Origin of the sequence: Chelativorans sp. YIM 93263 (assembly GCF_028767125.1) — a bacterium.
Classification (GTDB): Bacteria; Pseudomonadota; Alphaproteobacteria; order Rhizobiales; family Rhizobiaceae; genus Chelativorans.
In genome coordinates this window covers 172,528-287,870 of record NZ_JAKCWP010000002.1, presented here as the reverse complement: position 1 = coordinate 287,870, position 115,343 = coordinate 172,528, and the positions used below count along the sequence as shown (strand labels likewise).

99 protein-coding genes, 1 tRNA gene and 1 pseudogene (1 of these 101 running past the window's edge) are annotated in these 115,343 nt (G+C 60.1%); 65 read left to right on the top strand and 36 right to left on the bottom strand.

The window, feature by feature from the left end; all coding sequences use genetic code 11:
• From LY631_RS05565 to LY631_RS05510, 12 genes are all read left to right on the top strand, one after another.
• Positions 1-1,973: the 3' portion of an SPOR domain-containing protein gene (locus tag LY631_RS05565; RefSeq protein WP_274424133.1), read on the top strand. Its footprint begins 952 nt before the window's first position; only the last 1,973 of its 2,925 coding nucleotides appear in the window; the start codon falls outside the window, past its left edge; its stop codon occupies positions 1,971-1,973.
• A gap of 69 nt (positions 1,974-2,042) precedes the next feature.
• Positions 2,043-3,062, top strand: a complete 1,020-nt coding sequence (nagZ, locus tag LY631_RS05560) for a beta-N-acetylhexosaminidase (RefSeq protein WP_274424132.1) — start codon at positions 2,043-2,045, stop codon at positions 3,060-3,062.
• Positions 3,063-3,142: 80 nt separating this feature from the next.
• Positions 3,143-3,937 (top strand): segregation and condensation protein A, encoded by a 795-nt coding sequence (locus LY631_RS05555; RefSeq protein ID WP_274424460.1) that lies wholly within the window; start codon positions 3,143-3,145, stop codon positions 3,935-3,937.
• Positions 3,934-4,671, top strand: coding sequence for an SMC-Scp complex subunit ScpB (scpB, locus tag LY631_RS05550; RefSeq protein ID WP_274424131.1), 738 nt, complete (start codon positions 3,934-3,936; stop codon positions 4,669-4,671). Before LY631_RS05555 ends, scpB begins: the two co-directional genes overlap by 4 nt.
• 95 nt (positions 4,672-4,766) lie before the next feature.
• Positions 4,767-5,870, top strand: coding sequence for an ABC transporter ATP-binding protein (locus LY631_RS05545; protein ID WP_274424459.1), 1,104 nt, complete (start codon positions 4,767-4,769; stop codon positions 5,868-5,870).
• A 38-nt stretch (positions 5,871-5,908) separates the two neighbouring features.
• A complete protein-coding gene (locus LY631_RS05540; protein WP_274424130.1) occupies positions 5,909-6,130 on the top strand; it encodes a twin-arginine translocase TatA/TatE family subunit in 222 nt (73 codons plus the stop codon).
• Positions 6,131-6,159: 29 nt separating this feature from the next.
• Positions 6,160-6,813, top strand: coding sequence for a Sec-independent protein translocase protein TatB (tatB, locus tag LY631_RS05535; RefSeq protein WP_274424129.1), 654 nt, complete (start codon positions 6,160-6,162; stop codon positions 6,811-6,813).
• Positions 6,810-7,649 carry a twin-arginine translocase subunit TatC gene (tatC, locus tag LY631_RS05530; protein WP_274424128.1) on the top strand — a complete coding sequence of 280 codons (840 nt, stop codon included), beginning with the start codon at positions 6,810-6,812 and terminating at the stop codon, positions 7,647-7,649. Before tatB ends, tatC begins: the two co-directional genes overlap by 4 nt.
• A 62-nt stretch (positions 7,650-7,711) precedes the next feature.
• The gene (gene serS, locus LY631_RS05525) at positions 7,712-9,076 is read left to right on the top strand and encodes a serine--tRNA ligase (protein ID WP_274424127.1); all 1,365 of its coding nucleotides are present in this window, start codon (positions 7,712-7,714) and stop codon (positions 9,074-9,076) included.
• 46 nt (positions 9,077-9,122) lie between these two features.
• Entirely contained in the window at positions 9,123-9,881 is a 759-nt protein-coding gene (gene surE / locus LY631_RS05520) for a 5'/3'-nucleotidase SurE (protein ID WP_274424126.1), read from the top strand.
• Complete coding sequence (locus tag LY631_RS05515; protein ID WP_274424125.1) at positions 9,878-10,525, top strand: protein-L-isoaspartate(D-aspartate) O-methyltransferase; 648 nt, start codon at positions 9,878-9,880, stop codon at positions 10,523-10,525. Before surE ends, LY631_RS05515 begins: the two co-directional genes overlap by 4 nt.
• Positions 10,526-10,669: 144 nt before the next feature.
• The gene (locus LY631_RS05510; RefSeq protein ID WP_274424124.1) at positions 10,670-11,839 is read left to right on the top strand and encodes a peptidoglycan DD-metalloendopeptidase family protein; all 1,170 of its coding nucleotides are present in this window, start codon (positions 10,670-10,672) and stop codon (positions 11,837-11,839) included.
• A 33-nt stretch (positions 11,840-11,872) separates the two neighbouring features.
• Here the strand turns inward: LY631_RS05510 and LY631_RS05505 are convergent, their stop codons facing one another.
• Positions 11,873-12,751 carry an ATP-binding protein gene (locus LY631_RS05505; RefSeq protein WP_274424123.1) on the bottom strand — a complete coding sequence of 293 codons (879 nt, stop codon included), beginning with the start codon at positions 12,749-12,751 and terminating at the stop codon, positions 11,873-11,875.
• 214 nt (positions 12,752-12,965) lie between these two features.
• Between LY631_RS05505 and yajC the strand changes: the two genes are divergently transcribed.
• The 5 genes from yajC (at position 12,966) to LY631_RS05480 (ending at position 19,030) form a co-directional block, all read left to right on the top strand.
• On the top strand, positions 12,966-13,298 hold the full coding sequence (gene yajC / locus LY631_RS05500) for a preprotein translocase subunit YajC (protein ID WP_274424122.1): 333 nt from the start codon (positions 12,966-12,968) through the stop codon (positions 13,296-13,298).
• A gap of 81 nt (positions 13,299-13,379) precedes the next feature.
• Complete coding sequence (secDF, locus tag LY631_RS05495; RefSeq protein WP_274424121.1) at positions 13,380-15,938, top strand: protein translocase subunit SecDF; 2,559 nt, start codon at positions 13,380-13,382, stop codon at positions 15,936-15,938.
• Positions 15,935-16,324 (top strand): Mth938-like domain-containing protein, encoded by a 390-nt coding sequence (locus LY631_RS05490; protein WP_274424120.1) that lies wholly within the window; start codon positions 15,935-15,937, stop codon positions 16,322-16,324. The genes secDF and LY631_RS05490 overlap by 4 nt, the downstream gene beginning before the upstream one ends.
• Entirely contained in the window at positions 16,324-17,169 is an 846-nt protein-coding gene (locus LY631_RS05485; protein WP_274424119.1) for a phytoene/squalene synthase family protein, read from the top strand. Before LY631_RS05490 ends, LY631_RS05485 begins: the two co-directional genes overlap by 1 nt.
• A 94-nt stretch (positions 17,170-17,263) precedes the next feature.
• Positions 17,264-19,030, top strand: coding sequence for a DUF4153 domain-containing protein (locus tag LY631_RS05480; RefSeq protein WP_274424118.1), 1,767 nt, complete (start codon positions 17,264-17,266; stop codon positions 19,028-19,030).
• A 15-nt stretch (positions 19,031-19,045) separates the two neighbouring features.
• On the opposite strand, the gene trmFO is transcribed toward LY631_RS05480, so the two are convergent.
• Complete coding sequence (gene trmFO, locus LY631_RS05475) at positions 19,046-20,455, bottom strand: methylenetetrahydrofolate--tRNA-(uracil(54)-C(5))-methyltransferase (FADH(2)-oxidizing) TrmFO (protein ID WP_274424117.1); 1,410 nt, start codon at positions 20,453-20,455, stop codon at positions 19,046-19,048.
• Positions 20,456-20,944: 489 nt separating this feature from the next.
• Here trmFO and LY631_RS05470 point away from each other — a divergent pair, with 489 nt between their 5' ends.
• Genes LY631_RS05470 through tgt form a run of 7 tightly spaced genes read left to right on the top strand, consistent with a single transcriptional unit; the run spans position 20,945 to position 25,822 of the window.
• On the top strand, positions 20,945-21,556 hold the full coding sequence (locus tag LY631_RS05470) for a LysE family translocator (RefSeq protein WP_274424116.1): 612 nt from the start codon (positions 20,945-20,947) through the stop codon (positions 21,554-21,556).
• 48 nt (positions 21,557-21,604) lie between these two features.
• Positions 21,605-22,105, top strand: a complete 501-nt coding sequence (gene coaD / locus LY631_RS05465; protein WP_274424115.1) for a pantetheine-phosphate adenylyltransferase — start codon at positions 21,605-21,607, stop codon at positions 22,103-22,105.
• A gap of 25 nt (positions 22,106-22,130) precedes the next feature.
• Complete coding sequence (locus LY631_RS05460; RefSeq protein WP_274424114.1) at positions 22,131-22,712, top strand: peptidylprolyl isomerase; 582 nt, start codon at positions 22,131-22,133, stop codon at positions 22,710-22,712.
• Between the two features lie 21 nt (positions 22,713-22,733).
• Complete coding sequence (locus tag LY631_RS05455; protein WP_274424113.1) at positions 22,734-23,207, top strand: peptidylprolyl isomerase; 474 nt, start codon at positions 22,734-22,736, stop codon at positions 23,205-23,207.
• A 1-nt stretch (position 23,208) separates the two neighbouring features.
• Complete coding sequence (locus tag LY631_RS05450; RefSeq protein ID WP_274424112.1) at positions 23,209-23,598, top strand: hypothetical protein; 390 nt, start codon at positions 23,209-23,211, stop codon at positions 23,596-23,598.
• Positions 23,599-23,612: 14 nt separating this feature from the next.
• Positions 23,613-24,689, top strand: coding sequence for a tRNA preQ1(34) S-adenosylmethionine ribosyltransferase-isomerase QueA (gene queA, locus LY631_RS05445; RefSeq protein ID WP_274424111.1), 1,077 nt, complete (start codon positions 23,613-23,615; stop codon positions 24,687-24,689).
• Positions 24,686-25,822, top strand: a complete 1,137-nt coding sequence (gene tgt, locus LY631_RS05440; RefSeq protein WP_274424110.1) for a tRNA guanosine(34) transglycosylase Tgt — start codon at positions 24,686-24,688, stop codon at positions 25,820-25,822. The genes queA and tgt overlap by 4 nt, the downstream gene beginning before the upstream one ends.
• Positions 25,823-25,870: 48 nt before the next feature.
• Here the strand turns inward: tgt and LY631_RS05435 are convergent.
• From LY631_RS05435 to uvrA, 3 genes and pseudogenes are all read right to left on the bottom strand, one after another.
• A pseudogene (locus LY631_RS05435) lies at positions 25,871-26,079 on the bottom strand (hypothetical protein); the annotation flags it as partial.
• Between the two features lie 33 nt (positions 26,080-26,112).
• On the bottom strand, positions 26,113-26,916 hold the full coding sequence (locus tag LY631_RS05430) for a DUF72 domain-containing protein (RefSeq protein WP_274424109.1): 804 nt from the start codon (positions 26,914-26,916) through the stop codon (positions 26,113-26,115).
• Between the two features lie 4 nt (positions 26,917-26,920).
• Positions 26,921-29,845 (bottom strand): excinuclease ABC subunit UvrA, encoded by a 2,925-nt coding sequence (gene uvrA, locus LY631_RS05425; RefSeq protein ID WP_274424108.1) that lies wholly within the window; start codon positions 29,843-29,845, stop codon positions 26,921-26,923.
• A gap of 814 nt (positions 29,846-30,659) precedes the next feature.
• Between uvrA and ssb the strand changes: the two genes are divergently transcribed.
• On the top strand, positions 30,660-31,145 hold the full coding sequence (ssb, locus tag LY631_RS05420) for a single-stranded DNA-binding protein (RefSeq protein ID WP_274424107.1): 486 nt from the start codon (positions 30,660-30,662) through the stop codon (positions 31,143-31,145).
• A gap of 345 nt (positions 31,146-31,490) precedes the next feature.
• Positions 31,491-31,880, top strand: coding sequence for a DUF4168 domain-containing protein (locus tag LY631_RS05415; RefSeq protein WP_274424106.1), 390 nt, complete (start codon positions 31,491-31,493; stop codon positions 31,878-31,880).
• Between the two features lie 47 nt (positions 31,881-31,927).
• Here LY631_RS05415 and LY631_RS05410 read toward each other — a convergent pair whose 3' ends face one another.
• Positions 31,928-32,560, bottom strand: a complete 633-nt coding sequence (locus LY631_RS05410) for a MarC family protein (protein ID WP_274424105.1) — start codon at positions 32,558-32,560, stop codon at positions 31,928-31,930.
• 196 nt (positions 32,561-32,756) lie between these two features.
• Here LY631_RS05410 and gyrA point away from each other — a divergent pair, with 196 nt between their 5' ends.
• A complete protein-coding gene (gene gyrA / locus LY631_RS05405; protein WP_274424104.1) occupies positions 32,757-35,552 on the top strand; it encodes a DNA gyrase subunit A in 2,796 nt (931 codons plus the stop codon).
• A 209-nt stretch (positions 35,553-35,761) separates the two neighbouring features.
• Here gyrA and LY631_RS05400 read toward each other — a convergent pair whose 3' ends face one another.
• Entirely contained in the window at positions 35,762-35,902 is a 141-nt protein-coding gene (locus LY631_RS05400; protein ID WP_274424103.1) for a DUF1127 domain-containing protein, read from the bottom strand.
• A 163-nt stretch (positions 35,903-36,065) separates the two neighbouring features.
• Between LY631_RS05400 and LY631_RS05395 the strand changes: the two genes are divergently transcribed.
• Both LY631_RS05395 and LY631_RS05390 read left to right on the top strand, forming a co-directional pair.
• On the top strand, positions 36,066-36,887 hold the full coding sequence (locus LY631_RS05395) for a sulfite exporter TauE/SafE family protein (protein ID WP_274424102.1): 822 nt from the start codon (positions 36,066-36,068) through the stop codon (positions 36,885-36,887).
• 226 nt (positions 36,888-37,113) lie between these two features.
• The gene (locus LY631_RS05390) at positions 37,114-37,707 is read left to right on the top strand and encodes a hypothetical protein (protein WP_274424101.1); all 594 of its coding nucleotides are present in this window, start codon (positions 37,114-37,116) and stop codon (positions 37,705-37,707) included.
• Between the two features lie 2 nt (positions 37,708-37,709).
• Here LY631_RS05390 and LY631_RS05385 read toward each other — a convergent pair whose 3' ends face one another.
• Together LY631_RS05385 and LY631_RS05380 are read right to left on the bottom strand one after the other, a co-directional pair.
• The gene (locus tag LY631_RS05385) at positions 37,710-38,408 is read right to left on the bottom strand and encodes a retropepsin-like aspartic protease family protein (RefSeq protein WP_274424100.1); all 699 of its coding nucleotides are present in this window, start codon (positions 38,406-38,408) and stop codon (positions 37,710-37,712) included.
• Positions 38,405-38,641: a DUF1289 domain-containing protein gene (locus LY631_RS05380; RefSeq protein WP_274424099.1), complete on the bottom strand. Its 237-nt coding sequence runs from the start codon at positions 38,639-38,641 to the stop codon at positions 38,405-38,407. The genes LY631_RS05385 and LY631_RS05380 overlap by 4 nt, the downstream gene beginning before the upstream one ends.
• A 129-nt stretch (positions 38,642-38,770) precedes the next feature.
• On the opposite strand from LY631_RS05380, the gene LY631_RS05375 reads away from it, so the two are divergent.
• Positions 38,771-39,751 (top strand): nicotinate-nucleotide--dimethylbenzimidazole phosphoribosyltransferase, encoded by a 981-nt coding sequence (locus tag LY631_RS05375; protein WP_274424098.1) that lies wholly within the window; start codon positions 38,771-38,773, stop codon positions 39,749-39,751.
• Between the two features lie 9 nt (positions 39,752-39,760).
• Here the strand turns inward: LY631_RS05375 and LY631_RS05370 are convergent, their stop codons facing one another.
• Positions 39,761-41,287 carry a sensor histidine kinase gene (locus LY631_RS05370; RefSeq protein ID WP_274424097.1) on the bottom strand — a complete coding sequence of 509 codons (1,527 nt, stop codon included), beginning with the start codon at positions 41,285-41,287 and terminating at the stop codon, positions 39,761-39,763.
• A 127-nt stretch (positions 41,288-41,414) separates the two neighbouring features.
• On the opposite strand from LY631_RS05370, the gene LY631_RS05365 reads away from it, so the two are divergent.
• The 3 genes from LY631_RS05365 (at position 41,415) to LY631_RS05355 (ending at position 43,246) form a co-directional block, all read left to right on the top strand.
• Positions 41,415-42,026 carry a glutathione S-transferase family protein gene (locus LY631_RS05365; RefSeq protein ID WP_274424096.1) on the top strand — a complete coding sequence of 204 codons (612 nt, stop codon included), beginning with the start codon at positions 41,415-41,417 and terminating at the stop codon, positions 42,024-42,026.
• A gap of 4 nt (positions 42,027-42,030) precedes the next feature.
• Entirely contained in the window at positions 42,031-42,645 is a 615-nt protein-coding gene (locus LY631_RS05360; protein ID WP_274424095.1) for a uracil-DNA glycosylase family protein, read from the top strand.
• Positions 42,646-42,754: 109 nt separating this feature from the next.
• Positions 42,755-43,246, top strand: a complete 492-nt coding sequence (locus LY631_RS05355; protein WP_274424094.1) for an Lrp/AsnC family transcriptional regulator — start codon at positions 42,755-42,757, stop codon at positions 43,244-43,246.
• Positions 43,247-43,442: 196 nt separating this feature from the next.
• Here LY631_RS05355 and LY631_RS05350 read toward each other — a convergent pair whose 3' ends face one another.
• The 7 genes from LY631_RS05350 to moaA all read right to left on the bottom strand — a co-directional run bounded on the left by LY631_RS05350 (position 43,443) and on the right by moaA (position 49,875).
• Positions 43,443-44,327: an NAD(P)-dependent oxidoreductase gene (locus tag LY631_RS05350; protein ID WP_274424458.1), complete on the bottom strand. Its 885-nt coding sequence runs from the start codon at positions 44,325-44,327 to the stop codon at positions 43,443-43,445.
• 21 nt (positions 44,328-44,348) lie between these two features.
• Positions 44,349-45,182, bottom strand: coding sequence for an ABC transporter permease (locus LY631_RS05345; protein ID WP_274424093.1), 834 nt, complete (start codon positions 45,180-45,182; stop codon positions 44,349-44,351).
• On the bottom strand, positions 45,179-45,892 hold the full coding sequence (locus tag LY631_RS05340) for an ABC transporter permease (protein ID WP_274424092.1): 714 nt from the start codon (positions 45,890-45,892) through the stop codon (positions 45,179-45,181). Before LY631_RS05340 ends, LY631_RS05345 begins: the two co-directional genes overlap by 4 nt.
• 119 nt (positions 45,893-46,011) lie before the next feature.
• A complete protein-coding gene (locus LY631_RS05335; protein ID WP_274424091.1) occupies positions 46,012-46,797 on the bottom strand; it encodes an ABC transporter substrate-binding protein in 786 nt (261 codons plus the stop codon).
• A 112-nt stretch (positions 46,798-46,909) separates the two neighbouring features.
• Positions 46,910-47,422: a molybdopterin-guanine dinucleotide biosynthesis protein B gene (mobB, locus tag LY631_RS05330; protein ID WP_274424090.1), complete on the bottom strand. Its 513-nt coding sequence runs from the start codon at positions 47,420-47,422 to the stop codon at positions 46,910-46,912.
• A gap of 91 nt (positions 47,423-47,513) precedes the next feature.
• The gene (locus LY631_RS05325) at positions 47,514-48,719 is read right to left on the bottom strand and encodes a multidrug effflux MFS transporter (RefSeq protein ID WP_274424089.1); all 1,206 of its coding nucleotides are present in this window, start codon (positions 48,717-48,719) and stop codon (positions 47,514-47,516) included.
• A gap of 148 nt (positions 48,720-48,867) precedes the next feature.
• Positions 48,868-49,875: a GTP 3',8-cyclase MoaA gene (gene moaA, locus LY631_RS05320; RefSeq protein ID WP_274424088.1), complete on the bottom strand. Its 1,008-nt coding sequence runs from the start codon at positions 49,873-49,875 to the stop codon at positions 48,868-48,870.
• Between the two features lie 152 nt (positions 49,876-50,027).
• On the opposite strand from moaA, the gene LY631_RS05315 reads away from it, so the two are divergent.
• The 3 genes from LY631_RS05315 to LY631_RS05305 all read left to right on the top strand — a co-directional run bounded on the left by LY631_RS05315 (position 50,028) and on the right by LY631_RS05305 (position 53,138).
• Positions 50,028-50,381 (top strand): DUF971 domain-containing protein, encoded by a 354-nt coding sequence (locus LY631_RS05315; protein WP_274424087.1) that lies wholly within the window; start codon positions 50,028-50,030, stop codon positions 50,379-50,381.
• Positions 50,371-51,006 carry a pyridoxamine 5'-phosphate oxidase family protein gene (locus LY631_RS05310; RefSeq protein ID WP_274424086.1) on the top strand — a complete coding sequence of 212 codons (636 nt, stop codon included), beginning with the start codon at positions 50,371-50,373 and terminating at the stop codon, positions 51,004-51,006. Before LY631_RS05315 ends, LY631_RS05310 begins: the two co-directional genes overlap by 11 nt.
• Before the next feature lie 227 nt (positions 51,007-51,233).
• Entirely contained in the window at positions 51,234-53,138 is a 1,905-nt protein-coding gene (locus LY631_RS05305) for a L,D-transpeptidase family protein (RefSeq protein ID WP_338000417.1), read from the top strand.
• A 48-nt stretch (positions 53,139-53,186) separates the two neighbouring features.
• Here the strand turns inward: LY631_RS05305 and LY631_RS05300 are convergent.
• A tRNA-Val gene (locus tag LY631_RS05300) sits at positions 53,187-53,261 on the bottom strand.
• Between the two features lie 54 nt (positions 53,262-53,315).
• Complete coding sequence (locus LY631_RS05295) at positions 53,316-54,011, bottom strand: HAD family hydrolase (protein WP_274424085.1); 696 nt, start codon at positions 54,009-54,011, stop codon at positions 53,316-53,318.
• Positions 54,012-54,151: 140 nt separating this feature from the next.
• On the opposite strand from LY631_RS05295, the gene rpiA reads away from it, so the two are divergent.
• The 9 genes from rpiA (at position 54,152) to gltX (ending at position 64,174) form a co-directional block, all read left to right on the top strand.
• Entirely contained in the window at positions 54,152-54,877 is a 726-nt protein-coding gene (gene rpiA / locus LY631_RS05290; RefSeq protein WP_274424084.1) for a ribose-5-phosphate isomerase RpiA, read from the top strand.
• 2 nt (positions 54,878-54,879) lie between these two features.
• On the top strand, positions 54,880-55,410 hold the full coding sequence (locus LY631_RS05285; protein WP_274424456.1) for a DUF2059 domain-containing protein: 531 nt from the start codon (positions 54,880-54,882) through the stop codon (positions 55,408-55,410).
• A 126-nt stretch (positions 55,411-55,536) separates the two neighbouring features.
• Complete coding sequence (gene gor, locus LY631_RS05280) at positions 55,537-56,925, top strand: glutathione-disulfide reductase (RefSeq protein WP_274424455.1); 1,389 nt, start codon at positions 55,537-55,539, stop codon at positions 56,923-56,925.
• A gap of 133 nt (positions 56,926-57,058) precedes the next feature.
• Positions 57,059-58,435 carry a class II 3-deoxy-7-phosphoheptulonate synthase gene (locus LY631_RS05275; protein ID WP_274424454.1) on the top strand — a complete coding sequence of 459 codons (1,377 nt, stop codon included), beginning with the start codon at positions 57,059-57,061 and terminating at the stop codon, positions 58,433-58,435.
• Between the two features lie 127 nt (positions 58,436-58,562).
• The gene (locus LY631_RS05270) at positions 58,563-58,997 is read left to right on the top strand and encodes a GFA family protein (protein ID WP_274424083.1); all 435 of its coding nucleotides are present in this window, start codon (positions 58,563-58,565) and stop codon (positions 58,995-58,997) included.
• 2 nt (positions 58,998-58,999) lie between these two features.
• Complete coding sequence (locus LY631_RS05265) at positions 59,000-59,599, top strand: hemerythrin domain-containing protein (protein ID WP_274424082.1); 600 nt, start codon at positions 59,000-59,002, stop codon at positions 59,597-59,599.
• Between the two features lie 65 nt (positions 59,600-59,664).
• Positions 59,665-61,344 carry an NAD+ synthase gene (locus tag LY631_RS05260; RefSeq protein WP_274424081.1) on the top strand — a complete coding sequence of 560 codons (1,680 nt, stop codon included), beginning with the start codon at positions 59,665-59,667 and terminating at the stop codon, positions 61,342-61,344.
• Between the two features lie 218 nt (positions 61,345-61,562).
• Complete coding sequence (locus LY631_RS05255) at positions 61,563-62,807, top strand: MFS transporter (protein WP_274424080.1); 1,245 nt, start codon at positions 61,563-61,565, stop codon at positions 62,805-62,807.
• Entirely contained in the window at positions 62,804-64,174 is a 1,371-nt protein-coding gene (gene gltX, locus LY631_RS05250) for a glutamate--tRNA ligase (protein WP_274424079.1), read from the top strand. Before LY631_RS05255 ends, gltX begins: the two co-directional genes overlap by 4 nt.
• Here gltX and LY631_RS05245 read toward each other — a convergent pair.
• The 4 genes from LY631_RS05245 to LY631_RS05230 form a co-directional block, all read right to left on the bottom strand.
• Complete coding sequence (locus tag LY631_RS05245) at positions 64,092-65,159, bottom strand: DUF2865 domain-containing protein (RefSeq protein ID WP_274424078.1); 1,068 nt, start codon at positions 65,157-65,159, stop codon at positions 64,092-64,094. The two genes, gltX and LY631_RS05245, sit on opposite strands and share 83 nt — an antisense overlap.
• A 156-nt stretch (positions 65,160-65,315) precedes the next feature.
• Positions 65,316-67,607 (bottom strand): NADP-dependent malic enzyme, encoded by a 2,292-nt coding sequence (locus LY631_RS05240; protein ID WP_445082852.1) that lies wholly within the window; start codon positions 67,605-67,607, stop codon positions 65,316-65,318.
• A gap of 38 nt (positions 67,608-67,645) precedes the next feature.
• Positions 67,646-68,488, bottom strand: a complete 843-nt coding sequence (locus LY631_RS05235; RefSeq protein ID WP_274424076.1) for a fumarylacetoacetate hydrolase family protein — start codon at positions 68,486-68,488, stop codon at positions 67,646-67,648.
• 47 nt (positions 68,489-68,535) lie between these two features.
• The gene (locus LY631_RS05230; protein WP_274424075.1) at positions 68,536-69,315 is read right to left on the bottom strand and encodes an SDR family oxidoreductase; all 780 of its coding nucleotides are present in this window, start codon (positions 69,313-69,315) and stop codon (positions 68,536-68,538) included.
• A 124-nt stretch (positions 69,316-69,439) separates the two neighbouring features.
• Here LY631_RS05230 and LY631_RS05225 point away from each other — a divergent pair, with 124 nt between their 5' ends.
• Positions 69,440-70,255, top strand: coding sequence for a UDP-2,3-diacylglucosamine diphosphatase (locus LY631_RS05225; protein ID WP_274424074.1), 816 nt, complete (start codon positions 69,440-69,442; stop codon positions 70,253-70,255).
• A gap of 15 nt (positions 70,256-70,270) precedes the next feature.
• Here LY631_RS05225 and LY631_RS05220 read toward each other — a convergent pair whose 3' ends face one another.
• Positions 70,271-71,122 carry an SDR family oxidoreductase gene (locus LY631_RS05220; RefSeq protein ID WP_274424073.1) on the bottom strand — a complete coding sequence of 284 codons (852 nt, stop codon included), beginning with the start codon at positions 71,120-71,122 and terminating at the stop codon, positions 70,271-70,273.
• Between the two features lie 124 nt (positions 71,123-71,246).
• Between LY631_RS05220 and LY631_RS05215 the strand changes: the two genes are divergently transcribed.
• Entirely contained in the window at positions 71,247-71,429 is a 183-nt protein-coding gene (locus LY631_RS05215) for a DUF3008 family protein (RefSeq protein ID WP_274424453.1), read from the top strand.
• A gap of 7 nt (positions 71,430-71,436) precedes the next feature.
• Here the strand turns inward: LY631_RS05215 and LY631_RS05210 are convergent, their stop codons facing one another.
• From LY631_RS05210 to LY631_RS05190, 5 genes are all read right to left on the bottom strand, one after another.
• The gene (locus LY631_RS05210) at positions 71,437-72,825 is read right to left on the bottom strand and encodes an alpha,alpha-trehalose-phosphate synthase (UDP-forming) (protein ID WP_274424072.1); all 1,389 of its coding nucleotides are present in this window, start codon (positions 72,823-72,825) and stop codon (positions 71,437-71,439) included.
• The gene (locus LY631_RS05205) at positions 72,822-74,603 is read right to left on the bottom strand and encodes a glycoside hydrolase family 15 protein (RefSeq protein ID WP_274424071.1); all 1,782 of its coding nucleotides are present in this window, start codon (positions 74,601-74,603) and stop codon (positions 72,822-72,824) included. The genes LY631_RS05210 and LY631_RS05205 overlap by 4 nt, the downstream gene beginning before the upstream one ends.
• A 2-nt stretch (positions 74,604-74,605) precedes the next feature.
• The gene (gene otsB / locus LY631_RS05200) at positions 74,606-75,469 is read right to left on the bottom strand and encodes a trehalose-phosphatase (RefSeq protein ID WP_274424070.1); all 864 of its coding nucleotides are present in this window, start codon (positions 75,467-75,469) and stop codon (positions 74,606-74,608) included.
• Between the two features lie 439 nt (positions 75,470-75,908).
• Positions 75,909-77,099, bottom strand: a complete 1,191-nt coding sequence (locus LY631_RS05195; protein ID WP_274424069.1) for a pyridoxal phosphate-dependent aminotransferase — start codon at positions 77,097-77,099, stop codon at positions 75,909-75,911.
• 86 nt (positions 77,100-77,185) lie between these two features.
• Positions 77,186-77,785 carry a helix-turn-helix domain-containing protein gene (locus tag LY631_RS05190; RefSeq protein ID WP_274424068.1) on the bottom strand — a complete coding sequence of 200 codons (600 nt, stop codon included), beginning with the start codon at positions 77,783-77,785 and terminating at the stop codon, positions 77,186-77,188.
• A 118-nt stretch (positions 77,786-77,903) separates the two neighbouring features.
• Between LY631_RS05190 and LY631_RS05185 the strand changes: the two genes are divergently transcribed.
• The 3 genes from LY631_RS05185 to LY631_RS05175 all read left to right on the top strand — a co-directional run bounded on the left by LY631_RS05185 (position 77,904) and on the right by LY631_RS05175 (position 81,362).
• Positions 77,904-78,614, top strand: a complete 711-nt coding sequence (locus LY631_RS05185) for a nitroreductase (protein WP_274424067.1) — start codon at positions 77,904-77,906, stop codon at positions 78,612-78,614.
• Between the two features lie 245 nt (positions 78,615-78,859).
• Positions 78,860-80,584 (top strand): dihydroxy-acid dehydratase, encoded by a 1,725-nt coding sequence (gene ilvD, locus LY631_RS05180; protein WP_274424066.1) that lies wholly within the window; start codon positions 78,860-78,862, stop codon positions 80,582-80,584.
• On the top strand, positions 80,571-81,362 hold the full coding sequence (locus LY631_RS05175; RefSeq protein WP_274424065.1) for a tetratricopeptide repeat protein: 792 nt from the start codon (positions 80,571-80,573) through the stop codon (positions 81,360-81,362). The genes ilvD and LY631_RS05175 overlap by 14 nt, the downstream gene beginning before the upstream one ends.
• A 3-nt stretch (positions 81,363-81,365) precedes the next feature.
• Here the strand turns inward: LY631_RS05175 and xth are convergent, their stop codons facing one another.
• Together xth and LY631_RS05165 are read right to left on the bottom strand one after the other, a co-directional pair.
• Complete coding sequence (gene xth, locus LY631_RS05170; protein ID WP_274424064.1) at positions 81,366-82,148, bottom strand: exodeoxyribonuclease III; 783 nt, start codon at positions 82,146-82,148, stop codon at positions 81,366-81,368.
• A gap of 30 nt (positions 82,149-82,178) precedes the next feature.
• Complete coding sequence (locus LY631_RS05165; protein WP_274424452.1) at positions 82,179-83,348, bottom strand: cystathionine beta-lyase; 1,170 nt, start codon at positions 83,346-83,348, stop codon at positions 82,179-82,181.
• A 249-nt stretch (positions 83,349-83,597) separates the two neighbouring features.
• Between LY631_RS05165 and LY631_RS05160 the strand changes: the two genes are divergently transcribed.
• From LY631_RS05160 to LY631_RS05145, 4 genes are all read left to right on the top strand, one after another.
• On the top strand, positions 83,598-84,617 hold the full coding sequence (locus LY631_RS05160) for an amino acid ABC transporter substrate-binding protein (protein ID WP_274424063.1): 1,020 nt from the start codon (positions 83,598-83,600) through the stop codon (positions 84,615-84,617).
• 113 nt (positions 84,618-84,730) lie between these two features.
• Positions 84,731-85,921, top strand: coding sequence for an amino acid ABC transporter permease (locus tag LY631_RS05155; protein WP_274424062.1), 1,191 nt, complete (start codon positions 84,731-84,733; stop codon positions 85,919-85,921).
• A 5-nt stretch (positions 85,922-85,926) separates the two neighbouring features.
• Positions 85,927-87,423 carry an amino acid ABC transporter permease gene (locus LY631_RS05150; protein ID WP_274424061.1) on the top strand — a complete coding sequence of 499 codons (1,497 nt, stop codon included), beginning with the start codon at positions 85,927-85,929 and terminating at the stop codon, positions 87,421-87,423.
• Positions 87,424-87,437: 14 nt separating this feature from the next.
• A complete protein-coding gene (locus tag LY631_RS05145) occupies positions 87,438-88,241 on the top strand; it encodes an amino acid ABC transporter ATP-binding protein (RefSeq protein ID WP_274424060.1) in 804 nt (267 codons plus the stop codon).
• A gap of 33 nt (positions 88,242-88,274) precedes the next feature.
• Here LY631_RS05145 and LY631_RS05140 read toward each other — a convergent pair whose 3' ends face one another.
• Positions 88,275-89,507, bottom strand: coding sequence for an FAD-dependent monooxygenase (locus tag LY631_RS05140; RefSeq protein ID WP_274424059.1), 1,233 nt, complete (start codon positions 89,505-89,507; stop codon positions 88,275-88,277).
• A gap of 19 nt (positions 89,508-89,526) precedes the next feature.
• Positions 89,527-89,772: a zinc-finger domain-containing protein gene (locus tag LY631_RS05135; protein WP_274424451.1), complete on the bottom strand. Its 246-nt coding sequence runs from the start codon at positions 89,770-89,772 to the stop codon at positions 89,527-89,529.
• 262 nt (positions 89,773-90,034) lie between these two features.
• Between LY631_RS05135 and LY631_RS05130 the strand changes: the two genes are divergently transcribed.
• From LY631_RS05130 to treY, 7 genes are read left to right on the top strand one after another with little or no spacing between them, the layout of a single operon-like run.
• Positions 90,035-92,029 carry an alpha-1,4-glucan--maltose-1-phosphate maltosyltransferase gene (locus LY631_RS05130; protein ID WP_274424058.1) on the top strand — a complete coding sequence of 665 codons (1,995 nt, stop codon included), beginning with the start codon at positions 90,035-90,037 and terminating at the stop codon, positions 92,027-92,029.
• A complete protein-coding gene (treS, locus tag LY631_RS05125) occupies positions 92,026-95,391 on the top strand; it encodes a maltose alpha-D-glucosyltransferase (protein ID WP_274424057.1) in 3,366 nt (1,121 codons plus the stop codon). The genes LY631_RS05130 and treS overlap by 4 nt, the downstream gene beginning before the upstream one ends.
• Positions 95,388-97,604, top strand: coding sequence for a 1,4-alpha-glucan branching protein GlgB (glgB, locus tag LY631_RS05120; RefSeq protein WP_274424056.1), 2,217 nt, complete (start codon positions 95,388-95,390; stop codon positions 97,602-97,604). The genes treS and glgB overlap by 4 nt, the downstream gene beginning before the upstream one ends.
• Positions 97,605-97,619: 15 nt before the next feature.
• The gene (glgX, locus tag LY631_RS05115) at positions 97,620-99,695 is read left to right on the top strand and encodes a glycogen debranching protein GlgX (protein ID WP_274424055.1); all 2,076 of its coding nucleotides are present in this window, start codon (positions 97,620-97,622) and stop codon (positions 99,693-99,695) included.
• A complete protein-coding gene (treZ, locus tag LY631_RS05110; protein WP_274424054.1) occupies positions 99,692-101,509 on the top strand; it encodes a malto-oligosyltrehalose trehalohydrolase in 1,818 nt (605 codons plus the stop codon). Before glgX ends, treZ begins: the two co-directional genes overlap by 4 nt.
• A complete protein-coding gene (gene malQ / locus LY631_RS05105; RefSeq protein WP_274424053.1) occupies positions 101,506-103,320 on the top strand; it encodes a 4-alpha-glucanotransferase in 1,815 nt (604 codons plus the stop codon). The genes treZ and malQ overlap by 4 nt, the downstream gene beginning before the upstream one ends.
• Entirely contained in the window at positions 103,317-105,869 is a 2,553-nt protein-coding gene (treY, locus tag LY631_RS05100) for a malto-oligosyltrehalose synthase (RefSeq protein WP_274424052.1), read from the top strand. Before malQ ends, treY begins: the two co-directional genes overlap by 4 nt.
• Positions 105,870-105,922: 53 nt before the next feature.
• Here treY and LY631_RS05095 read toward each other — a convergent pair whose 3' ends face one another.
• Positions 105,923-106,249 carry a DUF2934 domain-containing protein gene (locus LY631_RS05095; RefSeq protein WP_274424051.1) on the bottom strand — a complete coding sequence of 109 codons (327 nt, stop codon included), beginning with the start codon at positions 106,247-106,249 and terminating at the stop codon, positions 105,923-105,925.
• A 253-nt stretch (positions 106,250-106,502) separates the two neighbouring features.
• Between LY631_RS05095 and LY631_RS05090 the strand changes: the two genes are divergently transcribed.
• Together LY631_RS05090 and ppx are read left to right on the top strand one after the other, a co-directional pair.
• A complete protein-coding gene (locus tag LY631_RS05090) occupies positions 106,503-108,710 on the top strand; it encodes an RNA degradosome polyphosphate kinase (RefSeq protein WP_274424050.1) in 2,208 nt (735 codons plus the stop codon).
• A 6-nt stretch (positions 108,711-108,716) separates the two neighbouring features.
• Complete coding sequence (gene ppx / locus LY631_RS05085; protein ID WP_274424049.1) at positions 108,717-110,234, top strand: exopolyphosphatase; 1,518 nt, start codon at positions 108,717-108,719, stop codon at positions 110,232-110,234.
• Here ppx and rnd read toward each other — a convergent pair whose 3' ends face one another.
• The gene (gene rnd / locus LY631_RS05080) at positions 110,235-111,413 is read right to left on the bottom strand and encodes a ribonuclease D (protein ID WP_274424048.1); all 1,179 of its coding nucleotides are present in this window, start codon (positions 111,411-111,413) and stop codon (positions 110,235-110,237) included.
• Between the two features lie 162 nt (positions 111,414-111,575).
• Between rnd and aspS the strand changes: the two genes are divergently transcribed.
• Together aspS and LY631_RS05070 are read left to right on the top strand one after the other, a co-directional pair.
• Positions 111,576-113,360, top strand: coding sequence for an aspartate--tRNA ligase (gene aspS / locus LY631_RS05075; protein WP_274424047.1), 1,785 nt, complete (start codon positions 111,576-111,578; stop codon positions 113,358-113,360).
• 4 nt (positions 113,361-113,364) lie between these two features.
• The gene (locus LY631_RS05070) at positions 113,365-114,021 is read left to right on the top strand and encodes a pyroglutamyl-peptidase I (RefSeq protein WP_274424046.1); all 657 of its coding nucleotides are present in this window, start codon (positions 113,365-113,367) and stop codon (positions 114,019-114,021) included.
• Positions 114,022-114,032: 11 nt separating this feature from the next.
• On the opposite strand, the gene LY631_RS05065 is transcribed toward LY631_RS05070, so the two are convergent.
• Positions 114,033-115,226, bottom strand: a complete 1,194-nt coding sequence (locus LY631_RS05065; protein ID WP_274424045.1) for a hypothetical protein — start codon at positions 115,224-115,226, stop codon at positions 114,033-114,035.
• Positions 115,227-115,343 lie beyond the last annotated feature (117 nt).

Genomic DNA, 115,343 nt, shown 5'->3' with positions numbered 1-115,343 from the left:
CTCCAGTCGAACTGCAAAACGATCCGCAGCAACTGCCATCGGATGCGATCGAGGATAGCGCGGCAGAACCGGCGTTCGCCAGCTTCGCGGAACCGCAACAGGGGTACGATCCAGCACCTGGTGCGGATGGTGCACAAACACCTGTCACCGAAGTAAGCCAGGATACCGATTTTGATCAGCCGCTTCTGTCTGCCGAGGAGCTTGCAGCGGGGCTGGAGGATCTGCATGGGCTAGCGCCGGAGCTTTCCGACGCGCCCGCGCCGGCGCAGGATGCTCGTTCTCATGCGGGCCTACCGCAGGAGGACAATGTGGTCGGCGATGCATCGCAGGCTGAATGGCCGGCAACGGATTTTGGCGCCCAATCAGATGCACCAGCGGGTGATGTCGCGCCGCCGCCGCAGGTCGAGACGGTCGACGTGCCGGAAAGGGCCGTGGCTCTGGCGGACAATCTCGACATTCCTGACGTGCCTTACCGCGAGGAAAAGCAGCAAACCGGCCATTTCGATGAGATCGAGGAGATTCTCGCCGGCGCGTTTGGGGGTCCGGCTGCACCTGACGTCCCGCAGGACGAGGAATCGGCAGGTTATTCGCAGTCCGGGGATGTGGCGTCGGAAAATGCGGAAGAAGAAGACTACGGCCTCGGCGGCATGGCCGCTGCCGGTGTCATTGGCGGTGGTGTTGCTGCTGGCCTATCAGGCGGACGCGATGACTTCCACTCCGAAGCGGCCCATCATGGCTACTGGGAAGACAGGCAGGGCTGGAATGACAGCCATCAGGGTTCGCTTGCGCCCGAGCCGGGGATAGCGCCTCCTCCTCCTCTTCGATCAACCAAAGCCCTTTGGGGCTCGCGCGCTCTTCTGGCGAGCTGTGTTTTCGGCGCTATTGCCGTTCTCGGGGGCGTAACGGTTTATGCGCTCAACTTTGGAGATGGCGATTCCGGTCCGATCCGGGTTTCGGCGGAGAACTCTCCTGTAAAGGTCAAACCGGAGGACCCGGGCGGCGTCGAAATCCCTAATCAGGACAATCAAGTCTACAAGCGTGTTTCGGGTGAAGACATGGATACCCAGCCCGCACAGGCGAGTCTCGTGTCGACGACCGAAGATCCAGTCGAACTGCCGCCACCCGGGATTGACATGAACGCGCCGACTGAACAGCCGGCAGCAAATTCCGGGCAGTCGGTTGCCCTCGCGCCACCGGCAGACGTGACGAATGATCTGTCTGCGTCCGCTGCAGATGAAACGAACGGTTCACCAGCTCTGGCGGCAACCCAGGACGATGCGGCCTCTCCTGCCGATGAGAGTAATGGAACCGGCACTTTCGCTGATGAAAGTGTTACAAGCGGCGATGCCGTGGCAGATAAAATCGAGGACCGACTGGCCGCCGTCGACTCGGAAGCGACCGACACAAGTGGCACTAACGAAGTGGCATCTCTCTCACCGCGCCGGGTACGCTCTCTCGTCGTACGTCCCGATGGTACCATGGTACCAAACGAACCGCCGCAGGCGGAACCTTCTGCAAATAATGGCGAAGTCCAGGAAAGCGGGGAGACCGGGCTTGCAATTCCCGATTCCGGACCGATTCCCCCGTCGCGGCCGACGAACGTAGCGTCTGTTCAGACCCCCTCTGTGTCCGCGGCGGACAGTGCGCCGCAGCAACAGCAATCGGCCGCGCCACAGCAGCAGCAAGAGGCTTCGCAGACCGCGGCTGCGTCCCCCCAGCAGTCCGGCGGTTCTCCGTGGTCTGTGCAAATTGCGTCCCAGCCGACAGCGGAAGGTGCCCAGGCGTCCTATCAGTCCTTGGCGCAGCGCTTCGGCAACGTGCTGGAGGGGAGGGGCGTCAACATCGTGAAGGCCGATATCGAAGGGAGAGGCACTTTTTACCGCGTGCGCATTCCCTCGTCCTCCAAGAATGACGCGATCCAACTGTGTGAGCAGCTCAAAGCCTCCGGCGGTAGCTGCTTCGTTTCGCAGTAAACGACCGCGCGGCCGCCTGAATTGGCGGTGGCGCGTGCTTTAAGACTCGCTTGCCGCTATCCTCACGCCATGAGCGAATCAAAAGCGATGATCCTGGGCGCAGCGGGAACGCGGCTCAGTGCCGATGAAACAGCCTTTTTTCGCGACGAGCGGCCTTGGGGTTTTATCCTTTTCGCGCGCAACATCGCGGAGGCGGAGCAGGTGCGCGACCTCGTAGCCGCGATGCGGGAGGCTATCGGACGGCCAGATGCGCCGGTATTCGTCGATCAGGAGGGCGGGCGCGTGCAGCGACTGCGGCCGCCCTTGGCGCCGGACTATCCGAACGCTGCTTCCATTGGCGCTCTTTATGAGCACGACCGCAAAGCGGGATCGCGGGCTGCATGGCTGTTTGGCCGGCTCCACGCTTTCGATCTGGCGCGATACGGCTTCTCCGTCGATTGTTTGCCCGTCCTCGATGTTCCCGTCGCCGGCGCGCACGACGTGATCGGCAATCGCGCTTTCGGCAATGATCCCGACACGGTTATCGCGCTTGGCCGGGCCGCGGCGGACGGACTGATAGCGGGCGGTATCCTGCCCGTCATGAAGCATGTGCCGGGACATGGCAGGGCCGGTGCGGACAGCCATAAAGCCCTTCCGCATGTTGACGCTTCGCTGGAGGACCTGCGTGCGCAGGACTTCATCCCGTTCAAGGCGCTTTCCGGACTGCCGATGGCGATGACGGCGCACGTGGTTTACGCCGCGATCGATCCCGACAATCCTTCCACGACATCGCGGCGGGTCATCGAGGACATCATTCGCGGTGAGATCGGCTTCGACGGTCTGCTGATGAGCGACGATGTTTCGATGAATGCGCTTTCTGGGGATTTCGGCTCGCGTACGCGGGCGATCCTTGCAGCGGGATGCGATCTTGTCCTTCACTGCAACGGCTCGATGGAGGAAATGAGGGCCGTGGCCCGAAACGCGCCTGAATTGTCGGGCAAAAGCGCGGCACGGGCATTGGCAGCTCTCGCAGCGCGCAAAGCTGCCGACGACACGAATGAGGCGGAGGCCCGGGCCGAATTCGGCGGGTTCCTTGAGAGCGTCGCTTGAAACGATATGACAACGGAGCCATCTAAGTGGCGGAAGCAAAAAAGGAAACGACCAACAGGCCGACCGGCAAACCTATCCCCATGGATAAGCTGTGGGCTGAAGACGAGACTGAGCGTGGCGTCTCCGAGCCGGCGCTGACAGTCGATGTTGAGGGGTTTGAAGGACCGCTCGACCTGCTTCTGCACTTGGCACGCACCCAGAAGGTCGACCTCGCGAAAATTTCCGTTCTTGCACTGGCGGAGCAGTATCTCCAGTTCATTGAGCGTGTTCGCCGCGTGCGGCTCGAACTGGCGGCGGATTATCTCGTCATGGCGGCGTGGCTGGCCTTTCTCAAGTCGCGCCTTCTGATCCCGCAGCAAGAGGATGACGAAGAACCCACGGGCGAGGAGATGGCGGCGGCTCTGCAATTCCGCCTGAAACGGCTGGAAGCCATGCGCGATGCCGGAGCGCGGCTGGTCAATCGCAACCGCCTGGAGCGCGATGTCTTTGCGCGCGGCATGCCGGAGCCGGTAATCGTTCAGAAGAAAAGCACCTACACCGCCACACTCTACGATTTGCTTACCGCCTATGCGAGCCAGCGCCAGCGCAAGGCTGTGACGAACGTACAGATCGCCAAGCGTGGTGTGTGGTCTCTCAAGCAGGCGCGTGACGTGCTGGGCCGCATGATCGGTGATCTGGCGGATTGGACCGAACTCGACCGCTTCCTGGTTGCCTATCTCACGCGGCCCGAGGAACGCCCCTCGGCGGTAGCGAGCACGTTTGCCGCCTCTCTGGAGCTCGTGCGCGAGGGCGCGCTTGAAATGCGCCAGCAAGAGCCGTTCGCGCCGCTTTATCTGCGCCAGGGGCCGAGACACGCCGATTGGAGGGATCTATGAACGAGAGCGGAAACGTCGTCCCTTTTCGGCCCGATGACGAAAACGCGGAAACCGGCGAAGAGCGGCCGGCCGCCGAGGGCATTGTCCTTGCGGAGGCAAAGCGTATGGCCGAGGCGCTGGTTTTCGCCAGTAGCGAGCCCGTCTCCACCAAGGCGATGGCCGAACGCCTGCCCGAAGGCACCGATATTTCCGCCGTCATGGAGGATCTCCAGCGCGACTACGAAAAGCGTGGCGTGAACCTGGTTCGCGTCGATGACTGCTGGGCATTCCGCACCGCCGGCGATCTCGCTTTCTTGCTGAGCCGCAATGCAGTTCAGCAGAAGAAACTGTCACGGGCGGCGCTGGAGATGCTGGCGATCATCGCCTACCACCAGCCGGTGACGCGGGCGGAGATAGAGGAAATCCGCGGCGTGGAAACCTCCAAAGGCACACTCGACACGCTGATGGAAACAGGCTGGGTGAAAATGCGCGGACGCCGGCGTACGCCGGGACGGCCGGTGACCTATGGCACGACGCTGGAATTCCTCGACCATTTCGGCCTTGAGGAACTGCGCGATTTGCCCGGACTGGACGAGCTGAAAGGTGCTGGGCTGCTTTCCGCGCGCATGCCGGCGAATTTCTCCGTGCCGCAGCCGCCGAGCGACCCGGACACACTTACCGAAGACGAGGATCCGCTGACGGATATCGACCTGGAGGACCTAGGTCTGTTGACACCGCGCGTGGAGGATGATTGACCCTTTTGGGCAAGTCTTCTTGAGGGGCATGATCAACAAATAGGCGCGTGGAACGGATCATGCTGGATCGAGCGCCGGGCAAGAGTGTCGCGGGCATGAATGAGTCGGAGGCAAAGCGGTCAGGTGTCACCGCGGGGGTGACGTTTGCCGCGCGCCTCGGGTTCGAGCGGATCAGTCACCGCTTCTCCGGCGATCAGCAGATATTGAAGGACGTGACGCTGACGGCCGAGCCGGGCGAGGTTTTGTGCCTGCTCGGGCCGTCCGGCTCCGGGAAGACGACGCTTTTGCGGATCGCAGCGGGTATCGAGACGCAGAGCGGCGGGCGCGTGCTCCTCAACGAGCGTGAGATTGCCGGCCCGAACGCCTTCGTGCCGCCGGAGGAGCGCTCCATCGGACTTGTCTTCCAGGATTTCGCGCTGTTCCCTCATCTTACAATCCTCGACAATGTACGTTTCGGCCTGACGGCGCTCTCGCGCGAGGAATCCAAGCGTGAGGCGATGATCGCGCTTTCTCGGGTCGGGCTGGAGCCCTATGCCAAGGCATATCCACACGTGCTGTCGGGCGGCGAGCAGCAGCGGGTGGCGCTCGCCCGCGCGCTGGCGCCTCGTCCGGCGGTGCTTCTTCTGGACGAGCCGTTTTCCGGGCTAGACTCGCGGCTGAAAGACTCCGTACGTGCGGAGACGCTCGCGATTCTGCGGCAAAGCCGGGCGACGGCTATGGTGGTCACGCACGACGCGGAGGAGGCGATGCGCCTCGGCGACCGCATCGCGCTCATGAAGGAGGGGCGGCTGATTCAGGCCGGCACAGCGGAGGAGCTTTATCTCCAGCCCGCCGATCTTTTCGTGGCCGGCTTCTTCTCCGAGCTCAATCTTTTCGACGGGCGCGTGGTGGCCGGCATGGCGGAGACGCCGGTAGGCCGCTTTGCCGCGCTTGGCAGAGCGGATGGAGATTCCGTCACCGTGGCGGTCCGCCTCTCGGGTTTTGATATTACCGAGGCAGCAGGCGATGTCGAGGCGCGCGTGGTTTCGCGCCGGTTTCTGGGGGTAGTGGAACTACTTGAACTTGCCGTGCCTGGGGCGGAAGAACTCGTACGTGCTCGCGTCCGTTGCGGTCAACTTCCGCCGGGGATACGTGACATTTGGTTAAATGTGCGCCATAGCGACGTACTAGTGTTTGAAAGACGGCGCGAAAGCGCATAAATCAGGTAATCCGGCAACAGGGCAAAGAGTATTCAATCATGGGTTCCTTCTCAATCTGGCACTGGCTCATCGTGCTTGTGGTGGTCCTGCTCCTCTTCGGGCGGGGCAAGATTCCCGAGCTGATGGGTGATATGGCCAAAGGTATCAAGAACTTCCGCAAAGGCATGGCGGACGACGACGACTCCGAAGATGCGAAGACTGTGGAGCATCAGCCGGAAGAGCCGGTGAAGGAAACCAAGCAGAAGGCAAGCAAAACCTGATCGCCTCCTGCAGTTTCGGACGCTAAACCATGCTTGATTTCGGGTGGCCTGAGCTTCTGCTGATCGCGATCGTTCTGATCGTTGTCGTAGGGCCGAAGGATTTGCCGCGCGTTCTGCGCAGTTTCGGCCGCACTACGACGAAGCTGCGGGGAATGGCGGGCGACTTCCGAAAGCAGTTCGACGAAGCCATGCGCGAGGCTGAGCTGGACGACGTCAAGAATTTCGCTCGCGACGTGAAGGAGCTCGACCCGCGCAATGAGCTGAAAAAGCATATGAGCCCGCTCCGGGATGCGGAACGCGACATTCGCAGCGGACTGAACGACGCGGCGAAGCCGAAGTCCTCGACCGATAAAAGCGAAAGTGCGGCCGCCCCGGCAAAGACGGAGCAGGCCAAAGAGGCCGGGACGAAGGTCTCGGCCACGCCGGCCAAGAGCGGGCCATCGAAGGCCTCTCCCGCGAAAAGCACTTCGGCCAAGGCCACGCCAGCGAAAACCGGCGACAAGAAACCCGCGGCGACAACGGCGGGGAAGTCGCCTTCCAAATCCACCGCCAAGCCGGCGGCGAAAAAGGCATCTGCGCCGAAGAAGACGGCGGCCAAGCCGGTCGGCAATAGCGGGACTAAAACGGATAACAAAACGAACGCTGCTGCAAGCAGTCAGAAAAAAGCGGGAACCACGTCGTGAACGCTAGGAACGACGACGAAGAAGTTGAAAAGTCCTCGGCTCCGCTGATCGAACATCTGATCGAGTTGCGGTCGCGGCTAATGTGGGCCATCGCCGGCTTTTTCGTGGCGTTCCTTATCTGCTTCTACTTTGCCAAAGAAATTTTCAATCTCCTGGTGATCCCGTTTCAGTGGGCGTCGCAGTGGGCCGGGCTCGATGAAGATAAGGTCGACCTCATCTACACCGCGCCGCAGGAGTTCTTCTTCACGCAGATCAAGCTGGCCATGTTCGGCGGGCTGATTCTGGCGTTTCCGGTCATCGCCACGCAGGTCTACAAGTTCGTCGCGCCGGGGCTTTACCGGAACGAGCGGCGGGCTTTTCTTCCGTTTCTTGTGGCGTCGCCCGTGCTGTTCATCATCGGCGGCGCGCTGGTCTATTTCTTCTTCACGCCTATGGTCATGTGGTTCTTCCTGTCCATGCAGCAGGTGGGCCCGGGTGAAGAGATACAGATTTCACTCCTGCCGCGCGTTTCCGAGTATCTCGGCCTCATCATGACGCTGATTCTCTCCTTTGGGCTGGTTTTCCAGTTGCCGGTCGTGACGACGCTCATGGCGCGCGCCGGTCTGCTGACGTCCGAGGGTCTGGTCGAAAAGCGCAAATACGCCATTGTCGGGGCGTTCGTGGTGGCCGCTGTGCTGACGCCCCCCGATCCGGTGAGCCAGATCGGCCTTGCGCTTCCAACTATCCTTCTCTACGAGGTGTCCATCTGGAGCGCCCGGATCATGGAGCGCAAGCGCGAGGAACAGGCCGCTGAGGCCGAGGCGGCGGCGGAGCAGAACACCGGCACCGCATCCTAAAACTCCCTTGCGGGCCTTTGCTCGGGCGATCTTCACGGTCAAATCGATGCCCGGATGTTCACATGCTCGACGTAAGATGGATTCGCGAAAACCCGAAAACCCTTGTGGAAGCGCTGGTGAAGCGCGGGCAGAGGGAGGATGAGGCGCGATCTATCGTCGACGCGGTGATCGCGGCCGACGAGGAACGCCGCACGCACCTGGTGAAGCTTCAGGAGGCACAGGAACGCCGCAACGCTGCCTCCAAGGAGATCGGCAGGGCCATGGCCGCCGGCGATACGGAAACGGCGGAGAAGCTGAAGGCCGAGGTGGCCGAGCGGAAGAGTTTTGTCCAGAACGGCGAGGCGAAGGAGCGCGAGCTTGATGCTGCGCTACGCGACCAGCTTGCCGGCATTCCGAATGTGCCTCTTGAAGACGCGCCGGTCGGCGCCGATGAGGACGACAATGTCGAGATTCGCAAGGTCGGCGAGGCGAAGCTCCCCAATTGGGCGAAGGAGCACTACGAGCTCGGCGAAGCGCTCGGAATGATGGATTTCGAGCGGGCCGCGAAGCTGTCGGGCTCGCGCTTTACCGTGCTTTCCGGCCAGCTTGCCCGGCTGGAGCGCGCGCTTGGGCAGTTCATGCTCGACCTGCACACGACCGAACACGGTTATACGGAAGTGCAGCCGCCGCTTTTGGTGCGAGACGATGCATTGTTTGGCACGGGGCAGTTGCCGAAGTTCGGTGATGACTTGTTCTTTACGCACCCGGAGGTTCGCGCTGTACTCCCGGACGGAGGCATGGTGCATGCGCCACTGCCGGAGGAAGCCAAGACATACGGTCGGCGATTAGGGCTCATCCCCACCGCCGAGGTACCGCTCACCAATCTCGTGCGCGAAGAAATTCTCGACGCCGAAAAGCTCCCCCTGCGCTTCACCGCGCTCACCCCGTGCTTCCGCTCGGAAGCCGGATCGGCGGGGCGGGATACGCGCGGCATGCTGCGCCAGCACCAGTTCTACAAGGTCGAGTTGGTCTCGGTCACGGACGCCGAGAGCTCCATTCAGGAGCACGAGCGCATGACCCAATGCGCCGAGACGGTGCTGAAAAAGCTGGGCCTGCCATACCGAACCGTGGTGCTGTGCACCGGCGACATGGGTTTCGGCGCGCAAAAGACCTATGACATCGAGGTGTGGCTGCCGGGGCAGAAGACGTATCGCGAAATCTCCTCGTGCTCCGTCTGCGGTGATTTCCAGGCCCGCCGCATGGATGCGCGCTATCGTATGCCCGGCCAGAAGCAGACACATTTCGTCCATACGTTGAACGGCTCCGGCGTGGCGGTCGGCCGCGCGCTCATCGCGGTCATGGAAAACTATCAGAACGAGGACGGCAGCATCACCGTCCCCGAAGTGCTCCTTCCCTATATGGGCGGGCTGACGAAGATCGGCGGCTGATAGCCCAGAGCCAACGGCGTCGGAAAATTGAGGAACCGGTAAATCCATGCGCATATTGCTGACCAATGACGACGGCATCCATGCCGAGGGGCTTGCAGCGCTGGAGCGCGTCGCCCGGACCTTGTCCGACGATGTATGGGTCGTCGCGCCGGAGACGGACCAGTCCGGCTTCGCGCATTCGCTCTCGCTGTCAGAGCCGCTACGGATGCGCCAGATCGACGATCGGCATTTCGCCCTACGGGGAACGCCGACCGATTGTGTCATCATGGGTGTTCGAAAGGTGATGGACACACCGCCTGACCTGATCCTCTCCGGCGTCAACAACGGCACGAACATCGCCGACGATGTCACCTATTCGGGCACCGTTGCCGGCGCGATGGAAGGAACGTTGCTCGGCATCCGTTCGGTCGCGCTCAGCCAAGCCTATAGCTTCGATGAGGACATTCGCTACATTCCGTGGGAGACGACGGAGGCGGTGGCACCGGCGCTGCTCAAAAAGCTGATTGCCACCGATTTGCCTCCAGGTGTGTTTTTGAACGTGAACTTTCCGAACTGCGCACCGGAAAAGGTCAGGGGAACGCAGGTAACTTATCAGGGCAAGCTGGTGCACGGACTGGGGATTGAAGAGCGCAAGGACGGGCGTGGCTTTCCCTACTATTGGTTGCGGTTCGGCAGGAAGAAGTCCGAGATTCGGGAGGGCAGCGATCAAGCGGCCGTGCGGGACGGCTATATCTCCGTCTCGCCGCTGCACCTGGATTTGACGGCCCATGAGGTGCGGGAGAAATTGGTTGGAGTGCTTGGATGATTGCAGACGAGGAGCGCGAGGGTTTCGCTGCTTTTCTTTTGCGCATGCGTGCGCGAAACGTGACGTCCACCGAACTTTTTTCGGCTATGGAGGAAACGCCTCGGGGCAGCTTCGTGCCTTCGGAATGGCGTGACTGGGTCTGGTCAAATCGGGCTATTCCCATTGAATGCGGAGAGACGCTCGAATCCTGCGATCTCCAGGCCACGATAATTCATGCACTCGAACTCGCGCCAGGCAAACGCGTTCTCGAGATCGGGACCGGCTCTGGCTACACGGCAGCTGTCATCGCCAGAATAGCGGAACGTGTGCTCAGCGTGGACAGGTACAAGACGTTGGTCGAGCAGGCGATACAGCGCCATCAATCGCTGGGCATCGACAATATCATAGTTCGCCAGGGTGACGGGCTGGAAGGAGCGAACGATGGTCCGTTCGACCGGATCGTGTCATGGGCTGCCTTCGATGAGATGCCGCGCCGATTCGCGGATTTTCTTACCAGTGATGGAATAATGGTTGCGCCGATCGGGCCAGGCGACGACGTTCAGACGTTGTCCAAACTGGCCAAGGTCGGGAGCCGGTTCGAGCGCACGGATCTGGAAAGCTTGCGAATGCAACCACTGATTAAGGGCGTGGCTCAGGCCCTGTGACATTTGCGGGCAATTCTCAGGACCTTTAACCGCGCATTAAGATTAAATCCGCTTTAATGGAGTTATTCAGATTCAGAAGGGTGCGCGGGTAGCTTCATGCATTTCGGCATCACATCACAATTTAGACGCAGCTTAACGCAAAGCGTGGCAGTTCTCCTGCTCGGCGGCATCGTCACGGCGTGCGGTTCGACCGCGAATCTCACGGACGGGCTGGTCACCAATTCGACCGACGCGTCAGCGCGCGTTCGACCCAAGGTCGCGGTGGGCAATGGCGGCGGAATGCAGACGGCTGCCCAGACCAACCCGCAGCCGTCTTATTCCAGTTCCAATATTCAGAGCGCACCAGCAACGATCCGTTCATCCGCGGTGACCTCGTCGCAGCTTCCGCCGCCCAGCAGTAGCCAGCAACAGCAGGCGGCCCTGCCGGCACCGTCCAATACCGCCGGTGCAGTCAACTCGGGCGCGGCGCAGCAGGATGCGGCGCGTTCCCAGCCGGCCGAGACGCAGGATCCGGAACCTGCCGCAAGGACGCCCGCTCAGACCCAAAGCGCGTCCGGACAATCCACGGCGGCCGGTGGCACCTACACGGTGGCGTCCGGCGACACGCTGTACGCGATTTCTCGAAAGACTGGTGTTAGTGTCGATCGGCTTGCCGAAGCAAACAATGTTTCCGGCGGTGCGATTCGTGTCGGTCAGAAGCTGACGATCCCGGGCGGCAACGCTACGAACATTGCCAGTTCCCAGGAGAGTAACAGTTCGTCTGCCGGCAACAGTCAGCCGGTACAGATGGCAGCTGCGCAACTGCCGCAAACGCAGGAGACCTCGGCGCAAGACACGCAAGCCGAGCCGCGCCAGCGAGACGAAGAGCCCGTTGTGGTCGAGGCGGATGCCGCGACCGAGGGCGGGGACGAGGAGCAGGTTGCCGCCCTGACGCCCGATTCCACAGGTGCCGGCAATTTGCGCTGGCCCGTGCGTGGCCGTGTCGTATCGGCTTTCGATAGCGGCAGCAGCGATGGAATCGATATTGCCGTCCCGGAAGGCACTGCCGTTCACGCCGCAGAAAATGGCGTCGTCATCTACGCGGGAGACGGCCTGAAAGGCTTCGGCAATACCGTGCTGGTGCGTCACGATGACGGGCTGGTGACCGTCTACGGCCATGCTTCGGAACTGAAGGTGAAGCGCGGTGACCAGGTCACGCGCGGCCAACAAATCGCGCTTTCCGGTATGTCCGGCAACACGGACCGGCCGAAGCTGCATTTCGAGGTGCGCGAGGGGACGAGTCCCGTCGACCCCATGGCCTACCTGCAGCAGTAGGCCGGGTCGACGGCGGGCGCGCCGTAGTCCTTCTTATTCCTTAAGACCTTGGCCCAGCCGGCCGGCGAGATCTTGGACGAACTGCCAGGCGACGCGGCCGGAGCGGCTGCCACGCGTAGTGGCCCATTCCAGTGCTTCAGCGCGCAGGGTTTCATCATCCACAATCAGATCGTGATAATTCACATATCCCTCGATCATGGCGAGGTACTCGTCCTGCGAGCACTTGTGAAATCCGAGCCACAGACCGAAGCGATCTGAAAGCGATACCTTTTCCTCGACGGCTTCCGACGGATTGATAGCGGTGGAGCGCTCGTTCTCCATCATGTCGCGCGGCAGGAGATGACGACGATTCGAGGTCGCATAAAAGATGACGTTGTCGGGTCGTCCCTGAACACCCCCCTCGAGAGCCGCCTTCAGCGACTTATACGACGTATCGTCATGATCGAAGGACAGATCGTCGCAGAAGAGGATAAACCGGTGGCCGGTGTCCCTTACCAGAGCCATCAGACCGGGAAGGCTTTCGATGTCTTCGCGATGAATCTCGATCAGTTTCAGAATGGTAGTGCCAGGCTCGCGGCTCTCGTTGACGTCTGCGTGAACCGCCTTGACCAGCGAGGATTTTCCCATGCCGCGCGCGCCCCAAAGCAGCGCATTGTTGGCCGGCAGCCCGGCTGCAAAGCGATGCGTGTTGTCGAGCAGTATGTCGCGCGGGCGGTCGACGCCCTTGATGAGGCTGAGATCGACGCGGTTTACCTTCGCCACTGGCGATAACGCGCCGGTTTCCGGCTCCCAGACAAAGCAATCGGCCGCCTCGAGGTCCGGCGTGACAGGCGGGGAAGGGGCCAAGCGGGAAACGGCGGCGATCAGCCGGTCGAGCTTTTCATTCAACGCCTCGATGGCTTTGTCACTCATCGTAAGCCCCTTGGTGCGACTGGCGATAGTACCGTACGGTACGGTTCTTTCACAGCGCCTTTGAGATTGCAAGCAGACGGTTCTTTTCATGGGCCGGGAAGCCTGATATTCGGCCCTTTGCTAAGCGGTTGCAAACAGGGGCTGAACATCTATATTCCGCCCAGCTTAAGGAGAGGCAATAGGGGCCTTTCCGCATTTTCTCGGGAGTTTATTAATGCTTGTGACACCGGCATATGCCCAGGCGGGCGGCGCACCAGATATCTTTATCAGTATCCTGCCGTTCGTTCTGATCTTTGTGATCATGTATTTTCTGATCATCCGCCCGCAGCGCCAGCAGATGAAAAAACGCAATGAGATGCTTGCTGCCGTGCGCCGTGGAGACACGGTGGTGACAGGTGGTGGCCTTGTCGGCAAAGTCACGAAGGTGCTCAATGACACCGAACTGGAGGTCGATTTGGGGGCAGGCAACAAGGTGACCGCCGTTCGCTCCATGCTGGCGGACGTTCGGGTCAAGGCCGAGCCCGCCAAGGAAAAGGTCGAGAAATAACGGCCTGAAAGCAGTCGCGTTGGGGCGCAAGACCAGGCCTCGGTCTGAGTATCAGGTCGAGCCTGAATAATAAGAGGCAGCATGTTACATTTTTCGCGCTTGCAGACGTTCTTCATCTGGCTTGTCGTGGCGCTTGGCGTCCTTTACGCGGCTCCCAACGTTCTTCCGCAATCCTATTTCGTACCACTGCCGAGCTGGGCTCCGTCCCAGCCCATGACGCTCGGCCTCGATCTGCAGGGCGGCTCGCATATCCTTCTACAGCTTGATCGTCAGGAACTGATCGATGAACGCCTGACGACCGTGCGCGACGAGACCCGGCGCCTGCTGCGCGCCGAGCGGATCGGCTACACCGGTCTGGCCGCCTCCGATCAGTCCGTGCGCGTGCGCATCCGTGACACAGAGCAGGTGGACGCCGCCAGGGAGGCGCTGGACGAGCTTATCCAGCCAGTGACTTCGGGCGCATTCGGTGCAGGCAGTCTGCGAGAAATACAGCTGGAGGAACCCGAACCAGGCGTCTTGCGCCTGAACCTCACGCAGGAGGGGATCGAATACCGGCTCTCTTCTGCCCTCACGCAATCCATCGAAGTGATCAGCCGGCGCGTCAACGAGTTGGGCACGACGGAGCCTGTCATCCAGCGTCAGGGCGATGACCGCATTCTGGTGCAGGTGCCGGGACTTGATGATCCTGAACGCCTGAAGGATCTGCTCGGGCAGACCGCTCGGCTGACCTTCCAGATGGTGGATCAGTCGGTTCCGGTCGAAGAAGCGGTCGATGGCAGGCCGCCGGCGGGTACATCGGTCATGTATTCGATGGACGAGCCGGCGGTTCCCTACGTTATTGAAGACCGGGTGATCGTTTCGGGCGAGAACCTGGTCGACGCCCAGGCAACTTTCGATCAACGAACAAACGAGCCGGTCGTCTCCTTCCGCTTCGACACCCAGGGCGCTACGCGTTTCGGCCGGACGACGCAGGAGAATGTTGGCCGTCTGTTCGCGATTGTTCTTGACGGGCAGGTGATTTCCGCACCGCAAATTCGCGAGCCGATTCTCGGCGGCTCGGGGCAGATTTCCGGCAGCTTCACGGTGCAGACGGCCAATGACCTAGCGGTCCTGCTGCGCGCCGGTGCTCTACCGGCAAGCCTGACGGTCATCGAGGAACGCACGGTGGGGCCAGGGCTCGGCCAGGACTCCATTGATGCGGGCACGACAGCCTCTATTATCGGCGCACTGCTGGTTGTCGGTTTCATGATCGCCGCCTACGGACTGTTCGGAGTATTCGCGGTCATCGCGCTCACGGCTAACATCTGCATAATCATCGCCGTTCTATCCGGGCTTGGCGCAACGCTGACGCTGCCCGGTATAGCCGGCATCGTGCTCACCATGGGCATGGCGGTCGACTCGAACGTGCTCGTCTTCGAGCGAATACGCGAGGAGCGGGCGGCAGGGCGCTCGATCATCCACTCGGCGGATGGCGGCTTCTCGAAAGCTCTATCGACGATCGTCGACGCCAATCTGACGACACTGATCGCCGCAATAATCCTGTTCTATCTCGGTTCCGGCCCGATCCGCGGCTTCGCGATCACGCTCGCTATCGGTATCGTTACCACGGTTTTCTCAGCTTACACTCTGACTCGGTGGATGGTTGCCGAATGGGTACGCCGTAGCCGCCCGAAGGAACTTCCGCGCATGCCGTTGCAGTTCATTCCGGTGGACACCGCAGTAAAGTTCATGTGGCTGCGCCGAATGACATTCTCGCTTTCGGCCCTGGCACTGGTCGCCTGCATCGGCGCGTTTGCGACCATCAACATGAATTACGGTATCGACTTCCGGGGCGGCTCCGCTATTGAGGTGCAATCTCTGGAAGGCAACGCCGGTATTGCCGATATTCGCAGCCGCCTTTCCGGTCTTGATCTTGGCGACGTGCAGGTGCAGGAATTCGGCGATCCGCGTGAAGTGCTCATCCGCGTTCAGGCACAGGGCGGCGGCGATACCGCGGAACAGCAGGTGGTCAACAGCGTGCGCTCCGTCCTGGAGAGTGATTACGAGTTCCGCCGCGTCGAAGTTGTCGGCCCGACGATTTCGGCCGAACTCGCAAGGGCCGGAACGATCGCCGTTCTCGTCGCGCTTTTCGCCATTCTGGTCTACATCTGGCTGCGGTTCGAGTGGCAGTTCGCAATCGGCGCGATATTGGCAACGCTGCACGATGTCATCATGACTATCGGCTTCTTTGTGATCACTGGGATCGAGTTCAACCTGTCCAGTATAGCGGCGATTCTGACGATCGTCGGCTACTCGTTGAACGACACCGTGGTGGTCTATGACCGCGTCCGCGAGAACCTGCGGCGGTTCAAGAAGATGCCGTTGCCGCAATTGCTCGACCTCTCGGTGAACCAGATGCTTCCGCGAACCGTTATGACGTCGATCACGACGCTTCTGGCGCTTGTGGCGCTCTATGCATTCGGTGGTGAGGTCATCCGTTCCTTCACGGCCGCGATGATTTTCGGTGTCGTGATCGGCACCTACTCGTCGATCTTCGTCGCCGGCCCGCTGCTGATCCTCTTCCGCATGCGGCCGGGGGCGCTGACGGGAGGTGAGACGCAGGAGAAGGACACAACGGACCAGGTTCCGGCCAAGGGATGACGGGCGGCATGCAAATACGCGACGCGCATTTTCCGGGGCGCGCGCCCATAGATGCCTACGGCAATGGTGGTTTCCGTTTTGCCGAGATGTCCCATCGAGGCTCGCTGCTCTGCCTGCCTTCAGGCATTTATGGGTGGAGAGCCGACGATCCGGCGGTGTTGAGTGAGGCGGATTTCGAAAGACCGATCGCGGAAGCCGAAGAGATAGAGATCCTGCTCATCGGAACCGGTAAAGGGCTTCGGCCGCTGTCCGCGGAGTTGCGCAAGGTCTTGAAGGATGCCGGCATGGCCGTGGAAACCATGGCGACCGGGGCGGCGGTACGCACCTTCAATGTGCTCCTGGCCGAGGAGCGGGCGGTGGCAGCTGCCATCATTGCCGTGGACTGATGACCGCCGGCGAAGCCGAGATCGCCGAAACTGTCCGCAGGGGCGATCCCGACCGCTATCTGGCGGCGCTATACGCACCCGCGCCGAAGCGCGAGGCGCTCTTGGCGCTTTATGCCTTCAATGTGGAAACCGCCGCTGTTCGCGACCGAATCAGCGAGGCGTTGCCCGGTGAGATTCGGCTGCAATGGTGGCGCGACTTGCTCGCCGAGGCGGCTGACCCCGCCTCGGCCGCGGGACATCCCATAGCGGCGGCACTTCTTGAGGTGGTTCGCGATTACAATCTGCCGGTCGATGCCTTTCAGAACATGCTGGAAGCGCGCATCTTCGATCTCTACGACGATCCGATGCCGAGTCGCACCGATCTCGAAGGTTATTGCGGCGAAACGGCGTCCGCCCTGATCCAGCTTTCCTCCCTCATTCTTGACGCAGAGGCGGCGGGCAGGACTGCGGCATTGGCCGGCCATGCCGGCTGCGCTCAGGCGATTGCCGGGCTTTTGCGCCTTCTGCCGATCCATAGGCGGCGGGGGCAGTGCTACATCCCGCTCGACATGCTGCAAGCCGTTGGAATGACACAGGACGAGCTTGTCTCTGGCGAAGATACCGAGGGGGCGAATCGGGCTGTGGTGGCGATGATCGCGCTGGGGCGTGACCACCTCGTCGAATTCAGGAAAGGGGCAGGGGACATTCCGCCGCCCCTCAGGCCAGCCTTTCTGCCGGTGTCCCTCGCGGAAGCTTACTTCAAACGCATCGAGCAAAGCGGTCTCGATCCGCTGGACGAGATCGCGACACTGTCACCGCTGCGGCGGCACTGGCTTCTCTTGCGCCACGCCACCAAAGGCTGGTGACACTCGCGGCTATTTCGAGCCAAAATCGACACAGGCGTTTTGTTCCCGCCAAAATTGCATCTAAGTATGATCTCCGTTGGTTGGGAGATTCGTCATGTCGGCATGGGCAGGAAGCACGCACGCGGGCTGGGGCGCGGTTTTCGTTGAAATGCTTCTGGGCGTGCGCGCCGCCGTCTACCGCTTTCCGGCGGTCGCGCTGTTCCTGCTTGCCGCCATGCTCCAGTCCAACCTGCTGATTTCCGGTATCGATCTTTTTCATACGGGTAGAGACCTCCTCGATCCGGAGCTTGTGATCGGGCTTTCTGCCGGCGCCATAGCCGCGCTCTCCGTTGCGCTGTTCGGGGAATCGTGTGGGATATCCGCTCTTTTAAAAGCGATCGGCGGACTTGCGGCGGGGGCGATCGTCACGGCGCTGATCGTTTTCTCGTATACATTTGACACACTTGAATGGACATTGCTTTTGGGGCTGACCGGCGCGATTTTGCTCGCGCCAGTCGTCCGACGCGGCAGTGCCAGCGCGTTCTGGATGTTCTCAGCGCGCATTGCGTTTGCCGCGCTGCTGGCGCTCTTGGCTCTGTTGCTTTTTGCCGGCGGCATCTCGGCCATTCTCACGAGCCTTACTCTGCTGTTCGGACTGGATGTTCCGAGCGAGCTCTATCAGCATGTCTGGGCTTTCACCGGCCTCTTTGCCGCCCCGCTTTTCGGGCTAGGGCAGGTGCCAGAGCGCTTCGATGAGAAACCGGGACACGAAGCGGCCGGTTTCATGGACCGCGGCATGCGCGCGCTCGGTGATTTTGTGGCCGCCCCGCTGTTAATTACCTATGCCGTGATTCTTCACGTTTATGCTCTCAAGATCGTTGTTTCCGGTGACGTTCCGGAGGGGCAAATCGGATGGCTCGTCTTTATCTACGGCGTCTGCGTGTACGGCGCGCTCCTGCTCATAAATCCTTTCTTTGACCGGGCCCGCGCTCCCACCAGATTTCTTCTGCGGTTCTGGCCGTTCTTTCAGATCGTACCACTCGGGCTCCTGGCGTACGCGGTCACGGTTCGGATTGGCAGCTATGGCGTGACCCCAGATCGCTTCTTTCTCGCGCTCTTTGGCCTAGTGGCAGCGCTGATCGTCCTCATCCAGCTCGTGCCGCGCCTGCGCGGGGATACGCGATGGATGGCATTGCTGCCGGTTCTGGCGTTGATCTTCGGCAGTTTCGGTCCTCAGGGAGCCGTAGGCGCGTCAATAAGAAGTCAGGCCGAGCGCTTCCTGCAGATCGTCGACAGCGAACCTTTAAGCGATGAGCAAAATGATCAGGCACTCTCTGCCTTATCCGCGCTGAACAGGTATGACGCGCTGTCGCGCGTTGCGCCGCCAAACGGTACCCTTGATGCTGCCGATGCAGAAAACTTCATGAAGGTTGCCAAGGCGTGGGGACTGGATCCGACGCGCGATGCAGCCGTGGCAAGCGGACGCGCCTTCAATCGGCGCGACGAATTAGCGGCCTTCGGCATCGGCGATTACGACACGATCGTGGAAGGCGTCAGCTTGTCTTCAGAGGGAGGGTCGACACCAACATCGGTGAATTTGCCCTCGGGGGAGCAAATCGCATTCGCGGTGACGCAGGACAATCTCGTGGTCACGCAGGGGAGGGAAACTGCGCGTTTTCCAATCTCCCCCGATACTTTCCAAGACCTACTCGGCCAGCAGAGCAACGACTCGCCCGAAGTAGAACTGCAGGCCGGCGGCCGCAAACTGAAAATCCTGTTAGACCATATCTATTTCAGCGAAAGCGAAGACGGCGAACCGGTACAGGTTCAGGCGCTTGCGGGTGCTATACTGCTGCACTCGGCCGATTGGTCGCAGCAGTAAGAGCGAGATGCGTTGTTATTCGGCGGCCGCGCGGCTCTCAATGCCGAGCCAGGCTCGACAATCGGCCAAGGCTCGCGCCGTCATTGCCCGTTTCCTGGCAACCGACTTGTCCTTGCCGCGCAGGCGTTTGCCGCCCTCGAGCTTCGGAAGCTCCACCGGTGGGAAGAGGCCAAAATTGATGTTCATCGGCTGGAACGAGCGCTTGCCCGGCTCATCATCGGAGAGGATGTGCCCGCCGGTGATGTGGTTGAGGAGCGCGCCGAAGGCCGTAGTCGCCGGCGGCGGCGCGATCCGCTCCCCGCGCCTTTCGGCAGCGGCGAGGCGGCCGGTCAGAAGGCCGATGGCGGCGCTTTCAACATAACCCTCGCAGCCGGTGATTTGTCCCGCAAAGCGCAGGCCAGGGCGGGATCTCAATTGAAGCTTTCCGTCAAGCAAGGCCGGTGAATTGATGTAGGTGTTGCGGTGCAACCCGCCGAGTCGTGCGAATTCCGCGTTCTCCAGTCCGGGGATCATGCGGAAGATTTGGACCTGCTCGCCGTATTTCAGCTTCGTCTGGAAGCCGACCATATTGTAGAGCGTGCCCAGCGCATTGTCCTGGCGAAGCTGGACGACCGCATAGGCTTTTTCGTCCGGCTTGTGTGCGTTTGTCAGCCCCATGGGCTTCATGGGTCCGTGGCGCAGCGTTTCCGGCCCGCGCTCGGCCATAACCTCGATGGGTAGGCAGCCATCGAAATAGGGTGTGCCTTCCCATTCCTTGAAGGTGGTTTTCTCGCCATCGAGCAGCGCCTGGATAAAGGCCTCGTACTGCTCCTTGTTCATCGGGCAGTTGATGTAGTCCTTGCCCGTGCCGCCCGGACCGATCTTGTCGTAGCGCGACTGGAACCACGCGACATCCATGTTAACCGTGTCGAAATGCACGATTGGTGCGATGGCATCGAAGAAGGCGAGCGCGTCGGCACCCGTCTTTTCACGGATCGCTTCGGCCAGTCCCGGCGCTGTGAGCGGGCCGGTGGCAATGATTACTTGGTCCCATTCCTCCGGCGGAAGGCCCGTAATCTCTCCGCGCTGGACCGTTATGAGAGGATGGTCTTCGATGGCCCGCGTCACTGCATCGGAAAAACCGTCGCGGTCAACCGCCAGCGCGCCGCCGGCCGGGACCTGATTGGCGTCACCCGAACGCATGATAAGCGAACCGGCCAATCGCATCTCCGCGTGCAGGAGACCGACCGCATTGGTCTCGGCATCGTCGGAACGGAATGAATTCGAGCAGACGAGTTCCGCGAGCCCGTCGGTCTGGTGAGCTTCAGTGCCGCGAACAGGCCGCATTTCGTGCAGGATGACGGGAACGCCGGCTTCCGCCGCCTGCCACGCTGCCTCGGATCCGGCAAGCCCGCCGCCGATCACGTGAATGGGTTGATAGGTCATAGGGCGGGAGATAAGTCGAAGCACCGCCGAATGCAACGAAAACCAACGATGATCACGACGAAGGCGGGATGCGCCGGGACCTAAACAGTTGGTCCGAACCCGCCGGCGGTCCGCCGGACATCATGCGCCTGGGCGAGTGGAGTTAGCGGGCCTGCCGGTAAGTAATAACCGCTCCTGCTTTACCGCCTGATACGGTGCCGATTGGGTCTGATTCGGTTTTCCAGCTTCACACGCTGCGATTCTTGGTGAAGGGCGAAGGCGGTTGCGATCAACATGGAAAGCATCATCGCCGCAGCAAACATAGATATTAGCATGGCTCTAGCCTCCTTGCCATTCCTTAACGAGTGAATCCCAAGTTTGGTTTCACCTCATGATGCGTTGAATGACACGAGCGGGCGGAACGGGTACTGAACGGCTGGTTCATGTCCTGTTCATCTTGCCATTTCCGGTTGTCTCTGCCTTTCTGAAGCGGAACACGGAGGATCACGCATGCCGGACACCGGCGTCCTACTCTCTTATATCGTCGCCTGCATCGCGCTTATCGTCGTGCCAGGACCGTCGGTCACGGTTATCATTGCGAATTCATTGCGGCATGGCGCTCGTGCAGGCATGCTCAATGTGCTCGGAACGCAACTCGGTCTGGCGGCGATGATCGGTGTTCTGGCCGTTGGGTTGGCGGCAGTCGTCAATGCGATGGGCGGCGTTTTCGAGATATTGCGGCTCCTTGGGGCAGCCTATCTCATCTGGCTCGGCATTAGGATGTGGCGCTCAGATGGTTCGTTGGGAGGGGGCACCGCCCCGCGAGCGCAGCGATCGTTCGTTCTCCAGGGCTTTATCGTCATCTGGTCCAATCCCAAGGCGCTAATCTTCTTCGGGGCCTTCATCCCGCAGTTCATCGATCCCGCCGGCAGCACCGCGTGGCAAACAGTCTTCCTCGGGGGGATATTCATGGCCGTCGCGACGATCGGCGATTCGCTTTACGCCTTCGCGGCAAGCGGACTGGGTTCGCGCCTGACCAGGGCGCGTGTGCAACTCGTGGAGCGCATATCGGGCACCTGCCTGATCGGCGGCGGCCTTTGGCTCGCCTTGGCGCGCCGCTGACGCGATCACGAATTGCCTTCATCCGCCAAGGGCGATAGAAGCTCAGGCATGAGCGAGCGCATAGCCTTTTACGCGGGATCCTTCGACCCGCTGACGAATGGTCATCTCGACGTGCTGAAGGGCGCGTTGTTCGTGGCCGATACGCTGATCGTGGGGATTGGCATACACGCAGGAAAGAAGCCGCTTTTCTCGTATGAAGAGCGGGTCGAGCTCATCGAGCGCTCGGCGGCCGATGAGCTCGGACCGGATGCGACGCGCATCAAGGTTGTTGCTTTCGAGAATCTCGTCATTGACGCTGCCCGTGAGCATGCCGCCTCGATCATGATTCGAGGCCTGCGCGATGGCACCGATCTGGACTACGAGATGCAGATGGCGGGAATGAACGAGACCATGGCTCCGGAACTGCAGACCGTTTTTCTGCCGGCCAGTCCCTCGGTCCGCACCATTACGGCCACACTCGTGCGCCAAATTGCGTCCATGAGCGGGGACATCACTCCATTCGTGCCGGCAGCCGTCGCCGGTGCGCTTGTCAGCAAGTTTGCCGACTGAACATACGTAATCGGAGAAGTTCATCATGCGCCTAGCTTCCATCGCCGCTTCCATCAGCCTTGCCGCGAGCCTATTTCTCGCGGTCACCGCGCAAGCCGCCGAGCCGGGAGATACACTGGTCCTTGAGCTTGAGAGCGGGAACGTCGAAATCGCCCTTCGGCCCGATCTGGCGCCGCAGCACGTGGAGCGGATCAAACAGCTTGCGCGCGAAGGGGCCTATGACAATGTCGCCTTTCACCGGGTGATTGACGGCTTCATGGCGCAAACAGGCGATGTTGAGTTCGGTGACATGGAGGAGGGCTACGATCCGCAGCGCGCGGGCACCGGCGGCTCCGAACATCCCGACCTGCCGGCGGAATTTTCCGACGCATCCTTCGAGCGCGGTACGGTAGGTATGGCGCGCTCTCAGAACCCGGATTCCGCTAACTCGCAATTCTTCATCATGTTTGCGCCGGCGTCTCACCTGGACGGCAGCTATACGGTCGTCGGAAAGGTGGAAAACGGAATGGAGCACGTTGACGAGATCAAGAAGGGCGATCCCGCCAATAATGGTTCCGTCGACGATCCCGACCGCATCATCCGCGCCTATATCGCGGCGGACGAATAACACGACAGGAAAGGGCCTCCCGTGGCTGAAATCAAAGATCCCGAGAACACCATTGTCATGGAAACCACCAAGGGAAAGGTGGTGATCGAACTGATGCCGGACGTCGCGCCGGCGCATGTCGCGCGCATCAAGGAGCTTTCGCGCGAGGGCTTTTACGACAATGTCGTGTTTCACCGCGTCATCGACGGGTTCATGGCGCAGACTGGCGACCCCACAGGCACCGGCACGGGCGGCTCCGACAAACCAGATCTCGAGGCGGAGTTTTCCAATGTGAGCCATGCGCGCGGCACATGCTCCATGGCGCGCACGCAAAACCCGAACTCGGCAAACTCCCAGTTCTTCATCTGCTTTGAAGATGCCCCGTGGCTCAACAAGCAGTACTCGATCTGGGGACAGGTGATCGAGGGCATGGATAACGTCGATAAGATCAAGCGCGGCGAGCCCGTGCGCGATCCCGATTCCATCGTTTCCATGCGTGTGGCCGCGGACCTGTGACATGAGAAGGCTTGCCGCGGCGCTGATGGTATTGCCGCTCCTGTCCGGGCCGGCAGGTGCCTCCGGCAGCATCGCCTGCGTCGCGCCTGACAACGAGGCTTCGATCGAATTGACCATCGGCAGCCTGCCCGTGCTTGCCGTCGTCGGTGTAGCGATTGAGGCTCAGGGCGAAAGCTGGACACTGAGCGGCGAAGGCGAGCAGGCAATCGCTGTCGGGCAGGCTTTCGGCAATGCGAACGAAATGCGGATCGATTTCACGGATCCGAATATCGAGTCGATCGTCGCCGAGGTGCGGCTCTTTTCGGCGGCCGAAGAGCGGGAACTGGCCACCGCCGGGACGCTGCGGATCGCCGGGGTAGGTGCCTGGGTGCTGACCTGCACGGGACCATAATTTCGGGGAAAGTCGTGCGAGTCGATCTCTTCGATTTCGAATTGCCAGAGGAGAGCATCGCGCTTCGGCCGGTAAGTCCGCGCGATACGGCGCGCCTACTTGTCGTGCGCCCGGGCGAGGGGCTGGAGGACCGCACCGTGCGCGACCTGCCTTCGCTTCTGCGGTCCGGCGATGCGGTGGTCTTTAACGACACGAAGGTGATCCCGGCCCGCCTTTCAGGCGTTCGCCGGCGCGGTGAGGCGGTGGCGCATATCGAGGCGACGCTGCACATGCGCGCGGGACCGGACCGTTGGAAGGCGTTTTTGAAGCCGGCGAAGCGTGTGGCCGAAGGCGAGCGCATCCAGTTCGGCCACGATGCGGAAAGTTGCCTTCTTGGCTCGCTCGAGGCGACTGTGGCCGAGAAAGGCGAAGGCGGTGAGGCGCTGCTTGTCTTCGACTTTTCCGGCCCCGTGCTCGATGAAGCGATTGCGGCTGCTGGCCATATTCCGCTGCCGCCCTATATCGCCTCGAGACGATCGGACGACGAGCGCGACCAGCAGGACTACCAGACCGTCTACGCCCGCGAGGAGGGCGCGGTAGCTGCCCCCACGGCCGGGCTTCACTTTACGCCGGATCTGTTCGCCGCGCTGGACGCGGCCGGGATCGAGCGCCACTTCGTGACGCTGCATGTCGGCGCCGGCACGTTTCTGCCGGTGAAGGCTGATGACACGGGCGAACACAGGATGCACGCCGAATGGGGCGAAGTGGACACCGGGACGGCCGAGGCGCTCAAAGCCGTGCGGGCGCGCGGCGGGCGGATCATCTCGGTTGGCACCACGTCGTTGCGCCTGTTGGAAAGCGCGGCATCCGAGACCGGTGAGATCAACGCCTGGACCGGCGAGACAGACATCTTCATCACGCCTGGCTATCGCTTCCGGGCCGTTGACATTCTGATGACCAACTTCCATCTGCCGCGGTCGACCCTGTTCATGCTGGTCTGCGCCTTCAGCGGCCTGGACGCGATGAAGGCGGCCTACCGGCATGCCGTCGAGCGGGGCTACCGTTTTTATTCCTATGGCGATGCCGGCCTGCTTTTCAGGGACGACACGTGAGCGAGACCTTCAAATTCCAGGTGCTGGCGACCGACGGTGCGGCCCGGCGAGGTGAGATATCGATGCCGCGCGGCATGGTTCGCACGCCGGCCTTCATGCCCGTGGGCACGGCCGGTACGGTCAAGGCCATGTATATGGATCAGGTGCGGGCACTCGGAAGCGATATCATCCTCGGCAACACCTACCACTTGATGCTGCGGCCCGGTCCCGAGCGCGTGGCCCGGCTGGGTGGGCTACATGAGCTTGCACGCTGGCCATATCCCATCCTGACGGATTCGGGCGGATTTCAGGTCATGTCGCTGGCCGCTCTCCGGAAGGTGACCGAGAAGGGCGTGACGTTCCGCTCCCATGTGGATGGTGTGGTGCACGAAATGTCGCCGGAGCGTTCCATCGAAATCCAGGGACTGCTCGATTCCGACATTCAGATGCAGCTCGATGAATGCATTGCGCTGCCCGCCTCGGAAGAGGAGATGGAGCGGGCGATGGAACTATCGCTACGCTGGGCAGAGCGCTGCAAGGTTGCCTTTGGCGACCAGCCGGGCAAGGCCATGTTCGGCATCGTGCAGGGCGGCGACAACGATCGGCTGCGCCTGCGTTCGGCCGAAGCGCTTTCGGCCATGGACCTGAAGGGCTATGCCGTGGGCGGACTGGCAGTTGGCGAACCTCAGGAGATCATGCTGGAGGTTCTCGAAGCCACGTGCCCAGCACTGCCTGCCGACAGGCCGCGCTACCTCATGGGCGTGGGCACCCCGGATGATATCCTCAAAGCGGTGGCGCGCGGCATCGACATGTTCGATTGCGTGATGCCGACCAGGGCAGGGCGCCACGGCCTTGCCTACACCCGGCGCGGCAAGATCAACTTGAAAAACGCTCGCCACGCCGAAGACCCGCGCCCGCTGGATGAGGAAAGCGACTGTCCGGCCGCGCGAGATTACTCGCGCGCCTATCTACACCATTTGGTAAAATCCGGAGAGGCACTGGCAGGGATGCTGCTCACATGGAACAATCTGGCCTATTATCAGAGCCTGATGGCCGATATCCGCGCGGCCATCGACGCCGGCCGGCTTGCCGCGCGGGCGGGTGAAATCCGTGACGAATGGGCGAGGGGCGATATTTCTCCCGCTTTAGGGTGAGGAACGGGCGTACGTCACCGCCCGTTCTGATGGGTCTGTGCGTTGGGTTCAGCAAATTGGGACGGCTATTCGGCTGGTTATGCGGGCGGCTTTGAGCATGAGCTTTTTGTGCTCCTTGAGGTCGTCCATGTTGATGTAGCGACCGGCATCCAGCCAGTTCCCATGGGTTACGGCCAGTGCGTGGACCAGGCGTAGGCAGCTTTTGGGGGAATGCGCACGATATAGGTCTTCCGCGGAGTCTCCTCATGGAAGCGCTCATCGCCGGCGCTGTGGTAGCAACCAGGCCGGCTCTATTTGACCCGTTCCATGAGCGCCTGAGCGGCTTGGGGCGCGCGGATTTTGCCCTCGTGGATGAAGTAGACGAAGACGTCGCGCGGCTGGTTCTCGACGGTCACGCTCTCATCCGCCAAGGGCAGGTCGCCCGGCATTCCTCCTTCCGCCCAGGTCTTCACCCGGTCGGCCCACGCGTCGAGATGGGCCGGCGCGTAGGCGGTCGGGATCGAATCGTCGCCGCGCTGGAGACGGGCATAGACGAAATCGGACGTCACATCGGCCATTTCGGGATAGGTGAAGTGGTGTGCGTAACAGATCGCTACGCCGTATTTGCGGGCGAGGGCGGCAAACTCCGGCACGACGAAAGAGGCGTGCCGCACCTCCAGCACGTGGCGCAGCCGTATTCCGTCCTGTTTTTCCGGCAGGAGCTTCAGGAACGCTTCGAAATCGTCCGGAGCGAATTTCTTGCTCGGCGCGAACTGCCAGAGAATGGGGCCGAGTTTTTCGCCCAGCTCCGTAATGCCGGAGCCGAGAAAGCGCTTTAGCGACTCTTCCGCCTCCGCAAGCACCTTGCGGTTGGTGACGAAGCGATTGCCCTTGAGCGAGAAGACGAAGCCTTCTGGCGCTTCGCTGGCCCATTTGGCGAAGACGGCCGGCTTTTGTGAGCCGTAGTAAGTGCCATTGACCTCAATGGTCGGCAGATGCCGGCTGGCATATTCGAGTTGCCGCTTCTTCGGCAGATCGTCCGGATAAAACGTGCCCTCCCAAGGGGCGAAGGTCCAGCCGCCGATGCCGGCGCGAACGTTACCGGATGTGGTCATTCGATTACTCCGCTGCCTGTATTCGCCGCGTCGGCCGCCTCTCCAGAAGCTCCTTCAGGAACTGGCCCGTGTAGCTCCGCTCCTCGGCCATGACGTCATCGATGCTGCCGGCCACGACCAACTCGCCGCCGCCGTCGCCACCCTCAGGTCCGAGATCGAGGATCCAGTCGGCGGTCTTGATGACCTCCAGGTTGTGCTCGATGACGACCACCGTGTTGCCCTGGTTGACCAACTCATGGAGAACTTCGAGCAGCTTGGCCACGTCGTGGAAGTGCAGGCCGGTCGTCGGTTCGTCGAGAATATAAAGCGTGCGGCCGGTGGCGCGCTTGGAAAGCTCCTTGGCGAGCTTGACGCGCTGGGCCTCGCCGCCCGAAAGCGTGGTGGCCTGCTGACCGATCTTCACATAGCCGAGCCCGACGCGGGCAAGCGTCTTCAGCTTGTCGCGCACAGCCGGCACAGCGGAGAAGAACTCCACGCCTTCATCCACCGTCATTTCCAGGACATCAGCGATCGATTTGCTCTTGAAGGTGACTTCCAGCGTCTCCCGGTTGTAGCGCTGGCCGTGGCAGACGTCACAGGTGACGTAGACATCCGGCAGGAAGTGCATCTCGATCTTGATGACGCCGTCGCCCTGGCAAGCCTCGCAGCGCCCGCCCTTCACGTTGAAGGAGAAGCGTCCCGGCTGATAGCCGCGCGCTTTGGCTTCGGGAAGGCCGGCGAACCAGTCGCGGATGGGCGTGAAGGCGCCCGTATAAGTTGCGGGATTCGAGCGCGGCGTGCGGCCGATTGGGGACTGGTCGATGTCGATGACCTTGTCCAGGAACTCCAGTCCCTCAATGCGCTCGTGCTCCGCCGGATGTTCACGCGAGCCCATGATGCGGCGTGAAGCTGCCTTGTAAAGCGTCTCGATCAGGAAAGTCGACTTGCCGCCGCCCGATACGCCGGTAACGCAGGAGAAAGTGCCGAGCGGTATGTCGGCGGTGACGTCCTTCAGATTGTTGCCGCGCGCGCCCACGACGCGCACGCGCCGCTTCTTCGGGATTTCCCGGCGGGTCTCCGGCAGAGGAACGGCAAGCTCCCCCGTGAGATATTTGCCCGTGATGGAGGCCGGATGGGCCATGATATCGCGCGGGGTTCCCTCGGCAATGATACGGCCGCCATGGACACCCGCTGCCGGACCGATATCCACCACATAGTCGGCCGAGAGGATGGCGTCCTCGTCGTGCTCGACCACGATGACCGTGTTGCCGAGATCCCGCAGGTGGCGGAGTGTGGCGAGCAGCCGGTCGTTGTCGCGCTGGTGCAGCCCGATCGAGGGTTCGTCGAGCACGTAAAGCACGCCCGTTAGGCCGGAGCCGATCTGCGAGGCGAGACGGATCCGCTGGCTTTCGCCGCCGGAGAGCGAACCGGAACCGCGCGAGAGCGTCAGATATTCCAGGCCAACCTCATTGAGGAAGTTCAGGCGCTCTCGGATTTCCTTGAGAATGCGCGCGGCGATAGCGTTCTGCTGCTCGCTCAAACCGCCAGGCAAGGACTCGACCCATTGACCGGCCCTGCCTATGGACATCGCTGTAATCTCCCCGATATGCTGGCCGTCGATCTTGACGGCCAGCGCTTCCGGCTTCAGCCGGTGGCCGCCACACGCCGGGCAGGGATAGGCCGACATGTAGCGCTCGATCTCTTCGCGTGCCCATGCCGATTCCGTCTCGCGCCAGCGGCGCTCGAGATTGTTGACGACGCCCTCGAAGGGCTTCGTCGTGCGATAACTGCGCAGCCCGTCATCATATTCGAACGTGACCTTGCGCTCGCCCGTTCCGCGCAGGATGGCCGATCGGGCCTCCTCCGACAGCTCCTTCCAGCGATTGCCGACCTTGAAACCGTATTCCTTTCCCAGCGCTTCAAGGGTCTGCAGGTAATAGGGCGAGGTGGATTTGGCCCAGGGCTGGATGGCGCCCTCGCGCAGGATAGCGTCCTGGTTCGGAACGACGAGTTCCGGATCAACGGCGCGCTGGCTGCCCAGTCCATCGCAGGTGGGGCAGGCACCGGCCGGGTTGTTGAAGGAAAAGAGGCGCGGCTCGATCTCCGGAATGGTAAAGCCGGAAACGGGGCAGGCAAATTTTTCCGAAAAGAGCAGGCGCTCGTGGGTTTCATTCTTGGATTTGTTGGCGCTGCCGCCCTCGGCGGTCTGCTCCTCGGGGAGGGGGCGATCCGCAAACTCCGCAACTGCCAAGCCATCGGACAAGTTTAGACATGTTTCCAGCGAGTCGGCGAGCCGGGTGGACAGATCCGGCCGCACGACGACGCGGTCGACCACCACATCGATGTCGTGCTTGTATTTCTTGTCAAGCGCGGGAACATCGGCGATCTCGTAGAAGGCGCCGTCGACCTTGACGCGCTGAAAGCCCTTTTTCTGGAGTTCGGCAAGCTCCTTGCGGTATTCACCCTTACGCCCGCGCACGAGGGGCGCGAGGACATAAAGCCGCGTGCCTTCCTCCAGCGCCAGGACGCGGTCGACCATCTGGCTGACGGTCTGGCTCTCGATCGGCAGGCCCGTGGCCGGCGAATAGGGCACTCCCACGCGCGCGAACAAAAGGCGCAGATAGTCGTAAATTTCCGTGACCGTGCCGACGGTGGAGCGCGGGTTCTTGGACGTCGTCTTCTGCTCGATGGAAATCGCCGGCGAAAGCCCGTCGATCTCGTCGACATCGGGCTTCTGCATCATCTCCAGAAACTGGCGTGCATAGGCCGACAGGCTCTCGACGTAACGCCGCTGGCCCTCGGCATAGATCGTGTCGAAGGCAAGCGACGACTTACCAGAGCCTGAAAGCCCGGTCATGACGATCAACTTCTCGCGCGGAAGATCGACGTCGACGTTCTTCAAATTGTGTTCGCGCGCGCCGCGAATGGAAATCAGCTTGTTGTCAGGCATGCCCGTTTTGCTGCCCTCTTGTGCTACGGGATTGCCGGCCGAGGCGCCGACTCGCCTCATGTAGGGGAACACGGGGCGCATTTCGATGGTGGCGCGGCAATGCGCCACCCGTTTCTGATGATAACGATGTTGGTTTTTCAGTTTTTTCTGCCGAGTTCAAGCGCAAAGAACAAAAAACGAACAAGATCCTGACATTTCCTGTCGGCACGGAGAGGCGGGGCCCTTCTGGTGGCGTGTTTTGGGGCCCGGAAACTCTTGACGGATGGACAAACGGGGCGCAGAATCCACAAGTCCATCAGCGGTGGCCCAACCTAGGCTGCCGGAACGATGGGACGGCAATGAAGTCGAGGAGGGAGGCATGACTCCACCTGACTGTTTGAGCGGCTCCACGACATATGTGGAGCCACAGCCGGTGAAGGGCTGAACGGGGCCCGAGCGGTGACAACCGGAAACCCGGCTGCCGAACCCACAATTGAACATATTATGGTGGGCGGTGCATTTGCCCGTCCTCGAACGCCGGTAAAATGCTCCGGCACGATAATCGGCCCTCGCGCGCCCGACAGAAGACGGCGGCAGGGCCTTTTCTTGGGCTGGTCGTTCAGCTATCCCAAAGGCGCCTTGCGCGGCGGCGCTCTCGATGCTATGAACAAATAGGGAACACAATTGAACTGTGGACGGCTTGGGGTGATGGCAAACCGGGCGAGCATGCGGCCGGGATTTCCTATATGGTCGCAATCATTCGGCGCGTCGCCGGAGCCTGTGCGTTCGCGGGCTCGCGGCGGGTTCGTGCAATTCGGTTGAGTGGAGTGATGTCATGGCGGGCAGTGTAAACAAGGTCATTCTCGTGGGGAATCTGGGTGCAGACCCGGAGATTCGGCGCCTGAATTCCGGGGATCCAGTGGTTAACCTGCGGATTGCCACCTCCGAGACTTGGCGCGACCGCAGCACGGGTGAGCGGCGCGACCGCACCGAGTGGCACCGGGTGGTGATTTTCAACGATAATCTCGCCAAGGTGGCCGAGCAGTACCTGAAGAAGGGTATGAAGGTTTATCTTGAGGGGCAGCTCCAGACCCGGAAATGGACAGACCAGTCCGGTCAGGAGCGTTATACGACCGAGGTCGTCCTGCAGAAGTTCCGTGGGGAGTTGCAGATGCTGGATTCTCGCGGCCAGGGTGAGGACCGCCAGGTCGGCTATGGCGGCGGTGGCGGCGAGTCGGATTTCGGCCAGTCGGGCCCGGCGGATAATACGGGTGGTGGCGGCGGTTACTCGCGCGACCTGGACGACGAGATTCCGTTTTGATCGGTACAGTCCGTCTGTACACAGAGTGTTGAAGTTTTAGCGACTTAATATCGAGCAGGCGGCAGTCGCAAAAGCGCCGTTAGCCCGCTTGATCTGCAGAACCGCTCTCTTGCTGGCAGAGCGTAGTACGAGCTCCGTTCAAACGTGGTCGAAACGGGGCGTGGGAAGCCCTCTGCCGGTCAGGAATCATGGGACGCACATATAAATCGTGATCGCGCCAACGGTCCAACGAGGGTTTGAAGTCACATTTATCTGTCATGGAGGCGCCTACCCGCGGTGCCAAGACGGTCGGCGGGAGAGGTGAGGGTGTCCCTTACCGGATGAGAACGCCAGAAAGGACATGACATGACGTTTGCATTGCGCACCAGAGAGTTGTTCACCGCAGGATTTCTGTCGGTCGGCATCGCATTTGCACCCCAGGCACTTGCGCAGGAAACCGAACAGGCACCCGCAGCGGCCGAAACAACGGACATCAGCGAGGAGAAGCTGGAGTCGTTCGTCGTCGCTTTCCAACAGGTTGAAGCGGTAAAGGAAGACTTTACCCAGCAAATCGAGAGCGCCGCATCCGACGAAGAGCAGCAGGGCCTGCGCAACGAGGCCGGCCAGGCCATGCTACAGGCGGTTGAAGATACCGACGGGATTTCCGTGGACGAGTACAATCAGGTCCTGCGCTCGGCGCAGAATGACCCGGAACTGGCCGAAAGGCTGACCCAGGCCATCGGTCAGGCCCAATAAGCGCTGCTTCGGCGGATCGTCCGGAATCCGGGCGGTCTGCCGAATCCTTACGGAGCGGCAAGGAGCGCCTTTGCGCCGTCCGCGACGAACTGCACCGCGAGAGCGGCGAGAAGTACACCCAGGAGTCGGGTCAGGATTGACCGGCCGGTCTCTCCCAGGAAACCGTCAACCCGCTCGGCGAGCACGAAGACTGCGTAAGTAATCGCAATCACAACGACGAGAATCCCGACCAGAACGGCAAGACCTAGGGGGCCGGCAAAACTGCCGGAGAGGAGAATTGCGGCCGAAATTGCGCCGGGCCCGGCGATCAACGGGATCGCCAACGGGAAGACGGCGATATTGCGAATCATATCGCGCGTAATGGCGCGTTCGGCGCTCCTCTCATGCCGCTCTTGACGTTGCTCAAAGATCATCTCGAAGGCAATGTAGAACAGGAGAAGGCCGCCAGCGACGCGGAAGGCCGGCAGCGTGATGCCGAAGATCTTCAAAACTGCGCTACCGGCGAGGGCGAAGAGGGTTAGGGCACCGAATCCGATAAGACTGGCGCGGACAGCGACCTGATTGCGCTCTGAGCGCGTCATGCCGGCAGTAACGGCCAGGAAGAGCGGCGCAAGGCCCACTGGATCGACCGTCACAAGCAGGGTGACGAAGGCGTTTATGATATCATCGAAGGCGGGCATCGCGGATCGTTTCCGTTATTTTTAGCTCGACGGCGAGAGCACGTTAGACCGGTGTTATGCTGTGCTCGCGAATGAAAGCATTATCCTGTTGAAATTCCGTGTCATTTCCCCGCTTATATAGCTCTGCGGCATTGGAGATTCCGCAGCGCTTCTTATATAAGGGGACAGTGATTCTGTTAGCTGAATGTGATCCGATTTGACTGACCAGACGACGCCGAGCGGGCCCGGCGAGCCCGACGATATCGAATTTATTTCCATTATTGAGGAAATGCAGCGTTCATATCTCGATTACGCGATGAGCGTGATCGTGAGCCGCGCGCTGCCGGACGTGCGCGACGGGCTGAAGCCGGTGCATCGGCGCATTCTCTATGCCTCTCACGAGAGCGGCTATCACTGGAACCGTAAATATGTGAAGTCCGCGCGCCCTGTCGCCGATGTGATGGGTAAATACCACCCTCATGGCGACGCGGCGATCTATGATGCCCTTGTGCGCATGGCGCAGCCCTGGTCGATGCGGCTGCAACTCATCGACGGCCAGGGCAATTTCGGTTCGATCGACGGTGATCCGCCGGCGGCGATGCGTTACACCGAGGCGCGCCTGACCAAGGCTGCGCACGAGCTCTTGGAAGATATCGACAAGGACACAGTCGACTGGCGGGATACCTATGACGGTGCTGCGCAGGAACCGGAGGTGCTTCCGGCGCGCTTTCCCAATCTTCTGGTGAACGGCTCCGGCGGTATTGCCGTCGGCATGGCCACCAACATTCCGCCGCACAATCTCGCCGAAGTGGTCGATGGGTGCGTGGCACTGATCGATGATCCTGCGATTGAGCTTTCGCGGCTCATGGAAATCATCCCCGGCCCGGATTTTCCGACCGGCGGCATCATTCTCGGCCGTTCGGGCATCCACAGCGCTTACTCGACGGGGCGCGGCTCCGTGATCATGCGCGGCAAGGCCGAATTCGAGCAGATCCGCGGCGAGCGCGAGGCGATCATCGTCACCGAGGTGCCTTACCAGGTTAACAAGGCGCAGATGATCGAGAAGATGGCCGAGCTTGTGCGCGACAAGCGCATCGAAGGCATTTCCGACATCCGCGATGAGAGCGATCGGCAGGGCTATCGCGTGGTCGTGGAACTGAAGCGCGATGCCAATGCCGAGGTGGTGCTCAACCAGCTCTATCGCTTCACGCCGCTGCAGACCTCCTTCGGCACTAACATGGTGGCGCTCAACGGTGGCAAGCCGGAGCAGATGACACTGCTCGACGTCTTGCGGGCCTTCGTCGCCTTCCGGGAAGACGTGGTTAGCCGCCGCACGAAGTATCTCCTGCGCAAGGTCCGCGAACGGGCGCACGTGCTGGTAGGTCTTGCCATTGCAGTGGCCAATATTGACGAGGTCATCAATCTGATCCGCCGCGCGCCCGATCCGCAGACGGCGCGCGAGCAACTGATGGAGCGGCGCTGGCCGGCGCATGACGTGGAAGCGCTGATCACGCTCATCGCCGATCCGCGCCACAAGGTGAACGAGGACGGGACCTACAACCTGTCCGAGGAGCAGGCCCGCGCCATTCTGGAGCTGCGTCTGCAGCGCCTCACCGCACTCGGCCGCGACGAGATCGCCGACGAGCTGAACAAGATCGGTTCCCAAATTCAGGATTATCTCGAAATCCTATCCTCGCGCGCGCGCATCCAGCAGATCGTCAAGGATGAGTTGGTTGCCGTGCGTGACGAGTTTGGCACCCCGCGCCGCACCGAGATCACCGAAGGCGGCGCCGACATGGAGGACGAAGACCTAATCCAGCGAGAGGATATGGTCGTCACCGTCACTCACAAGGGCTATATCAAGCGGGTGCCGCTCTCGCTCTATCGGGCGCAGGCGCGCGGCGGCAAGGGCCGCTCAGGTATGTCGACCAAGGACGAGGACTTCGTCACGCGGCTCTTCGTGGCCAACACGCACACGCCGATCCTCTTCTTCTCCTCGCGTGGCATCGTCTACAAGGAAAAGGTCTGGCGCCTGCCCGTGGGTTCGCCGCAGTCGATCGGAAAGTTCCTGCGCAATATGTTGCCGCTCAAGGAAGGCGAGCGCATCACGTCGATCATGCCCTTACCCGAGGACGAGGAAAGCTGGGCCGAGCTGGATGTCGTGTTCGCCACCACGCGCGGCACCGTGAGGCGCAACAAACTTTCGGATTTCGTGCAGGTGAACCGTGGCGGCAAAATCGCCATGAAGCTGGAGGAGCAAAGCGACGAAATCCTCGGCGTCTATACCTGCACCGAGAATGATGACGTACTTCTGACCGCTGCCTCCGGCCAGTGTATCCGTTTCCCGGTAACGGGTGTGCGTGTGTTTGCCGGGCGCAATTCGATCGGCGTTCGCGGCATCAATCTCGCCGATGGCGACAAGATTATCTCCATGGCCATTCTGGAACACGTCGAAGCCACGCCTGCGGAACGTGCGGCCTATCTGAAGCAGGCGGCGGCAGACCGCCGGTCGTCCAATGGCGACGAGGAAGAGGAGATCGCGCTAACCAACGAAGATGTCGGCGAAGAGGCCAGCCTTTCTCCTGAGCGGTACGAGGAATTGAAGGCGCACGAGCAGATGGTGCTGACCGTCAGCGAGTACGGCTACGGCAAGCGCTCGTCCTCCTACGATTTTCGTGTAATTGGCCGTGGCGGGAAAGGTATTCGCGCAACGGATGTTTCGAAACGCGATGAAATCGGTCCCTTGGTAGCTGCTTTCCCCGTCGCGCCCGAGGATCAAATCATGCTGGTCTCCAACGCGGGCCAGGTCATTCGTGTGCCGGTCTCGGGAATTCGGATCGCCAGCCGCGCGACCAAAGGGGTCACGATCTTTAATACCGCCGATGGCGAACGGGTCGTCTCGGTGGAGCGGATTTCTGAACCGCAAGCCGATGATGAGGAGGTCGAGGTCTTGGGAAGCAGCGATGTTCCAGCGGGCGAAAACGCCTCGACCGATGAAGGCGAGGCCGAGTAGGTCTGCTCACTGTAATCGTGGATTGATTTCGGCCGGGCCTGTGCCCGGCCGTTTTCGTTCTAAGCTCGGGAATGTTCAAAAAACAACACCCGCCGGGGGAGGAGGTCCGGCGGGTGTCGTTTTTGTCGACCGGTAATCGGGAGGAGGTGATTACCGGTCCTATCCGTCAGGGCTGGGAGGAGGAGGAGGCCCTGACGAAATTCCGTGAATTACAGAGACTTCCGTGCTACGAACGGAATATCGCCGCGGGCAATGCCCAGATCGGTCAGTTCACGATTCGAGAGCTGGCTAAGCTCGCTAACCGTCTGCCGGTAACGGCGCCAGTTACGATAATTGCGGATCAGGTTCATCAGTCTTGCTCACTTGGTCTGTGCGGTCTCTAACCGTCTTGCAGCCATCAGATAGTCCTTCTCGCTGCATGGCAAAATAGCAAATGTTGCATAGCAGCATTGCAAATGGTGCAATGCATCATGATTCTGTCATAAACACGAGATCGCCATACGAGGGGACGGAATGGATTTACCGACGGGCGAGATTGCAGCCTATGCCGCGGCGATGGGGGTTGCCGGCGCGGTCACGGGCTTCATGGCCGGGCTCTTCGGGATTGGCGGCGGCGCAATCCTCGTGCCGGTGTTCTACCAAATTTTCAGCCTTTTCGGCGTGGAGGAGGCGGTGCGCATGCATCTATCGGTTGGTTCCTCGCTCGCCGTGATCGTGCCGACTTCTTTGCGCTCGTGCCGCTCGCATTTTTTGCGTGGCGCGGTCGATATGAAGCTCCTGCGCAGCTTTGTGATAGCCGTGCCGGCGGGAGTCGTGGCGGCATCCGTGACCGCGGCGCTCATCTCGAGTGCTGGGTTGATGGCCATTTTTTCCGCGATCCTGTTTACTGTCGGTCTCAGACTCCTGTTCAACCGCCATGATTGGCGGATCGGCTCGAATATTCCCGGCAATCCCGGGCGGTCGATGATCGGATTCGTCATAGGCTATCTCTCGACGCTAATCGGCATTGGCGGGGGCATTCTGAACAACACGTTCATGACCCTGTTCGGCCGCCCCATCCATCAGGCCATCGCGACCTCGGCAGGTGTAGGTGTCTTGATCTCAGTGCCGGGTTTTCTGGGGTACATCTGGGCTGGCTGGGCCGTGCCCGGCCTACCGGTTGCCTCAACCGGTTATGTGAACTGGATAGCGGTCCTGCTCGTGAGCCCGATCACGCTGCTCATCGCGCCACTGGGCGTCAGCGCTGCGCACGCCCTGAAGAAACGGCATCTGGAAATCGCATTCGGGATCTTTGCAGTCGGGATTTCATTCCGATTTCTCTGGAGCCTGCTATAGAGGCCCAGATCGTCCGGGCGGGTTGTACCTTGAGCGCTAGAGCCTTGTTTTAGCACGTGCGGGTAGTATTAGCGTAATTACCAACAGTAATACTTAATAGGATCCATAAACACTCGTGATCGGATTTTATAGCAGTAGTGTTATATAGTAGAAAGTTTTTTATCATATTGGCGTACATAAAGCGTCCGAAAATGCTTCGAAAACAGCACCTCAGGCTGCCTTAGCCATGGAATCGCTCAGCCCGAATCCCGAACAAGTGTTTCACATTCGCACTATTCTGGCCGTGGTCATGGGGCTCAGTCTGACCCGTCTGCTGACCGGATTCGCACGCATTGTCCAACATCCAAGCCGGAAACGTATTTACCTCGTTCATTTGGGATGGGGCGCGTTTCTCTTTCTTACGGTTATCCATTTTTGGTGGTTCGAGTTCCGGCTTACACACGTCGAACGCTGGACCTTTGTATTCTACTTTTTTCTGATCTGTTACGCGGCCCTTTTGTTTTTCATATGCTCGATTCTGTTTCCCGACCACATGGATGAGTACGCCGGTTTCAGAGATTATTTTCACTCCCGCCAAAAATGGTTCTATGGCCTCCTGGCAAGCATATTCGTCGTTGATGTGGTTGATACGCTCTGGAAGGGAACGGGCTATTTTATTGCTCTTGGTGCTCAATATTCAATCCGGCAGGCATTAATGTTTGCGCTGGCTATCATTGCCATGTTCGTGAAGAACAAGAGTTTCCATATTATTTTTGTTAGCGGTAGTCTTATCGCTCAGGTAATATGGATTCTTTATAATTATCAAAACTTGGATTTTTAGGCCTAATCCCGCATGATCAGCCGGTCGCCGCGCATTTCGAAACTCGAAAGGCTGCCCAGGAACTGCATACCAAGCAGGCTGCGCTCCAGCCTGCCCGGTGCGGCTACGAGGACCGGGACGTTGTCACGTTCGATGGGGCCGATCCGCACGCTATCGACACGGGCCTGGGCAGCCATCGCGCGGCCATTGGCAGTCATGACCGGGACCGAATAGGAGAGGTCTTCGGTCGAAACTCCCACCCGTCTTGCATCGGCGGCGGTCAGGACAGTAATCGACGCGCCCGTATCCACGAGGGCCTGGACTGTGTGGCCGTTCACGTCCATGCGCACCTCGAAATGGCCGTTGGCGGCCTTGTCAAGCATGATGGAGGCCTGAGAATCGCCGGAGAGCGTCATGGGGCTGCCGGGCACGAGGCCGGCGGTCAACCGGCTGGCTGTATCCTGTAATTCGTAGCGATATTGATATCCGGTCATGAGCACAAGCAGGATGAGCAGCCAATATGCTATGTCGCGCAAGGCGTTGCGCATTCGGGTTCGGGAGCCGAGCAGCCCCACAATCAAGACCGACGCCCAAAGGCTGAGATAAAGGACCCCGGCGAAGGTATTGTTTTCTATACCGAACACCTGCCCGCTGTCGTGATTTGCAATCAAGAGGATGAGGCCCAGCAAGAGGACTGCAATGACGATCCAGAACAACCTCATAGCTTGTCGTCCTGAGCCCGCTCGCGCGCCATGCGTTTGCGCCGCGTCTCTCGCCGCGGCCTGCGCTCGATGGCGAGACGTGTCGGCAGTTCCGCGATGACCGTTCTCCGCTCGGTGGAAGACATGGTCAGCCAAGCGCCGATCTCCGAGCGCGTCCGTCCGCACCCGAAGCAATAGCCGGTTCTGTCGTCAATTGAGCAGACGAGAATGCAGGGAGATTCGACGGTTTGCATCAGCGACCTTTGGATATCCACCGAGCCTTTCAGATGGGACGGCTCAGCTATAAACGCAAGTTTGTACGCTAGCCATTGCCAGTAGCGGCCCGTGCCATTATGCCCGTTGCGATTTCGAGGGATGTAAAGATGACGACCAGCGGCCTGCCTTTTGACGACATCCGCAATCTTGTCCGGCAACTGCCGGAGATGGATTCGGCGGCGGCCGAACGGACGCATGGGTTCTTCGCCCCGGTAGGGTGGGCGGAAGGGCTGGGACGTTTGGAGGACCTTGCGGCCTGGTTTTCCGGGGCCGCGGGACGCTCCCCCGCACGAGTGGGCAATCCAGTCATTGCGCTCTTTGCGGCAACGCACGGTGTTTCGCGCCGTCTGGGGTCAGATGATCCCGTGGCGGCTGCGCGCGACCGGGTCGAAGAGATCGCGGCCGGCGCCGCGCCGGTCAGCCAATTGTGCGCCAGCGGTAATTTTGGCCTCAATGTGTTCGACCTCGCACTCGAAGTGCCCGTGGGTGACATCACCGAGGTTGCAGCACTGGACGAGCGTGGGTGCGCCGCGACGATCGCATTCGGCATGGAGGCCGTCGCCACAGGCGCCGACCTGATCGGGTTAGGGGGGGCCGATACTGCGGCCGACGCTGGCGCGATGGCGCTTATCTCGGCGCTGACCGGCCGACAAGCCGATGCGTGGGAGCAGATCAAGCCGCAAGAGCGGAGTGTCATTGCCGACGCATTGAATGCTCATGACGGACATCTGAACGACCCGCTCGAGGCTTTGCGCCGGCTTGGCGGGCGCGAAATCGCCGCGCTGGTAGGCGCGATACTGGCGGCGAGGACGCAGAAGGTGGCAGTTATTCTGGGCGGACTTGCGTCGACTGCCGCGGCGGTCGTTCTGAATGCGATGACGCCGCGTGCGGTCGAGCATTGCCTGCTTGCCGCGGCAGTCGATCCCGTCCATCGGGAGGTGGCCGAGGAAATGGGGCTGGTGCCGTTGCTCGACCTTGGCGAGGTAAGGCAGGACGGTGTTGCGGCGGCGCTTGCCGCCAATATGGTGAAATCCGCCGTGGACGTTGCAGCCGGTGTGGCGGAGGTACGTTCCCGTCAGCAGCGGTAAACGAGAGCTTCAGGCGCTCTCGCGGAGGCGGTTCACCTGCCGCGTGGGAATTGCCGGCAACTCTTCCATGACACGTGACGGCGGGAAAGCGACAATCGCTTCCGTTCCTTCGCGCAGCTTCGCTTTCAGGTCAAGTGTGCCGCCGTGGAGGGCGGCAAGGCCCTGTACGATTGGAAGTCCCAAGCCGGCGCCCTGTTCAGCATTCTTGATCGTGATCGAGCCCTGTCCGAAGGCGGACAGCACTACCGGGATTTCATCCTCGGGGATGCCGGGGCCGTTGTCCTTGACGGAAATGTACTGGCCGCCGCCTGCTGTCCAGCCGACGCGGACGATGATCTCGCCGCCGGATGGCGTGAACTTCACGGCGTTGGAAAGCAGGTTCAAGGCGATCTGCCGAACGGAACGTTCATCCGCCAGGAGACGGGGCAGTACTGGCTCGAACTGCTGGACCAGGCGGATGTCCTTCGCGCGCACCTTCAACTCGATCATGCGGCAGCATTCCTGCACCACGTCCGTGAGTTCGAGCGGCTCTTCGTGCATCTGATAACGGCCAGCCTCAATGCGGGAAAGGTCCAGGATCTCGTTGATCAGGCCGAGCAGGTGCTTTCCGGATTCGTGGACGTCTCGGGCGTATTCCCGGTAGGTCTCGTTATGAATCGGTCCGAGAACCTCCTTAGCCATCACTTCGGAAAAGCCCAGTATGGCGTTGAGTGGCGTCCGCAGTTCGTGGCTCATGGATGCGAGGAACCTTGATTTGGCAAGGTTAGCTTCCTCTGCCCGGCGGCGGGCTTCGTCCGAAACCGCATTCGCCTCTTCCAACTCTGCGATGAGCCCGTCCTTTTCACTGCGGAAGGAAAGGAGCGAAACGGATGCCTTGTTGCGATGGTGGGCAACATAGCTGAAGAATGGCAGCGACAAGATGAGTAGGCCGGCCATAATCGGCTCGACGTCCAGGGGCAGGCGCGCGTAGTTGTACGCGTAAACTGCTACGGGAAGGGCAAAGGTGGCAGCGATGGCTCCGCGCAGCGACGCGGCAAGGAGTGCGGTTGCGGCTATCATCATCAGAAGAATGACCGCGATCATGACGGGTACTTGATTGATGCCGCACTGGAGGCATTCCAACGAAGCAAAGAACGCCCAGCCAACGCCGGTCAGGAAGTGCAGGCAGAGGAACTGCAGGCGCAAGCTCGCGGCATTCATATCACCCAGGGAGAGCCGATCGACGCGCCGTGCCAACAGAAAAAGCGCGGCATAGCTTCCGCCTGCCAGAAGGACCCAGTAGGGCGGTGTTTGGGTCATTCCCACGGCGAATATTATCGCGCCGATGGCAAGAACAAAAAGAAGGATCACAAGCGTGCTGTTGATGATCGCACGGGCGTGGATCTTCAACATGTCGCGATCGAAAGCCGGATTGCCGGATGTCTGAGAAAGGCGGTCGCGGGTCCGGCGCACCGCTTGGGCGACTTCGCGGTTGCGGTGCGGTTTCGACCGGTCGACAATGAACTTGTCGGCAATATGTTTGTCGTTCAGCGCCATCGCTGGTTAACTGCTCCACCGTTGAGCGCCGAACCTAGGGACGAATGATTAAAAACCCTTCAATCGCAGCGGGTGTCCCATGATTGGACCAGACGTACCATGGAAACGGAACGGAGGGAGACGCCGAATGAAACTTTACGATGGCGGGAGGGCACCAAATCCACGGCGAGTGCGGATTTTTCTGGCCGAGAAGGGCATTGAGCTTCCGACGATTCCGGTAGACATGGGAATGATGGAGCACCGAAGCGAAGCGGTAACGCGTCTCAATCCGCTGCAGCGTCTTCCGGTGTTAGAGTTGGACGACGGCACCATTCTGACTGAGTCGGTGGCGATTTGCCGCTATTTTGAGGAGTTGCATCCCCAACCGGCGCTTTTCGGGACGGACGCGCTCGACCGCGCCCGCGTGGAAATGTGGCAACGCCGGGTCGAGTTCGAACTCTATCTGCCGGTCGCGGCCGCTTTTCGCCACCTTCACCCGGCAATGCGGGAGCGGGAGGTGCCGCAGGTGCCGGAATGGGGCGAGGCCAATAAGCCGAGGGCGCGAGCGTTTTTATCGTTTTTAAACGAGGAGTTGGCCTCTCGAGCTTTCTTGACGGGTGATGCATTCACCATCGCCGATATTACCGGCCTGGTCTCAATCCAGTTTATGAAACCCGCACGGATCGAAATGCCGGAAGGTCTCGATCATCTGCATCGCTGGTATGACACGGTGGCCGACAGGCCCAGCGCCGCTGCGTAGGGAAATGACTGAAACGCTCGAACATCTTTTAAGCAGTATCCGCGCTTGCCGCATGTGCAGGGATGAGCCAGCGGGCGCGCCATTGCCGCATGAACCGCGTCCCGTCCTGATCGGGTCCCACCAGGCACGCATACTGATTGCGGGGCAGGCGCCGGGGACACGTGTTCACGAATCGGGGCTTCCCTTCGACGACCGGTCGGGTGATCGACTGCGCCAGTGGCTCGGCGTGGATCGCGCCCAGTTTTACGATCCGCGAAACTTCGCCATCATACCGATGGGCTTCTGTTTTCCCGGCTACGACGCGAAGGGTAGCGACCTGCCGCCGCGACGGGAGTGTGCGCCCACCTGGCGCGCGCGGCTGATGGCGCAGATGCCGCAGATCGATCTTATTCTGGTCATCGGGCAATATGCACAGGCTTGGCATCTCGGTTCCTCGCGCAAAAAGAATCTTACGGAGACGATGCAGGCATGGCGGGAGATTTTTGGTGAAACACGTAGCCCTCGGGTTTTGCCATTGCCGCATCCGTCCTGGCGAAACACGGCGTGGCTGAAGAAAAATCCCTGGTTCGAGGCTGAACTGTTGCCGGTTCTCCAGCGGGAAGTATGGGCAAGGCTTTGAGGGTTGCGAGGCTGCGCTTCAGCGCCGCTTCACTGGATATAAGAATAATTTTCTTGTAATCACGTTTCTGATCCGTCATTTCTAGAAATATTTTCTACTGGAGAATGATATGGATCGACTCGACCGTAAGATTTTGCGCCTGCTTCAGGAGAACTCCACGCTGGCCGTGGCCGATATCGCCAAGAAAGTGGGGCTTTCGACGACGCCCTGCTGGCGGCGCATCCAGAAGTTGGAGGAAGAAGGCGTCATTCGCCGGCGTGTGGCCGTTCTTGACCCCGTGAAAGTCAATGCGCGAGTGACCGTGTTCGTCTCGATCCGCACCAATGCACATAGTCACGAGTGGTTGCAGCGCTTCTCGGAAGTGGTCAGGCAGTTCCCGGAGGTGGTCGAGTTCTATCGGATGAGCGGTGACGTGGATTATCTGCTGCGCGTGGTGGTACCGGACATTGCGGCTTATGATGCCTTCTATAAGCGGCTCATCTCAAAGATCGAGATACGGGACGTTTCGTCTTCCTTCGCCATGGAGCAGATCAAATACACGACCGAGCTGCCGCTCGATTATCTCGTGCTGGATAAGGAGGCGGCGAGTTCGGCCGCGTGAGAGGGATGCTACTTGGGCGCGCCGGGGAGGAAGCTCCACGGTGGCGCCGGGGCCCGCTCCACCTTCATCCGGGTGTCCGTAGCCCGTCTCGATGGCTACGCCGTCAAGACTGAAAAGCTGCATCGTTTCAAGGCTTGGCTGCAATGGATGCAGAAAGCGATCAGCCGGAACAGCGCGTGGCTCTTTCTTGCTGTCTCTACTTTTCCAATCGTGCAAGCAGCGAGGAGGTATCCCAGCGCTTTCCGCCCAACTCCTGCACCTCCTTGTAAAACTGATCGACAAGTGCGGTCACCGGCAGCTTCGCGCCGTTCCGGTCGGCTTCCGACAGGCAAATTCCTAAATCCTTCCGCATCCAGTCGACCGCGAAGCCGAAATCGTACTTGCCCTCATTCATGGTCTTGTGCCGATTTTCCATCTGCCACGACCCAGCGGCGCCCTTGGAAATGACTTCGACCACCTTTTCGATGTCGAGCCCGGCCTTCTTTCCGAAATGGATGCCTTCGGCCAGACCTTGCACGAGGCCAGCGATGCAGATCTGGTTAATCATTTTCGTCAATTGACCGGCGCCGGCCGGGCCCATCAGACCAACCATGCGTGCATAGGAATCGATGACGGGCTTGGCCTTCTCGAACGTGCCGCTTTCTCCGCCGCACATCACCGTCAGGACGCCGTTTTCCGCGCCTGCCTGGCCGCCGGAAACCGGCGCGTCGATGAAGCCGAAGCTGCGCTTTTCCGCCTCGTCGGCAAGCTCCCTGGCCACCTCGGCGGAGGCGGTCGTGTTGTCGATGAACACGGAACCGGCCGACATGGACTGGAACGCGCCGTCGGGTCCGAGAGTCACCGAACGCAGGTCGTCGTCATTGCCTACGCAGGCGAAGACAAAATCCTTGCCGCGGGCGGCTTCCGCCGGTGTTGCCGCCGCGGAGCCGCCGTGCTCGGAAACCCAGTTCTCCGCTTTTTCGGTGGTTCGGTTGTAAACAGTGACATCGTGATTGCCACGCGCTTTTAGATGTCCGGCCATGGGATAACCCATCACCCCCAAACCGATGAATGCAACTTTGGCCATTGGGCTTTCCTCCACGTTGTCCAAGACACAGGCTTTTTACCGACGCAGGTGTCGTGTCAACCGCCGTTCGATACGATCTACGGCCATGCGCAAGATTTCGACCAGCCCGAGATAGATGAGGGCCGCCCAAACATAGGTCTGGAAATCGAACGTGCGTGCATAGGCGCGGCGGGTCTCGCCCATCAAGTCGTAGACCGTGATGATCGCAACGATGGCCGAACCTTTCAGCATGAGGACGACCTCGTTGCCAAGGGGGCGGAGCGCCACTGTCGCGGCTTGAGGTATTATGATCTTTCTCAACGTTTGCAGGCGGGAAAGACCAAGTGCAGAGGCCGCTTCCCACTGACCGCGGCCGACGTTCTCGATCGCGCCACGCAGAATTTCCGCCTGATAGGCGGAGGTGTTCAGCGTGAAGGCGAAGAGTGCACAATACCATGCTTCGCGAAAAAAGCCCCAGAGGCCGACAGCCTGAAGCTCCGGCCGAAAGGAACCAAGGCCGTAATAGACCAGAAATACCTGGGCGATGAGTGGCGTGCCGCGGAAGAAATAGACATAGCCATAGGCTGCGGCTGACACGACCCGGTTGTCCGATCGCCGGCCCAGCGCGATGGGCACTGCGAGGGCGGCGCCGACTACAACCGAAATCGCGACAAGTTGGACGGTAATCCACAAGCCGGAAAGATATTGTGGTGCGTAACGCTGGAAAAGCTCCGGATTCCATGAGGAGACAAGGAACAGCGCGATGCCCAGGCTGGCCAACCCCCACAGGCATAGGAGCGCCACACCCGCTATACGCGCCTTCGTCCATGTCTGTTTCTGCACCGGCGGCGGTAGTTCGCGGGAATCAGAGACAGTTTGGGGGACACTCATCGCATTACCCCGCCGACGGAGACGCGGCGCTCAATCGTGGACAGGACCACGGAGGAGAGGAGCGCGAGCACCAGATAAAGCAGACACGCGACGCCGAAGAACAGAAATGCCTCTCTTGTGACCCGGGCGGCAATGCCCGCCTGGCGCAAGATGTCGGAAAGGCCAATGACGGAAACGAGCGCGGTTTCTTTCAGCAGGATGAGCCACAGATTGGAAAGCCCGGGCAGGGCAAGGCGGATGAGCTGAGGAAGGATGACGAGACGCATGGTGCGGCCTCGCGACAGGCCGATTGCATAAGCGCCTTCATACTGACCCTGCGGAATGGCGCGAAAGGCGGATACGAAGACCTCGCTTGAGTAGGCCGAGAAGACCGCGCCCAACGCCACCATGCCTGCAACAAAGGCGTTGATCTCGATGCCGCTCGAGCGCCCGGTCATCTGCGCAAGCTGCTGAATGGCGATCTGGGCGCCATAGAACACCAGAAAGAGCGTCAGAAGCTCCGGCAGGCCGCGAAAGATTGTGGTGTAGATGTTGGCGGCCAGACGCAGCGTGGCATCCTGCGATGTCTTGGCCAGCGAGAGTGCGAAACCCACGGCAAGCCCGAAGGGCAGGGTGGCGAGCGCCAAACTCACGGTGACAAGGACTCCGGCGGCAATATCGTCACCCCAGCCCTCGGGGCCGAAATTAACTAAGGTCAGAATGCCGTCCATGCCTCACCGTCGCCCAGGTGCTTCGCGTGTTTCTGACGGGTACCGGGTGCGTAGATTATCACCGCATAAAGAAACGCGGCGGGATTGCTCCCGCCACGATCTAGATAACGCGTACGCGCTCAGCCGCCATAGACGTCGAACGAGAAGTACTTGTCGTTGATTTCCTGGTAGGTGCCGTTTTCGCGGATGGCCTGGATCGCTTCGTTAAACTTCTCTCGCAGCTCATCTTCGCCCTGGCGCACGGCGATGCCAATGCCTTCGCCATAGATCTCTTCGATGGGCGTAACCGTATCGACAACCTTGCAGCACGCGCCATTGTCCGAATCCAGCCACTCCTGGAGCACGATGATATCGTCGATGACGGCGTCGAGGCGGCCGTTCTCCATATCCAGCTTGTACTCTTCGGCGGTCGGATAGCCGCGCACCTCACTGTCGGTATAGGTGGCTTCGGCATAGTTGAAATGCGTTGTCGAGCCCTGGGCACCGATAACCTTGCCGGCCAGGTCTTCCGTTGTCACACCCGTGATGTTCGAATCATTCGGCACAACGATAGCAGGTGGCGTATTGTAGTATTTCTCGGTGAAATCGACCTGCTCTTTACGGTCTTCTGTAATTGACATGGACGCGATGATGGCATCGAATCGGCCGGCCTGGAGCGCGGGAATGATGCCATCCCAGTCCTGCGTGATGAACTCGCACTCTGCGTTCATCTCTTCACAAAGGGCGCGTGCGATGTCGATATCGAAGCCCTGCAGCTCACCGTCGGCGGTGATGTAGTTGAAGGGCGGGTATGCGCCTTCCGTGCCGATCTTGATCTGCATCTGCTCCTGGGCTTGAACCGAGCCCGCGGTGAGCGCCACGGCAGCGGCGGAACATCCGAACGCAATTAGTCGTGTGATATGCATAAGTTCCTCTCTGTCGTTTATGCCCCGCTTTATGCGTCATTGGCGCGAGGCTTAGTACGATATTCCCATTCTTCGCAATCAAATTGCAACCATAAAGCTTGCGGGTCGGCAATCAGTCTTTCGGAAGGTCAAGATGGTCGGCGATAAATCCGGCAATTCCATCCACATCGTCCAAAGCAAACAAGGGAAGATCTCCTGTTTTGGAAGCATGGTCGGCGGCGACGGCGCGGATATTGGGAACCGCCCCGGCAAGAGGTGTCTGGTCGCGAGCCTCGAGGCGGCGGCATTCGATTTTCGGATGCGGCTCCCTCTTATAGCCTTCGACCAACACGAGATCGCAGGGTGATAGTTTTTCAAGGACATCGTCGAGTGCCGGCTCTTCCTCCTCGCGGATTTCATGCAGGAGAGCCCACCGGCGGGAGGAAACAATGGCAGTCTCTACGGCACCGGCATTTCTGTGGCGGAACGAATCGGTCCCTGGCTGCTCGAGGTCGAAGGTGTGATGGGCGTGCTTAACCGTGGCGACACGGAGACCGCGGCGGGCAAACTCCTCTACAAGGTTCTCGGTGAGTGTCGTCTTTCCCGAATTCTTCCAGCCGGTTATGCCAAAGATTCTCTGTGTCATTTGACCAGTTTCACCATCTGCCCAGTTCTCGCGAAGTATGCCAGGGTGATGTTGAAGAACAGATCGTAAGTCCGCATGCCTCTAACAGCCTCTAAAGATCGCCCATCTGCCTTGCAACGTGCATCACATACAGCGCGGCGGCGATGGCGCAAAGGCTGGAAAAAAGCATGACGAAGAGTAGAGGATAGGCGCCAGATTCGAGCGTGAGAAAGGCTCCGCCGGCAACCGAGAGGATCGCACCCCCGCCGATCTGAAGCGCTCCGCCTAACCCCGAGGCGGAGCCCGCCAGATGCGGACGTACGCTGACCATGCCGGCATTTGCGCTGGGGAGGGTAATGCCATTGCCCATTCCGACGAAGAAGGTCGGGCCGAAGAACGTCAGCGGATGACTATAGCCGACCGCAAAGAGCAGCACCGCCAGGGCCACGCCAACCGTGGAAACGAGGTTTCCGATCAGCATCATCCGGTTGATCCCGACATGGCGAGCGTACCGGCCCGACAGAAAATTTCCAAGCGCGTACCCCGCGGTGATCAGGGCGAAGTACATTCCGTAGGTCGACGGCGAAAGCTCAAGGATTTGCGTCGCAACGAACGGCCCTCCGCCGAGGAAGGCGAAGAAACCGCCAGAGGTGAATGCGGCTGTTGCCGAATAGCCCCAGAAGCGACGCGAGCGGAAGAGTTCCGGATAACTGCGGAGCTGGCTGGTCATGCTCGCGCTACGGCTCATGTTGGTTTCCCCGAGGTCGAGATAGACGATAGCGAAACCGAGTAGGCCGATAATCAGCATCAGATGGAATGCGGCCTGCCAGCCGTAGAGTTCGTCAAGCAAACCGCCGAGGATCGGCCCGAGCATGGGGGCGACCGTCATTCCCATCGTGATGTAGCCGATGCGGCTTGCGGCCTCGTCCGTGCCGACCGTGTCGCGCACAATCGCGCGTGACAGGACCATACCCGCTGCTGCGAAGGCTTGCAGAACACGAAAGAAAAGAAACAGCTCCACCGTCGGCGCGTAGGTAGCGGCCAGCGTGCTGAGGATAAACACACCGAAGCTGAACAGCATCACTGGGCGGCGACCAAATCGGTCGGAGGCCGGACCGATGCCGAGTTGCAGGATTGCGGTGGCGGCAAGATAAAGGGAAACGGCGAGCTGAACGATGCCGTAATCTGCTCCGAAATAGATCGCCATGCCCGGCAGAGAGGGCAGAAAGAGGTTCATCGCGATCGAAGCCGTGGCCGCTGCCATGACCAGCGTGAGGATGTGCGGCGGTGTCGTGCTAGCGAGGGGGCGGACGGTCATATTGCCTTCTGCGATGCAAACTACCCGGAGGCGGATGTCTCATGCCGCATCATTTGCTCGCACAGAGGGCCGCTTCCGGAAAAATCGTAAGAATTGCTTATGACCGAAATCGCCGGAAGGCAATCGGTCCAGAAGGCGAAAACTTTTGTCAGCCGCCAGTTACGCTCATATGGCGCGAGACAGCCGGGCGCCGCGTCTTGCGATCTATGACGAAGTCATGGCCCTTGGGCTTACGACCGATAGCCTCATCAATGGCGTGAGAAAGAAGCTCATTCCCCTCCGAAGCGCGCAACGGCTCGCGCAGATCGGCCGCATCCTCCTGGCCGAGACACATATATAGGGTGCCGGTGCAGGTCAGCCGGACGCGGTTGCAGCTTTCGCAGAAATTGTGGGTGAGGGGTGTGATGAAGCCGAGCCGACCGCCGGTCTCGGCAACCTCCACGTAGCGGGCAGGGCCGCCGGTTTTATATGGGATATCAGTGAGCGTGAACTGCTGTTCCAGCTGCGCACGAAGCTGCGAAAGCGGGAGGTACTGATCCGTCCGATCGGCGTCGATCTCACCCATCGGCATGGTTTCGATCACCGTCATATCCATGCCACGACCGTGGGCCCATCGCAGCATCTCCGGGATCTCCTGGTCGTTAAATCCCTTGAGGGCCACCGTGTTGATCTTGATCTTCAGGCCAGCTTCCTGTGCGGCATCCATCCCGCGTTTAACCTTATCGAAGACGCCCCAGCGCGTGATGGCTTGGAATTTCTCCGAGTCGAGCGTATCGAGGGACAGATTCACCCGACGCACGCCGCAGTCAGCAAGTTCACCAGCAAAACGCTCGAGCTGCGAGCCGTTTGTGGTAAGCGTCAGTTCCTCTAGCGCACCGGTTTTCAAGTGACCGGAAAGCTGGCGAACCAGATGCATGATGTTCTTGCGTACCAGGGGCTCGCCGCCCGTCAGGCGTAGCCTTCGCACGCCCCTGTTGATGAAGACCGAACAAAGCCGCTCCAGCTCTTCCAGGCTCAGGAGATCTTTCTTTGGCAGGAATGTCATGTCCTCTGCCATGCAATAGACGCAGCGGAAATCGCAGCGATCGGTGACCGAGACGCGCAAATATGTAATTTCCCGGCCGAACGGGTCGATCATGCTGCTAGCTGGGATCATGATATTCTGCCTTGCTCCTCCGGACCTGACATGACATGTCGGGCACCGACTACAGAGTTTCAAGTGTTACGGTAACACTTGGAAAAGGACTGCCGCAATCGCTATGGATACGTTCTTTTCATGCATGAGCATCGCGTAATAGAGGGAAGCCGATGAAGCCGCCCCAGGAATTGCGTGTCTCCAAGGACCGAAAGTTTCTGACCGTGAGCTTTGCGGATGAGGCGCCGGTATCGGTCAGTGCAGAGATGCTGCGAGTGCTTTCGCCTTCAGCGGAGGTGCAGGGCCACGCGCCGGAACAGCGGGTGACGGTGCCCGGCAAGAAGGACGTGACCATCACGCGCATAGAGCCGGTGGGCAACTACGCGGTCCGGATCGTGTTCAGCGACGGACACGAAACGGGGTTATATAGCTGGACCTATCTGGCGCGGCTCGGAAACGAGCGCGAACAGCTTTGGCAGGATTATTTGCGCGAACTTGAGGAGAGGGGGTTGAGCCGTGACGGTTGAGGCATCGGCGTATTCGAATGTCATCGAGACGGTAGAGGAATTGGAGGCCGTTTACGGCCAGCCCTCCCAGGCGTCAATCATTAAGGAGATTGACCGTGTCATTCCCGCCTATGCAGCATTTATCGAGGCGTCTCCGTTCGTCGGGTTGGCCACTTCCGGTCCGGAAGGGCTGGATTGCTCGCCGCGTGGCGACCAGCCGGGATTTGTGCGCATTCATGATGAGCGCACGCTGATGATGCCCGACCGCCGCGGAAATAATCGAATCGACTCGCTGAGGAATATCGTTGTCGATGGCCGGGTCGGCCTCTTGTTTTTCGTTCCTGGTTCGGGAACGACGCTGCGCGTTAATGGCCGGGCACGGGTCTCCGTCGACGCCGAGTTGTGTGCCTCCTTCGCTGTTTCGGGAAAGGCGCCGCGCTCGGTGATCGTAGTCACGGTCGACAGTATCTATTTTCAATGTGCTCGCGCCATTCATCGCTCACGTCTCTGGGATCCTGAATCCTGGATCGATCCTGCGGATCTGCCGACACCCGGTGCCATTCTCGGTGAACTCAGCCGCGGCGAATTCGATGGCAACAAGTATGATGCCGAATGGCCGGAGCGCGCGGCGAAAACGATGTGGTAGCGGCTCCAGATCTCGGAGTTCGTCAAAATCGGCTACGCGCAGGTGCCTCCGGTCTGTGTTTGTTGCGGGCTTGCAACATGCCCCCGAAATCCAGTCCGTATTAGTGCCTATTTACCCTTTCGTTACCAAAAACTGGCGACCGTAACTTCTCGTTATCATACCGACAGTGGTAGACGGAGGTGGCCGTTTTGGGCCAGTGGGGAACAAATAAGATAGGGCGGATTTTTATGTCCATGAGACGCGCAAAACGGAGCAGTGTTGCCGTTCTTTCGCTGGCGATCGGTGCGGCCGTATGGTCTGAGCCGGCAAGCGCGGAGCGGTATCTTTTCGACATACTTTTTGGAAACGGCCAACGAGCCCAGCAACAGACCGCGCCGGAGCAGCGTCGTCAGGTTCGCTCGCCGGCTGCGCCGAGCCAGCAGCATAGCAAGCCGCGGCGTTCATCTGTGGAGCGGCGTTCATCTGTAGAAGTGCCGAAGGTTTCCTCCCCATCCTTCTACAACTATCAGCCCGATGCGCCAGTCCGGGTAGACCCTTCGAAGATCGAAGCCCATCTTGATGAAGAAGGGGAAGCATCGACCTTTAGAGAGGCGCTGTCGGCGCTCACAGATTTCGAGTTGTTGGCGGAGGAGCAGATCGCCGCAGCCATCATCGCGCATTACTCGAATAAGCCGGATTTTATCTGGGTGGATGGGAACAAGCCGAACGAGAGGGCCCGGGCAGTGCTGCGCATTCTCGGCGATGCGGGCGAGTTCGGGCTTTCCGAGACGGATTACGTGGTCAATCTGCCTGGTAGAGCGCCGGGCTCCCTCGATATGGCCGCAGAGCGCCGGGACGCGTTGATGCGCTTCGAACTAACGCTTTCGGCGCGCGCTCTGCGCTACGCACGGGATGCAAATACCGGGCGGGTCAATCCAAACAAGCTCTCCGGCTACCACGATTTTCCCGAAAAGGCCCTGGAGGAAAGCCGGGTCCTGCGAGTGCTGGCGGATTCGCGGAAGCCCGCCAATTATTTGGAGGCATTGCATCCACAGAACGCTTCCTACGCGGCCTTGGTGGAAGAGTTGGAGGTACTGCGGGAGAGCCCGGAAAAGGAAATTCTGGTCGCGCCGGACACCTTCGTGCGGCCGGGTGCAAGTCATCCCGAGTTTCCGAAGATCCTCCGCATCATTGATCGGGATGCCGATAAGGATTTCCGAGACGAGTACGGAAAAACACTCGCGGAACATATGGGGGGCGAGACATACTCGCGCGAACTTGAGCCAGTTATCAAAGCAGCGCAGGAAAAGCACGATCTTAATCCTGACGGAATCGTTGGGCCCCAAACAGTCGATTCCCTAGCGGGCGACTCGAACGCTGCGCGGATCGAGAAAGTGCAGCTGGCGCTGGAAAGGCTTCGCTGGCATCCATCTCGCCTTGGCAGCACGCGCGTGATGATCAATGCGGCCGGCTATGAGGCGAGCTATATCGAAAACGGGCAGGAAAAACTGTCCATGAGGACAGTCGTCGGGAAGCCGTCAAACCAGACCAGCTTTTTCTATGACGAGATTGAGTATGTGGAATTCAATCCGTATTGGGGCGTGCCTCGCTCGATTATCGTGAACGAGATGCTTCCGAAGCTACGTCGCAATCCGCACTACCTCGACGAGAGGGGATACGAAGTGACGAACGCCCAGGGGCGACGGGTGTCCTCTGCGGCAGTCGACTGGTGGGGACACGGCTCCAGGATTCCCTACAATGTGCGCCAGAAGCCGGGGAAATCCAATGCGCTTGGCGCTTTGAAGATCATGTTTCCCAACAAGCACGCGATCTATATGCACGACACCCCGGAGAAAGCGTTGTTCGAGCGCGATACACGTGCCTTCAGCCATGGCTGTGTGCGTCTTCAGGAACCACGCGAGATGGCAGCCGCCGTTCTTGGCACGTCGGTCGACGAGATCGACCGCAGGGTGGCGCAGGGGCAGAATTCGCGTCAGGATATGAAGGAAACCATCCCGGTTTATGTGGGCTACTTCACGGCATGGCCTGATGCTTCGGGCGAGGTCGACTATCACCGCGACGTCTACGAACGCGACGAAAACCTGAAGAAGGCCTTGACCAAGGTTGAAGAGATGCGCTCACCCGGAAGCTGATGATGCAACTGGTGGGTCAGCCTGAATGATCTATTCGCTGAATTGAGATGGTGGGCGCGACAGGGATTGAACCTGTGACCCCACCCGTGTGAAGGGTGTGCTCTCCCGCTGAGCTACGCGCCCACTCGGCAGTACGTGCCAAGTGCGCGGCGATATAAGGGTGGCCCGGTGTGGAAGTCAAGACGCCGGTTGGCCCGTGGCAGCTTTAATAAGATCGTTTGCCAATTGCACCGTCAGTTCATCGAAATGGGAGATAATGTGGCTCGGCTCAAACTCGCGCACATGACGGTCGGTATAGCCAAAATCCACGGCCACAACGGGGATCTGTGCGGCTTTGGCTGTATCGATGTCGGTTCGTGAGTCGCCGATCATGATTGCCCGGTCGGGATTTCCACCCGCCTTCTCGATGGTGCCTAAGAGATGACGCGGATCCGGCTTCTTGTGGTCGAAAGTGTCCGCACCGCAGATCGCGGCGAAGCGCGGCGCGAGAGCAAGTTCTCGCAACAGGTGCACTGATAGCTGTTCCTGCTTGTTTGTGCACACGGCGCAAATATAGCCCGCATCGTGAAAGCGGTCGATGGTTTCGATGACACCAGGGAAGGGTTGTGACCGCCCCGGCATGCCGGCTGAATAATGCTCGTGAAAGAGCGCAAAGAGAGAATCGAGTTGCTCCCTGCCAAGCGGCCGGCCATGGGCCTCGAAGGCACGCTCGATCATCACCCGCCCGCCGAATCCGACAAATCGGTTAATCTCCGCAGGATCGACCTCAGGGACATCGACGGTGCGCAGACAGTGATTGAGGCTGTCCAGAAGATCCGGGGCGGTGTGGACGAGTGTTCCGTCGAGATCGAAAACAATGGTCGGTGAGGCCACGGGCAATCTTCCTTCTTTTAGGTATGCCGAATACAGCGATCCACAGCATTCCTCAAGCGGTTCACGCAAACGTCAAAGTCATTTGCGGGATGTGGCGAAAGACGTTAGGAAGCGGTGGAACCCCATCGGGCGAGGATGGAATGGACGCAGAAACCCTGAAAGCGGCGGCGGCGCGCGCTGCATTGGACAGTGTCAAAAGCGGCATGAAGCTTGGCATCGGCTCCGGCTCGACGGCAGAGCATTTTGTGCGGGTGCTGGCGGAGAAAGTGGCGGTGGGACTTGATATCATCGGCGTTCCCACGTCCAGCCGCACCGAAGCGTTGTGCCGTGAGCTTTCCGTGCCGCTGACCACGCTCGACGAGACGCCGAGGCTCGATCTGGTGGTCGACGGGGCCGATGAGATCGATCCCGTCATGGACCTGATAAAGGGCGGTGGTGGCGCTCTTCTGCGGGAGAAAATTGTCGCTGCCGCGTCGGAGCGGATGATCGTCATTGCCGATGAAAGCAAGCTTGTCGATAAGCTGGGTCGCTTTCCGTTGCCGATCGAGGTCAATGCGTTTGGACTTGGTGCGACGAAGGTGGCAATCGAAACGGCTGCCAGCAGGCTTGGCCTGTCCGGCGAGATCACGTTGCGCATGGCAGGAGACGGCCCCTTCCTCACGGACGGCGGGCATCTCATCCTTGATGCATCTTTTGGCCGTATTCCGGCAACAAGAAGGCTTGCCGGAGAACTGAACGCGATACCTGGTGTCGTTGAGCACGGACTGTTCATCGGCATGGCCGACAAAGCCATACTTGCCGGCAAGGAAGGTATCAGAGAAATCGACGCAAAAGCGGAACACACAATAAAAACGGAGCTGGATTGACGATGACATTGGCCAAACGTGCTCGCCTTGCGGTGTTCGCCATTGGGGTATCCTTTGCCGCCGTGTCTCTACCGGCCGGCGCGCAGGACGTTTCCGATTCGCATCTGCAAGCGGCGCGTGCTGCCGTGGATGCAATCGAGGCCACGACGCGGTACGACGAAATTCTACCCGATGCTGCTCAGCGGCTCAAAAGCGAGCTGATTCAACAGAATCCGAACATGGTGGACGTGATTGAATCGACTGTGAACGAGCAGGCCTTGGAGTTGGCCGGGCGTCGCGGCGACCTGGAGACTGAGGCGGCGCTGGCCTATGCTCAGGTCTTTAGCGAAGACGAGTTGAACCAAATCGCCGAATTCTACAATTCGCCGGCCGGCCAGAAACTGTTATCGGACGGACCGATTGTAACGCGCGAGGTCAGAGAGGCGGCGGAAATCTGGCGCCGTGGTGTTATTAGGGACCTCTCAGCAGGAGTTGGCGAGAAGCTTCAGCCGGAGGCAGGTGTCGAGCCGTCCGACGAAGACGGCGAAGGCTAACGCTAACACCGATCACCCGAATTTTACGGAATCTGAAAGTCCCGCCGTACGGGCGGGCTTTCATTTTGCGTGAGACGTCATAGCTGACAGAATGTCCAGAACGGGGAGAGGGCGGTGGAACAAACAATGGCGAATTTCGATCTCGATCTTTTTGTCATCGGCGGCGGTTCGGGTGGCGTCCGGGCAGGGCGCTTGGCTGCCGCCATGGGCAAGCGCGTGGCCATTGCCGAGGAATACCGGTTTGGCGGCACATGCGTGATCCGCGGTTGCGTGCCGAAAAAGCTGTTTGTCTATGCGTCCCAATTTCCCGAGCATTTCGAAGATGCCGCCGGCTATGGCTGGTCCAGCGGCGAGACGCGCTTTGACTGGAGGACGCTGGTCGCAAACAAGGACAAGGAGATCGCCCGGCTGGAAGGGCTCTATCGCAAGGGGCTCGAGAATGCCGGTGCGCGCGTTATAGAGGGCAGGGCGGTTATCACCGATCGGCATACTGTCCAGGTGGGTGGCGAAACGCTGACAGCGGAGAATATTCTCATCGCGACCGGTGGCCGGCCAAATCCGCACGAGGCGCTGCCCGGTCATGAACATTGTATCTTCTCCAATGAAGCATTTGATCTGCCCGAATTGCCACGGTCTATCGCTATCGAAGGTGGAGGATACATCGCCGTAGAGTTCGCCAATATTTTTCATGGCCTGGGCGTCGAAACGACGCTGGTGTATCGCGGCAAGGAGATCCTGAACCGCTTCGACGGCGATATTCGCCGCAGCCTGCACGAAGCCATGGAAGCCAAGGGTATCCGGGTCATCTGTCAGGATATTCTGGAGGGCGTCGAAAAGCGTGAGGATGGACGCCTGGATGTCCGCTTCAAAGAGCGCGAGGGCATGACCTTCGACAAGGTGATGCTCGCCATCGGGCGTATTCCCAATACAGAGGGACTTGGCCTGGAGGCAGCCGGCGTCGAGACCGGGGTGAAGGGCGAAATCCTGGTGGATCCGTATTCGCGAACCAATGTCGAGAATATTTGGGCCATCGGTGATGTGACCGACCGCGTTCAGCTGACGCCCGTGGCCATACACGAGGCCATGTGCTTTATCGAAACGATCTTTAAGGGCAATCCGACCCAGGTAGATCATGACGATATCGCGACGGCCGTTTTCTCCCAGCCTGAGATCGGAACTGTCGGGCTGAGCGAGGAAACTGCGCAGAAGCGGTATGACGAACTGGAAATCTACCGTGCCAGCTTCCGACCAATGCGCCATACGCTTTCCGGGCGGCAGGAAAAGATGATGATGAAACTAGTGGTCGATGCGGCCTCACGGCGGGTGGTGGGCGCGCACGTGCTCGGACCCGATGCGGGCGAGCTGGCTCAGGTGCTTGGAATAACCATAAAGGCCGGGCTGACGAAGGATGCGTTCGACCGCACCATGGCCGTGCACCCGACAGCCGCCGAGGAACTGGTGACCATGTACACGCCGACTTATCGTGTCAGGAAGGGCGAGCGCGTGGAGGGATGATCCGGCGTTCATGGCGTATCACCGTCGATTTGCGGGCAAAAGCGGGGTAGTATCGTCGCCTGGCTTTCGCTAAATAGCGTATCGCCATGCCATGGGCACGTGGCGGCGGGATGGATATATGGGTATTGATGAAATGACTAAATGGGCGCCAAACTCCTGGAGGAACAAGCCAGTTCGGCAAGTGCCGGATTATCCGGATAAGGCCACACTGGCGGATGTCGAAGCACGAATGGCCACTTATCCGCCGCTCGTCTTTGCCGGTGAAGCGCGTAAGCTGAAAAAGCAGCTCGCCGCGGTGGCCGAGGGGCAGGCTTTTCTGCTCCAGGGCGGAGATTGCGCGGAAAGTTTTGCCGAGCACGGCGCCGACAATATCCGGGACCTGTTCCGTGTGTTTCTGCAGATGGCTGTGGTGCTGACTTTTGCGGCGTCGCAACCGGTGGTAAAGGTTGGACGGATCGCCGGCCAGTTTGCCAAGCCGCGCTCATCCGATACGGAGACGCGCGACGACGTTTCGCTGCCGTCCTATCGCGGCGATATCATCAACGGTATCGATTTCACAGATGCCTCTCGCATACCCGATCCGGCACGGCAGGAGATGGCCTATCGCCAGTCGGCCGCTACGCTGAACCTGTTGCGCGCGTTCGCCCAAGGCGGTTTCGCCAATCTGGAGAACGTGCACAAATGGACCATGGGCTTCATATCCAACAGTCCACAGGGGGAGCGTTATCAGGCGCTGGCCGATCGCATTTCCGAGTCCATGGAGTTCATGCGTGCGATCGGGATCAATGCCGACAATCATCCCTCGCTGCGTGAGACGGATTTCTACACCAGCCACGAGGCACTGCTCCTCGGCTATGAAGAGGCGTTGACGCGTATCGATTCCACTTCTGGTGAATGGTATGCCACCTCCGGTCACATGATCTGGATCGGCGATCGCACCCGCCAGCCGGATCACGCGCATGTGGAGTATTGCCGCGGGGTGAAAAACCCGTTGGGTCTGAAATGCGGCCCGTCGCTGGAGGCCGACGAACTGCTGCGGCTGATCGATGCGCTGAACCCGCAGAACGAGGCGGGGCGGCTTACTCTGATCGCGCGCTTCGGCGCGGAGAAAGCGGCCGATCACCTGCCCAAGCTGGTGCGCGCGGTGGAGAAAGAGGGCCGCAAGGTCGTCTGGTCGTGCGATCCTATGCATGGCAACACGGTTTCGCTCAACGGATACAAAACCCGGCCATTCGACCGCATTCTGCAGGAGGTGCAGACCTTCTTCGATGTACATCGCGCCGAAGGCACGCATCCCGGCGGCATCCACATCGAGATGACGGGCAACAACGTGACCGAATGCACGGGTGGCGCGTGGGCGATTTCGGCCGAGGATCTGCACGACCGTTACCATACCCATTGCGATCCGCGGCTGAACGCGGACCAGGCGCTCGAACTTGCTTTCTTGGTTGCCGAGCTCTTGAAAAAGGACGCTGCAGCGCACTCCGATCGGAAAGCCGCGGTCGGCTAAAACGGCGCGTTCCTGAGCGCCTTGATGGCGTCGCTGCGTTGATCGTTTCGTTCAAGACTTTGCGATACAGCTCAGGCCCTCGCCATGACATGATGGCGGGGGTTTTTGCTGATATGGAGATATGCAGATGAGAGAGGGCGGATGCCTTTGCGGGGCGGTTCGGTTTCGCACGAGCGGTGATATGCGCGGCGTGGTCTTCTGCCATTGTTCGCAATGCCGCAAGCAGACCGGCCACATCTATGCAGCCACAAATGCAGCGGATGCAGAATTGGAAGTCGATGGTGCGGACAAGCTTACCTGGTATGCCGCTTCCGACGCCGCTAAACGCGGATTTTGCAGCGTGTGCGGTTCGATCCTGTTCTGGAAACGCAACGGCTCCGATACTACATCGATCATGGCCGGGTCTTTCGACCAGCCTACCGCGCTCAAGGCGGAAGCCCACATCTTTGTTGCCGATAAGGGCGATTACTACGAGATCAATGACGGGTTGCCGCAATATCCGCATACGGGCGGCTTGAGTACGCTCGCGGACAACCCACGCAAACGGACGGATGAGCCTTAGACATGACCGAACTGCCGGCTGACCTGCGCATTGAGCACCGGAAGCAATTGCCGGACGATCTGCTGTTTCTCATTGAAAAGTACCCGCGCGAGACATGGGACGGCCACGCTAATCTCGGCGAGATGGCGCGTTTTTGGCTCCAGAGGCACGACATGTTCCGTGAACTTAGCGGGATGCTTCAAGGCAGTGTCGGGGAATACCGCGAAGGACAGCTCTCGCCTGTCGATTTCGCGCAATGGTTTGCGCCGCGTCTACGATTTTTCCTGCAGCAACTGCATGGTCACCACCAGATCGAGGATCTGCACTACTTTCCGGTTTTCGCCAAGGCGGAGCGGCGGTTGCAGCGCGGCTTCGATATTCTGGACAGCGACCACCACGTGATCCACGAGGCGCTCGAGCGCAACAGCGAGAAGGCGCGAGCATTCCTGATGTCACTTCAGGAGCAGGATTCGGATAGGCAGCGTTTCGCCGCGGACGCCTATGCTGATGAAAATGCGGGGCTGATCGAGATGTTGACCCGGCACTTGGCAGACGAGGAGGACCTTATCGTCCCTCTCATACTCGACCGGGGCGAGGATAATCTCGGCCTCGCCGGAGGCTGATCCGTCAGTCGTTACGAAACGTTGCATTCCTTGCAAGCCCCCTCCGTGCAAGCTACAGGAACGCCATGACCAATGCTGTTTCCGATACGTTTCGCGTCGCTGTCGCTCAACTCAATCCAACGGTGGGCGATATCGAAGGCAACCTGGCAAAGGCGCGCGACGCGCGCGCGGAGGCCGCGCGCCAGGGCGCCGATCTCGTACTATTTACGGAGCTATTCATTGCCGGGTATCCGCCGGAAGACCTGATCCTGAAGCCGGCCTTCGTTGCGGCTTGTGAGCGGGCGGTTGAGACTTTTGCCGCTGAAACGCGGGACGGCGGACCGGGTGTTATCATCGGCACCCCGCGCGGGAGCGACAACGGCGTCTACAACGCGGTAGCTGTTCTTGACGGTGGCGAGATAGTTGCTGAGCGATACAAGGTTGATCTTCCCAATTACGGCGAGTTTGACGAGAAGCGCGTTTTCCGTGCTGGCGAAAGCATGCCGGGACCGGTGAACTTCCGTGGCGTGCGCCTCGGTATCCCCGTTTGCGAGGATATCTGGGGACAACTCGACGTGTGCGAGACGCTCGCAGAATCGGGGGCGGAAATCCTGCTGGTACCGAATGGATCACCGTACTACCGGGGCAAGACCGATGTGCGTCAGCAGATCGTCATCGTCCAGGTGATCGAAAGTGGGCTGCCATTGATCTATGCCAATATGGTTGGCGGGCAGGACGAGCTCATCTTTGACGGGGCCTCCTTCGCTATTCAGTCGGATAAGTCGCTCGGTTTTCAGATGGGGCAGTTTGAGGAAACCGTCGCGGTCACGACCTGGCGAAGGCGCGATGAGGGCTGGGTCTGCGAGCCGGATCCGATGGCGATCATCCCTGACCGGGATGAGGCCGATTATCGCGCCTGCATGCTGGGCCTGCGCGACTATGTGAACAAGAACGGCTTCGAGGATGTTGTTCTCGGGCTCTCCGGAGGCGTGGATTCGGCGCTTTGTGCGGCGCTTGCGGTTGACGCGCTGGGCGCGGAGCGCGTCCGGGCAATCATGCTGCCCTATCGCTATACCTCGAAAGAGTCCCTGAAGGATGCTGAAGACTGTGCGCGGGCCCTTGGCTGTCGCTATGACATTGTTCCCATCTTCGAGCCGGTGGAAGGTTTTTCCAATGCGCTCGCCCAGGTGTTCGAGGGCACCCGGGAAGGCGTGACCGAGGAGAACCTGCAGAGCCGGACGCGCGGAACCTTGCTAATGGCGATTTCCAACAAGTTCGGGTCGATGCTGGTCACGACCGGCAACAAGTCGGAAATGTCGGTGGGCTACGCTACGCTTTACGGCGACATGAATGGCGGCTTTAACCCGATCAAGGATCTCTACAAGATGCAGGTCTATGGGCTCTGTCGGTGGCGGAACGCCCACGTTCCGCCTGGGGCGCTCGGGCCATCTGGGGAAGCTATCCCGGTGAATATCATCGACAAGGCACCGTCGGCGGAGCTGCGTGAAGGGCAGACCGACCAGGACAGCCTACCGCCTTATCCCATTCTGGACGATATTCTTGAATGCTTGGTGGAGAACGAGATGGCTGTCGACGACATCGTCGCGCGCGGACACGACCGGGAGATGGTGCACAAGGTCGAAAACCTGCTTTATGTGGCGGAGTACAAGCGCAGGCAAGCCGCGCCCGGCGTGAAGATCACTAGGAAGAATTTTGGGCGCGACCGGCGCTATCCGATTACGAACAAGTTCCGGGATCGAAGCTGAGGGGGTCACCCGCAAAGACCATAAACGCCGCAGGCAGATTCTAGCGTCGCTCACCCAAATGTTCAGCGGCAGGTCTCTTCTACGTTCTTGCGGCCAAGCGCGTTAAATCCGCGGAACTGCTGCGCGCCTTGCATTGTTTCGAATAGAGTTTACGATATTGGCGCGTCGATTCCGGCATCCGTTGCGGCTCCCGACCGCACCTCCCACAGAGATCATCAATGGCGTTTATATATTTCCTTCGCGAGAACGCCCGCTGGCTCGCCGGTGGCTTCTTGCTCACTTTCTTTTCGTCATTCGGGCAGACCTTTTTTATCTCCTTGTCCGCCGGAAATATCAGGGAAGAGTATGGGCTTTCTCACGGTGGATTCGGGATTCTCTACATGGTGGCGACGCTCGCCAGTGCGCTGACACTGCCGTATTTCGGGCAGATCGTGGACCGGTATTCGCCCAGGAAGGTGACGCTTATCATCGTGCCCATGCTGGCGCTCGCGTGCGTTTCCATGTCGGTGTCCAGCTCCATCGCGGTCCTTTGTATTACTATCTATCTGCTTCGCCTGTTCGGGCAGGGAATGATGACGCAGAACGCCCTTACAGCGATGGGGCGGTGGTTTTCCGCTCAGCGCGGGCGCGCCGTTTCCATCTCGGTACTGGGGCATAACACCAGCGAAGCATTGTTGCCCATTGCTTTCGTGGCGCTGGCCTCTCTGGTGGGCTGGCGCAACGGATGGTTGATCGGCGCGGCGGCATTGTTGATTTTTGCGCTGCCGGTCATCACCTGGCTTATGGCGGTGGAACGGATGCCGCGGTCGAGTGATCCGGAGCCGCGCGTGACCGCCGCCCACGAATGGACGCGCGGTGAGGTTCTGAAGGATGCTCTGTTTTATCCGCTGCTTCTGGGAGTCATGGCCCCGGGCTTCATCAGCACGACCATTTTCTTCCATCAGGTCTACCTCGTTGAAATTCGCGGGTGGTCGCTGGAAGTATTCGTGTCCTTCTTCCCCTTCCTGGCGGTGACGACGGTTATTTTTTCACTTATTGCAGGACAACTGATTGACCGCTTTTCGGCCGTTGCATTGTTGCCCTCGTTCCTCGTGCCCTTGGGGCTGGCCTGTCTCGTACTCGCTTATTTTGAAGCGCAGTGGAGTGGTTTTGCGTTCATGGTTCTGCTCGGCATTTCGTACGGCTTTTCGCAGACCTTGTTCGGTGCCCTGTGGCCGGAAATTTACGGGACCCGGTATCTCGGGGCCGTGCGTGCGATCACGGTGGCTATTCTGGTCTTTGCCACAGCGATGGGCCCTGGACTTACGGGCTTTCTGATCGATCTCGGTGTTTCATATACGCTGCAGATCGCGATGATGGGGCTCTATTGCCTTGCGGCCGCGGTTCTCATGCTATTCGTATCGCGTCGACTGGCCGCGCGAGCCTTGCAAACGGGCGAAGCCTCCGGTACCTCGACGCCATGAGTGTAACAGTCCGCTTCGCGCCGTCACCGACGGGGCAGATTCACATAGGCAATGCGCGTACCGCGCTGTTCAACTGGCTTTTTGCAAAAAAGGCGGGCGGGTGTTTCATTCTCCGTTTCGATGACACCGACGCCGAGCGGTCCCGTCAGGCCTTCGCAGAGCAGATCGTATCCGATCTGAAATGGCTGGGCATTGCGCCGGATATGGTCGCGTACCAGTCCGAGCGGTTCGAACGCTACGCTCGCGCGGTGGATGCGTTAAAGGAGAAGGGGCTGCTCTATCCTTGTTACGACACGCCGGAGGAGCTGGAGCGCCGCCGGAGGATTCGGCTGTCGCGGCGCTTGCCGCCGGTTTATGGCCGCGAGGCACTGAAGCAGTCGAAAGAGGAAAAGGCTGCACTCGAGGCTGAGGGACGAAAGCCGCACTGGCGTTTCCTGCTGCCCAACCATGATGGCGATCCGCTGGCGCCGCGCCGCACCGAGGTTCAGTGGGACGATGTCGTGCGAGGCCCGCAGAGCGTCGACCTCGCCTCGATGTCCGATCCGGTGCTGATCCGTGGTGACGGGACCTATCTCTACACGCTTCCGTCTGTGGTCGATGACATCGAGATGGGGGTGACCCACGTGATCCGTGGCGATGACCACGTGACGAATACCGGCGCGCAGATTGCTCTTTTTGAGGCTCTGAGCGCTGAGGCGCCGGAGTTCGGCCACCACAATCTTCTGACGACAACGACAGGTGAGGGGCTCTCGAAGCGTACGGGCTCACTGTCGATCGCGGGTCTCCGGGAAGACGGCATCGAGCCGATGGCAGTCTCCTCACTTGCGGTCCTAATCGGCACCTCGGAGGCGGTCTCGGCCTGCCACGATATGGAGGAGCTCGCAGGGCATTTCGACCCCGTTTCCAGTTCCCGCTCGGCTGCCAAGTTCGATCCGACTGAGCTTCGGATCTTGAACCGCAGCCTGGTTCACGCGATGTCATTTTCGGAGGTCGCGCCACGGCTTGAGGCGCTGGGCATTACCGGGCCGAAGATCGAGGCGTTCTGGTACGCCGTTCGCGGGAATCTGGAGACAGTGTACGAAGCGCGGTTCTGGTGGGACATTGTTACTGAAGGGCCGGGAGAGGTCGACCTTCCGGAGGAAGACCGTCAGTTCATTCAAGTCGCGTTGAATCTGCTGCCGCCGGAACCGTGGGATCGCGATACCTGGCGCAACTGGACAAGCCAAGTGAAGGCCGACACGGGGCGCAAGGGCAAGGCATTGTTCAAGCCGTTGCGTATCGCGCTCACTGGACGGGAAGCCGGTCCGGATCTCGCAGATCTATTACCTCTGATGGATCGGGAAGGAATTTTGGCCCGACAAGCCTAACTTGCCGCTCCTCCGGCGGAGGCAGCTGCCGTGGTTCGGCGGAGACTTTTTGCGGCTCGCTCGGCCGGCGAGGCGCTGGCTGAGGTATGGGTACATCCAATATTTGTCCGTCCTCATCAGATGAAGGCCGGAGGGCTGCGGTTGTTTCCATGCTCAGGCCGGGTCTGTCTTCTTTGTCATCCATGGCAACGGAAAGGTCCGAGGTGGCCGGTGAACAGCCACAGCTCGGCCGGAAGCCGCTTTGACGGTAAGAGAAAGCGGTGCTGAGTTTCTGATAACGTTCATCATTGCGATAGGAGATCATCTGGTCGCTTTCCTCGCCCGGACGGTGAACATAAAGGGCCACGTCCGTGCCCGGGCAGCGCTTGTGGCATGTCTCCTCGTCGCGTTCGAAGTGCTCTCTCGGCACGGAGAAGGAAATCGGGAAATAATAGCCGTCGCATAAACGCACGCACATTGTGCGGTACGTCTTACCCCGTCTTGCGGGCGCTTGGGGTTGTGTCTGCTTCGGTTTTGCGGCTTGCTGTTGCGCCGGTGCCCGTTTCGGCTTTGCTGCTTTCTGTTGCGCCGGGGCCTGCTTCTTCGTGGTACGCTGACCGCATCCATTCGCCCGCATTTTTGCGCGAATTTGCTGACGTTGTTGCTCGGCGCTGCCACCTGTGGACTGACCGCTTTGCAGTGAGGCAAGTTCACCAGACATGCGCTGGATCGATGCGTTGAGGGCGGAACACTCTTGGCTGCGCTTGCCAAAAAGAGCGCCGCATCGCTTCTGGTGGGCAGTACTGCGAGCCTGATCGAGCTTACGTTTCAAGCTGGCGATCGCTGCACCCGATCGACCACCGCCGCTCGACACCGCAGACAGCTGCGCTTGCAGGTTGCGGCACACACGCGATTGAGCAGACGTATCGGCGGTCAGCGATAAGAAAATTATCGTGGACAGAGCCAAAGCGGCTGCAGAAACAGGAGTCGCTTTTGAAAGGCCCATCCGCACCCCCAGAATGAGCTAAAGCCATTCTTCTCACCCCTCCCATTCGCCGGTGCAACTTTTCGTTTCATCAACGGCATATGCATCCTGTGGTAGAAACATTAACGACAAGTTATAGCAGCGCCGGTGAGCTTGATGCGGATCGATTTTGATTAGCTAGCTTTGCAGGACTTCGACAGCGGCAAGAGCCGTCATATTCACCACTCCGCGCGAGGTAACGGATGGGGTAAGGATGTGAGCCGGGCGCGCCGCACCGAGGAGGATCGGACCGACGTGGAGTGCGTCCGTCATCGCCTTGACTGTCGTCAGGGTGATGTTGGCTGCGTCAAGGTTGGGAAAGACGAGAAGATTTGCCTCACCGCTCAACGCGGAATGGGGAAAGACGCGTTGCCTCAGGGTCTCGGACAGGGCGGAATCGCCATGCATTTCACCATCGACCGATATCTCTGGATGTTCGCTGTGCAGGATGCTCAAAGCCTCGCGCATCTTAAGGGCGCTATGTGAATCGCGGGACCCGAAATCCGAGTGCGAGAGCAGTGCCGCCTTGGGGTCTATACCGAAGCGGCGGATTTCCTCTGCCGCGAGCACCGTCATCTTGGCGATCTCGGCTGCTGTCGGGTCGAGGGTGACATAGGTATCGGTGAAGAACATGACGTTCTGCTGGGTGATCAACAGAGACAAGGCAGAAAGGTCACGTACATCCTCGCGCCGACCGATGATCGTTTCGACATAGCGCAGATGCCGCTCAAAACGACCTTCCAGACCGCAGATCATCGCATCCGCCTCGTCGCGCATCATGGCCAGGGCGGCGATGACCGTAGTGTTCGTCCGCACCAACGTGCGTGCTACCTCGGTGGTAACACCACGCCGGCCGGCAATGCGGATGAGTAGGTCGACATAAGCGCGATAGCGCGGATCGTCTTCCGGGTTGATGATCTCGAAATCCTTGCCCGGCCGGATCTTTAGCCCGTAACGTTCAAGTCGCGTTTCAACGACCTGTGGGCGACCGATAATAATCGGCTCCGCGAGTCCTTCTTCGAGCACGACCTGAGCCGCGCGCAACACGCGCTCGTCCTCGCCGTCAGCATAGATAACGCGTTTCCTACCCGCCTGCTTGGCGGCAGAAAAGACAGGTTTCATCACCAGGCCGGAGCGGAAGACGAAACGGTTCAGCCGGTCGAGATAGGCATCCATGTCTTCGATCGGCCGGGTTGCCGCACCCGATTTAATGGCAGCCTCGGCGACGGCCGGCGCGATCCGCAGGATGAGTCGTGGATCGAATGCAGAGGGAATGAGGAAGTCGGGCCCGAATATCGGCGTTTCGGAGGAGTAGGCGCGGGCGGCGACATCGGAAGGCTCTTCGCGCGCGAGTGCAGCGATGGCCCGTACGGCCGCCAGCTTCATCTCTTCGTTGATTGCGGTGGCACCCACGTCGAGCGCACCACGGAAGATGTAGGGGAAGCAGAGGACGTTATTGACCTGGTTTGGATAATCGGAGCGGCCAGTGCAGATCATGGCATCCGGGCGGGCTTCGCGCGCGACCTCCGGCATGATCTCCGGTATTGGATTCGCGAGCGCCAGGACCAGCGGCTTGTCCCCCATCTTCGACAACATTTCGGGCTTGAGCACGCCGGCCGCGGAAAGCCCGAGAAACACATCGGCATCGCCTATAACTTCATCTAGCGTGCGCGCGTCCGTGTCCTTGAGGTAAGGCTCTTTCCAGCGATCCATCTCCTCGACACGGCCACGATAGGCGACGCCGTAGCGATCGGTAATCCAGATATTTTCGATCTGTGCGCCGAGCTGGACCAGCAGGTTGAGGCACGCGAGGGCGGCGGCACCCGCGCCGGAAGTGACGATCTTGGCCGTGGCAATATCTTTTCCAGCAAGCTCCAGCCCGTTGAGAACAGCGGCCGCGACGATGATCGCGGTGCCGTGCTGATCGTCGTGAAAGACCGGAATGGACATCCGCTCCTTCAGCCGCTCTTCCACCTCGAAGCATTCCGGCGCCTTGATATCCTCGAGGTTGATGCCGCCGAAGGTAGGCTCCAGCGCTGCAACCGTTTCCACCATCTCATCGATACCGGGCGCGTTGATCTCGACATCGAAGACATTGATATCGGAGAATTTCTTGAAGAGGACGGCCTTGCCTTCCATCACCGGCTTTGATGCCAGCGGGCCGATGTTCCCGAGCCCCAGCACAGCGGAGCCATTCGACACGACACCAATAAGGTTGGCGCGAGTCGTGTAAAGCGCAGCCGCTTTCGGGTCGTCGCGGATTTCGAGGCACGGTGCGGCCACGCCGGGCGAATAGGCAAGTGCCAGGTCGCGCTGGTTACCAAGAGGTTTGCTTGAGTGGATGCCTAATTTCCCCGGAATGGGGTAACGGTGGAAAAAAAGGGCAGCTTCGTCAAGCTCGGATTCCTTGTCCTTATTTTTCACGACTATTTGCTCCGTGAGTTGCTGCTGCCCGTGTTTTCGGGAGATTATCGGGTGATCACGCGCTGGCGTTGTTCGCCTAGCCCTGTGATTCCCAGATGCATTTCGTCTTCCGCTCTCAAGAAGACCTGTGGGGTCTTGCCCATGCCGACACCGGGCGGTGTACCCGTTGTGATGACGTCACCCGGTTCAAGAATCATGAACTGGGAAAGATATGAGATGATATGCGCGACGGAAAAGATCATCGTCTTCGTATTGCCCGTCTGCATTCGTTCGCCGTTGACGTCGAGAAACATATCAAGGTTCTGCGGATCGTTTACTTCATCCGGCGTTACGATCCACGGACCGAGAGGCCCGAAGGTCGGCGCACTCTTGCCCTTGATCCACTGACCTCCGCGCTCGGCCTGGTATTCCCGTTCGGATACGTCATTACAGATCGTATAACCGAAGACGTGGGAGAGTGCATTCTCCTCCGAAACATAATCGCAGCGTTCGCCGATGATGATGGCAAGTTCCACTTCCCAGTCGGTTTTGGCAGAGCCTTTTGGCAGCATAACGTCGTCGTTTGGACCCGAGAGCGAGCTCGGCGCCTTGGAGAACACGATAGGCTCGGAGGGTACCGGCAGGTTCGACTCGGCGGCGTGGTCGGCATAGTTCAGGCCGATTGCGATAAAATGGCCCGTGCGGGCAAGCGGCGCACCAATCCGTGTCATCTGCGGGACTTGCGGCAGAGACTCGATGTCTGCGGTGGAGAGGATACGCGCCAGGGCCGGCGAAACGGTTTCCGGCGTATAATCAGCGACGAGAGACGAGACGTCGCGAATGCTTCCGTCGGTGTGAATAACAGCCGGCTTCTCCGAGCCCTTGTTGCCAAAACGCAAGAGTTTCAAGACATTCCTCCTCTATGAGCAGCAGCCCCGCAGACGGGATGAGATCGTCAGAACGCGCTCGTGTAAAGCCCGCCATCTACCGGAAAATTCTGACCGGTCAGGTAACCGGCATGGACAGAGCACAGGAAGGCGCAAAGTTGACCGAACTCCTCAGCCGTCCCGAAACGGCGAGCGGGGATTTGTGCCGCTTGTTGCTTTGCCTGCTCATCGTAGGTCATTCCCGCCTTTTGCGCACCGTAGCGAATGCCCGCGTGCAGACGTTCAGTGTCCATTTTTCCAGGCAGTATGTTGTTGATCGTAACGTTCTTGTCGGCGACCTCACGCGCCACGCCGGCGAGAAATGCAGTAAGACCGGCGCGGGCGCCCGAAGAAAGATCGAGCCCCTGAATCGGCATGTAGACGGAAAGTGAAGTGATGTTGACGATCCGGCCAAAGCCTCGTTGTGACATCCCGTCAATCACCGCCTGAATGAGCTCCAGCGGGGTGACCATGTTCTGCGTCACGCCCTCAAGCATGTCGTTGCGCGAGAGTTCGTGGAAGCCGCGGCGCGGCGGCCCGCCATTGTTGTTCACCAGAATGTCGGGCGAAGGACAGGCGTCGAGCAAGGCCTTTTGCCCGTCTTCGGTGGAAACATCAGCTGCGACTTCCGCTACGGAAACGCCGAAACGGTCGCGTATCTCTTGCGCTGTCACTTGTAATGAGTCCGGATCGCGTCCATTCACCACCAGATTACAGCCGGCCTCCGCCAGCGCCATGGCGCATCCGCGTCCCAGACCGCGGCTCGAGGCGCAAACAATTGCGCTGCGCCCTTCAATACCAAGATTCATCGTTTCTCCCCCAGCGAGAGTTCTCCTGCTCGTCTACCTGTAGCCGCTCGTCGAGGCAACCGTCACATGCCTGTGACATGAATCAAGGCATAGGGGGCGTGCCCGCATGAACGGATGATCGTATATGCCTGTCACGCCCCGATTCCATCGCACGATTTTTCTTTCCGACACTCACCTTGGCTCCAAACCGGCCAAGGCGGAGTATCTTATCGACTTTCTTCGCTACCACGACGCGGAGACGATCTATCTGGTCGGCGATATCGTGGATGGATGGCGCCTGCGTCGCTCATGGCATTGGCCGCAGGCGCACAATGACGTCGTGCAGAAACTGCTGCGCAAAGCGCGCAAGGGCGCAAAGGTCATTTATATCGCCGGGAACCACGATGAGTTCCTAAGGGCATTCCAGGGCGTTCATTTCGGGGGGATCGTCGTCGCCGACCGGGCCATTCATGAATCGGCCGATGGTCAGCGCTTCCTAGTTATTCATGGCGATCAGTTCGACGCGGTCGTGCACAATGCCCGCTGGCTCGCCAATCTCGGCGACAGGGCCTACGACGTAGCAATCGTTATCAACCGCCTGGTGAGTGTATTCCGGCGACTGCTTGGCCGTCCTTACTGGTCGTTTTCTTCATGGGCGAAGGTGAAGGTAAAGAAGGCGGTGCAGTTCATCTCCACGTTCCAGAATGTGCTGGCCCAGGAAGCCAGGCGGCTCGAAGTTGACGGCGTCATCTGCGGCCACATTCATCATGCGGCAATGGAGGACATCGACGGCGTCCGGTATATGAACACCGGCGACTGGGTGGAGAGCTGTACGGCCCTTGTGGAAGGCTTTGACGGTCGCTTCGAAATCATCACCTGGGCGAGTATCGCACAGGCCAAGGAAGCGGCGAGCCGGAGCCGGGAAGATATAGTGGTCGAACAGCCCGCCGAAGCGGCTTAGAGGAAGGGGAGGGCACTACCCTCCCACAAGTGTTCCACCGTTTGGATGCAAGACCTGCCCTGTCATGTAGGAGGAATCCTCGCAGGCCAGAAACAGCATGCAGGGTGCAACCTCATTCGGTTGACCCGGACGGCCCAACGGCACGTTCTTTCCAAACTCGGCTACCGAGTCGGCGGGAAATGATGCGGGAATGAGCGGTGTCCATATGGGGCCTGGCGCGACGCCGTTCACACGAATGCCTTTCGATGCGAGATTTCCCGACAATGCGCGAACAAAGGCGAGAATCGCTCCCTTTGTGGAGGCGTAATCCATCAGCACCTGTTGGCCCTTATAGGCTGTTACGGACGTGGTGCAGATGATTGATGCGCCTTTCTCCAGGCGGGGTAGAGCTGCACGCGTTATGTTGAACATGCCGAAAATGTTGGTCTCATAGGTGCGCTTGAGCTGCTCGTCGGAGATGTCCGTCAGTTCTTTCTGGTAGTGCTGTTCGGCCGCATTGTTGATCAGAACATCGATCTTGCCGAAGTGATCGAGGACGGCGTTGATGAAACGCTCCGCGAACTGGCGATCGCCGATGTCTCCAGCCATCGAGAAGACTTCGCCGCCTTCGTCTTTCACCAATCTTGTTGTTTCGGCTGCGTCTTCCTCCTCATCTTTATAGAGGAAAGCGATTTTCGCGCCCTCACGAGCAAACAGAATGGCCGTGGCGCGGCCGATTCCGGAGTCTCCGCCGGTAATAACGGCAACCTTGTCCTTTAGACGTTCCGAGCCGCGGTAACGCGGCGAGTAATCCGGACGCGGATTCATTTCGTGCTCGTCGCCCGGCTGGTGATCCTGGTGTTGTTCCGGAAGTGTTTTGTCGCTCATGGCAGTGCCTCTTCGCTGGTTTGGCGGAAGAACACGGCGCGGCGTCGACATGTTCCCGAAAAGCACGGAACTTTCAGTGGCCTGCACCACTTTTCCAGATAACAGTACAGAGATGGAGGCTGAGATGCCCGCTAGATCCAAACAACAGCAGAAGGCCGCGGGGGCCGCGCTCTCGGCGAAACGTGGTGAAACACCAAAGTCGAAGCTGAAGGGCGCCTCCCGCAGCATGGAAGAATCCATGAGTGAGAAGGAACTGGAAGAAATGGCTGAGACGGAACGGAAGGATCTGCCGAAGAAAAAAGACTGACAGAGCTTCAGGCGGTTTCCTTCGTCTTTCCATCCTCCAGCGCCGCCATGAACGTACTGAGCCAATAGGCGGAATCGTGTTCGCGAATGCGCTCCATGAGCGCCTTCTGCCGGTCCTGCCTCTCAGCCAAGGGCATGGTAAGCGCGCGGCAGAGGTTTCGTGCCATATCGTCCACATCGTACGGATTGACGATCAATGCCTCGCGCATGTCCTCCGCTGCGCCAGCGAACTTGGACAGGACGAGGACGCCCGGATCGTCCATGGCTTGGGCGGCAACGTATTCCTTCGCGACGAGATTCATACCGTCACGCAGGGGAGTAACAAAACCCACCTGGCTGGCGCGAAATAGGGCGGCCAGCGCATCGCGCGGCACCGTACCGTGAATGTAGCGGACGGGCGTCCAGTTGAAATCGGCGAAGCGCCCGTTGATTTCCCCTGATAACGCCTCCAGCTCCTTGCGGATATCGATGTAGGCTTCGAGCTCTTCGCGCGTGGGAGTGGCGATCTGCATGAGCGCCACCGATTTACGCATCTCGGGGTAGAGCTCGAGAAGCCGGGCAAAAGCGCGCAGGCGATCCGGAAGCCCTTTTGTGTAGTCGAGGCGATCGACGCCGATAACTTGGCGGCGGCCCAAGATTTCGCGCCGCTTCATCTCGATCTGCACTTCCTCATTGGGTTGCTCGGCCATACCCACAAAAGAATCGACATCGATTCCTATCGGGAAGCAGCCCCCGATGACTTCGCGCGTGCCGAGATCAATCCGGCCGTCGGATTTGATCTCGCAACCGAGATGGTCCTCGACGTAATGGTGCAGGTTTCCCAGGTCGGTATTCGTCTGAAAGCCGACGACGTCGAACTCGAGCAGACTTTCAACCAGCCAGCGGTGCCGCGGAACCGCCGCCAATATCTCCGGTGGCGGGAAGGGAATATGCAGGAAGAAACCGATGCGCTGCTGGCACCCACGTTGCCGCAGTTCGGCAGCTAACGGAATCAAATGGTAATCATGAATCCAGATTACGTCGTCCGGCTGTAGAACGGAGGTTAGCGCATTCGCAAACTTGGCATTGACCCGGCGATAGCCTTCGAGAAAGGCGGTCTTGTATTCAACCAGATCCAGCCGATAGTGAAACAACGGCCACAGCACGCGATTGGCAAAGCCTAGGTAATATTCAACATAATCCTGCTCGGTAAGCGGGATGGTGGCTTGCGTAACGTCGCCAATCCGCTGGATTCTTGGTTCCGGTTCTTCCTCGTACTTGAGGGTCTGGCCGTCCCATCCCATCCAAACTCCACCGCGGCTGCGCAACGAATCCGCAAGACCGACAGCCAAACCGCCAGCCTGTGTGGATCGCTTCAGGTCGGCGACACGATTGGATACGACGACAAGCCTGTTCACACGACGCTCTCCCAAGGTTTCGATAGTCTTCTGGCACCGTTGATAATACCTACCATCGAATAGGTCTGTGGGAAATTCCCCCACATTTCTCCGGTGACGGGGTGCGTGTCCTCGGAGAGCATCCCGAGACTGTTGCGGGTTTCCAGCAATGCCTCGAAGATCTCGCGTGCTTCTTCATCCCGTCCGATTCTGGCCAAGGCATCAAGACGCCAGAACGCACAGATGTTGAAGGAGACTTCCGGCGGTCCGAAATCGTCGGCGGCTTCGTAGCGTTTCATATAAGGACCGGTCGCGAGCGCCTTTTCGAGCTGGTCCACCGTGCTGACAAAGCGCGGATCACGGGGATCTATGAAGCCGACTTCCGCCATCAGGAGGATGCTTGCATCGAGAGTGTTACCACCAAAGCTTTCTACAAAGGCCTTGCGCTTCTCCGACCATGCTTCGGTCAGAATGCGCTGCCTGATCTCCTCCGCCCGCTCTCGCCAGTAGCGAACACGCGCATTTTCTCCGAGGCTTGAAGCGATATGAGCCAGCCGATCGCAGGCAGCCCAGCACATCAAGCTCGAAGATGTATGAACGCGCGAGCGTGACCGGAGTTCCCACATGCCTGCATCGGGCGTGTTATGAAGCTTGTATGCTTGCTCTCCGGCCACTTCCAGAAGCTGGAAGTCGGATAGGCTGGGCTTCATCTGAATGCGCTTATCGAAGAAGATCTGCGCAGCTCCGAGGATGACATTTCCATAGGCATCGTGCTGGTAATGCTCGTAGGCCTGGTTGCCGATGCGCACCGGACCCATGCCGCGGTAGCCAGAGAAATTGTCGAGAATGCTCTCGGTCAACTGGCTTTCTCGGCCAATTCCGTAGACCGGTTGAATGTGGCCGCCGTCCGCATCCGCCACCAAATCCATCAGATAGCGGAAGTAGTTTTCCATTGTCTGGACGGTGCCAAGGCTGTTCAGCGCGCGCACCACGAAGAATGCGTCACGCACCCAGCAGTAACGATAATCCCAATTGCGGCCACTGTCGGGTGCTTCGGGTATGCTTGTGGTCATAGCGGCGATAATCGCGCCCGTCGGTTCGTAGGTACAAAGTTTCAGCGTTATGGCCGCCCGGATCACCGCTTCTTGCCATTCGAAGGGCAGGGCGAGACTGCTCACCCAATTGTACCAGTACTTGCAGGTGCGCTCCTCGAAGTCATGCGCCGTATTGGTGACGTCGCCTTCAATCGTTTCATCTGGACCCAGAATGAAATCCACAGGGGTTGTCAGATTGAAGGATGTCTCATCGATAACGTAATCAAGAGGCGCATCGGTACTCACCCGCAGTGTCATATCAGGCCCGACATAACGGATATGATTGGAGCCACGCGTCTTCTGCGGGCGCACGGTTCCATGGGCGAAAGTCGGGCGCATACGCACCGTGATACGCGGCGTTCCGGAAATGGGGCGCAGCCGGCGTATAAGCGTTTGCGGACGGAAAATGCGATCGCGCCAGAAAAAACGCGGCGCGAAATCGACGATCTCCAGAGAACCGGACGAACCGTGCAGGCGCGTGCGCAGGATCGCGGTCTTTGGGTCGTAGGACTGTTCGGTTTCGACCAGTCCATCAAGCTCTATGGAAAACATGCCCTCATCGGGATCTTCCACGCCGGCAAGAAGAGTATTGAACACGGGGTCGCCGTCGAAACGGGGAAGGCAGCACCATACGACGCGTCCTTTCGGATCGATAAGGGCGGAGAACCCGCAATTTCCTACGGCGCCGAGGTTGAGTGTCGTCACGATTATGAACCTTGTTTTGTCAACTGCCGAGCGTCGAAATTATCTGCCAGCCGCCCGAGCCATTTGCGAAAAGCGTCGGTATTTTCGCTGCGGTACCCTGCGGCGGTGTCTCCATTGCCGATCTTGATGGATACGCCGTTCTCTCGCGCAATTTCATGAAAGGCGTCTTCGTCGGTCACGTCGTCCCCCGCAAAAAGTGGCAGGCGGCCGCGGAACGGAGATTCCTCCATGAACGCGGCGACTGCATCAGCCTTTGTTGCACGTCCGCTTTTGACTTCGATCACCATCTTACCAGGCAGGATATGTAAACCCTTCAGGTCACCAACGGCTTCATGCACCGTTTCTGAGCAAGCCTCGGCAAGCTCCGGGCGTTGGCGAAAGTGAAGCGCAATCGACCCCTGTTTGGTCTCAAACACTGTTCCAGGATTCCGATCGGTAAACTCTTTCAGCTTGCCGGCGATCAACGAGATTACGTGCTCATCCACTGCTTCGGTACTGATTTTACCTTCCGCGGTCCGCCGCTCGAGCCCGTGAACACCGGCAACGGGCAGTCGAAGGGGAGCCAGAAAGCGGTCGATATCGTTTATTGGCCGTCCCGTCACTATGGCCAGCGCTCCGCTCGTGCTTTCTTCAAGGCGGGCTAGCACCTTGCGTGTAGGAAGCGGAACCGAAACAGCGTCTGGCCGTTCGGCAAAATCGGCCAGCGTTCCGTCGAAATCCAGGAAAAGCGCTGTGCCCTCCGGATCCAGTTCCGCGAGATCGAACGATATTAAAGGAGCAGGTGTTCCGGCCATATTATTCTTAAAAATACGGAATCGCTGAATCTTTAGACACGGCCAGGGCGATGCTATGCCATGATCGGCCAAATCTGAAGGAAACCGCCGCGGTGAGTACAGGAAAATGCCCGACGGCCGAATCTCGCCGCAGATAAAACCGTTTCACCTATTCGGCAAGGGGCAAAATGGAGTTGAATATGAATGGCTTCTCTAAATATTTCGCCCTGGGACTTGGATTGCTGGTCCTCTCGCCGTTGTTCGCACAGGCACAAGGCCGTCCGGATGTGCGGAACATGAGCTGCGGAGAGGCACGTTCGCTCGTACGACAACAGGGCGCAGCTGTTCTGACCACTGGTCGCCATACGTATGATCGATTCGTCTCCAGCGAACGTTTTTGCCCTATCGGCTATATTACCAGGCGCGCTTACGTTGACACGCGTGATGCTGCCGGTTGCGCAATCGGTTACACCTGCGAAGTGGATACGAGAGATCGGAACGACTGGTGGTTGCGCTTGCGGCGCTGAAGCCGTTACTCCGCCGCCTCCCGGCTCCCTGCGGCCTCGATGAAGCGGCATAGCCTGCCGGCTGCCTCGCGCAGTACCGGCTCCTCCTGAGTCATGGAGATACGAATGTGACCCCGTGCGGCCTCTCCGAAGCTGGGCCCCGGCATAACCGCCACCTTCTCGCTTTCCAACAGTGCCCGGGCGAACGCTTCGGCATCGCGCTCTATCTGCGAGATGTCCAGCATGACATACATTCCGCCGTCCGATCCGCGAACGGTAACGCCTTCGAGGTCACCGATCGCCTCGAGGAAAATTTGTCGGCGTGCGCCATAGCGCGCTGCAATCTCCTGCACACCGGCATCGTTTTCCGCAGCTATTATCGCTGCGCGGGAAACGAAATCCACAAGACCATAGCTGGAGACGAGGTTCAGGGCGGTGAGTTGCTCAATCATTTCCGCAGGGGCGGTGAGCCAACCAACCCGCCAGCCTGTCATCCCGTGGCTTTTGGAGAGCGAGTTCACGACAATGGTTCGTTCCTTCATGCCGGGGAGCGAACGGGGAGAGATGTGTTCACGGCCGGCGCAAAAGGTCCAGTAAACCTCATCCGAAACCAGCCATAGGTCGTGACGGCGGCAGAGTTCGGCGATCGCTTTCAGAGTTTCGCGCGAATAGACCGCCCCTGTCGGATTATTCGGCGAATTGATCAGGATCATGCGCGTTTCCGGTCGGATGGCATCGGCAATGGCGTCCGCCCTCGGCTCAAAGCCATCCTCCGCATAAGCCGGTACTTCGGTAACGGTTGCGCCGGCGGCACGCATCGTGCCCGGATAGGTCGCGTAATAGGGAGATATGATGATGGCATGACTGCCGGGGTCCAGCAATGCCTGGCAGGTGGCGAACAGGCCCCCCTGTCCGCCTTGGGTAACGATGACCTCTTCCGATGACGTCTCGACGCCCGTGCACCGGGTGGAAAGCCTGGCCAAAGCGTCCCTTAAGCGGGGGAGCCCGGGAAGTTGGATATAATGATGATAGCCGCTCCGCAGTGCGTCCACGCATGCTTCAATCGTGGGTGAGGGTGTATCGAAATCGTGATCGCCGACGGACAGCATAAGAATGTCCTCACCGGCTTGTTTGCGCGTCATCGCCTCAATATGAACTTCCCAGCCGTTCTTGCCGGAAGGCATGAGCCCGGAAATGCGTTTTGAAGGCTTCGGCATGCGGTTCCCCAATCGAGAATTGTCCAGCCAAGGCGATCCGTCAATGCGTGGGAATTGTCAAGCCCGCAGCGTTTCGGGCGATGAGATCAGTAAACAGGTGGAGAGACGACCCAGATGATCACCGCCGGGGCGTCGGCGCGATTGCGCCAGCAATACGTCTCCTCGCGGACGCGGAAGCTGTCGCCTTCCTCGAGCTGATACCAGCGACCGGCGATTTCGAGCTCGAAACTGCCTGACACCACATAGCCGGCTTCCTCGGTTGTGCGCTTGCGCGGCTGCGCCTGAGCGGTTCCGCTTGCAAACTCGCAGCGGATGATCTTGAAGCGACCGCCCAGATCGGGCGAGAGTAATTCCTCCATCACGCCCATCTGGCCGGCGGCAAGGCGGCGGCGCCTATGTGCGCGAACTACAACCTGTGCCTCACCCTCGTCCTTCTCATCAGGGCTGAGAAAGAAGCTGACCGGAACTCGAAAGTGATTGGCCAAAGCCTTGAGGTCGGCCAGGCTCGGCAGGGAGATCCCCCGTTCGACTTGGCTGAGCCATCCGACAGAGCGCCCAAGCTGTGCGGACAAACCTGCCAAAGTCAGACCGCGTGCCTTTCGCAAGCGCCGAATATCGCCAGCGAGAAGGCGTAGAGCATTTCCTTTAAGGTCCGGCTCGGCGCTGTCGGAAAGAGGCGTGGACATTATGAAAATTCCCTCTGGATATTCATCAAACCGGCCTGTATGAAAAAATCAAGTGGGAATTTCACGCGGCGCCGGCGTGAGCACCGCTTTGAGGCCGGCCGACCCCGAGGACGACAGCATGTTGGCACCGGACGAGAGAAGAACGGACGCGAAGGCCGCGGTGCTCGTTGATGAGGCCATTACGTCACGTCGCTCTGTCCGTGCTTTTTTACCCGACGCAGTTGATGAAAAGTCCATCGAGGACATTCTGCGCGTCGCCTCGCGCGCGCCATCCGGCACGAATATGCAGCCCTGGAAGGCGTATGTGACCACCGGTAAGGCGAAGGAAAGGCTTTCCGAGGCCATCCTTTCCTCCGGCATACGTCCGGAAAAGGTAGTCTGGGACGAATACAAATATTATCCGGACAAGTTCTTCGAGCCATACCTCAGCCGGCGCCGCGCGGTCGGCTATGCGCTCTACCGGCTTCTTGGGATCGGCCGTCGCGAGGTGGAGCGCATGCGAGCTCAGCATGATCGCAATTTCGTGTTCTTCGATGCACCGGTCGGCATGATCTTCACCATCGATCGGCGGCTCAACAAGGGATCGTGGGTCGACCACGGCATGTTTTTGCAGTCGATCATGATCGCTGCGCGGGCGAGGGGACTGCACACCTGCCCTCAGGCGGCATTTGCTCCATATCACCGGTTTATCCGTCCCATTCTCGGAATTCCGGATGAGGAGGTGGTCGTTTGCGGGATGGCTCTCGGCTACGAGGATAGCTCCAAACCCGAAAACCGCCTGCGCAGCGAGCGCGCAGATCTGGACGAGTTCGTAACCTTCGTTCGCTGAGCCGGGAACTTCACCATCGGGTAGAAACTGTCTCGCCGGCTTTCGCATATGTCGGTCGGCGGCTCTACATCCACACGATCTGTGGCGAATCGGCAACAGTCATAAAACATACAATGCGCTACAAGGGCGGCGGGGGACGACGTCAATTTCCCGCCATAAACCCGGCGCACGCAATATGCTTGGCGCGCCACAATGAAGAAGCGTGTCGGAAGAGAGAGGCTGCGTTTTCGCAGCATTAGGTGATCATGGACGCTCGAGCGATTTCGAAAGCAAAACTGCCCAGTCGTCATGTTACGGAAGGGCCATCTCGTGCCCCGCACCGGTCGTATCTATACGCCATGGGACTTTCCCGTGAAGAGATCGACCAGCCGCTGGTCGGTGTTGCGACGTGCTGGAATGAGGCCGCTCCCTGCAACATTTCGCTGATGCGTCAGGCTCAGGTGGTAAAAAAAGGCGTCGCCTCCGCAAACGGTACACCACGCGAGTTCACGACCATCACCGTGACCGACGGTATCGCGATGGGCCATCAGGGCATGAAAGCCTCGCTCGTGTCGCGCGAGGTGATCGCCGATTCCGTCGAACTGACCATGCGCGGCCATTGCTACGATGCTTTGGTCGGCCTGGCCGGCTGTGACAAGTCGCTACCCGGTATGATGATGGCGATGGTGCGGCTCAACGTCCCCTCGGTCTTTATCTACGGCGGTTCGATCCTGCCCGGCTCTTATCGCGGTCGTCAGATCACAGTGCAGGACGTCTTCGAGGCCGTCGGCCAGCACTCGGTCGGCTCGATTTCCGACGACGACTTGACGGAGATCGAACAGGCAGCGTGCCCGTCCGCCGGCTCTTGCGGGGCCCAATTCACCGCTAACACGATGGCGACTGTCGCTGAGGCGATCGGCCTAGCGCTGCCGTATTCCTGCGGCGCGCCGGCACCTTACGAGATGCGCGACCGCTTTAACTACGCCTCGGGCGAAAAGGTTATGGAACTTGTCGCGAAGCAAATCCGACCGCGCGATATCGTTACCCGTGAGGCGCTCGAAAACGCTGCGGCCGTTGTCGCCGCTTCAGGCGGTTCGACCAACGGCGCGCTGCACCTGCCGGCCATTGCCCACGAGGCGGGCATCAAGTTCGACCTCTTCGATGTCGCCGAGATCTTCAAGAAGACGCCTTACATCGCGGACCTGAAGCCAGGTGGAAAATACGTCGCGAAGGATATGTTCGAGGCGGGCGGCATTCCGCTTCTGATGAAGACGCTTCTGGAGCACGGCTATCTCCATGGAGACTGCATGACGGTGACCGGCCGCACTATCGCCGAGAACATGGAGCGCGTACCGTGGAACGACGATCAGGACGTCGTGCGCCCAGCCAATCAGCCGATCACGCCGACGGGTGGTGTTGTCGGCCTGCAGGGCAACCTGGCTCCCGACGGCGCGATCGTGAAGGTTGCAGGCATGAAGGATCTCAAGTTTTCCGGACCTGCGCGCTGTTTCGATTCCGAGGAGGAGTGCTTCGCAGCGGTCAAGGAGCGCAGCTACAAGGAAGGGGAGGTGCTCGTCATCCGCTATGAAGGACCGAAGGGCGGTCCTGGCATGCGCGAGATGCTTGCAACCACCGCAGCGCTCTACGGCCAAGGCATGGGAGACAAGGTGGCTCTCATCACGGACGGCCGCTTCTCCGGCGCTACGCGCGGCTTCTGCATCGGCCATGTGGGACCGGAAGCCGCGGTCGGCGGTCCGATCGGGCTGCTGCGCGACGGCGATATCATTACGATCGATGCCGTTGAAGGGACGATCACCGTCGATCTGAGCGACGAGGAACTTGCGACCCGGCGCAAGGAATGGACCTCGCGCGAGACTGACTATCAGTCGGGCGCTATCTGGAAATATGCGCAGACGGTGGGTTCAGCTCGCTACGGCGCAGTAACTCATCCGGGCGGTGAGAAAGAAACCCACTGCTATGCAGATATTTGAACGCATAACGAGCGGAGCGCTTTTCGTTACCCTCGTCCTGGCGGGCGGGGCCCCGGCAGGTGCGTTCGATGGCGAAAGCGTCGCACAAGAGGGGCAGAGCCCTTTGGCGGTGTTTCGCTCCGGATTCTCAGCGTATGAACGCGGTGAAAAAGAGGAGGCCGTGGAAGCCTACCGCTACGCCGCTGAAAACGGCCAGGTCGGTGCGCGCTGGAAACTCGGTCGCATGTATGCCGAGGGTGATGGAGTCACTCGCAACGATTACGAGGCGTTCAGGTTCTTTTCCGAGGTTGCCCGTCAGGATGTACCGCCGGGCAGCCACGAAGAAAGCTATGTATCCGATGCGCTGGTCGCGATTGCCGGATATCTGAGGACCGGCATTCCTGACGCCCCAGTCACGGCCAATCCCGCCGCTGCGCGAGAATATTATATGCGCGCGGCGGCCACCTACCGCAATCCAAACGCGCAGTTCGAGCTTGGCCAGATGTTTCTTCAAGGCGAGGGCGGGGCGAGAAACGTGCAGCAGGCCGCTCGGTGGCTGCAACTTGCAGCGGAGAAGGGACATGCGGGAGCACAGGCCACGCTTGGGAACCTTCTTTTCCACAGCGGTCATGTCGTGCGTGGGCTGGCGCTGATGACAACGGCTCTCGAACGAGCCTCTCCTTCTGATACGGGCTGGATCCGGACCATGCAGGAAGAGGCCTTTGCGCTTGTCGGTGAATCCGACCGGCGTACGGCGATCGCCCTTGCGGAGGATTACCTGACCAACGGGATCGAATAGGCGCTAAGCCGCCATCTCCATAATGACCGGTACATGGTCAGAAGGCTTTTCCCAAGCCCGTGTATGCTTATGAACTGTAGCGGCGACCAGACGGTCCGCCGCTTCGGGTGAGAGCATTAGATGGTCGATACGGATGCCGTTGTTCTTTTGCCACGCGCCAGCTTGATAATCCCAGAATGAATAAACCCCCGGCGCATCCGTAACGGCGCGAACGGCGTCCGTGAGACCCAGATAGGAAAGGCGGCGGAAGGCTTGACGGCTTTCCGGCTGGTAAAGAGCGTCACCGGTCCAGTTATCGGGCGATTTTGCGTCCTGGGGTTCAGGGATGACATTATAGTCCCCCGCCAGAACCAGCGGTTCTTCCAGCACCAGGCGTGTCTTAGTCCATTCCTCCAGCCGCTCCATCCAACCAAGTTTATACTCGAACTTCTCGCTGGTGATCGGATTGCCGTTCGGTAAATAAAGCGAAGCAACCCTTAACGCACCTTTTTCGGTTGAAAACACACCTTCGATGAAGCGAGCCTGCAAGTCGCCGTCATTGCCCGGAAGCCCGCGGCTAACTTCGTCAAAGCGCAGCTTCGAAAGGAGCGCGACGCCGTTGAAACCTTTCTGGCCATTCGTTTCGACGTGGTATCCAAGCGCCTCAATGGGCTCGCGAGGAAACTGCTCGTCCACCGACTTTATTTCTTGGAGACAGACAATATCGGGTTGAACGTCCTCCAGCCAGTGCAGCAGATTGTCGATCCGCGCCTTGATGCCGTTGATGTTCCAGGTGGCGATTTTCATAAAGCTTATCCAACGTTCCGAGAAAGACCCTTAAGCGGACTGCACGCCCGCGGCAACAAGGCCTCTGGTAATATCCGCCTTGAGGTCCTTGAGGTCCTCCAGGCCGATTTGGAGGCGAATGACGGGCCCAGAGTAGGACGGTTCCATCGTTCGGTCGTCAAGGGAAACGTGCACCGCCAAGCTTTCAAAACCGCCCCACGAGTAGCCGAGACCGAAGATCTCCAGCGCGTCAAGAAACGCATGTGCCTCGCGCTCTCCACTATCGAGCACGAACGAGAACACGCCGCTGGAACCTGAGAAATCACGCTTCCAGAGCGCATGACCGGGATGCGATTCGAGTGCGGGATGGAGCACCTGGGCAATGCCGCTTTGCCCTTCAAGCCAGCGGGCAATCTCCAGCGCGCTTTGCTGATGGTGGCCAAGCCGGACGCCCATGGTCCGAAGCCCGCGCAGAACCTGGTAGACGTCATCCGGTCCGGCGCAGGCACCGAGCGTGGAGAATGTATCGAAAAGCCTTTTCCAGCAGGACTCGTTTGCCGACACCGTGCCCAGAAGCACGTCGGAATGCCCCGCCGGATATTTGGTTGCGGCATGGATAGAGATATCCACGCCGTAATCAAGAGGCTTGAAGAAAAGCGGCGTCGCCCATGTGTTGTCCATCATGACCACGGCGCCTGCCGCATGTGCGGATTGGGCGATTGCGGGAATGTCCTGAATTTCGAACGTGTTCGAGCCGGGCGATTCGGTAAAGACAACCTTTGTGTTCGGCTTCAGAAGCTTGGAAATGCCTTCGCCGATCAGGGGGTCGTAATACTCGATTTCCACACCCAGACGTTTCAGCATCGTATCGGCGAAATTTCGCGTGGGATAATAAACCGAATCAACGATGAGGGCGTGGTCGCCCGCCGACAGAAACGCGAACAAGGGCACACAAACCGCTGCTAGGCCCGAGGGTACGATAACGGTGCCGGCGGATCCTTCAAGCTCATCCATGGCCTGCGCGAGGGCTTCCGTTGTCGGCGTACCCCGCGTGCCGTACGTATATCTCTGATTGCGTGAGCGCATCGTCGCGGCGTCGGGGAAGAGAACGGTCGACGCGTGAACCACGGGCGGATTAACGAACCCATGGTATTCGTGCGGATCGTTGCCGATGTGGGCGAGCCGTGTGTTTATCCCGTCGCCTTCCCTGTTTCCCGCCATGTCAGCAGCCTCATTGGTATCCCGGAAAACTCTCCGCATAATGTCTCCGCAAAGCTTTCACAAGCCATTCACGGACAGTTCGCGCAACCGTTGTATTCGCTCTTGACCGGGGAGAAATAATGTCATTCGATGGGCCGGTGTTTGGGAGAGGGAGCCTGGGTCTGGACTCCGGGAAGGGGATCTACCCGCTTCCGCGCAAAATCAACAGGGGAAATCAGCCCTGTAAACTTACAGAAGGGGTCAACAACTATGAACAGTTCCATCAAGGCATTGCTCGGCACAGCCGCTGTCGCTCTCGTTGCGGTTCCGGCGTCCGCTGCCACGCTCGATGACGTCCGTGATGCCGGTCAGCTGAGGTGCGGCGTCAACACGGGGCTGCCGGGCTTTGCCTCTCAGAACGATCAGGGCGAATGGCAGGGGCTAGACGTCGACTACTGCAAAGCGATCGCGGCAGCCATCTTCGAAGGCGATGACAGCAAGGTCGAGTACACGCCGCTTTCGGCCGTTCAGCGGCTTCCCGCGTTGCAGAACAGCGAGATCGATGTGCTGGCGCGGAACACGACCTGGACGATGACCCGCGATACCACGCTGGGCCTCAATTTTGTCGGCGTGAACTACTATGACGGCCAGGGTTTCATGGTCCGCGAGGACCTGAATGTCACCTCGGCTCTGCAACTCTCCGGCGCCACGGTGTGCGTGCAGAGCGGCACCACGACCGAGCTCAACCTGACCGATTATTTCCGGGCCAACAATATGGAATACAACCCGGTGGTCATCGAATCCCAGTCAGATGTGAACGCTGCCTACGAGCAGGGCCGCTGTGACGTGCTGACGACGGATGCCTCCGGCCTGTATGCCACGCGCCTCGAGTTGGCGAATCCGGACGAGCATGTCATTCTTCCTGAAGTCATCTCCAAGGAGCCGCTTGGCCCCGTCGTCCGCCAGGGCGATGAGCAGTGGTTCAGCATCGTCAAGTGGGTGCATTTTGGCCTGCTGAACGCCGAGGAGCTTGGCGTTACGCAGGACAACGTCGAGGAGATGATGGATTCCGACAACCCGTCTATTCGCCGTCTTCTTGGCGTGGACGGAACGTTCGGCGAGGACATCGGCCTCGAGAACGATTGGATGGTCAACGTCATAGAGGCGGTTGGCAATTACGGCGAAATCTTCGAGCGGAATGTCGGTCCCGATACGCCGCTTAACATCCAGCGCGGTATGAACGCCTTGTGGACCAACGGCGGACTGCACTACGCACCGCCGATCCGCTAATCTGGCGAACGAGAGAGCTGCGTGTTAACGGGCGCAGTTCGTCGCCTTGAACTGCAACGGTGAGTTGGCCGCCAAGGAAGGCGGCCCTCTCGCCATTGCCTGTGGCGGATCAGATGACGACTGATACTCGAACTTATCCTACGCCGCACGAGCGCGTCTCGCTCATGCGGGATCCCAAAATACGCGGCCTGATCATTCAGATCGTGTTGATTATAGCCATTCTTGCATTCGCCTCCTGGCTTATTAACAACACGGTGCGAAATCTCGCCGACGCGAACATTGCCGCAGGCTTCGGTTTTCTATCATCCCGTGCGGGATTTGATATTGGCCAGTTGCCGATAGAGTATAGCTCCAACTCCAGCTATGGGCGGGCACTACTGGTCGGGTTCACGAACACCGTGATCGTTGCCGCGGCCGGCATTATGCTCGCGACGATCGTCGGTTTCATTATTGGCATCAGCCGATTGTCGCACAATTATCTGGTGCGTGGGCTGAGCACCATTTACGTGGAGGTATTCCGGAATGTTCCTCCGCTTCTGGTGATCCTTTTTTGGTATTTCGGCGTCTTGTCCGTGCTTCCGGGACCGCGAGAGGCGCTGGAACTGCCTTTTTCTTCCTTCCTCTCCAACCGCGGTCTGCAAACGCCGGCGGCGATATTCGACCCGGTAGCCTGGCTGACGCTTATCGCTTTCGTCGGCGGCATAGCCGGCTCGATCTGGTTGGCCCGAGCTAATAAGCAACGGCTGCTTCAAACCGGAGAATTGCGGCCGACATTGTGGCCCGCCATCGGTATGATAGTCGGACTTCCGCTGGTCGTCTTCGTGCTGTCGGGTTTTCCCGTTTCCTTCCAGGTGCCGGAAGCTACGCGATTCAATCTTGTCGGCGGCTGGCGTGTCGAGCCGGAGTTCCTCGCGCTGTTTTTGGCGCTTTCGTTCTACACGGCGTCTTTCGTGGCAGAGATCGTGCGTGCGGGCATTCTGTCCGTTTCAAAAGGACAGACAGAAGCTGCGTCAGCGCTCGGACTGCCGCGTGGGAAGTCGTTGCGGCTCGTGATCGTGCCGCAGGCGTTTCGCGTCATCATACCGCCACTGACGAGCCAATATCTGAACCTCACAAAGAACACGTCACTTGGGCTTGCAGTGGGTTACCCTGAACTTGTGGCAATCGGTAACACGGTGCTGAACCAGACCGGACAGTCGGTCGAGGTCGTGGCCATCTGGATGGTTGTCTATCTCGGCTTGAGCGTTTCGGTGGCTGGATTCATGAACTGGTTTAACGCTCGTATGGCGTTGGTGGAGCGCTAGAGGCCATGGAAGAACACGTCTCGGCTTACGTTGCCAGGGAACAGAAGAAGCCCCTACCGCCGCCCCCGACGGAGGCGGGCGCACTGGCTGTTTTGCGAAAGAATCTGTTCGCCACGCCGTTGGATTCCATTGTCACGATCCTCCTCGGCCTGTTCTCCGTCTGGGCCGCATGGCGAATTTTCGACTGGAGTGTCTTGTCCGCGGTCTTCACCGGCAGCAGCCGGGAGGCTTGTCTTGCCGGCGACGGAGCTCCTGTGGGGGCGTGCTGGGCCTTTGTGCGTGCGAAATTTGGCCTCTTCACCTATGGTCTCTATCCCGTCGATGAGCGCTGGCGCGTGGATCTGACCATGCTCCTTCTCGTGGCGTTCACCTTACCGTTTGCAATCCCGCGCGTACCGTTCAAGGGGCTGAACTTGTTCCTCCTGGTCGGCGCGTTTCCTTTGATTGCGCTCGTATTGCTGACCGGCGGTCAGTTCCGCATCGGTGGCGGTTGGGTGGCATTCATGTTTATCCTGGCGGCGTTCGTATCCACGATGCTGGCAGCGGGGAATCTCAATGCGCCTCCAGGGTGGTTACGCGTTGCGACATGGTTGGCAGCAATTGCCGTGCTGGTCCTGATTGTATCCAACATTCTGCCGAGCGGGCAGTTCCGGCTGCTTGTGTTCTCCTTTACCACGTTGTCGCTGGTGGCGTTTCTATTAGCTGTCGCTTCTATCGCCGTGAGCGCGTTTGCGTCGGTTTCGTCCAGTGGGAAACATGCTTCAGTGCTGATGCACGTGCTGCTTCCACCGCTTTACGTGGCGGCTCTGCTGGTACTTCTCGCCGGCGACCTCGGTTTGCAGCCGGTCCCGACCAGCCGGTGGGGCGGACTATTGGTCACGCTCGTTGTGGCGCTGACCGGCATTGCGGCGTCGCTGCCGCTCGGTATCCTGCTCGCATTGGGGCGGCGTTCGCATTTGCCGGCCATACGCCTGCTTTCGGTCGTTTTCATCGAGTTCTGGCGGGGCGTGCCGCTGATCACCGTCCTGTTCATGTCGGCCTTCATGATTCCACTGCTCCTGCCTTCCGGCGTGAGCTTTAACCAGTTGCTCAGGGCGCTTCTCGGCGTGGCGCTGTTTTCCGCCGCCTACATGGCGGAGGTTGTCCGCGGCGGGTTGCAGGCGGTTCCGAAAGGGCAATACGAAGGGGCGCAGGCGCTGGGCCTCGGCTATTGGCAGATGATGCGTCTGGTGGTTATGCCGCAGGCGATCAAGCTGGTGATACCCGGCATCGTGAACACCTTTATCGGGCTCTTCAAGGACACCAGTTTGGTTTACATCATTGGCCTGGCCGATCTTCTGGGCGCCGTCCGGCGCGGCTTTTCCGATCCGAACTGGATAACGCCAACGACTCCCGCGAGCGGGCTTGTCTTCGCGGGGTTCGTCTTTTGGCTGTTCTGTTTCGGCATGTCGCGCTATTCAATCTTCATGGAACGCCGGCTTGAAACCGGCCACAAAAACTAAGCGGGAGTGCCATCATGGTTGCCGAAAACACGAGCGGCGCCGATCAGATCCAGGTCGATACATCCAAACTGGAGGTATCAACGACAGATGTCGCAATCGAAATTATCGACATGAATAAGTGGTTCGGCGATTTTCACGTACTTCGCGACATCAACCTCAAAGTCATGCGCGGCGAGCGCATTGTGGTATGCGGTCCGTCGGGATCGGGAAAATCAACGATGATCCGGTGCATTAATCGCTTGGAAGATCATCAGAAGGGCCAGGTTGTCGTCGATGGTATCGAATTGACCAACGACCTGAAGAAGATCGATGTAGTGCGTCGCGAGGTCGGTATGGTCTTTCAGCACTTTAATCTTTTCCCGCACCTCACGATCCTGGAGAACTGCACCCTTGCGCCGATCTGGGTCCGCAAGACGCCACGCAAGGAGGCGGAAGAGGCTGCAATGCACTATCTGGAGCGGGTCCGCATTCCAGAGCAGGCGCACAAGTATCCTGGCCAGCTTTCAGGCGGACAGCAGCAGCGGGTGGCAATCGCACGCGCGCTTTGCATGAATCCGCGCATCATGCTGTTTGATGAACCGACCTCCGCACTCGACCCTGAAATGATCAAGGAAGTGCTCGACACGATGGTAGATCTTGCCGAGGAAGGTATGACCATGATCTGCGTCACGCACGAGATGGGTTTTGCGCGTCAGGTCGCAAACCGTGTGATCTTCATGGACGAGGGGCAGATCGTGGAACAAAACACACCGGTCGAGTTCTTCGAGAACCCGCAACATGAGCGTACGAAACTGTTTCTGTCGCAGATTCTGCATTGAAGGCGCGCTGATCCAAAGTCATCGTGCAAGATTTCAAATCGCCGCGCAATTTTCCGATTGTGCGGCGATTTCGTTATCGACGTCATAGGCATAGAGCCAGTCCAGATCGGCAGCGAGATCCGCACCTTCTCGCCGCCGGAGGACAAGATCGCGGGCCAGTGCGACCGGTCCACGTGCGTGCCAAACGAAGTGGTTGAAGCTCGCGCGCCGGGCGACGCGAGCAATGCGCGGGCGCCGCAAGTGTTCGAACTTTTCGAGCGCGGCGGGTATGTCGTTTGACTGCCCCGCCAGGCCGGCGAGCAATGCAGCATCTTCGATGGCCATCGCAGCTCCCTGCGCCGCATATGGCGTCATCGCGTGGGCTGCATCGCCGATAAGCGCAAGTCTTCCCGCGTAAGTCCAGCGATCGCGCGCGGAGGCGGTGTGGATCGGCCAGGCGCGCCAGTCGGCGGTGTGGATCGCCCGCGCGAGTTCAGGAGCAGTCCTTTGCAGAGCGGTTGTCAGCTGACCGGTATCCATTTCGTTCGCCCAGCGTGCTTCCATGTCCGCACCTTTGGTCACGGCGACAAGGTTGATTTCACGTGCGTTACGGAGGGGATACGCCACAATGTGGAAATCAGGAGCCAGAAGGGCGCTAACTACGTCGCTAGAAAGAACAAGCCCACGGTGACTTCGCGGCAGTCTTTCCGTGTCCAGAACTGTGCGAAAGGCGATGTGTCCGCTGAAGCGGCTGTGATTCCCCCCGGCGAGTAGCCGCAGTTTCGACCAGACACCATCTGAGCCGATAACCAACTTGCTTTCTGCTTTGTGCAACTTCTCACTTTGCTTGACCGTGACGTGTGCCTGGCCATCCGCAAACGAGATTCGATTCACTTCTGCGTCCAGATGCAGCCGGATTGCCGGAATCGCGCGCACCGCGTCGAGAAGGGCGCGTTGTAAATCTGCCCGATGAGCGACGAGGTAGGGCGCTCCCCAGCGTCTCTCGGCTTCCTTGCCGAGCGGAACTTGCGCGAGATCGGCGAGATCGGCAGCGCGCCGGAGCGCAATAGACGAGGGTTGAATTGCATCCGCCGCAAGGGGCTCAAGAACGCCGAGCCTTCTCAGGATACGGGTTGCATTCGGGGATATCTGCAGACCGGCTCCGGCCTCGTCCAATCGTTCCGCACGCTCGAAGATCGTGACAGAAAAGCCTTCTGCGGCAAAGCTGAGCGCGGCGGTAAGTCCGGCAATCCCTGCGCCGGCTATGATAACAGAACGTTCGGTCATGCCGGCGCTGGTTAGAGGATCAAGCTACCTCTTTGTCGAACAAGCAGCCTTCTGGTTTGGTCTCGTGAGGTTTCAGAGCGCTGTCGTAGCGGTAAAGCGTGGAGCAGTAAGGGCAGACACGTTCTTCGTCATCTCCCATATCAAGGAAAACGTGCGGATGGTCGTTCGGCGGCTTGGCACCCACGCACATGAATTCCTTGACGCCGATTTCAATCGCGCGATGACCATCCGTGTTGTGGAAATGGGGTGTCTTGTCGCCCGCCATTTCTAATACTCCCGCAAAGCCTGTTTGCCCCTGCGTTTGAAGGATAAATATCGTCTTTGCAAGCCCTGCGAACAGTTCCGTCATCGCTAAACGGCTCGTTTCGCATAGCTGTGAGAACTGACTGACCGGAAGCATTGCTTCGCCAGCGGGATCGTAAATTTCTTTGGAAGGAACTTATTTGAGGGTGATCTACCCGGGAACCGCCAGCAGGTCCTTCGAGTTGGACCACATGAGGGGATCCTCCCGTTGAGAGATTTCAGGTATGGCCCGTCCGAGCCAGATGCTCCTGCAGACCTTAGCTTCCAGCCGCATTGCCATCGAGGCGGTGGAGCCCGTGGTGGATACTGGACGGTTCGCAGCAAAGGCTGTCGCCGGAGAACCGTTGAGGATCGAAGCGGACATCTTCTGCGACGGCCATGACGTAATCGCCGCCTCCGTCCACTACCGTAGCAAGGGAAGCGAGACCTGGGACGAAGTGCCGATGCGCCATATCGTGAACGACCGCTGGCGCGCCACGATTGTCATCAAGGAGGTTGGCCATCACGAATTCAGGATCGCCGCCTGGCGCGATCTTTTCGCCTCGTGGCGTGCCGAGATTGCTAAGAAGCACGCGGCGGACCAGAATATTTCGCTCGAACTGGAGGAGGGCAGGCTGCTCGTCGAACAGGCCGCATGCCCGACCGACGCCGCCAAGTCTTCCGCCCACTCGGAGCTCCAGGCGCTGCTTGGGGAGATGAACGCCTCCTCCTCTCCAGGCGATCGCTTGGCCGTGCTCATGAGCGACGAACTGGCGGCGCTGATGGCGCGCCTGGGCGCGAGGGTGAATCTCACGCACTCAGAGATCATCTTTCCCGTTTTCGTGGACCGGGAGAGGGCGGCTTTCAGTGCCTGGTACGAATTGATGCCGCGATCCCAGTCAGGCAGGGCGGATGTCCACGGCACCTTTGGAGACGTGATCGAGCGCCTGCCTTACGTGCGCGATCTCGGTTTTGACGTTCTTTATTTCCCGCCTATTCACCCGATCGGCAACACCAACAGGAAGGGCCGGAACAACAGCTTGACCGCTGCACCCGAGGACCCCGGCAGCCCCTATGCCATCGGCTCGAAGGAGGGCGGGCACGATGCCATCCATCCCGAACTCGGCGGGTTTGAGGATTTTGCACGGCTGGTGAAGGCAGCGCGGGAGCACGGGCTAGAGATTGCGCTGGATTTTGCTATCCAGTGCTCGCCGGACCATCCCTGGATCCGCGAGCATCCTGAATGGTTCGACTGGCGCCCCGACGGCACCATCAAATTCGCCGAGAATCCGCCCAAGAAGTACGAGGACATCGTCAACGTCCATTTCTACCGGGATGCCATCCCGGGCTTGTGGTACGCGCTGCGCGACGTGGTGCTGTTCTGGCTCGACAAGGGCGTGCGCATCTTCCGCGTCGACAATCCGCACACAAAGCCGCTGCCCTTCTGGGAATGGATGATCGAGGAGGTGCGGCAGGTCGATCCCGGCGTAATTTTTCTGGCCGAAGCCTTCACCCGGCCGAAGATGATGAAGCGGTTGGCCAAGGTCGGCTTCAACCAGTCCTATTCCTATTTCACTTGGCGCAACACCAAGCAGGAACTGACCGAATATCTGACCGAGCTCACACGCGAGGACTGCCGCCGCTACATGCGGCCGAACTTCTTCGTCAACACGCCGGACATCAACCCCTACTACCTCCAGGCAAGCGGCAGGCCGGGCTTTCAGGTGCGGCTCTTCCTCGCCGCCACGCTGGGCACAAACTACGGCGTCTACAGCGGCTTCGAACTGTGCGAGGCCGCTGCCATGCCGGGCAAGGAGGAATATCTCAACTCGGAGAAATATGAGATCCGCGCCTGGGATTGGGATCGGCCGGGCAACATCAAGGCCGATATCGCCTTCATCAACCGGCTGCGCCGGGAAAATGGAGCGTTGCGCCAGTTCACCAATCTAAACTTCTACAACGCCTGGAACGACGCCATCCTCTACTACGGCAAGTTCACCGACGATCTTTCCAATTTCCTCCTCTTCGCCGTCAATCTTGACCCGCACCACCCGCAGGAAGCACCCTTCGAGGTGCCGCTGTGGGAGTTCGGCCTTCCCGACAACGCCACGATTGAGGCCGACGACCTGGTCACGGGCCAGTCTTTCGCCTGGACCGGAAAGGTTCAGCACATGTTTCTCGACCCGCACCAGCGCCCCTACATGGCCTGGCGGCTGATCGCGCCTGGAGCCCGCCGATGAACACAATGGAAAAGCTTGGCCCCAGCGGCGCCACGCCTTCGGGCGCCGATACCGTCTCCAAGGCTCCGACAGGGGAGCGACAGGCACCGGACTGGTACAAGGACGCCATCATCTACCAGCTCCACATCAAGGCCTTCCAGGATTCCAACGGTGACGGGATCGGCGACTTCAACGGTCTCCTGCAGCGGCTCGACTATATCGAGCGACTCGGCGTGAACACCATCTGGCTCCTGCCGTTCTATCCTTCGCCGCTGAGGGACGACGGCTACGACATCGCTGATTACCGGTCGATCAATCCTTCCTACGGCACAATGCGCGACTTCCGCCGCTTCGTCGACGCGGCGCATCGGCGGGGAATCCGCGTGATCACCGAACTCGTCATCAACCACACATCCGACCAGCATCCCTGGTTCCAGCGCGCGCGACGGGCGAAGAAGGGCTCGGCGGCGCGCAACTTCTATGTGTGGAACGACGACGACGAGCGCTATCCCGAAACGCGCATTATCTTTCTCGATACCGAGACCTCGAACTGGACCTGGGACCCGGTGGCCGGCCAGTTCTTCTGGCACCGCTTCTATTCGCACCAGCCTGACCTCAACTTCGACAATCCGCGGGTGCTGGAAGAGGTGATCAAGGTGATGCGCTTCTGGCTCGACACCGGCGTCGACGGGCTGCGGCTCGACGCCATTCCCTATCTGGTCGAGCGCGACGGGACAAACAATGAAAACCTGCCGGAGACCCACGAGGTTCTGAAGAAGATCCGGCACGCGCTCGACGAGCGCTATCCCGATCGGATGCTGCTCGCCGAGGCCAACCAGTGGCCGGAGGACACCCGACCATATTTTGGCGACGGCGACGAATGCCACATGGCCTTCCACTTCCCCCTGATGCCGCGCATTTACATGGCGCTGGCCCAGGAAGACCGGCATCCGATCTCCGATATCATGCGGCAGACGCCGGAAATCCCGGAGCCCTGCCAGTGGGCCATTTTCCTGCGCAACCACGACGAATTGACCCTTGAGATGGTGACCGATCGCGAGCGCGACTATCTCTGGCGCACATACGCGGAGGATACGCGCGCGCGCATCAATCTCGGCATCCGCCGTCGGCTCGCGCCACTCATGCAGAACGATCGGCGCAAGATGGAACTAATGAACGCGTTGCTGCTCTCCATGCCCGGCACGCCGATCGTCTATTACGGCGACGAACTCGGCATGGGCGACAACATCTATCTTGGCGACCGAGACGGGGTGCGCACGCCCATGCAGTGGTCGATGGACCGCAATGGCGGGTTTTCGCGCGCCAATCCGCAGGCGCTCTACCTGCCGCCCATCATGGACCCGGTCTACGGCTACCAAACGACCAATGTGGAGGCCCAGGAGGCGGATCCGTCCTCACTGCTCAACTGGATCCGCCGCATGGTGGCCGTGCGTAAGCAGCATCGCGCCTTCGGGCGCGGCGACTTCATCATGCTCTATCCACGTAACAGGCGCATCCTCGCCTACACGCGCAGCGATGGCGAGGCGACGATCCTGTGCGTGGTGAACCTGTCCCGCTCCGCCCAGGCGGTCGAGCTCGATCTTTCCAAACATCGCGGTTGCGTGCCGGTCGAGCTAATCAGCCAATCGCCGTTCCCTCCGATCGGTGATCTCCCCTATATGCTGACGCTGTCAAGCTACGGCGCCTTCTGGTTCCTCCTGGCGGATGAAGCGGAGGCGCCCGAATGGCACAGCAACATCCCCGAGCCGCTTCCCGAATTCATCACGCTCACGCTGGTTGGCGGTCGGCTGGAGCGCGCTCTTGCGGGCCGGGAGGGACGCCAGCTCCAGCAGGATGTGCTTCCGCAGTTCCTGCAGCGCCAGCGCTGGTTCGGGGCCAAGGGTGAAGAGATACGCTCCGTGGAGGCGCGGGAGCTAGCAAGGCTCGGCGAGGAGGCGGGGCTGCTGGCCCTCGTTGACGTCGATCTTGCCGAGGGCAGCCAGCGCTATCTCCTGCCGCTGACGGTCTTGTGGGGTGAGGAGAACGTGCAGTTCGGGGCGCCGAAGCTCTCGGTCACGTTCGCCCGCGCGCGCAGGGGTGCGCAGCTCGGTGCACTAATCGACGGCTCCTATGACGATCGGTTCGCGGCCGAGCTCATGCGCGCCATGCAGGAAAACCGTGAACATCCGGCCGCCGACGGCGTTTTGCGCTTTTATGGCAACGAGCGATTGCAGGCCATGACCTTTACCGAACCGCCGGCCACGCTGATGGGAGAGCAAAGCAACGTTTCGGTCGCGTTCGGCCGGCAGGCGCTCTTGAAGATTTTCCGCCGGCTGCGGCCTGGCGACCAACCTGAGGTCGAGGTGGCGCGCTTCCTGACGGAGGAGGCAGGCTTCGCAAATACCCCAGCCTTCCTCGGGATGGTGGCCCACGAGGAGGAGAATGGCGAGCGGACGGTACTCGCCAGCGTCTCCGCTTTCGTCGAGAACCAGGGGGATGCTTGGAGCGTATTCGTCCACGCGCTCGAACGGCGCATCGAAGACGAGTTCCTTGCGCCGCCCTCGGCGACCCCGGTCTCGTCGGCCGCTCCTGGTGTCCCGCCGGAAGCGGTTGCCGAGGCTCTCATTTATCCACTCGATCTCTTGCGCCGGCTCGGCGAACGCACAGGCGAAATGCATGCAGCTTTCGCCGTCGATACGGACCGGGAGGCGTTCCGCTGCGAGCCGATTGACCGCGCTGATCTTGACGGATGGCTGGAAGATGCGCGCGACCAAGTCACAGCCGCGCGCAGGGGACTGGAACGTGCACAGGCGAACCTTCCGCCTGCCGCCAAAGAGATGGCGGAGCGCCTGCGGGCGCTCGAACCCGAGATCGACCGCCGGCTGGAGGCGCTTGGAAGGATCGCGCCATCCGGCAAGAAGTCCCGCATTCATGGGGACTATCACTTGGGGCAGGTGCTCGTCTCCGAGCAGGATCTCTTCATTATCGATTTCGAGGGCGAACCGCGGCGCACGTTGGCCGAGCGCCGGGCGAAGAACTCGCCCCTGCGCGATGTTGCCGGTATGCTGCGCTCCTTCGACTACGCGGCGTGGGCGGCGGTCCGGCAGGTCGCCTCGCGCCTGCCCGACCAGGCGCGCGACAGCGCCTCGCTTGCACGGCACTGGCGCGATCGGATGGCAGAAGAGTTCCTGGCAGGCTACTTCCCGGCGGCCGAAGGTGCGCAGAACCTGCCGACGGACACTGAAAGCCGGCAGGCGCTCCTCGAATTGTTCCTGTTGCAGAAGGGATTTTACGAGATCAACTATGAGCTTTCCAACCGCCCGGACTGGGTAGGCATTCCCATACAGGGCGTCCTCGATCTCATCGAGGGAGGTGCGGCATGACATCCCCTGCGCACGTGGTGGAATCCTGGCGCCTGGACGATCCCCATGCGATCGCCGCGCTCGTGGCGGGCCGGCACAGCGATCCGTTCTCCGTCCTCGGGCCGCACGCAAGTTCCGCCGGCACCGTTCTGCGTGTGCTGCGCCCCGAGGCGGAAACCGCCGAAGCCTTCGATCCCGAAAGTGGGAAGCCCTTCGCCAAACTGCTGCGACGCCATGCTCGCGGCTTCTTCGAGGGCCTGCTGTCGAAGGCCAAATCCCCGCCGCGCTACAAGCTGCGCTATTCCCGCGATGGCGACGTTTGGGAGGAAGAGGACGCCTACCGCTTTCCCAGCACGTTCGGCGAACTCGACCGTCATCTCCTGGGCGAGGGACGCCATGTACGACTTTACGAAAAGCTGGGCGCGCATCCGATGACCTGCGACGGCGTGGCGGGGACCCGCTTTGCCGTTTGGGCGCCGAATGCCAGCCGTGTCAGCGTCGTCGGCAACTTCAACTTCTGGGACGGCCGGCGCCATCCCATGCGCCGCCATTTTGGGATCGGTGTGTGGGAGATCTTCATCCCGGAGGTCGGACCCGGCGAGATATACAAGTACGAGATCATCGGCGCCCATGGGCAGGTTCTTCCCGCAAAGGCTGATCCGGTGGGCTTCAGAAGCGAGGTGCCGCCGGCGAACGCCTCTGTGGTGCACGGGCTGCCCGCCCGCGAATGGGAGGACGCGGACTGGATGCAGGAGCGCGCGGCGCGCAATGACCGCAGCGCGCCCATTTCCATCTATGAGGTCCACCTCGGATCATGGCGCCGGCACGACGACGGCGCTTATCTCAGCTATGATGAGCTGGCCGATCAACTCGTCCCCTACGTGAAGGATCTCGGCTTCACCCACATCGAATGCATGCCCGTGAGTGAGCATCCCTTCTCCGGCTCATGGGGCTACCAGCCGATCGGCCTCTTCGCGCCGACCAGCCGCTTCGGCGATCCGGAAGGCTTCACCCGCTTCGTTGACCGCTGCCATAAGGAAGGGCTGGGCCTGATTATCGACTGGGTGCCGGCGCACTTCCCCTCCGACGCCCATGGTCTCGCCAACTTCGACGGCACCGCGCTTTACGAGCATTCCGATCCGCGCAAGGGCTTTCATCGCGACTGGAACACGCTGATCTACAACTTCGGCCGCCGCGAGGTGGCCAACTTCCTAACAGCCAACGCCCTCTTCTGGCTCGACCAGTATCACCTCGACGCACTGCGGGTGGATGCCGTCGCCTCCATGCTCTATCTCGATTACAGCCGCGAACCCGGCGATTGGGAGCCCAACATCCACGGCGGCAACGAGAACCTGGAAGCGATCGCATTCCTGCGCGAGACGAATGTCGCGCTTTTTTCCGACTATGCGGGGGCAACCTCGATCGCGGAGGAATCGACGGCTTTTCCGGGCGTTTCCCGGCCCGTCTATGCGGGCGGACTCGGCTTTGGCTTTAAGTGGAACATGGGCTGGATGCACGACACGCTGGACTATATCGGCCTCGATCCGATCCACCGGCGCCATCATCACGACCAGATTACTTTCGGCCTTCACTACGCCTTCTCGGAGAACTTCATCCTGCCCTTGAGCCATGACGAGGTGGTTTACGGCAAGGGCTCGCTCATCGGCCGCATGCCGGGCGACCGGTGGCAGAAATTCGCCAATCTGCGCGCCTATTTTTCCTTCATGTGGACCCATCCGGGCAAGAAGCTCCTGTTCATGGGCGGCGAGTTTGCGCAGGAGCGCGAGTGGGACCACGATTGGCAGCTCGGATGGCACCACCTCGACGATTCCATGCATCGCGGCGTGCACGACCTGCTGCGCGACCTCAATGCGCTCTATCGGAACCAAAGCGCGCTGCACGAGTTTGACTGCGACGCCGAAGGGTTCGAATGGATCGATGCCTCCAATCCGGATCTGAGCGTGTTCGTTTATTTACGTAAAGGGTCCGGCAATTCTGCGCCCATTCTCGTCGCCTGCAATTTCACCCCTCTCGTGCGGGAGGATTACCGGATCGGCCTGCCGCACGCCGGCCGCTGGTGCGAACTCCTCAACAGCGACGACGCCCGTTACGGCGGCTCAGGCGTCCTGAACGGCGCGGTGGATGCCGTGGAAGAGCCGTGGCACGGCCGCCCCGCTTCGGCATCTCTCCGGCTGCCGCCGCTTGGGGTCGTGGTGCTGGGCTGGGAGCAATAAGAAAAGGAAGACGGTGTGCGTGTCCGCAATGGCCTTCCATATCCCCTCGGCGCCACCTGGGACGGCTCGGGGGTGAACGTCGCCGTCTTCTCGGCCAATGCGGAGAAGATCGAGCTTTGCCTTTTCGATACCAAGGGGAAGCGTGAGCTCCAGCGCGTCGCCCTGCCGGAATATACGCATGAGGTCTGGCACGGCTATTTCCCCGATTTGCGGCCAGGCCAGGTTTATGGCCTGCGCGCCCACGGACCCTATGACCCGGGCAGGGGGCACCGCTTTAATCCGAACAAGCTGTTAATCGATCCCTATGCGAAGCTGCTTTCCGGGGAGTTGCGGTGGCACGACGCCTGCTTTGGTTATCGCGTCGGGTCAACGCGCCAGGACTTGTCGATGGACCGGCGCGACTCCGCCTTTGTCATGCCGAAGTGCGTCGTCACCGACACCGCCACCACCTGGGGGGACGATGTGCGCCCGCAGACGTCCTGGGGCGATTCGGTGATCTACGAGGCCCATGTAAAGGGCATGACCGCCCTTTATCCGAAAGTGCCGGAGCAGCTTCGCGGCACGTTCGGGGGGCTGGCAGACTCGCGCGTCATCGATCACTTGGTCAAGCTCGGCGTCACCGCCGTGGAGCTCATGCCGGTCCAGGCCTTTTTCGACGATCGTTATCTCGTCGAAAAACGCCTCTCAAACTACTGGGGTTACAACACGATCGGCTTTTTTGCCACCGCGCCCCGCTACACCTCACCGGGTGGCGGCGTGCACGAGTTCAAGCGCATGGTGCGTAAGCTGCACGAAGCCGGGATCGAGGTGATCCTCGACGTGGTCTATAACCATACCGCGGAAGGCAATCAGATGGGGCCGACCCTTTCCTTCCGCGGTCTCGACAACGCAAGCTACTACATCCTGGGAGACGCTCCCCGCTACTATTACGATACGACCGGCTGCGGCAATACATTGAACCTGAAGCATCCTCGTGTGCTGCAGATGGTCATGGATTCACTGCGTTACTGGGTGGAGGAGTGCCATGTCGACGGCTTCCGTTTCGATCTGGCGACCGCGCTCGGCCGGGAACGGGACAACTTCGAACCGACCTCGGTCTTTTTCGACACGGTGCGCCAGGATCCGGTGCTCTCGCGGGTAAAGCTGATTGCGGAACCTTGGGACCTCGGGCCCGACGGGTACCAGCTAGGGAATTTTCCTCCCGGTTGGGCGGAGTGGAATGGAGCTTACCGTGACTGGATCCGCTCCTTCTGGCGCGGCGATGATCATATCGCGCCTGACCTGTCGAGCGGGCTGCTCGGATCGGCGGCCATGTTCGACCGGCGCGGGCGCAAGCCATGGGCGAGCGTCAATTTCGTGACCGCCCATGACGGCTTCACGCTCGCCGACCTCTACGCCTACAACGAACGCCACAACGAGGCCAACCAGGAAGAAAACCGCGACGGCCATGGCGACAACAGGAGCTGGAACTGCGGCGAAGAGGGTCCCACCGACAATCGGGACATTCTGGCCCTCAGGGCAAAGATGCGCCGCAATGCCATCGCGACGCTTCTCCTCTCCCAGGGAACACCGATGCTTCTAATGGGTGACGAGGTGGGTCGCACGCAGTATGGCAACAACAACGCCTATTGTCAGGATAATGAAATGAACTGGCTGCCCTGGGCAGACCATGACCCGGAGGACGAGGCGTTCTTTCAATTCGTCCGGCGAATGATCGCATACCGCCGGTCGAGCCCGCATCTGCGCCGGAAACATTTTCTGCACGGTCGGCCGGTCGATGGCGGATTTCTCGACGTGACGTGGCTGAAAGCGTCCGGCGAACAGATGAGTGACGAGGACTGGCAGGATCCAGGGCTGAAGAGCCTCGGCCTGATGCATTGCGACGAGCGCCGGTCATGCCTGCTCATCCTTTTGAACAGCTCTCCCGAGCCGATGGAATTCCAGCTTCCGCGCGAACTGGGAGTGCCGGGATGGCAGGTGATCATGCGCACTGAAACCGGCCAGTGGCCGGTATGGGATGCCATTCGCACGCCGGGCAGCATTCAACTGGCCGATCGTTCCATGGTCATTCTGGAAGGACGCGGACGATGACGCTTGAGCAGTTCGAATACCGTTGGGGAGCTAAGCTCAGCCCTGAGGGCTCCGCGGTCTTCCGCCTCTGGGCACCTGCGCTCGACCAGCTCCGGCTGAAGATCGGGCAATCGGAGGAGCGGCAGATGGAGAGCCGCGCCGATGGCTGGTTCGAGCTTCATGCCGATGGTCTGGCCGAGGGAACGGAGTATCAGTTCATCCTGCCCGACGGCATGGCGGTGCCGGATCCCGCGTCCCGTGCGCAGGCTTCCGGTGTGCACGGGCCAAGCCTGCTGGTCGGCTCCGATCATGACTGGAAGGTGCCGGGTTGGAAGGGGCGGCCCTGGCACGAGGCGGTAGTCTATGAACTCCACCCAGGCACTTTCGCGCCACTGGGCGGCTTCGAAGGTATTCGCCACAAGCTCGATCACCTGGCCGAGACCGGCTTCACCGCGATCGAGATAATGCCCGTCGCGGAGTTCTCCGGGGCGCGGGGCTGGGGCTATGACGGCGTCTTGCCCTATTGCCCGCATTCCGCCTATGGCGGCGTCGTAGGGCTGAAATATCTTGTCGACGCCGCCCATGAGCGCGGGCTGATGATGATCCTCGACGTGGTCTACAACCATTTCGGCCCGGACGGAAATTATCTGGGTGCCTATGCGCCCGACTTCTTCGACGCCGAACGCCAGACGCCCTGGGGGGCGGCGATCCGCTTCGAGGAGCCCGCGGTACGCGATTTCTTCCTCGACAACCCGATCTACTGGCTCGAGGAATTCCGCTTCGATGGCCTGCGCTTCGACGCGGTTGACCAGATCAAGGATCGGAGCGAAACACCGATCCTCGAGGAAATGGCGCAGCGGGTCCGCGAACAGTTCGGCGATCGCGAAATCCATCTGATGACAGAAGATGAGCGCAATATCGTTGGTCTTCATCCATATGATGAGGAAAACCGTCCAAAGCTCTTTACAGCCGAATGGAACGACGATTTCCATCACGCCGCACATTGCATCGCGACGGGCGAGGATGCCGGCTATTATGCGGGCTTTGCCGATGACGCGGTCGGGCATCTGGCGCGCGCCCTGGCAGAGGGCTTCTGCTATCAGGGCGAGCCCTACGCGCCCCGTGAAGGCCAGCCGCGCGGCGAGCCCAGTACAGGTCAGCCGCCCGTCGCTTTTGTCGATTTCCTGCAAAACCACGACCAGATCGGCAACCGCGCCTTCGGCGAACGGCTTACCAGCTTGGCGGACGAGGAAACCGTCGCGCTGCTGACCGCCGTCCTCCTGCTCAACCCGCAGATTCCGTTGGTTTTCATGGGCGAGGAATACGGCGAGACGAACCCGTTCCTCTTCTTTACTGACTTTCATGGCGAGCTGGCCAAGGCGGTGCGTGAGGGGAGGCGCCGTGAGTTCGCCTCCTTCGGCCACTTCGGTGAGGAAAATGCCCAGCGCATTCCCGATCCGAATGCGCTGTCCACCTTCGAGGCCTCCGCTCTCGATTGGGACCGCGCCAAGACCGAGGCGGGCCGACTGCGGCTGGCGCTCTTCCGCCGACTCCTCGAGGCGCGCCGGAGCTATGTCGTGCCGCTTCTGCCGAATATGCGATCGATGCAAGGTCAGGCGCAACGGCTGAGCCAGGGAGCGTTCCTCGTGCGCTGGACGACCGATCGCCGCCGGCTTCTCCTGGTCGCAAACTTCGGAACGGATGAAGCCGCAATCGACGAGCAAACCGACGGTCTGGAACTGGTCTATGAAAGCCGTGACGGTCTTCTTGCCGCGCTTCAGGAAGGGCGGCTTCCACGGCGCGGCGTCATTTTCGCATCGGGAGCCGGGCAATGACGGATAGCCTCGACCGACTGGCCGCCGCCCATGGCATCGTGCGCACCTACCGCGCGCTCGACGGCACGACGGCGCAAGCCTCCGAGGAGGCGGTCAGGGCGCTTCTGCAAATTCTGGGCGGTGAGGGGGAGGGTAACCCGCCCCCGCCACCCAGACGATGCCCCCCCACGCCCAAGGCACCGAAGAATACAGCGTGCTTCATCCCGGAATTTCTGAGGAGGGGTAGGGCCTGGGGCATTACCTGCCAACTCTACGGCCTCCGCTCAGGCAGGAACTGGGGCATTGGCGATTTCGAGGATCTCGCCCGGCTGGGCGAGATGGCGGCGCGGAGGGGGGCTGATTTTCTGGGCGTTAATCCGCTGCACGCGCTTTTTCTGGCCGACCCGGAGAGGGTGAGCCCCTTTTCGCCGAGCGACCGCAATTTTCTGAATCCGCTCTATATCGCTGTTGACCGGGTGGACGGTTTCGAGCCCCGGCAGGATAACGACGAGGCGGCGTTTTCCGCCCTGCATGAGGGCGAACTCGTCGACTACGGTGCAGTGACCCGCCAGAAGCTGGCCGCCCTTCGCCGGATCTACCAGCGCACAGGAGCCGTCGCAAACGAAGGCTTTGCCGCTTTTCGCGACGAGGGCGGCGCAGCACTCCGGCGGTTTGCCCTTTTCGAGGCGATCAGCCGGGAGATGGCGGATCGCGGCTTTGGGGCCGGCTGGCGCTCCTGGCCCGCTGAGTACCGGGATCCCGCCAGCGAGGCCGTCGAGCGCTTCGCCCGCGAGCACGCCGACGAGACCGATTTCATGGTCTGGCTCCAGTGGATCGCGGACCGGCAACTCGGCGACGCGGCTGCTCGGCTGCGGAAAGCGGGAATGCGTATCGGCCTCTATCTCGACCTTGCGGTCGGCACAGCACCTGATGGCGCGGCGACCTGGAGCGACCCGACGTTGACGGTCGTGGGCGCCGAGATCGGCGCGCCGCCCGACATGTTCAATCCGGACGGCCAGAGCTGGGGTTTAGCGCCGCTCTCGCCGGCGGAAATCGCCGAGCGTGATTTCGAACCCCTTCAGCGCTCCTATGAAACGATCCTGCGCCACGCCGGCGCGCTCCGCATCGATCACGCTATGAGCCTTTATCGGCTCTTCTGGATCCCGGACGGTTTTCCGCCAGGCGAGGGCGCCTATGTGCTCTACCCGATGGAGGGCATGGTGCGCGTATTGGCAAAGGTCTCGCAGCGCGCCGGCGCGATCATCATCGGCGAGGATCTGGGGGTGGTGCCGAAGGGTTTCCGCGCGGCCATGGATCGCGCCAGCCTGCTTGGTTATCGTGTTTTCTACTTCGAGCGCGATGAGGACGGCTTCATTCCGCCGGAGAAATGGCCACGCTCCGTGCTCGCCTGCGTGGGCAGCCACGACACACCCACGCTTGCCGGCTGGTGGACTGGCAGCGACATTGAGACACGCGAACAGATTGGGCTTATCGACCGGGCGGTCGCGCGGAAGGAGCGCGAAAATCGCGGGTCGGAGAAAAAGCAGGCCAAGGACTTGCTCCGCGCCAGGGGCATCATAGCCCGGGACGAGTTCGACGAGACGGTGGCGGCCGGCATCCATCAGCTCGTCGCGAGCACTCAGGCGCGGCTGGTCGTCGCGCAGATGGAGGATCTTCTGGGCCTTGCCGACCAGCCGAATGTGCCCGGCACGGTTGACGAGCATCCCAATTGGCGTCGGAAGCTTCCTGTATCCCTGGAGGAGATCGAGGAAGCGCCGGTGCCGCGCGCCGTGCTTCGCGCCATCGCGGAAGAAAGGCCGCGAACCCCATGAGCATCCCCCGCGCAACCTACCGGCTGCAGTTCCGAGAGGGCATGACCTTCGAGCGCGCGGCCGAAATCGTCCCCTATCTGGCCGAGCTCGGCATCAGTCATCTTTACGCGTCGCCGATCTTTACCGCCGCGCCGGGCTCGACTCATGGCTATGATGTGGCCGACCACCAGGCGTTCGATCCCGCGCTCGGTGGCGAAGAGGGTTTTGCGCGTCTCGCCGAGGCGCTGAAGGAGAACGGCCTCGGGCTCATCCTCGACATCGTGCCCAACCACATGGCCGTCTCCACCACCAATCCGTGGTGGCGCGATGTGCTGAAACATGGCCGCGACAGCGCATACGCGCGGCACTTCGACATAGACTGGGAGGCGCCAAAGCTGCTTCTGCCGGTGCTCGGTGAGCCCTACGGCGACGCAATTGCCGAGGGCAAGCTGGAGGTACGGATCGCTCAGGAAACCGGAGAGCCTGTCTTCGGCTATTATGACCTCTCGCTGCCGCTTGCGCCCGGGTCCCTTTCCCGCGTGGCGCAAGCGGGTGAAGGTGACCTTTCGGAAGCGCTGCCTGAAATCAACGCGGATAAGGACCGCCTGCACCGCCTGCACGAGGCGCAGGTCTGGCGGCTCGCTTATTGGCGGCTGGCGCGCGAGGCGCTGACCTATCGACGCTTTTTCGAGATTGCTGACCTCGTCGGCGTGCGGGTCGAGGATCCGGCGATCTTCGCCGATGTCCACGCACTGCCGCTCCGGCTCGTAAGCGAGGGCGTGGTGGACGGGCTGCGGATCGATCACATTGACGGTCTGGCCGATCCGAAAGCCTATCTTGCCGACCTTAAACAGGCCTCTGGGCTCGATTGCGTGCTGGTGGAGAAGATCCTGGGACCGGGGGAGCGGCTGCGCAGCGACTGGGCCTGTTCCGGCACGACGGGTTATGAATTCGCTCGCTTCGTTACTGCGTCTCAGGTTGATCCGGGCGGGCGCGAGGAGATGACGCGAGGCTGGAGCGGGTTCACCAGTGACGATGTTGACTTCACCCGCCAGGTACTCGAGGTCAAGCGGCGCATCCTGACCGTCAATCTCGCGGGCGAACTTTCGGCACTCGTGCGCCTTGCCACAACTGTCGCGGCGGATGATCTCGCCACGCGCGATTTCGGCCCCGACGCGCTGAGGATGGCTATTGTCGAGCTGGCCGCGGCCTTGCCCGTCTACCGCACCTATGTCGACCGCGGCGGCGCCTCGAACGAGGATCGCAAACTCATCGAAGGGGCCGTTGCCCAGGTTGAGCACGGCCGCGCCGTGGAGGACGACCGGGTGGTCTCCTTCGTCGCCTCATTGCTGCTTGCACCGGCGGATACGGACGCCCGCGCCACCTTCATCACCCGTTTCCAGCAGACGACCGGTCCGCTCATGGCTAAGGCCATGGAGGATACGGTCTTCTACCGCTACAACCGGCTGATCGCCTTGAATGAGGTTGGCGCGGAGCCGGATGAGTTCGGGATGGAGCCGGACGCCTTTCATGCGGCCATGCAGGCGCGGGCGGCGGAAGCGCCGCATGGTCTCTCCGCCACGGCCACCCATGACACAAAACGCGGCGAGGATGCGCGCGCACGCCTTGCCGCCTTGAGCGAAATGCCGTCGGAATGGGCCTCAGCCGTGTCGCGCTGGCACGATGCCGCATCCGGGTTTCGCCGGGCACTCCCGGACGGGCCCGCACCGGACCCGGGTACGGAATGGCTTCTTTACCAGGCGCTCGCCGGCGCCTGGTCCGCTGATCTGTCAACGCAGGATGAAGCGGGGCTGCAGGCGCTGTGCGATCGGCTTGCCGCTTTCATGACCAAGGCGCTACGCGAGGCAAAGCAGCGCACAAGCTGGACCGATCCCAACGAGCCTTTCGAGGCGGCGGTGGAGGCCTATGTGCGGCACCTCTTCGCGCCCGAAAGCCGAACCCTGCTAAAAGATATTCAAGCGACGATCACCGCCCTGGAGCCCGCGGGTCTCATCAACAGCCTTTCGCAACTGGCGCTCAAGCTCACGTTGCCGGGTGTGCCGGACATCTACCAGGGATGCGAGCTGATGGATTTCAGCATGGTCGATCCCGACAACCGCAGGCCGGTCGACTTCGCGCTCCGGCAAGGACTTCTAAAGGAAGTGCATGGCTTGTCGGCCGGCGAGGCGATGGAGCGCTGGCGCGAGGGTGTGACGAAGCTCTGGCTCCTTCAAAAGCTGCTTCGCTTGCGTAAGGAAAACGCGGAATTGTTCGCCGACGGCGGCTACGAGCCGCTGCAGGTGAGTGGCGACAAGGCGCAGCACGTGATCGCCTTCGCGCGTGTCCTTGAGGGAAAACGCGTGGTTGTCGCGGTTCCCCGGCTGGTGCTCAGGCACTGCAAGTCCGCGAAAAAATCCTGGATCAGCAGCGCCTTCGCGCGGACGCAGCTCCCTCTTCCCACACACGCCGGAGGCTACAAGACATTATCGGAAAAAACGGTCGACGGAGGTGAGGCTGCGCTCTCCACCCTTTGGGCAGAACTGCCGGTTGCCGTGCTCAAGTCCCAATAGACTGATGCAGCTTTGGCAACCGGTCAACGCAGTCTTGCTGTGTCTTACTCCGATTAGGTCGGCTTTTTCGGTCGCTTCGCCGCGCCGGTGTTGCGGCGCTTTGTGCTGCCGGTGCTGCCCTCGGTCGAGGCAGGACTTGCGCCTGGTTTTGTTGCGCCGGGGTCGGCGGATCCGCTGGATACCCCCGAGCTGCTGCCTGACTCTGGGAAGTCTTCCGGCATCTCCGGTATCTCGGCGTCATCGGCGTTTCCGCCTTCTTCCACCTCGATCTCGCGTGCTGCGCGTTCCCAATGTTCGTGATGCCGGCCTTCCGGATGGCCCTCGGCCTCCCAGAGTTCGTAGGCGCGACGGCGGATTTTCTCTTCCCGATCCGAAGACATGGCGGTCCCTCCATCTTCGCTTAAACACGAGGCGGGCTACAATGTTCCGGCCGATGAGCAACAATGATGAGGGTTCTTCCCAGAGCGGTATTTCGGCGCCAAATCCCGCCTATTATGGAAAAGCGGCGCTGACAAAGTTAGACAAACGGTTGACGCACGCTAATGATATGAAACTGTCGTAATACCCTGTCACCACTGGCGATCGGATCAGGGCCAGCCACCCGCGATTTCGAGCAGTAAGGACAAGCAGGTCATGAATGAACTGAAACCGACCAAAAGCGAATTTCCGACCCACGAGGCTGGAGCGGTTGCCGAAGTGGCACGGTCAAGTCCGGACCGTTTCATCAACCGCGAGTTTTCATGGCTCCAGTTCAATCGCCGTGTACTTGATGAGTCCCAGAACGAGAATCATCCGCTCCTAGAGCGACTGCGTTTCCTGTCAATCTCTGCTGACAACCTGGACGAGTTTTTCATGGTGCGCGTGGCCGGTCTGGCTGGGCAGGTCCGCGAGGGCATTGCCACGCGTAGTGCCGACGGTCGCACACCTAGTCAGCAGCTTGAGCAAGTGCTTCGCGAGGTAAGCCGGCTTCAGGTTGAACAGCATGAAAGTCTTACGCATCTGCTCGAGCTTCTCAAGAAGCAAGGGATTGAATTGGTGAAGCCCGATGCGCTGAGTCGCGACGATCGTAAATGGGTGGAGAACCATTTTCTGGAGGAAATCTATCCGGTCCTCACTCCGCTTTCGATCGATCCAGCCCACCCCTTTCCGTTCATTCCGAACCTCGGGTTTTCCATAGCGCTGGCCCTTCAGCACCTGTCGAAGGCCGAGACGATGACGGCGCTTCTGCGTCTGCCTGTCACGCTGCCGCGTTTCGTAGCGTTACCGAAACGACCAAAGTGCGTGCGATTTATCGCTCTTGAAGACATTGTCGAAATGTTCATCAGCAAGCTTTTTCCCGGTTACAAGGTTACGGGCTCAGGCACCTTCCGGATCATCCGCGACAGCGATATCGAAGTTGAGGAAGAAGCCGAAGATCTGGTGCGCCTTTTCGAGTCGGCGCTCAAGCGGCGGCGACGCGGGTCCGTGATCCGCATCGAGTTCGAGAGCTCGATGCCGGAGGATCTGCGCGATTTCGTTGCATCCCAACTGAGTGTGCAAGAGTCGCGTATTAGCGTTCTTGAGGGGCCGCTGGCCCTCAATCACGTATCTGAACTCGTGAAGTTGCCGCGCGATGACCTGAAATTCACTTCCTACAACCCGCGGTTTCCAGAGCGTATCCGGGACCACGGGGGAGACTGTTTCGCCGCTATCCGCGAAAAGGACATTATCGTTCATCACCCGTATGAGAGCTTCGACGTGGTGGTACAGTTTCTGCGGCAGGCCTCGCAGGACCCTGATGTCGTCGCGATCAAGCAGACGCTCTATCGTACGTCCAACGACAGCCCGATCGTGCGCGCATTGATAGAGGCGTCGGAGGCGGGAAAATCAGTGACGGCGCTTGTAGAACTCAAGGCACGGTTCGACGAGGAGGCGAATATCCGTTGGGCGCGGGATCTTGAACGTGCTGGCGTGCAGGTCGTCTTCGGGTTTATCGAGTTGAAAACACACGCCAAGATGTCGCTCGTGGTTCGGCGTGAGGATGGCCGGTTGCGCAACTATGTGCACCTGGGGACTGGTAATTATCATCCCATTACCGCGCGTATCTACACCGATCTGTCGTACTTTACCGTTGATCCGGTCATTGCGCATGATGTGGCGAAGGTTTTCAATTTCATCACCGGTTATGCAGAACCGGACGTAGACATGAAGCTCGCTGTTTCTCCCTTCATTCTGCGCAATCGGTTGCTCCAGCATATTCGCGCCGAGGCTGAAAACGCTAAGGCCGGGCGACCGGCGCAAATCTGGATGAAGATGAACGCGCTGGTTGATCCGGAAGTGATCGACGCACTTTATGAAGCCGGTCGAGCCGGCGTGGAGATCGACCTGGTCGTTCGTGGTATATCCTGTCTGAGGCCGCAAGTTCCGGGTCTTTCGGAGAACATCCGGGTCAAATCCATCATTGGCCGCTTTCTGGAGCACAGCCGGATCTACTGCTTCGGTAACGGGCACGGGCTCCCGTCGGATGAAGCGATCATCTACATCTCGTCGGCCGATATAATGCCGCGCAATCTGGACCGCCGCGTCGAAACCATGGTGCCGCTCACCAATCCCACGGTGCATGAGCAGGTGCTCGGGCAGATCATGCTGGGAAATATCATGGACAACCAGCAGAGTTTCGAAGTATTGCCTGACGGTAGCTCGCGGCGTATCGTGCCGGCAGAGGGAGAAGAAGCCTTCAACGCTCAGGAATATTTCATGACTAATCCAAGCCTTTCGGGTCGCGGTGATGCGTTGAAATCCCATGCGCCGAAGCGGATTGCTGCATTCAAACGGCGCAAGAAAGCGCTTGCGGCCGGCTGATTCGTCGTGAGCGTCGAAGCCTCGCAGGGCCGTTTGCAGGACCGGCGGCCCGTTTCAGTAATCGACATCGGCTCGAACTCGATTCGGCTGGTGATCTATGAAGGTATCGCACGGTCTCCAACGATTTTGTTCAACGAGAAGATGCTGGCCGGTCTTGGCCGGGGCATGGTGCTGACCGGTGAACTCGACCCCCACGGTGTCAGCCGTGCGGTGGAGGAATTTCGTCGCTTTCGAGCGCTCTCAGAGCAAGCGGGTGCGCAATCGCTGCATGTGCTAGCAACCGCGGCGGCACGCGAAGCGACCAACGGACCGGACTTCATTCGCCGGGCCGAGGACATTCTTGGAACGGAAATCCAGGTTCTGTCAGGACGGCAAGAAGCATACTATGCCGCTCTGGGCATTGTCTCCGGCTTTTACAAAGCAGACGGCCTGGTGGGGGATTTCGGCGGCGGCAGCTTGGAGCTGGTGGATTTGCATGGCGAGGCCATGGAGCATGGTATTACCCTCCCACTCGGCGGTCTGCGGCTGCAAGATATTGCAAAGAATTCTCTTGACGTCGCGGAAGAGGTCATCCGAGACGAGATCGCACGAGCTGATTGGCTAAAATTGGGGGAGGGCAGACCTTTTTATTGCGTGGGGGGCACCTGGAGAAATCTTGCCCGATTGTACATGATCCAAACAGGCTACCCGCTGGAAGTCATGCATCATTACGCGCTCGGTCAGGAGGAAGCGCTCCCGTTTCTCGAGCAGGTTATGGGTAGCGCCCCCGCCGACATACGGGGTATCAAGCGCGTGTCGAAGAATCGCCGCGCGCTGTTGCCCTATGGCGCGGCAGTCTTGCGCGAGATCATCCATGCGGCGAATCCTTCACAGATTATCTTTTCTGCCACTGGCGTGCGGGAAGGATTTCTCTATTCGCTGTTGCCGGAACAGGCCTGGGATGCCGATCCGCTAATCTCGGCCGCTGAGGAATTGGCCTTGCTTCGTTCACGCTCTGTTACGCACGCGCGCGAGCTTGCGGAGTGGACCGGTAAGGCTTTGGAGGCGCTCGGCTTCGAGGAAACAGAAGACGAGGCGCGCTATCGCTATGCCGCCTGCTTGCTTGCCGATATCGGCTGGCGTGCCCATCCGGATTATCGGGGTACTCAGTCGCTGAATATTATTGCGCATGGTTCGTTCAGCGGGATCGATCATCCGGGGCGGGCTTTCATCGCCCTTTCCATCCTGTTCCGTCACGAGGGACTTTATGAGGAGGCTCTGTCACCGAAAATGCGTGATCTCGCCACGCCGCGCTATGTCGAGCGGGCTCGACTGCTGGGTGGGTTGATGCGCGTTGCATACCTGTTTTCGGCATCGATGCCGGGCGTGATCCCGCTGTTGAAATGGGAGAAGCGGCCGGACGGTTCATTTGCACTCGTCATCCCGCCCTCGCATGCATCTCTCATGGGGGAGCGTCCGCAGGGGCGGTTGGCGCAACTGGCCAAGGTGACGGGCATGAACCTCGCGCTGGAAGTCGGTAAGTAGCTACTCCGCGGCGTTCGCCAATGCTGCCTCTGGAGAGAAAGTTTCAATCCGGCGGTTGGCGAAGCGCAGCGCGGTTTCACCCCGTAATAGCTTAAGCGCCTCTTCTCCGAATATCTCGCGGCGCCACCCCGAAAGCGCCCGGATTTTTGCGTTCTCGCCATCCGCAGCGAGCTTGTCAATATCATCCGACGAAGCGAGCATCTTTGGAGCGACACTATGTTTTTCGGCCACAAGCTTGAGTAGGACCTTCATCAGATCAGCTGCAGCCGCCGCGCCTTCCGGCGGGTGTTGAGCCTTCGGCAGGCGCGGCAGTTTGTCCTTGGGAATGGAGAATGCGGCTTCGACGGCTTCGACCAGTCCGTCAGCGGATGCGGAGCGCTCCCAGCCCTTGCCGATGCTGCGCAGGCGGCCTAGCGCCTCGTTGTCGCGGGGTTGCTGTTGGGCGATTTCGTAAATCGCATCGTCCTTCAGAACGCGTCCGCGCGGGACGTTGCGTTCTCGGGCCTGGCGCTCACGCCAGGCGGCCACGTTCTGCAGAACCGCGAGCTCGATCGGCTTGCGTACGCGCAGTTTCAATCGTTTCCATGCATCGTCCGGATGGGGGTCGTACGTCTCCTGCGCCGTCAGGACGTTCATTTCTTCCGTCAGCCAGCTTGCTCTTCCCTCGCGCTCCAACTCGGTCTTCAAAAATTCGTAGACTTCGATAAGGTGGGTGACGTCTGCCAGAGCATAGTGAAGCTGCTTCTCCGAGAGCGGTCGGCGGCGCCAGTCGGTGAAGCGCGATGTCTTGTCGATGTGTTTGCCCGTCGTCCGGTAGACGAGTTGGTCATAAGAGACGCTATCACCGAAACCGCAAACCATTGCGGCCACTTGCGTGTCGAAGACCGGATGGGGGATCAGCCCGCCGCGGTGAAAAATAATCTCGATATCCTGTCTCGCCGCGTGGAAAACCTTTGTCACATTCTCGTTAGCCATGAGGCGGAACAAAGGCGTAAGATCCATACCCTTGGCTAAAGGATCCACCAACGCAGTAATGCCGGGTGCTGCCATCTGAACGAGGCAAAGCTCCGGCCAAAAGGTTGTTTCCCGAATGAATTCGGTGTCGATCGTTATGAAATCGGATTGTTCGAGAGCGGCGATCGCTTCTTCGAGCTCGCGGCGGGTGGTTATGAGTTCCATGTCTCTTCTTTAACGAAAATATGCCAATGGGTGCAATGGGCTTGGCGCGTATTGCCCTTACACCGCCTTGACAAAACCGGACGCCCATGCGCTTTTCGCGCCGGTTTTGAACATGGGCGCTGGTGCCCAATCCCGTCACCTTTCTGGATACGGAAACATCGTATGCATCGTTATCGCAGCCACACCTGCGCAGAATTGAGATCATCCCACGTCGGTGAGACCGTCCGCATTTCGGGCTGGGTCCACCGTGTGCGCGACCATGGCGGACTGCTCTTTATCGATCTGCGTGACCATTACGGTGTCACGCAAATCGTCGCCGATCCGGATTCGCCTTCCTTCAGCACCGCTGAGAAAGTCCGTGGGGAATGGGTTATCCGAGTCGATGGTGAGGTGAAGGCCCGTACGGAAGAAACTGTCAATCCGAACCTGCCGACGGGTACAATCGAGGTATTCGCCGGCGAGATCGAGATACTGTCGCAGGCCCAGGAATTGCCGCTCCCTGTTTTCGGCGAGCCCGACTATCCTGAAGATATCCGTCTTAAATATCGGTTTCTCGACTTGCGCCGCGAAACTCTTCATCGAAATATCGTCACGCGCACCAAGGTCATTGCAGACATGCGTGAGCGGATGAACGAGGCGGGATTTTCGGAATTTTCCACGCCCATTCTAACAGCCTCCTCTCCGGAGGGTGCGCGCGACTTCCTCGTTCCGTCGCGTCTGCACGAGGGGAAATTTTATGCGCTGCCGCAGGCGCCGCAGATCTATAAGCAACTCATTATGGTTTCCGGCTTCGACCGGTACTTTCAGATCGCGCCATGTTTCCGCGACGAGGACCCACGCGCCGACCGCCTTCCGGGCGAGTTTTACCAGCTCGATCTCGAGATGAGCTTTATCGAGCAGGAGGACGTCTTCCAGACAATGGAGCCCGTGATGCGGCAGGTTTTCGAGGCGTTTGCCGACGGTAAGCCGGTTACGCGTGAATTCCCGCGTATCCCCTATGACGAAGCGATGCGCAAATACGGTACGGATAAACCCGACCTGCGCAACCCAATCATTATGGAGGAGGTCTCCGACCACTTCCGCGATTCGGGTTTCAAGGTGTTTGCCAATATTCTGGCGAACGACAATCAAGCCGAGGTCTGGGGCATACCAGCCCCGACGGGCGGTTCGCGCGCTTTCTGTGATCGCATGAACTCCTGGGCGCAGGGTGAAGGTCAGCCGGGGCTTGGTTATATCTTTTGGCGCAAAGAGGGGGAGGCGCTGGAAGGCGCTGGACCGCTGGCGAAGAACATCGGTCCCGAACGAACCGAGGCCATCCGCCAGCAGTTGGGGCTCCAGGACGGCGACGCCTGTTTTTTCGTTGCCGGTGATCCGAAGAAGTTCGTTCCGTTCGCCGGTGCGGCGCGCACGCGTGTCGGCGAAGAGCTGAACCTCCTCGACCGCGATCGCTTCGAGCTTGCGTGGATTGTCGATTTCCCGTTCTACGAATGGAATGAGGATGAAAAGCGCGTCGACTTCGGCCATAACCCTTTCACCATGCCGCAAGGCGGGATAGCCGCGCTTGAAGGTGAGGACCCGCTTTCCATCAAGGCGTTCCAATACGACCTGGTGTGCAACGGCTTTGAGATCGCCTCCGGCGGTATTCGCAATCATTTGCCTGAGGTCATGGTGAAGGCATTTGAGATCGTTGGTTTCGACAGGCAGACGGTGGAGGAGCGCTTCGGCGGGCTTTATCGCGCGTTTCAGTACGGAGCGCCGCCGCATGGTGGAATGGCGGCCGGTATCGACCGGATCATCATGTTGCTGGCGGGCGCGAAAAACCTTCGCGAAATCACGATGTTCCCGATGAACCAGCAGGCACAGGACCTGCTCATGGGTGCGCCTTCGGAAGCGACGCCGCAGCAGCTTCGCGAGTTGCACCTGCGGCTTGCTCCGAAGAAAGAGTAACGCCATGACGGCTCGGGCGGAGAATGCAAACGCCCGCCGCCCGCGCGTTCTCGTGACAGGTTTTGGGCCTTTTCCCGGCGCGCCAGAGAATCCGTCAGAAGCTTTGGTAAACGCTTTTGCTGTGCGATCCCCCGTATCGCCGAGCGTTTGCGATCTGGCGCTTGAGGTGCTGCCGGTGGAGTACGCGGCGGTTCCCGAGCGGTTGTCGGTGCTGGGGCGGGATTTTTCGCCCGATATCGCGATTCATTTCGGTCTGAGCGACAGGGCACGAGGCTTCACGCTGGAGCGGCTGGCGCGCAACGAGATCCGCGCGGAGAAGCCGGACATCAGGGGCGAGAAAGGCGGGGGTGGGCCGATTCGTGAGGGGGCAGGGGATCTCGTTTCCACATTGCCGCTGAAAGCTATTGCCGAGACACTTTCCGCAAACGGCCTGCCAGTCTACTGGTCGGATGATGCCGGCGGCTATCTGTGCAACTACCTGTTTTTCCTTTCACAGGGGCATTTGTGCGGTGGGTTTGCCCCGGCGATGGCGGGGTTTATCCATGTCCCACCGTTGCGGGATGAAACGTTCACGGGCGATATGCTCGAACGCGGCGCCCTTGCGGTTATCGAGACCTGTTGCCGCAATTGGATGGCCCGCTCCGGGCAGAGCGGGCCATAGATCTTCGAGGGCTATTGGTTGGCCGTAACCGTCAAGCCGAGCTGCTGAACCAGCATGTCGGGTGAACCCATGGCCGCTCCCATCAGCATGGCAAAGGGGACGGGGTTTTCGGGCTGCGCGCTGATTTCGAAATGCTGCGGATTTTCCAGGAAGGTGCCGACTGCCTGGCTCACGGTTTCGGCAAGATCATTTCCGGCGAAGCTGGCGATCTGCTGCTGCAGGGCGGTAGTGCTTTGCGTAATGATATCATCCGTGGTGGTGTTTCTCCTGCTGGCAACCTCATCCAGAGCTTTTTCGGTAAGCCCGTCATCATTGAAGCGGATCGACGCGCTGTGGAAGGTGAGTTGCTGGACGAGTCCGAGCATCGCCATGCCTTGCATGGAATTGTCGTTGCCGCTTGCGCCTTCTTCGCGGTTGCGAGTCGTTTCCTCCAACGTGCGTGCAAACTCCGGCGTATAGCCCGCGAAATCTAGAGCGAGGAGCAGCGTGCCTGCATCCTCCACGACCGCTTCGTAGCGGGACAGGGTCATACGACCGTCGGAGGGACGCCAGGATCCCTCCATCAGCGCGTTTCCGCTCAATTCTCCGTAGCCCATTTCGGAAAGCATGGCTGCGGTGTCCGCGTCGTCAAACATGCCTTGGAGATTGAAGGAGTAGTTCTCGACGGCGCCCGTCGTCTCCATCGTGTTGTCGTCTGTTATGTTGATGTCGGCGTAGACATTGGTGAGCGATGCGACCGGCCCCTCCTGACCTTCAACGTCAATCCGAGCAACTTCCATTCGGTCGTAGCGCATGACGCCGCCGAAGGGATCCGTCGCAAGATCTTCCGGCAGGACCAATCCGGTCGCACGGTAATCGATGAGCGACAGGTTCATTTCTCCCATCGGCGTTTCGAAGCTCTCAACCTCAACCGTGCCGACGCGGTAACTTCCGTCCGGTTCTTCGGTGACGTCTTGCAGAACGAGCTGGTCGATGGAGATGCTGCCCTCTAGTTCCGTGTTTCGGGCAGTAACGTCATCAAGAATGACATCATTTCCTTCCAGGCGTGCGTCGCCATAGCTAAGCTCGACATCCTGCTGTTCCAGTACAGCTTTCAAGCGGTTCCCCGCCTCTTCCGCTTCGATCGCAAGGGCTGGAGTTGCGGCTGCGGCGGCTGCGATACCGGCGGCGAAAAAAGAGGTGTGTCGGAAGCGGTGCAGGTCCATGCGGGATTCCTTTATTGGCGTTGGTGCGTCTCAATTCGGGCGGTTCATAGAAGTTCCGGCGAAGATGCCGGGCACTTCGCACGCTGTCAATTTGCCATCGCGAATATAATAAATGGA

Coding starts and splice junctions, on each gene's coding strand:
- LY631_RS05480 (WP_274424118.1), top strand. CDS start 17,264: ATGTCGGCATGGGCAGGAAGCACGCACGCGGGCTGGGGCGCGGTTTTC.
- LY631_RS05485 (WP_274424119.1), top strand. CDS start 16,324: ATGACCGCCGGCGAAGCCGAGATCGCCGAAACTGTCCGCAGGGGCGAT.
- nagZ (WP_274424132.1), top strand. CDS start 2,043: ATGAGCGAATCAAAAGCGATGATCCTGGGCGCAGCGGGAACGCGGCTC.
- LY631_RS05370 (WP_274424097.1), bottom strand. CDS start 41,287: ATGGCGCTGAACGACAAACATATTGCCGACAAGTTCATTGTCGACCGG.
- LY631_RS05215 (WP_274424453.1), top strand. CDS start 71,247: ATGCCCGCTAGATCCAAACAACAGCAGAAGGCCGCGGGGGCCGCGCTC.
- LY631_RS05490 (WP_274424120.1), top strand. CDS start 15,935: ATGACGGGCGGCATGCAAATACGCGACGCGCATTTTCCGGGGCGCGCG.
- serS (WP_274424127.1), top strand. CDS start 7,712: ATGCTCGACGTAAGATGGATTCGCGAAAACCCGAAAACCCTTGTGGAA.
- LY631_RS05145 (WP_274424060.1), top strand. CDS start 87,438: ATGGTTGCCGAAAACACGAGCGGCGCCGATCAGATCCAGGTCGATACA.
- LY631_RS05225 (WP_274424074.1), top strand. CDS start 69,440: ATGCCTGTCACGCCCCGATTCCATCGCACGATTTTTCTTTCCGACACT.
- LY631_RS05135 (WP_274424451.1), bottom strand. CDS start 89,772: ATGGCGGGCGACAAGACACCCCATTTCCACAACACGGATGGTCATCGC.
- LY631_RS05315 (WP_274424087.1), top strand. CDS start 50,028: ATGAAGCCGCCCCAGGAATTGCGTGTCTCCAAGGACCGAAAGTTTCTG.
- LY631_RS05065 (WP_274424045.1), bottom strand. CDS start 115,226: ATGGACCTGCACCGCTTCCGACACACCTCTTTTTTCGCCGCCGGTATC.
- gor (WP_274424455.1), top strand. CDS start 55,537: ATGGCGAATTTCGATCTCGATCTTTTTGTCATCGGCGGCGGTTCGGGT.
- LY631_RS05335 (WP_274424091.1), bottom strand. CDS start 46,797: ATGCATATCACACGACTAATTGCGTTCGGATGTTCCGCCGCTGCCGTG.
- LY631_RS05305 (WP_338000417.1), top strand. CDS start 51,234: ATGTCCATGAGACGCGCAAAACGGAGCAGTGTTGCCGTTCTTTCGCTG.
- scpB (WP_274424131.1), top strand. CDS start 3,934: ATGAACGAGAGCGGAAACGTCGTCCCTTTTCGGCCCGATGACGAAAAC.
- LY631_RS05190 (WP_274424068.1), bottom strand. CDS start 77,785: ATGTCCACGCCTCTTTCCGACAGCGCCGAGCCGGACCTTAAAGGAAAT.
- treY (WP_274424052.1), top strand. CDS start 103,317: ATGAGCATCCCCCGCGCAACCTACCGGCTGCAGTTCCGAGAGGGCATG.
- LY631_RS05505 (WP_274424123.1), bottom strand. CDS start 12,751: ATGAGTGACAAAGCCATCGAGGCGTTGAATGAAAAGCTCGACCGGCTG.
- LY631_RS05450 (WP_274424112.1), top strand. CDS start 23,209: ATGAGAAGGCTTGCCGCGGCGCTGATGGTATTGCCGCTCCTGTCCGGG.
- LY631_RS05270 (WP_274424083.1), top strand. CDS start 58,563: ATGAGAGAGGGCGGATGCCTTTGCGGGGCGGTTCGGTTTCGCACGAGC.
- LY631_RS05175 (WP_274424065.1), top strand. CDS start 80,571: ATGCAGATATTTGAACGCATAACGAGCGGAGCGCTTTTCGTTACCCTC.
- trmFO (WP_274424117.1), bottom strand. CDS start 20,455: ATGACCTATCAACCCATTCACGTGATCGGCGGCGGGCTTGCCGGATCC.
- LY631_RS05345 (WP_274424093.1), bottom strand. CDS start 45,182: ATGAGTGTCCCCCAAACTGTCTCTGATTCCCGCGAACTACCGCCGCCG.
- LY631_RS05165 (WP_274424452.1), bottom strand. CDS start 83,348: ATGGCGGGAAACAGGGAAGGCGACGGGATAAACACACGGCTCGCCCAC.
- uvrA (WP_274424108.1), bottom strand. CDS start 29,845: ATGCCTGACAACAAGCTGATTTCCATTCGCGGCGCGCGCGAACACAAT.
- xth (WP_274424064.1), bottom strand. CDS start 82,148: ATGAAAATCGCCACCTGGAACATCAACGGCATCAAGGCGCGGATCGAC.
- glgB (WP_274424056.1), top strand. CDS start 95,388: ATGACATCCCCTGCGCACGTGGTGGAATCCTGGCGCCTGGACGATCCC.
- LY631_RS05395 (WP_274424102.1), top strand. CDS start 36,066: ATGGATTTACCGACGGGCGAGATTGCAGCCTATGCCGCGGCGATGGGG.
- LY631_RS05390 (WP_274424101.1), top strand. CDS start 37,114: ATGGAATCGCTCAGCCCGAATCCCGAACAAGTGTTTCACATTCGCACT.
- LY631_RS05160 (WP_274424063.1), top strand. CDS start 83,598: ATGAACAGTTCCATCAAGGCATTGCTCGGCACAGCCGCTGTCGCTCTC.
- LY631_RS05265 (WP_274424082.1), top strand. CDS start 59,000: ATGACCGAACTGCCGGCTGACCTGCGCATTGAGCACCGGAAGCAATTG.
- LY631_RS05095 (WP_274424051.1), bottom strand. CDS start 106,249: ATGTCTTCGGATCGGGAAGAGAAAATCCGCCGTCGCGCCTACGAACTC.
- aspS (WP_274424047.1), top strand. CDS start 111,576: ATGCATCGTTATCGCAGCCACACCTGCGCAGAATTGAGATCATCCCAC.
- tatB (WP_274424129.1), top strand. CDS start 6,160: ATGCTTGATTTCGGGTGGCCTGAGCTTCTGCTGATCGCGATCGTTCTG.
- LY631_RS05365 (WP_274424096.1), top strand. CDS start 41,415: ATGAAACTTTACGATGGCGGGAGGGCACCAAATCCACGGCGAGTGCGG.
- treZ (WP_274424054.1), top strand. CDS start 99,692: ATGACGCTTGAGCAGTTCGAATACCGTTGGGGAGCTAAGCTCAGCCCT.
- LY631_RS05415 (WP_274424106.1), top strand. CDS start 31,491: ATGACGTTTGCATTGCGCACCAGAGAGTTGTTCACCGCAGGATTTCTG.
- LY631_RS05155 (WP_274424062.1), top strand. CDS start 84,731: ATGACGACTGATACTCGAACTTATCCTACGCCGCACGAGCGCGTCTCG.
- LY631_RS05130 (WP_274424058.1), top strand. CDS start 90,035: ATGGCCCGTCCGAGCCAGATGCTCCTGCAGACCTTAGCTTCCAGCCGC.
- yajC (WP_274424122.1), top strand. CDS start 12,966: ATGCTTGTGACACCGGCATATGCCCAGGCGGGCGGCGCACCAGATATC.
- secDF (WP_274424121.1), top strand. CDS start 13,380: ATGTTACATTTTTCGCGCTTGCAGACGTTCTTCATCTGGCTTGTCGTG.
- surE (WP_274424126.1), top strand. CDS start 9,123: ATGCGCATATTGCTGACCAATGACGACGGCATCCATGCCGAGGGGCTT.
- ilvD (WP_274424066.1), top strand. CDS start 78,860: ATGGACGCTCGAGCGATTTCGAAAGCAAAACTGCCCAGTCGTCATGTT.
- LY631_RS05470 (WP_274424116.1), top strand. CDS start 20,945: ATGCCGGACACCGGCGTCCTACTCTCTTATATCGTCGCCTGCATCGCG.
- LY631_RS05285 (WP_274424456.1), top strand. CDS start 54,880: ATGACATTGGCCAAACGTGCTCGCCTTGCGGTGTTCGCCATTGGGGTA.
- LY631_RS05255 (WP_274424080.1), top strand. CDS start 61,563: ATGGCGTTTATATATTTCCTTCGCGAGAACGCCCGCTGGCTCGCCGGT.
- LY631_RS05375 (WP_274424098.1), top strand. CDS start 38,771: ATGACGACCAGCGGCCTGCCTTTTGACGACATCCGCAATCTTGTCCGG.
- LY631_RS05070 (WP_274424046.1), top strand. CDS start 113,365: ATGACGGCTCGGGCGGAGAATGCAAACGCCCGCCGCCCGCGCGTTCTC.
- LY631_RS05460 (WP_274424114.1), top strand. CDS start 22,131: ATGCGCCTAGCTTCCATCGCCGCTTCCATCAGCCTTGCCGCGAGCCTA.
- LY631_RS05195 (WP_274424069.1), bottom strand. CDS start 77,099: ATGCCGAAGCCTTCAAAACGCATTTCCGGGCTCATGCCTTCCGGCAAG.
- LY631_RS05555 (WP_274424460.1), top strand. CDS start 3,143: ATGGATAAGCTGTGGGCTGAAGACGAGACTGAGCGTGGCGTCTCCGAG.
- gltX (WP_274424079.1), top strand. CDS start 62,804: ATGAGTGTAACAGTCCGCTTCGCGCCGTCACCGACGGGGCAGATTCAC.
- LY631_RS05380 (WP_274424099.1), bottom strand. CDS start 38,641: ATGCAAACCGTCGAATCTCCCTGCATTCTCGTCTGCTCAATTGACGAC.
- LY631_RS05090 (WP_274424050.1), top strand. CDS start 106,503: ATGAATGAACTGAAACCGACCAAAAGCGAATTTCCGACCCACGAGGCT.
- LY631_RS05150 (WP_274424061.1), top strand. CDS start 85,927: ATGGAAGAACACGTCTCGGCTTACGTTGCCAGGGAACAGAAGAAGCCC.
- rnd (WP_274424048.1), bottom strand. CDS start 111,413: ATGGAACTCATAACCACCCGCCGCGAGCTCGAAGAAGCGATCGCCGCT.
- LY631_RS05185 (WP_274424067.1), top strand. CDS start 77,904: ATGTTGGCACCGGACGAGAGAAGAACGGACGCGAAGGCCGCGGTGCTC.
- LY631_RS05245 (WP_274424078.1), bottom strand. CDS start 65,159: ATGGGCCTTTCAAAAGCGACTCCTGTTTCTGCAGCCGCTTTGGCTCTG.
- treS (WP_274424057.1), top strand. CDS start 92,026: ATGAACACAATGGAAAAGCTTGGCCCCAGCGGCGCCACGCCTTCGGGC.
- rpiA (WP_274424084.1), top strand. CDS start 54,152: ATGGACGCAGAAACCCTGAAAGCGGCGGCGGCGCGCGCTGCATTGGAC.
- LY631_RS05355 (WP_274424094.1), top strand. CDS start 42,755: ATGGATCGACTCGACCGTAAGATTTTGCGCCTGCTTCAGGAGAACTCC.
- malQ (WP_274424053.1), top strand. CDS start 101,506: ATGACGGATAGCCTCGACCGACTGGCCGCCGCCCATGGCATCGTGCGC.
- LY631_RS05340 (WP_274424092.1), bottom strand. CDS start 45,892: ATGGACGGCATTCTGACCTTAGTTAATTTCGGCCCCGAGGGCTGGGGT.
- LY631_RS05360 (WP_274424095.1), top strand. CDS start 42,031: ATGACTGAAACGCTCGAACATCTTTTAAGCAGTATCCGCGCTTGCCGC.
- LY631_RS05515 (WP_274424125.1), top strand. CDS start 9,878: ATGATTGCAGACGAGGAGCGCGAGGGTTTCGCTGCTTTTCTTTTGCGC.
- LY631_RS05545 (WP_274424459.1), top strand. CDS start 4,767: ATGAATGAGTCGGAGGCAAAGCGGTCAGGTGTCACCGCGGGGGTGACG.
- ssb (WP_274424107.1), top strand. CDS start 30,660: ATGGCGGGCAGTGTAAACAAGGTCATTCTCGTGGGGAATCTGGGTGCA.
- LY631_RS05230 (WP_274424075.1), bottom strand. CDS start 69,315: ATGAATCTTGGTATTGAAGGGCGCAGCGCAATTGTTTGCGCCTCGAGC.
- LY631_RS05430 (WP_274424109.1), bottom strand. CDS start 26,916: ATGACCACATCCGGTAACGTTCGCGCCGGCATCGGCGGCTGGACCTTC.
- moaA (WP_274424088.1), bottom strand. CDS start 49,875: ATGATCCCAGCTAGCAGCATGATCGACCCGTTCGGCCGGGAAATTACA.
- LY631_RS05540 (WP_274424130.1), top strand. CDS start 5,909: ATGGGTTCCTTCTCAATCTGGCACTGGCTCATCGTGCTTGTGGTGGTC.
- LY631_RS05325 (WP_274424089.1), bottom strand. CDS start 48,719: ATGACCGTCCGCCCCCTCGCTAGCACGACACCGCCGCACATCCTCACG.
- LY631_RS05410 (WP_274424105.1), bottom strand. CDS start 32,560: ATGCCCGCCTTCGATGATATCATAAACGCCTTCGTCACCCTGCTTGTG.
- mobB (WP_274424090.1), bottom strand. CDS start 47,422: ATGACACAGAGAATCTTTGGCATAACCGGCTGGAAGAATTCGGGAAAG.
- coaD (WP_274424115.1), top strand. CDS start 21,605: ATGAGCGAGCGCATAGCCTTTTACGCGGGATCCTTCGACCCGCTGACG.
- LY631_RS05220 (WP_274424073.1), bottom strand. CDS start 71,122: ATGAGCGACAAAACACTTCCGGAACAACACCAGGATCACCAGCCGGGC.
- LY631_RS05400 (WP_274424103.1), bottom strand. CDS start 35,902: ATGAACCTGATCCGCAATTATCGTAACTGGCGCCGTTACCGGCAGACG.
- LY631_RS05275 (WP_274424454.1), top strand. CDS start 57,059: ATGACTAAATGGGCGCCAAACTCCTGGAGGAACAAGCCAGTTCGGCAA.
- LY631_RS05385 (WP_274424100.1), bottom strand. CDS start 38,408: ATGAGGTTGTTCTGGATCGTCATTGCAGTCCTCTTGCTGGGCCTCATC.
- LY631_RS05140 (WP_274424059.1), bottom strand. CDS start 89,507: ATGACCGAACGTTCTGTTATCATAGCCGGCGCAGGGATTGCCGGACTT.
- LY631_RS05260 (WP_274424081.1), top strand. CDS start 59,665: ATGACCAATGCTGTTTCCGATACGTTTCGCGTCGCTGTCGCTCAACTC.